At 45.5% G+C, this 115,343-nt stretch carries 102 protein-coding genes, 1 tRNA gene, 1 other RNA gene, 4 pseudogenes and 1 riboswitch (1 of these 109 running past the window's edge); of the genes and pseudogenes, 53 read left to right on the top strand and 55 right to left on the bottom strand.

The window, feature by feature from the left end; genetic code table 11:
• The 5 genes from parC to nudF form a co-directional block, all read right to left on the bottom strand.
• On the bottom strand, positions 1-435 hold the start of the coding sequence (parC, locus tag Xsze_RS07180) for a DNA topoisomerase IV subunit A (RefSeq protein ID WP_038236503.1). The gene continues 1,821 nt to the left of window position 1, outside the view; 435 of the gene's 2,256 nt are visible here — the first part of the coding sequence; its start codon is at positions 433-435; its stop codon lies beyond the left edge, outside the window.
• Between the two features lie 54 nt (positions 436-489).
• Positions 490-2,385, bottom strand: a complete 1,896-nt coding sequence (gene parE, locus Xsze_RS07175) for a DNA topoisomerase IV subunit B (RefSeq protein ID WP_038236504.1) — start codon at positions 2,383-2,385, stop codon at positions 490-492.
• Between the two features lie 73 nt (positions 2,386-2,458).
• Entirely contained in the window at positions 2,459-3,067 is a 609-nt protein-coding gene (yqiA, locus tag Xsze_RS07170) for an esterase YqiA (RefSeq protein ID WP_038236506.1), read from the bottom strand.
• Positions 3,067-3,906 (bottom strand): 3',5'-cyclic-AMP phosphodiesterase, encoded by an 840-nt coding sequence (gene cpdA / locus Xsze_RS07165; protein WP_038236508.1) that lies wholly within the window; start codon positions 3,904-3,906, stop codon positions 3,067-3,069. The genes yqiA and cpdA overlap by 1 nt, the downstream gene beginning before the upstream one ends.
• A gap of 116 nt (positions 3,907-4,022) precedes the next feature.
• Positions 4,023-4,658, bottom strand: coding sequence for an ADP-ribose diphosphatase (gene nudF / locus Xsze_RS07160; RefSeq protein ID WP_038236510.1), 636 nt, complete (start codon positions 4,656-4,658; stop codon positions 4,023-4,025).
• Between the two features lie 401 nt (positions 4,659-5,059).
• On the opposite strand from nudF, the gene tolC reads away from it, so the two are divergent.
• The 3 genes from tolC (at position 5,060) to Xsze_RS07140 (ending at position 8,445) form a co-directional block, all read left to right on the top strand.
• Positions 5,060-6,424: an outer membrane channel protein TolC gene (gene tolC, locus Xsze_RS07150; protein ID WP_038236512.1), complete on the top strand. Its 1,365-nt coding sequence runs from the start codon at positions 5,060-5,062 to the stop codon at positions 6,422-6,424.
• A gap of 173 nt (positions 6,425-6,597) precedes the next feature.
• The gene (locus Xsze_RS07145) at positions 6,598-7,278 is read left to right on the top strand and encodes a DUF1190 family protein (protein WP_209435274.1); all 681 of its coding nucleotides are present in this window, start codon (positions 6,598-6,600) and stop codon (positions 7,276-7,278) included.
• Positions 7,279-7,284: 6 nt separating this feature from the next.
• Positions 7,285-8,445, top strand: coding sequence for a glutathionylspermidine synthase family protein (locus Xsze_RS07140; RefSeq protein WP_038236515.1), 1,161 nt, complete (start codon positions 7,285-7,287; stop codon positions 8,443-8,445).
• A gap of 5 nt (positions 8,446-8,450) precedes the next feature.
• On the opposite strand, the gene ygiD is transcribed toward Xsze_RS07140, so the two are convergent.
• Positions 8,451-9,227 (bottom strand): 4,5-DOPA-extradiol-dioxygenase, encoded by a 777-nt coding sequence (gene ygiD, locus Xsze_RS07135; protein WP_038236518.1) that lies wholly within the window; start codon positions 9,225-9,227, stop codon positions 8,451-8,453.
• A gap of 265 nt (positions 9,228-9,492) precedes the next feature.
• Entirely contained in the window at positions 9,493-10,158 is a 666-nt protein-coding gene (gene ribB / locus Xsze_RS07130; protein ID WP_038236846.1) for a 3,4-dihydroxy-2-butanone-4-phosphate synthase, read from the bottom strand.
• Positions 10,159-10,277: 119 nt separating this feature from the next.
• A riboswitch (FMN riboswitch) is annotated at positions 10,278-10,457 on the bottom strand.
• Between the two features lie 137 nt (positions 10,458-10,594).
• On the opposite strand from ribB, the gene ubiK reads away from it, so the two are divergent.
• Complete coding sequence (gene ubiK, locus Xsze_RS07125) at positions 10,595-10,861, top strand: ubiquinone biosynthesis accessory factor UbiK (protein ID WP_038236521.1); 267 nt, start codon at positions 10,595-10,597, stop codon at positions 10,859-10,861.
• 75 nt (positions 10,862-10,936) lie between these two features.
• Here ubiK and Xsze_RS07120 read toward each other — a convergent pair whose 3' ends face one another.
• The 4 genes from Xsze_RS07120 to Xsze_RS07105 form a co-directional block, all read right to left on the bottom strand.
• Entirely contained in the window at positions 10,937-11,740 is an 804-nt protein-coding gene (locus tag Xsze_RS07120; protein WP_167331002.1) for a M15 family metallopeptidase, read from the bottom strand.
• A 237-nt stretch (positions 11,741-11,977) separates the two neighbouring features.
• Positions 11,978-13,402: a bifunctional D-glycero-beta-D-manno-heptose-7-phosphate kinase/D-glycero-beta-D-manno-heptose 1-phosphate adenylyltransferase HldE gene (gene hldE / locus Xsze_RS07115; protein ID WP_038236524.1), complete on the bottom strand. Its 1,425-nt coding sequence runs from the start codon at positions 13,400-13,402 to the stop codon at positions 11,978-11,980.
• A 98-nt stretch (positions 13,403-13,500) separates the two neighbouring features.
• On the bottom strand, positions 13,501-16,371 hold the full coding sequence (gene glnE, locus Xsze_RS07110; protein WP_038236527.1) for a bifunctional [glutamate--ammonia ligase]-adenylyl-L-tyrosine phosphorylase/[glutamate--ammonia-ligase] adenylyltransferase: 2,871 nt from the start codon (positions 16,369-16,371) through the stop codon (positions 13,501-13,503).
• Positions 16,372-16,395: 24 nt separating this feature from the next.
• Positions 16,396-17,355, bottom strand: a complete 960-nt coding sequence (locus tag Xsze_RS07105; RefSeq protein ID WP_038236530.1) for a CYTH domain-containing protein — start codon at positions 17,353-17,355, stop codon at positions 16,396-16,398.
• Positions 17,356-17,640: 285 nt separating this feature from the next.
• On the opposite strand from Xsze_RS07105, the gene Xsze_RS07100 reads away from it, so the two are divergent.
• Complete coding sequence (locus Xsze_RS07100) at positions 17,641-18,264, top strand: TIGR04211 family SH3 domain-containing protein (protein WP_038236533.1); 624 nt, start codon at positions 17,641-17,643, stop codon at positions 18,262-18,264.
• 15 nt (positions 18,265-18,279) lie between these two features.
• Positions 18,280-19,455: a multifunctional CCA addition/repair protein gene (locus tag Xsze_RS07095; protein WP_038236536.1), complete on the top strand. Its 1,176-nt coding sequence runs from the start codon at positions 18,280-18,282 to the stop codon at positions 19,453-19,455.
• A gap of 117 nt (positions 19,456-19,572) precedes the next feature.
• On the opposite strand, the gene folB is transcribed toward Xsze_RS07095, so the two are convergent.
• Positions 19,573-19,929, bottom strand: a complete 357-nt coding sequence (gene folB / locus Xsze_RS07090) for a bifunctional dihydroneopterin aldolase/7,8-dihydroneopterin epimerase (RefSeq protein ID WP_038236539.1) — start codon at positions 19,927-19,929, stop codon at positions 19,573-19,575.
• A gap of 110 nt (positions 19,930-20,039) precedes the next feature.
• On the opposite strand from folB, the gene plsY reads away from it, so the two are divergent.
• From plsY to Xsze_RS07070, 4 genes are all read left to right on the top strand, one after another.
• Positions 20,040-20,699, top strand: a complete 660-nt coding sequence (plsY, locus tag Xsze_RS07085; RefSeq protein WP_038236542.1) for a glycerol-3-phosphate 1-O-acyltransferase PlsY — start codon at positions 20,040-20,042, stop codon at positions 20,697-20,699.
• Between the two features lie 280 nt (positions 20,700-20,979).
• Positions 20,980-22,020, top strand: a complete 1,041-nt coding sequence (locus Xsze_RS07080) for a zinc-dependent alcohol dehydrogenase family protein (RefSeq protein WP_038236543.1) — start codon at positions 20,980-20,982, stop codon at positions 22,018-22,020.
• 188 nt (positions 22,021-22,208) lie between these two features.
• On the top strand, positions 22,209-22,724 hold the full coding sequence (locus Xsze_RS07075; protein ID WP_051462359.1) for a hypothetical protein: 516 nt from the start codon (positions 22,209-22,211) through the stop codon (positions 22,722-22,724).
• Between the two features lie 19 nt (positions 22,725-22,743).
• On the top strand, positions 22,744-23,217 hold the full coding sequence (locus Xsze_RS07070; protein ID WP_038236855.1) for a DUF5384 family protein: 474 nt from the start codon (positions 22,744-22,746) through the stop codon (positions 23,215-23,217).
• 87 nt (positions 23,218-23,304) lie between these two features.
• Here Xsze_RS07070 and Xsze_RS23310 read toward each other — a convergent pair whose 3' ends face one another.
• A complete protein-coding gene (locus Xsze_RS23310; RefSeq protein ID WP_051462346.1) occupies positions 23,305-23,529 on the bottom strand; it encodes a DUF2645 family protein in 225 nt (74 codons plus the stop codon).
• A 114-nt stretch (positions 23,530-23,643) separates the two neighbouring features.
• Positions 23,644-24,681, bottom strand: coding sequence for a tRNA (adenosine(37)-N6)-threonylcarbamoyltransferase complex transferase subunit TsaD (gene tsaD / locus Xsze_RS07060; protein ID WP_038236550.1), 1,038 nt, complete (start codon positions 24,679-24,681; stop codon positions 23,644-23,646).
• 504 nt (positions 24,682-25,185) lie between these two features.
• On the opposite strand from tsaD, the gene rpsU reads away from it, so the two are divergent.
• From rpsU to rpoD, 3 genes are all read left to right on the top strand, one after another.
• Positions 25,186-25,401 (top strand): 30S ribosomal protein S21, encoded by a 216-nt coding sequence (gene rpsU, locus Xsze_RS07055; protein ID WP_001144069.1) that lies wholly within the window; start codon positions 25,186-25,188, stop codon positions 25,399-25,401.
• A gap of 114 nt (positions 25,402-25,515) precedes the next feature.
• The gene (dnaG, locus tag Xsze_RS07050; protein WP_038236552.1) at positions 25,516-27,267 is read left to right on the top strand and encodes a DNA primase; all 1,752 of its coding nucleotides are present in this window, start codon (positions 25,516-25,518) and stop codon (positions 27,265-27,267) included.
• A gap of 342 nt (positions 27,268-27,609) precedes the next feature.
• Complete coding sequence (gene rpoD / locus Xsze_RS07045; protein ID WP_038236554.1) at positions 27,610-29,460, top strand: RNA polymerase sigma factor RpoD; 1,851 nt, start codon at positions 27,610-27,612, stop codon at positions 29,458-29,460.
• A gap of 221 nt (positions 29,461-29,681) precedes the next feature.
• Here the strand turns inward: rpoD and Xsze_RS07040 are convergent, their stop codons facing one another.
• Together Xsze_RS07040 and Xsze_RS07035 are read right to left on the bottom strand one after the other, a co-directional pair.
• The gene (locus Xsze_RS07040) at positions 29,682-30,851 is read right to left on the bottom strand and encodes an IS701 family transposase (protein ID WP_038236556.1); all 1,170 of its coding nucleotides are present in this window, start codon (positions 30,849-30,851) and stop codon (positions 29,682-29,684) included.
• Between the two features lie 124 nt (positions 30,852-30,975).
• Positions 30,976-31,587 carry a GNAT family N-acetyltransferase gene (locus Xsze_RS07035; protein ID WP_244431773.1) on the bottom strand — a complete coding sequence of 204 codons (612 nt, stop codon included), beginning with the start codon at positions 31,585-31,587 and terminating at the stop codon, positions 30,976-30,978.
• Between the two features lie 452 nt (positions 31,588-32,039).
• Here Xsze_RS07035 and Xsze_RS07030 point away from each other — a divergent pair.
• Positions 32,040-32,115: transfer RNA gene (locus Xsze_RS07030), tRNA-Ile, on the top strand.
• Between the two features lie 198 nt (positions 32,116-32,313).
• Here the strand turns inward: Xsze_RS07030 and Xsze_RS07025 are convergent.
• The 14 genes and pseudogenes from Xsze_RS07025 to Xsze_RS06970 all read right to left on the bottom strand — a co-directional run.
• Complete coding sequence (locus Xsze_RS07025; protein ID WP_038236560.1) at positions 32,314-32,577, bottom strand: helix-turn-helix domain-containing protein; 264 nt, start codon at positions 32,575-32,577, stop codon at positions 32,314-32,316.
• Positions 32,578-33,130: 553 nt separating this feature from the next.
• On the bottom strand, positions 33,131-34,018 hold the full coding sequence (locus Xsze_RS07020) for a DUF3800 domain-containing protein (protein WP_038236562.1): 888 nt from the start codon (positions 34,016-34,018) through the stop codon (positions 33,131-33,133).
• A 456-nt stretch (positions 34,019-34,474) separates the two neighbouring features.
• Positions 34,475-36,138 (bottom strand): annotated as a pseudogene (locus tag Xsze_RS07015) (terminase large subunit).
• Complete coding sequence (locus Xsze_RS07010) at positions 36,135-36,488, bottom strand: phage terminase small subunit P27 family (protein WP_038236565.1); 354 nt, start codon at positions 36,486-36,488, stop codon at positions 36,135-36,137. Before Xsze_RS07010 ends, Xsze_RS07015 begins: the two are co-directional and overlap by 4 nt.
• Before the next feature lie 109 nt (positions 36,489-36,597).
• Entirely contained in the window at positions 36,598-37,053 is a 456-nt protein-coding gene (locus tag Xsze_RS07005; RefSeq protein ID WP_038236568.1) for an HNH endonuclease, read from the bottom strand.
• Between the two features lie 30 nt (positions 37,054-37,083).
• Positions 37,084-37,771: pseudogene (locus Xsze_RS07000) on the bottom strand (phage portal protein); the annotation flags it as partial.
• Between the two features lie 2 nt (positions 37,772-37,773).
• On the bottom strand, positions 37,774-38,322 hold the full coding sequence (locus tag Xsze_RS06995) for an HK97 family phage prohead protease (RefSeq protein WP_038236571.1): 549 nt from the start codon (positions 38,320-38,322) through the stop codon (positions 37,774-37,776).
• 44 nt (positions 38,323-38,366) lie between these two features.
• Positions 38,367-39,518, bottom strand: a complete 1,152-nt coding sequence (locus Xsze_RS06990; RefSeq protein WP_038236573.1) for a phage major capsid protein — start codon at positions 39,516-39,518, stop codon at positions 38,367-38,369.
• A gap of 121 nt (positions 39,519-39,639) precedes the next feature.
• Complete coding sequence (locus Xsze_RS06985) at positions 39,640-40,035, bottom strand: DUF1240 domain-containing protein (protein ID WP_038236575.1); 396 nt, start codon at positions 40,033-40,035, stop codon at positions 39,640-39,642.
• On the bottom strand, positions 40,032-40,952 hold the full coding sequence (locus Xsze_RS06980) for a hypothetical protein (protein ID WP_084616187.1): 921 nt from the start codon (positions 40,950-40,952) through the stop codon (positions 40,032-40,034). Before Xsze_RS06980 ends, Xsze_RS06985 begins: the two co-directional genes overlap by 4 nt.
• Before the next feature lie 593 nt (positions 40,953-41,545).
• Positions 41,546-42,028, bottom strand: coding sequence for a hypothetical protein (locus Xsze_RS23480; protein ID WP_051462347.1), 483 nt, complete (start codon positions 42,026-42,028; stop codon positions 41,546-41,548).
• A gap of 63 nt (positions 42,029-42,091) precedes the next feature.
• On the bottom strand, positions 42,092-43,015 hold the full coding sequence (locus Xsze_RS23475; protein WP_051462348.1) for a DUF927 domain-containing protein: 924 nt from the start codon (positions 43,013-43,015) through the stop codon (positions 42,092-42,094).
• A 32-nt stretch (positions 43,016-43,047) separates the two neighbouring features.
• The gene (locus Xsze_RS23470) at positions 43,048-43,257 is read right to left on the bottom strand and encodes a hypothetical protein (RefSeq protein WP_244590071.1); all 210 of its coding nucleotides are present in this window, start codon (positions 43,255-43,257) and stop codon (positions 43,048-43,050) included.
• Between the two features lie 251 nt (positions 43,258-43,508).
• A pseudogene (locus Xsze_RS06970) lies at positions 43,509-44,183 on the bottom strand (integrase family protein); the annotation flags it as partial.
• A gap of 1,013 nt (positions 44,184-45,196) precedes the next feature.
• Here Xsze_RS06970 and Xsze_RS06965 point away from each other — a divergent pair.
• Both Xsze_RS06965 and Xsze_RS06960 read left to right on the top strand, forming a co-directional pair.
• Positions 45,197-45,385 carry a type II toxin-antitoxin system HicA family toxin gene (locus tag Xsze_RS06965; RefSeq protein WP_038236577.1) on the top strand — a complete coding sequence of 63 codons (189 nt, stop codon included), beginning with the start codon at positions 45,197-45,199 and terminating at the stop codon, positions 45,383-45,385.
• Positions 45,386-45,447: 62 nt separating this feature from the next.
• A complete protein-coding gene (locus Xsze_RS06960; RefSeq protein ID WP_038236580.1) occupies positions 45,448-45,855 on the top strand; it encodes a type II toxin-antitoxin system HicB family antitoxin in 408 nt (135 codons plus the stop codon).
• A 34-nt stretch (positions 45,856-45,889) separates the two neighbouring features.
• On the opposite strand, the gene Xsze_RS23200 is transcribed toward Xsze_RS06960, so the two are convergent.
• Both Xsze_RS23200 and Xsze_RS23195 read right to left on the bottom strand, forming a co-directional pair.
• Positions 45,890-46,045 carry a hypothetical protein gene (locus tag Xsze_RS23200; RefSeq protein ID WP_339352123.1) on the bottom strand — a complete coding sequence of 52 codons (156 nt, stop codon included), beginning with the start codon at positions 46,043-46,045 and terminating at the stop codon, positions 45,890-45,892.
• Positions 46,046-46,058: 13 nt separating this feature from the next.
• Positions 46,059-46,334: a hypothetical protein gene (locus tag Xsze_RS23195; protein WP_323852500.1), complete on the bottom strand. Its 276-nt coding sequence runs from the start codon at positions 46,332-46,334 to the stop codon at positions 46,059-46,061.
• A gap of 837 nt (positions 46,335-47,171) precedes the next feature.
• Between Xsze_RS23195 and Xsze_RS06950 the strand changes: the two genes are divergently transcribed.
• From Xsze_RS06950 to Xsze_RS06865, 18 genes are all read left to right on the top strand, one after another.
• Positions 47,172-47,561, top strand: a complete 390-nt coding sequence (locus Xsze_RS06950; protein ID WP_038236582.1) for a hypothetical protein — start codon at positions 47,172-47,174, stop codon at positions 47,559-47,561.
• A gap of 95 nt (positions 47,562-47,656) precedes the next feature.
• Positions 47,657-48,730 carry a methyltransferase gene (locus tag Xsze_RS06945; protein WP_038236584.1) on the top strand — a complete coding sequence of 358 codons (1,074 nt, stop codon included), beginning with the start codon at positions 47,657-47,659 and terminating at the stop codon, positions 48,728-48,730.
• A 13-nt stretch (positions 48,731-48,743) separates the two neighbouring features.
• Positions 48,744-49,484 carry a beta-ketoacyl synthase chain length factor gene (locus Xsze_RS06940; RefSeq protein WP_038236586.1) on the top strand — a complete coding sequence of 247 codons (741 nt, stop codon included), beginning with the start codon at positions 48,744-48,746 and terminating at the stop codon, positions 49,482-49,484.
• Position 49,485: 1 nt separating this feature from the next.
• Complete coding sequence (locus tag Xsze_RS06935; RefSeq protein WP_051462352.1) at positions 49,486-50,277, top strand: lysophospholipid acyltransferase family protein; 792 nt, start codon at positions 49,486-49,488, stop codon at positions 50,275-50,277.
• Positions 50,278-50,295: 18 nt separating this feature from the next.
• A complete protein-coding gene (locus tag Xsze_RS06930; protein WP_038236588.1) occupies positions 50,296-50,553 on the top strand; it encodes a phosphopantetheine-binding protein in 258 nt (85 codons plus the stop codon).
• An 11-nt stretch (positions 50,554-50,564) separates the two neighbouring features.
• Positions 50,565-50,816 carry an acyl carrier protein gene (locus tag Xsze_RS06925; RefSeq protein WP_038236591.1) on the top strand — a complete coding sequence of 84 codons (252 nt, stop codon included), beginning with the start codon at positions 50,565-50,567 and terminating at the stop codon, positions 50,814-50,816.
• 77 nt (positions 50,817-50,893) lie between these two features.
• Entirely contained in the window at positions 50,894-51,472 is a 579-nt protein-coding gene (locus Xsze_RS06920) for a COG4648 family protein (RefSeq protein ID WP_038236865.1), read from the top strand.
• On the top strand, positions 51,469-52,851 hold the full coding sequence (locus Xsze_RS06915; RefSeq protein ID WP_038236593.1) for an AMP-binding protein: 1,383 nt from the start codon (positions 51,469-51,471) through the stop codon (positions 52,849-52,851). Before Xsze_RS06920 ends, Xsze_RS06915 begins: the two co-directional genes overlap by 4 nt.
• On the top strand, positions 52,838-53,197 hold the full coding sequence (locus Xsze_RS06910; protein WP_038236596.1) for an ApeI family dehydratase: 360 nt from the start codon (positions 52,838-52,840) through the stop codon (positions 53,195-53,197). The genes Xsze_RS06915 and Xsze_RS06910 overlap by 14 nt, the downstream gene beginning before the upstream one ends.
• Positions 53,188-54,888 carry a glycosyltransferase family 2 protein gene (locus Xsze_RS06905; protein WP_167331003.1) on the top strand — a complete coding sequence of 567 codons (1,701 nt, stop codon included), beginning with the start codon at positions 53,188-53,190 and terminating at the stop codon, positions 54,886-54,888. Before Xsze_RS06910 ends, Xsze_RS06905 begins: the two co-directional genes overlap by 10 nt.
• Positions 54,889-54,891: 3 nt before the next feature.
• On the top strand, positions 54,892-55,314 hold the full coding sequence (locus Xsze_RS06900) for an acyl-CoA thioesterase (protein ID WP_038236599.1): 423 nt from the start codon (positions 54,892-54,894) through the stop codon (positions 55,312-55,314).
• Positions 55,311-55,934 (top strand): outer membrane lipoprotein carrier protein LolA, encoded by a 624-nt coding sequence (locus Xsze_RS06895; protein ID WP_038236602.1) that lies wholly within the window; start codon positions 55,311-55,313, stop codon positions 55,932-55,934. The genes Xsze_RS06900 and Xsze_RS06895 overlap by 4 nt, the downstream gene beginning before the upstream one ends.
• The gene (locus Xsze_RS06890; RefSeq protein ID WP_038236605.1) at positions 55,906-58,230 is read left to right on the top strand and encodes an MMPL family transporter; all 2,325 of its coding nucleotides are present in this window, start codon (positions 55,906-55,908) and stop codon (positions 58,228-58,230) included. Before Xsze_RS06895 ends, Xsze_RS06890 begins: the two co-directional genes overlap by 29 nt.
• Entirely contained in the window at positions 58,227-58,790 is a 564-nt protein-coding gene (locus Xsze_RS06885) for a DUF3261 domain-containing protein (protein ID WP_038236608.1), read from the top strand. Before Xsze_RS06890 ends, Xsze_RS06885 begins: the two co-directional genes overlap by 4 nt.
• 3 nt (positions 58,791-58,793) lie before the next feature.
• On the top strand, positions 58,794-59,960 hold the full coding sequence (locus Xsze_RS06880; protein ID WP_038236610.1) for a beta-ketoacyl-[acyl-carrier-protein] synthase family protein: 1,167 nt from the start codon (positions 58,794-58,796) through the stop codon (positions 59,958-59,960).
• Positions 59,960-60,430: a hotdog family protein gene (locus Xsze_RS06875; RefSeq protein ID WP_038236612.1), complete on the top strand. Its 471-nt coding sequence runs from the start codon at positions 59,960-59,962 to the stop codon at positions 60,428-60,430. Before Xsze_RS06880 ends, Xsze_RS06875 begins: the two co-directional genes overlap by 1 nt.
• A 4-nt stretch (positions 60,431-60,434) precedes the next feature.
• The gene (locus Xsze_RS06870; RefSeq protein WP_038236614.1) at positions 60,435-61,163 is read left to right on the top strand and encodes a 3-ketoacyl-ACP reductase FabG2; all 729 of its coding nucleotides are present in this window, start codon (positions 60,435-60,437) and stop codon (positions 61,161-61,163) included.
• A 17-nt stretch (positions 61,164-61,180) separates the two neighbouring features.
• Positions 61,181-62,410, top strand: a complete 1,230-nt coding sequence (locus Xsze_RS06865) for a beta-ketoacyl-ACP synthase (RefSeq protein WP_038236871.1) — start codon at positions 61,181-61,183, stop codon at positions 62,408-62,410.
• A 67-nt stretch (positions 62,411-62,477) separates the two neighbouring features.
• On the opposite strand, the gene Xsze_RS06860 is transcribed toward Xsze_RS06865, so the two are convergent.
• Positions 62,478-64,499 carry an oxidoreductase gene (locus Xsze_RS06860; protein WP_038236616.1) on the bottom strand — a complete coding sequence of 674 codons (2,022 nt, stop codon included), beginning with the start codon at positions 64,497-64,499 and terminating at the stop codon, positions 62,478-62,480.
• Between the two features lie 252 nt (positions 64,500-64,751).
• On the opposite strand from Xsze_RS06860, the gene Xsze_RS06855 reads away from it, so the two are divergent.
• Positions 64,752-65,348: a GNAT family N-acetyltransferase gene (locus Xsze_RS06855; protein ID WP_038236618.1), complete on the top strand. Its 597-nt coding sequence runs from the start codon at positions 64,752-64,754 to the stop codon at positions 65,346-65,348.
• 484 nt (positions 65,349-65,832) lie between these two features.
• Here Xsze_RS06855 and Xsze_RS06850 read toward each other — a convergent pair whose 3' ends face one another.
• The 4 genes from Xsze_RS06850 to Xsze_RS06835 form a co-directional block, all read right to left on the bottom strand.
• Positions 65,833-66,795 (bottom strand): VirK/YbjX family protein, encoded by a 963-nt coding sequence (locus Xsze_RS06850; RefSeq protein WP_038236621.1) that lies wholly within the window; start codon positions 66,793-66,795, stop codon positions 65,833-65,835.
• A 502-nt stretch (positions 66,796-67,297) separates the two neighbouring features.
• Entirely contained in the window at positions 67,298-67,744 is a 447-nt protein-coding gene (locus Xsze_RS06845) for an acetyltransferase (protein ID WP_038236624.1), read from the bottom strand.
• Positions 67,745-67,769: 25 nt separating this feature from the next.
• On the bottom strand, positions 67,770-69,131 hold the full coding sequence (locus Xsze_RS06840; protein WP_038236626.1) for a DUF6687 family protein: 1,362 nt from the start codon (positions 69,129-69,131) through the stop codon (positions 67,770-67,772).
• Positions 69,132-69,315: 184 nt separating this feature from the next.
• Positions 69,316-70,503 carry an MFS transporter gene (locus tag Xsze_RS06835; protein WP_038236629.1) on the bottom strand — a complete coding sequence of 396 codons (1,188 nt, stop codon included), beginning with the start codon at positions 70,501-70,503 and terminating at the stop codon, positions 69,316-69,318.
• 407 nt (positions 70,504-70,910) lie between these two features.
• On the opposite strand from Xsze_RS06835, the gene atzF reads away from it, so the two are divergent.
• Entirely contained in the window at positions 70,911-72,716 is a 1,806-nt protein-coding gene (gene atzF / locus Xsze_RS06830) for an allophanate hydrolase (RefSeq protein WP_038236630.1), read from the top strand.
• Positions 72,709-76,344, top strand: coding sequence for an urea carboxylase (gene uca, locus Xsze_RS06825; RefSeq protein WP_038236632.1), 3,636 nt, complete (start codon positions 72,709-72,711; stop codon positions 76,342-76,344). The genes atzF and uca overlap by 8 nt, the downstream gene beginning before the upstream one ends.
• A 122-nt stretch (positions 76,345-76,466) precedes the next feature.
• Here the strand turns inward: uca and sstT are convergent, their stop codons facing one another.
• On the bottom strand, positions 76,467-77,711 hold the full coding sequence (sstT, locus tag Xsze_RS06820) for a serine/threonine transporter SstT (RefSeq protein ID WP_038236634.1): 1,245 nt from the start codon (positions 77,709-77,711) through the stop codon (positions 76,467-76,469).
• Positions 77,712-78,405: 694 nt separating this feature from the next.
• Between sstT and Xsze_RS06815 the strand changes: the two genes are divergently transcribed.
• The 5 genes from Xsze_RS06815 to Xsze_RS06795 all read left to right on the top strand — a co-directional run bounded on the left by Xsze_RS06815 (position 78,406) and on the right by Xsze_RS06795 (position 81,016).
• Positions 78,406-79,062: a DedA family protein gene (locus tag Xsze_RS06815; RefSeq protein WP_038236636.1), complete on the top strand. Its 657-nt coding sequence runs from the start codon at positions 78,406-78,408 to the stop codon at positions 79,060-79,062.
• Between the two features lie 311 nt (positions 79,063-79,373).
• Complete coding sequence (locus Xsze_RS06810) at positions 79,374-79,679, top strand: ElaB/YgaM/YqjD family protein (RefSeq protein ID WP_038236638.1); 306 nt, start codon at positions 79,374-79,376, stop codon at positions 79,677-79,679.
• A 1-nt stretch (position 79,680) separates the two neighbouring features.
• On the top strand, positions 79,681-80,082 hold the full coding sequence (locus Xsze_RS06805) for a phage holin family protein (protein WP_038236640.1): 402 nt from the start codon (positions 79,681-79,683) through the stop codon (positions 80,080-80,082).
• Positions 80,075-80,362, top strand: a complete 288-nt coding sequence (locus Xsze_RS06800; protein WP_038236642.1) for a YqjK-like family protein — start codon at positions 80,075-80,077, stop codon at positions 80,360-80,362. The genes Xsze_RS06805 and Xsze_RS06800 overlap by 8 nt, the downstream gene beginning before the upstream one ends.
• Before the next feature lie 258 nt (positions 80,363-80,620).
• Positions 80,621-81,016: a DoxX family protein gene (locus Xsze_RS06795; RefSeq protein ID WP_038236645.1), complete on the top strand. Its 396-nt coding sequence runs from the start codon at positions 80,621-80,623 to the stop codon at positions 81,014-81,016.
• Positions 81,017-81,138: 122 nt separating this feature from the next.
• Here Xsze_RS06795 and Xsze_RS06790 read toward each other — a convergent pair whose 3' ends face one another.
• Entirely contained in the window at positions 81,139-82,035 is an 897-nt protein-coding gene (locus Xsze_RS06790) for a LysR family transcriptional regulator (protein ID WP_038236647.1), read from the bottom strand.
• A 435-nt stretch (positions 82,036-82,470) separates the two neighbouring features.
• Here Xsze_RS06790 and Xsze_RS06785 point away from each other — a divergent pair, with 435 nt between their 5' ends.
• Positions 82,471-83,535 (top strand): fimbrial protein, encoded by a 1,065-nt coding sequence (locus tag Xsze_RS06785; RefSeq protein WP_038236650.1) that lies wholly within the window; start codon positions 82,471-82,473, stop codon positions 83,533-83,535.
• Between the two features lie 86 nt (positions 83,536-83,621).
• Here Xsze_RS06785 and Xsze_RS06780 read toward each other — a convergent pair whose 3' ends face one another.
• The 7 genes from Xsze_RS06780 to rsmI form a co-directional block, all read right to left on the bottom strand.
• The gene (locus tag Xsze_RS06780; RefSeq protein WP_038236653.1) at positions 83,622-84,068 is read right to left on the bottom strand and encodes a hypothetical protein; all 447 of its coding nucleotides are present in this window, start codon (positions 84,066-84,068) and stop codon (positions 83,622-83,624) included.
• 27 nt (positions 84,069-84,095) lie between these two features.
• A complete protein-coding gene (locus Xsze_RS06775) occupies positions 84,096-84,842 on the bottom strand; it encodes a fimbrial biogenesis chaperone (protein WP_038236656.1) in 747 nt (248 codons plus the stop codon).
• Between the two features lie 66 nt (positions 84,843-84,908).
• Positions 84,909-87,425, bottom strand: coding sequence for a fimbria/pilus outer membrane usher protein (locus Xsze_RS06770; RefSeq protein WP_051462354.1), 2,517 nt, complete (start codon positions 87,423-87,425; stop codon positions 84,909-84,911).
• Between the two features lie 208 nt (positions 87,426-87,633).
• Positions 87,634-88,185, bottom strand: coding sequence for a fimbrial protein (locus tag Xsze_RS06765; RefSeq protein ID WP_038236659.1), 552 nt, complete (start codon positions 88,183-88,185; stop codon positions 87,634-87,636).
• Between the two features lie 120 nt (positions 88,186-88,305).
• A complete protein-coding gene (locus tag Xsze_RS06760; protein ID WP_038236662.1) occupies positions 88,306-88,845 on the bottom strand; it encodes a fimbrial protein in 540 nt (179 codons plus the stop codon).
• A gap of 1,232 nt (positions 88,846-90,077) precedes the next feature.
• Positions 90,078-90,464: RNase P RNA component class A (gene rnpB / locus Xsze_RS06745), an RNA gene on the bottom strand.
• 61 nt (positions 90,465-90,525) lie between these two features.
• A complete protein-coding gene (rsmI, locus tag Xsze_RS06740; RefSeq protein WP_038236668.1) occupies positions 90,526-91,398 on the bottom strand; it encodes a 16S rRNA (cytidine(1402)-2'-O)-methyltransferase in 873 nt (290 codons plus the stop codon).
• 63 nt (positions 91,399-91,461) lie between these two features.
• Here rsmI and Xsze_RS06735 point away from each other — a divergent pair, with 63 nt between their 5' ends.
• The 4 genes from Xsze_RS06735 (at position 91,462) to dolP (ending at position 95,005) form a co-directional block, all read left to right on the top strand.
• A complete protein-coding gene (locus tag Xsze_RS06735; protein WP_038236670.1) occupies positions 91,462-93,288 on the top strand; it encodes a penicillin-binding protein activator in 1,827 nt (608 codons plus the stop codon).
• Positions 93,289-93,394: 106 nt separating this feature from the next.
• Positions 93,395-93,754, top strand: a complete 360-nt coding sequence (locus Xsze_RS06730) for a YraN family protein (protein WP_038236673.1) — start codon at positions 93,395-93,397, stop codon at positions 93,752-93,754.
• A 72-nt stretch (positions 93,755-93,826) separates the two neighbouring features.
• Positions 93,827-94,417, top strand: coding sequence for a DnaA initiator-associating protein DiaA (gene diaA / locus Xsze_RS06725; protein ID WP_038236676.1), 591 nt, complete (start codon positions 93,827-93,829; stop codon positions 94,415-94,417).
• Positions 94,418-94,429: 12 nt separating this feature from the next.
• Positions 94,430-95,005: a division/outer membrane stress-associated lipid-binding lipoprotein gene (dolP, locus tag Xsze_RS06720; RefSeq protein WP_038236679.1), complete on the top strand. Its 576-nt coding sequence runs from the start codon at positions 94,430-94,432 to the stop codon at positions 95,003-95,005.
• 291 nt (positions 95,006-95,296) lie between these two features.
• Here dolP and elbB read toward each other — a convergent pair whose 3' ends face one another.
• Positions 95,297-95,950 (bottom strand): isoprenoid biosynthesis glyoxalase ElbB, encoded by a 654-nt coding sequence (gene elbB / locus Xsze_RS06715; RefSeq protein WP_038236681.1) that lies wholly within the window; start codon positions 95,948-95,950, stop codon positions 95,297-95,299.
• A gap of 145 nt (positions 95,951-96,095) precedes the next feature.
• Positions 96,096-98,484: pseudogene (arcB, locus tag Xsze_RS06705) on the bottom strand (aerobic respiration two-component sensor histidine kinase ArcB).
• Between the two features lie 683 nt (positions 98,485-99,167).
• Here arcB and gltB point away from each other — a divergent pair.
• The 3 genes from gltB to Xsze_RS06690 all read left to right on the top strand — a co-directional run bounded on the left by gltB (position 99,168) and on the right by Xsze_RS06690 (position 105,936).
• On the top strand, positions 99,168-103,625 hold the full coding sequence (gene gltB, locus Xsze_RS06700) for a glutamate synthase large subunit (RefSeq protein ID WP_038236687.1): 4,458 nt from the start codon (positions 99,168-99,170) through the stop codon (positions 103,623-103,625).
• Positions 103,626-103,634: 9 nt separating this feature from the next.
• Complete coding sequence (locus tag Xsze_RS06695; protein ID WP_038236690.1) at positions 103,635-105,053, top strand: FAD-dependent oxidoreductase; 1,419 nt, start codon at positions 103,635-103,637, stop codon at positions 105,051-105,053.
• A gap of 373 nt (positions 105,054-105,426) precedes the next feature.
• Positions 105,427-105,936: a hypothetical protein gene (locus Xsze_RS06690; protein ID WP_038236693.1), complete on the top strand. Its 510-nt coding sequence runs from the start codon at positions 105,427-105,429 to the stop codon at positions 105,934-105,936.
• Between the two features lie 226 nt (positions 105,937-106,162).
• Here Xsze_RS06690 and sspB read toward each other — a convergent pair whose 3' ends face one another.
• The 5 genes from sspB to zapE form a co-directional block, all read right to left on the bottom strand.
• Complete coding sequence (sspB, locus tag Xsze_RS06685) at positions 106,163-106,645, bottom strand: ClpXP protease specificity-enhancing factor (RefSeq protein ID WP_038236695.1); 483 nt, start codon at positions 106,643-106,645, stop codon at positions 106,163-106,165.
• 3 nt (positions 106,646-106,648) lie between these two features.
• Positions 106,649-107,290, bottom strand: coding sequence for a stringent starvation protein SspA (gene sspA / locus Xsze_RS06680; protein ID WP_038236697.1), 642 nt, complete (start codon positions 107,288-107,290; stop codon positions 106,649-106,651).
• A 430-nt stretch (positions 107,291-107,720) separates the two neighbouring features.
• Positions 107,721-108,113, bottom strand: a complete 393-nt coding sequence (gene rpsI, locus Xsze_RS06675; RefSeq protein ID WP_012990148.1) for a 30S ribosomal protein S9 — start codon at positions 108,111-108,113, stop codon at positions 107,721-107,723.
• A 15-nt stretch (positions 108,114-108,128) separates the two neighbouring features.
• Positions 108,129-108,557: a 50S ribosomal protein L13 gene (rplM, locus tag Xsze_RS06670; protein WP_038236699.1), complete on the bottom strand. Its 429-nt coding sequence runs from the start codon at positions 108,555-108,557 to the stop codon at positions 108,129-108,131.
• Positions 108,558-108,819: 262 nt separating this feature from the next.
• Complete coding sequence (gene zapE, locus Xsze_RS06665; RefSeq protein ID WP_038236701.1) at positions 108,820-109,947, bottom strand: cell division protein ZapE; 1,128 nt, start codon at positions 109,945-109,947, stop codon at positions 108,820-108,822.
• A 194-nt stretch (positions 109,948-110,141) separates the two neighbouring features.
• Here zapE and zapG point away from each other — a divergent pair, with 194 nt between their 5' ends.
• The 3 genes from zapG to degS all read left to right on the top strand — a co-directional run bounded on the left by zapG (position 110,142) and on the right by degS (position 113,647).
• Positions 110,142-110,540, top strand: coding sequence for a Z-ring associated protein ZapG (gene zapG / locus Xsze_RS06660; RefSeq protein ID WP_038236876.1), 399 nt, complete (start codon positions 110,142-110,144; stop codon positions 110,538-110,540).
• A 257-nt stretch (positions 110,541-110,797) separates the two neighbouring features.
• Positions 110,798-112,180: a serine endoprotease DegQ gene (degQ, locus tag Xsze_RS06655; protein WP_038236704.1), complete on the top strand. Its 1,383-nt coding sequence runs from the start codon at positions 110,798-110,800 to the stop codon at positions 112,178-112,180.
• Positions 112,181-112,585: 405 nt separating this feature from the next.
• Positions 112,586-113,647: an outer membrane-stress sensor serine endopeptidase DegS gene (degS, locus tag Xsze_RS06650; protein WP_038236879.1), complete on the top strand. Its 1,062-nt coding sequence runs from the start codon at positions 112,586-112,588 to the stop codon at positions 113,645-113,647.
• A gap of 56 nt (positions 113,648-113,703) precedes the next feature.
• Here the strand turns inward: degS and murA are convergent, their stop codons facing one another.
• Together murA and ibaG are read right to left on the bottom strand one after the other, a co-directional pair.
• Complete coding sequence (gene murA, locus Xsze_RS06645; protein WP_038236706.1) at positions 113,704-114,966, bottom strand: UDP-N-acetylglucosamine 1-carboxyvinyltransferase; 1,263 nt, start codon at positions 114,964-114,966, stop codon at positions 113,704-113,706.
• Between the two features lie 56 nt (positions 114,967-115,022).
• Positions 115,023-115,277, bottom strand: coding sequence for a BolA family iron metabolism protein IbaG (ibaG, locus tag Xsze_RS06640; protein ID WP_038236709.1), 255 nt, complete (start codon positions 115,275-115,277; stop codon positions 115,023-115,025).
• Between the last annotated feature and the right edge of the window lie 66 nt (positions 115,278-115,343).

Here is a 115,343-nt window from a genome sequence, read left to right as displayed (position 1 = left end):
TACCGTGCCTTGTCCCAATTCGCTCAGCAGCAATTCAGCATATTTGGATAAGCGGGATTCGGTATAACGCATGGCGGCAAAAGATTTCGGATCATCCGGCGCCCCCCAGTTTCCCTGACCATCCACCAGCGGGTAGCGGTATGAGAAAGGCTGTGCCATCAGAACCATGGCTTCATAACACGCACCATCCCCATGCGGATGGTATTTACCCAGTACGTCACCCACAGTACGGGCAGACTTTTTAAATTTGGCGCTACTGTTTAACCCCAGTTCTGACATCGCATAAACAATGCGGCGCTGCACTGGCTTTAAACCATCACCAATAAAAGGCAGCGCCCTGTCCATGATGACGTACATGGAATAATTCAAATAGGCGTTTTCAGTGAACGTGTGAAGCGCTTGACGCTCCACGCCATCGTGAGTTATCTCACTCATGTATTTATTTCCTCAGAATCTGTCTTGACTACCTGTGCGCTCTTTTTTTGCGCACTAAACTTCAATCTCGATGGAATCCCCTTTCTCTTGCAGCCAATTGCGGCGATCTTCTGAACGTTTCTTCGCCAGAAGCATATCCATGACTGAGAGGGTTTCCTGATAGTTTTCATCGTCGATAGTCAATTGCACCAGACGGCGAGTGTTGGGATCTAATGTGGTTTCACGCAACTGCATCGGGTTCATTTCACCCAATCCTTTGAAACGCTGGACATTGGGTTTGCCCCGCTTACGGCTTAAGCGATCCAATATGGCGCTCTTTTCCCCTTCATCCAGCGCATAATGCACTTCTTTGCCGAGGTCGATACGATACAGCGGTGGCATTGCCATATAAACATGGCCACGTTTCACCAAGGTCGGGAAATGACGGACAAACAGGGCGCACAGCAACGTTGCGATATGCAAACCATCCGAATCCGCATCCGCCAGTATGCAGATTTTACCGTAACGGAGCTGGCTGAGATCCTCACTGTCAGGATCGATGCCTATCGCGACGGAAATGTCATGCACTTCCTGCGAGGCCAGAACTTCATCCGAAGAAACTTCCCAAGTGTTCAGTATCTTTCCGCGCAGCGGCATGATGGCCTGAAACTCGCGATCACGGGCTTGTTTCGCAGAGCCTCCCGCAGAGTCCCCTTCCACCAGAAACAGTTCAGTAATATTGAGGTCCTGCGCAGTACAGTCCGCCAATTTACCCGGCAATGCAGGGCCGTTGGTCAGTTTTTTACGCACAACTTTCTTTGCGGCACGCATTCTGCGTTGCGCACTGGCAATCGCCATTTCAGCGAGTTGTTCCGCATCTTGGGTGTGCTGGTTCAGCCATAAGCTGAATGCATCTTTGACCACGCCGGAAACAAAGGCCGCAGACTGGCGCGAAGAGAGGCGCTCTTTGGTCTGCCCGGCAAATTGTGGATCTTGCATTTTGAGGGACAGCACGTAAGCACAGCGATCCCAGATATCATCCGCGGAAAGTTTGACGCCCCGTGGCAATAAGTTGCGGAATTCACAAAATTCCCGCATTGCATCAAGCAATCCCTGACGCAGGCCATTGACGTGGGTTCCGCCCTGAACTGTCGGGATCAGGTTCACATAACTTTCTGTCAATAATTCACCGCCTTCAGGCAGCCAGAGCAATGCCCAGTTAACCGCCTCTGTTTCCCCGCTCAGTGCCCCGACAAACGGCGCTTGTGGCAAGGTTACCAAGCCATTGACGGCTTCCAGCAGATAATCTGTCAGCCCATCGGCATAACACCATTTCTGCTCGGTTTCATTCAGCTTATCCTTAAAGACAATTTCAACTCCCGGACACAGTACCGCTTTAGCTTTCAACAGATGTGTCAGGCGGGTAGCGGAAAAACGGGGAATATCGAAATAGCTTTCGTCAGGCCAGAAATGGACACTCGTTCCGGTATTGCGTTTGCCGCAACTGCCGATCACGTCCAATTCCTGTACTTTGTCACCATTTTCAAAGGCAATTTGATGCACCTGACTGTTACGGCGAACAGTCACTTCCACCCGCTTGGACAAGGCGTTGACCACCGAGATCCCGACGCCGTGCAAGCCGCCCGAAAACTGGTAATTTTTATTGGAAAATTTTCCTCCCGCATGCAAGCGGGTAAGGATCAATTCGACAGCAGAAACTTTTTCTTCAGGATGGATATCAACCGGCATACCACGGCCATCATCTATCACTTCCAGAGACTGATCGCTGTGAAGGATCACTTCAATATGCTTCGCGTGACCAGCCAGAGCTTCATCCACACTGTTATCGATAACTTCCTGCGCCAGATGGTTTGGGCGAGCAGTATCGGTATACATTCCGGGACGGCGACGTACTGGCTCCAGGCCACTGAGGACTTCAATGGCCTCTGCGTTGTAACTAGATTGAGTCATGTTGTAATTCTGTCGGTTGCTTCGTTATTAGAGGGCCAATCAGTATTGATATACTGTTGATAATACCAGTCGCTCACCTATTTTTGGCAATTTTTTTACTATTGCCGCTGGTTAGCCCCAAGAAGTTAATGATTTGAGGGAAATAGTGTTCAAAGCCTATAAAAGCATGATTCCCGCCAGATTCAACCGTTTGCCGGCACTGCATCAAGTAAGCAACGGCCTGACGATAATCGAGCACCTCATCCCCGGTTTGCTGCAATAACCAGATAAGATCCGGTGACTCCAACGGGTCGATGTGCATCACTTTGAGATCAAAAATATGGCTTTGTTCGAGAGTATACCGCTCTTCGGTATAGGGATTCACGTTTTCCCCAAGATAATTCTGAAGCAAGTCGAATGGGCGTACGGCAGGGTTAACAACCACAGCCGGCAGGCCAAAGCACTGGGAAAGCCAGATGGCCAGATAACCACCAAGGGAAGATCCCACTAACCCGATATTCTCTCCGGCACGTTCCATCACCAGTTCTTCCAACAAGATGGCGGCATCTTCAGGATAAGGAGGTAATTGTGGCACCAGTATATCAATCTCGGGATGCTCGTGATGCAACCACGTTTTCAATGCGTTTGCTTTCGCGGATTGTGGTGAACTATTAAAACCATGCAGATAAAGTAACGTTGCCATTAATACCCGTCCGAATCTAAATCCGGGCAAAATTCGTTACTCTGGAGCCTGTGAACCTGCGTTCGCAATGTCGCGTCTTTATTGCCAGTCACAGACAGTTCGAGATAACGCCATCCCGGAGCCACTGTATCAAGCCTAAAATTAGTACAATGTGGCTTAAATTGCACACATGTTGATGGTGTTGCCATCACGCGAATGCCGTTCCACATTTCATCAATCTCTTGATGGATATGCCCGCACAATATCGCTTTTACCTGTGCTTTTCCTTTCAATGCTTCTGATAATTCAGAGGTATTGCGCAGGCTGTGTTGATCCAGCCATGTGCATCCGGACGGTACGGGATGATGATGCAACATGACAATGGCATGGCGCTCACTGTGTTCATCCAGACATTTTTTCATCCATTCAATCTGGTAATCCGTCAATTCACCATGAGGAACTCCCTGAACCTGACTATCCAGCATAATCAACTGCCAATGCTGCCCGATGAATATTTGCTTAGACGGTGAAATCCCTGCTGCGGCCAGTGTATCAACCATCGCAGGCTGATAATCATGATTACCCGGCAACCAGACACAGGGAGCAGGTAAACGAGAGATCCCCTCAGCAAAATGCTGATAGGCACCGATTGTTTGATCCTGAACCAAATCCCCCGTCGCGACGATTAAGTCAATGTCAGTTTTTTGTTCAAGGATCATATCCAGTACAGCATGATAACTGCGATAGGTATTCACACCCAGCAGTGTATCCCTTTTATTGGCGAAAAGGTGAGTATCCGTGATTTGCAATATTCTGGCTGTGGTGTTTTCTGCCACAGGTATTTCAAGCAGGCGTTCCAAATGGTTTCCTTTTCCTATCGAAAATGAGGATTATTCTAACGTGTCTTTATGCAAAAGATCTGCTGACTTGGGCACACTTCCCGTTTTCTAACGCAATTTACAGCGTAAATGAGATATTATGATCCAAGCCACTCTTTCTTAATTTTTTCATGGTGCAATGCCAGCCACTGTATTGCAATAACCGAAGCGGCGTTATCAATAATTCCCTCTTCGACCCACTGATAGGCCTGCTCCCGGCTGACAACCAAAACACGGATATCTTCATGTTCACCTTCCAGGCCATGAACCCCTGATGCGGTTGAAGCATCGACTTCTCCCACAAAAATGTTCATGCGCTCTGTCGTTCCCCCCGGACTAGAAAGATAACTCAGCGCTGGCTGGCAACGTTTAACTTCAATCCCCGCTTCTTCCATCGCCTCACGACGAACAACCTGCTCAGCCTCTTCACCTTCTTCGATCATGCCGGCAATGACTTCCAGCAACCACGGCGTTTCACTGGTTTCAAGCGCAGGAATGCGGATTTGCTCTATGAGAACCACTTCATCGCGCACCGGATCGTAAGGCAACAAAACCCCGGCATGACCGCGCTCAAACACTTCCCGCTTAACCGTTTCACTCCATCCTCCCCGAAACAGGCGATGTTTAAATTGGTACTCTGTCATGCGGAAAAAGCCACGATAAAGCGTTTTTTGGGAAATTAATTCAACATCTTCTTTTGTGAAAGTATGTGCTAATGTCAGTTTTTTGTTCATAAAATATCCAAGTTATTTTTAAAATTTCCGACTATGCCCGATGGATTTCAAGTTGCATCGCGGCGGCAAGGGAATGGCAAAGGCTGGCCTGCTCCGGTGAGAGACAGAAGCCTTTCAGTCATCCCCGGGAGCATGGATAACCGCCTATCTATAAAAACGGTAACCAGGGTGAATGAATGTGGCCAACAAAGAGGCAACCAGAAAGACGAAAGGTATATTAAAATATATTTTTCTGCGTTAATGCTAAAGAATTGCATCCTGATGATACAAACAAGCCAGAAAATAAGGCAATATGGCACAAACAGCCACCCTACCCTATTGGCATTCTCTGCTAGAATCTGTTGTATTGGTTTTTATGCAGAGGCAACTTAAGCAAAATAGCTGCACTACAAGGAACGCAAATGAAAAAATTGCTCTCTCTTTTTATCGCTATGAATTTGGTAGGTTTTAGTACTTCAAGCCACGCAGAAGATCTGCTACAGATTTATCAGCAGGCAAAAGAAACAAATCCCGAATTGCTTAAGGCACAAGCTGAACGCAATTTGGTTGTTGAAAAAATTAATGAAGCCCGCAGTACATTGTTGCCTCAATTGGGGCTGAGTGCGGGTGTTGATTATGGCAAAGGTTACCGCACTCCCCAGGTTTCCGAAACTCGCGGGGCAAATGCAGGTCTGAAACTTACCCAGACCATTTTTGATATGGCGAAATGGAACCGACTCAATCAATCAGAGAAAAATGCCGGCATTGCCGATATTACTTATCAGGCAGCACAGCAAAAATTAATTCTGGACACGGCCCAAGCCTATTTTGACGTGTTGAACAAACTTGATACCCTGACCTACAGCGAAGCACAGAAAACCTCACTGTACCGTCAGTTAGATCAAACCACCCAACGTTTCAATGTGGGTCTGGTTGCCATTACTGACGTACAAAATGCCCGTGCCCAGTATGACTCTATTCTGGCACAAGAAGTTTCCGACCGAAACGATCTGGAAAATTCGTTGGAAAAATTGCGGATGATTACGGGTATATACTACCCACAATTGGCTGCCTTAAATATTGATCAGTTCCAAACCAAGCAATCAGAGCCGGCAAAAACGGTACTGAAAGAAGCGGAAAACCGCAACCTCAGTCTGTTGTCTGCACGCTTAATGCAAGATTTAAGACGCGAGCAAATTAAAGAGTCACAAACCGGCTATATGCCAACCCTGAATTTAACGGCAGGGACGAGTGTCAACAATCATCACTCCCGTGGTGCTCACTATGAAAATAGATATAATGGGCAAAATTCCGTTGGATTATCCTTAGATCTGCCGCTGTTCAACGGCGGAGCGACCTACTCTCAAGTGGAACAGGCAAAATATAATTTTGTCGCATCCAGTCAGGAATTAGAAAACACCTACCGTAAGGTGATACAGGAAGTCCACTCCTCCTCTAACGATATCAGCGCGGCCATCAGTAGTATTGACGCCAACAAACAGGCGGTGCTCTCCGCACAAAGCTCTCTGGATTCAATGGAAGCAGGTTATCAGGTGGGAACACGAACCATCGTTGATGTACTGGAAGCCACGACGAAACTGTATCAGGCCAAACAAAACCTTTCCAAGGCACGCTATGCTTATCTGATATCACAATTAAGCATTCAGCAAGCCCGCGGTACATTAAATGAAAACGATTTGGTTGCATTAAATAAAATGCTGGGTGCGCAGATTTCAACCTCTGCCAGCAGTATCATCAAAGAGATGAAAACACCATCACCCCGCTGATTTATTGTACTGTCGTTCTACGTCAAAACACGTTATATTAGAAACGCTATACTAAAAAAGCAGCCCGCCATTTGTGTGGGCTGCTTTTTAAGCATATCCCTGAGAGCCAGCCCATTGAACGGGATACGCTCTTAATCTTAATCAGATACCTCAAGATGGATGCCCCTATGACAATGAAACGGACAAAAGAGATAAACCGCGATGCTTTCCGTAAGGCGTGGAAAAGCTATCGTCTGGCACCAGTAGCAATCGCTGTTAGTGCTGTTTTCATGCTATCTGCCTGTGAACAGAGCGATGAAACGGTCTCACTCTATACCAATGCCGATGAGTGCTCTCAGGCAAATCCTTCTCAAAGTGAACAATGTAAAACCGCCTATAACACCGCCCTGAAAGAAGCGGAAAAAACCGCGCCAAAATATGCCACTCGCGAAGAATGCGTCGCTGAATTTGGAGAACAGCAATGTACTCAGACTCCCACTCAGGCGGGAGTTGGTCAGGCTCAGGCACAGAGCAGCGGCGGCAGTTTCTGGATGCCGTTGATGGCAGGTTATATGATGGGTCGGTTAATGGGGGGAATGGGTAGCAGTGCTGCACCATCACAACCCTTGTTCACTTCAAAATCAGCCAGCAGCCCGGCCAATGGTAAATTTGTTGATGCAACGGGCAAAAGTTATGGCCCAGCCACTGCCGGTGGCCGCAGCATGACAGTGCCAAAAACCGCAATGGCGCCCAAACCTGCAACAACAAGCACCATTACCCGTGGCGGATTTGGTGAATCTGTCGCGAAACAATCGGCTATGCAGCGTTCATCTGCCAGCTCAACATCCAGCTCTTCCCGATCTATGGGTGGTTAATCAAAGATGAAACGCATCAGTATTACGGAGCGCCCGGACTGGCGCGAAAAAGCAGCAGAATATGGGTTCAAGTTTCACACCATGTATGATCAGCCTTACTGGAGTGAAGAGGCTTATTACCAGTTCACGCTGGATCAGATTGAAGAAATTGAGGATGCAACAACAGAACTGCATCAAATGTGTTTGCAGGTTGCCGAAAAAGTCGTCAACAGCGAAGAACTGCTGACTAAATTTCAGATCCCAAAACACTGCTGGGAATTTGTCCGCTCTTCATGGATAACCAGCCAACCCTCGCTCTACTCCCGTCTGGATTTTGCCTACGATGGCAAAAATCCGCCTAAGCTGCTGGAAAACAATGCCGATACACCCACTTCCCTGTATGAATCAGCTTTTTTTCAATGGATCTGGCTGGAAGACCAAATCAATGCGGGCAATCTGCCGTCAAATGCAGATCAGTTCAACAGCCTGCAAGAAAAGCTGATTGAGCGTTTTGCTCAGTTGCGTGAAAAGCATGGTTTCAGCCTGCTTCACATGGCTTGTTGTCAGGATACGGAAGAAGATCGTGGCACGATTCAATATTTGCAGGATTGCGCTGCCGAGGCCGGCATTCCGACAGAATTCCTGTTTATTGAAGATATCGGGTTGGGTGAAAAAGGGCAGTTTACTGATTTGCAAGATCAAGTCATCGGTAACTTGTTCAAGTTGTATCCGTGGGAATTCATGCTGCGCGAAATGTTCTCCACCAAACTGGCTGATGCGGGTGTCCGTTGGTTAGAACCTTCATGGAAGAGCATTATCTCCAATAAAGCGTTGCTGCCCATGTTGTGGAAAATGTTCCCGGATCACCCGAACCTGCTACCGGCTTATTTTGCGGATGAACGCCCTTCAGGTATGAACAGCTATGTCGTCAAACCCCTGTTTTCCCGCGAGGGGGCCAATATCCGCATCATTGAAAATGGCCGGGAAATCGCCAGTGCCGATGGCCCTTACGGGGAAGAAGGCATGATCGTACAGCAATTTCATGCACTGCCAAAGTTTGGTGATAACCACACATTAGTCGGCAGCTGGCTGGTTGACTCTCAATCCGCAGGTATCTGTATCCGTGAAGATCGAGAGTTAATCACTCAAGATCTATCACGTTTTTACCCGCATATTATTTTAGATTGAGCCAGTTACCCAATCTGAATCGATAACATACTCAGAGAGCCGTCTTCGATACCCTCAACGGGAATCGAAATCGGCTCTTTTTTATCCCATGTTCCCATGATGTACAGCAATGGAAAGAAATGTTCAGGAGTGGGATTCGATAATTTCCCATCTTCTCGTTCCAGTGCCTTAAACAGAGGATGAGGCTTTTCAATGCTGGTCAGGCTATCAAGTACAAACTGTTCAAAAGAGAGCGCCCACGGAAAAGGTTCTGCACCCACAATTTCCGCTGGCAAATTATGAACAATATTCCCGCTTCCGATGATTAAGATACCTTCATCCCTGAGCATCGCGAGCTTTTGACCTATTTCATAGTAACAAGCAGGGGATTGGTTGCGATCCATGCTCAATTGAATAACAGGAATATCGGCATCCGGATACATTTTCGCTAATATTCCCCAAGAGCCATGATCCAGTCCCCAGTGTTCAAAATCAGTTTCAACTTCGATTGGGTCCAGAATATCTTGCACTAGCACAGCCAGTTCTGGATAGCCTTTGGCTGGATACTGTTTTTCATGCAACTCTCTGGGAAAGTTACCGAAATCGTGAATAGTCCTAGGATTGGCCATCGCCGTTACAGCGGTACCGTTGGTAAACCAATGTGCAGAAATTACAAGAATTGCTCTCGGTCTGGGCAAATTCTGCCCCAGTTCCAACCAAGCACGTGAATAGTAATTATCTTCAATGGCATTCATTGGGCTACCATGACCAATGAATAAAGCAGGCATTCTCAAGAGACCCATTCTTGCCCCTTACAGCAAATTGAACATTTATACCTATTATCTTCCAAGTTACAGCTTTGTTCGCCCCATCTTGAAATCCAATGGATATAGAATTGTGAATCATGATAAAAACATTATGACAAGATTAAGACTTTTCTTCTTTGAATATAGTTAATCAAAAATGATGGAGTGTTTCAAAAATACTGAAAAGGCTACAGTCGGGATCCTGTAGCCTTTTAACGTTCATGCGGTGTGTTTAACACATACAGCGGTCAGTCTATAGCAGTCAGCCCGCGCTCTTTGCTACTTTTTGCCGATAATTTTGCCGATAACTGACCAAATCGTCGATAGTCACCACCGGCATTCCATGTTGTTTTGCGAATTCAATCACTTCCGGAGAGCGAGCCATTGAGCCGTCATCGTTTGTCAGCTCACACAATACCCCAGCAGGCTTGAAACCCGCCATGCTAACCAGATCAATGGTCGCTTCGGTATGACCACGGCGAGTTAAAACGCCACCAGGTTGTGCGCGCAAGGGAAACACATGCCCAGGTCTATTCAAATCATTCGGTTGCGCACCGTCGGCGATAGCAGCCCGGATAGTGGTCAGGCGATCTTTCGCAGATACCCCCGTTGTCACACCTTGTGCAGCTTCAATGGTCACAGTGAAGGCGGTCTGGTACTGACTGGAATTATTTTCCACCATCATGGGCAATTTTAGTTGCTGACGACGTTCTTCAGTCAGGCAAAGGCAAACTATTCCACTGCCATGACGGATAGTCAATGCCATCTGTTCTACACTCATTGTTTCGGCGGCGAAAATCATGTCACCTTCATTTTCACGATCTTCATCATCCAGTACCATCACGCCCTGACCCGCACGCAAAGCAGCAACTGCGCGTTCAACACGTTCAAATGGCGTTCCATATGAGGAAAGTAGCGTCTGATTCATGGTAAAAAAACCTCTTTTAAATGTATGGGTTACCAGAATCAGGGCAATTTTGAGGAGTTCGTGCTGCTCAAAAATACGGCAACAAAAACAACAGACGAGCGCAAGCACCCGATTGATACTGTTATTCTCTCCCATCCGGACTATCACCGTCGGCTCCAGAATCACACTGGATCTGCTGACCTCCGTTTTACTCTCTGAAGAGAATAAAAAAACAGAGCGCTCGCGGGCTTCACAAAATCACCATTTGATAATTTCATATTACCGCCGGTAGGGACTTTCACCCTGCCCTGAGATAAACAGTCGCACTATAGCGCTAATAACCCGCAGGGGCAATCTGCAAAATCAAATATGCAACCTGACCCGCAATCATTTATGCTTTTGCCATCAAGTACTAAAATAGCATCAACACAGTTATGTTATAAAAAGGATGATCGCCATGCTCGACCCAAAGAAAATTGAACAAATTGCCCGTCAAATCCACAATTCAATGCCAAAAGGTGTGAAAGAATTTGGTGAAGATGTAGAGAAAAAAATGCGGACGGTTCTCCAATCCCAACTGAGTAAGCTGGATCTCGTCAACCGTGAAGAATTTGATATACAGACACAAGTCTTGCTGCGCACCCGCGAGAAATTGGCCGCGATGGAACAGCGCCTGAATGAGCTGGAAGCCCGCCTTGAAGAGTCTGGCAAGAAAGCAGAATAATTAACCTTGTAAAAAATTGTATGCAATTTTCCCCTAAAAGGATGAAGAGCCTAATTAATTAGGCTCTTCATGCTGTTATCTTATATTCTTTTCTACACACTTCGCTCTGATGGAATCGATGTTATCTGGTGTGGCATTTTTCATACATGCCTTATAACCATCACCATAATGTTTAAATTCTTTTCTTGCGAGAGATAACGGATTGTTCAATAAACCTTCAATAAAACCGACACTGCCGACTTCGAAATGTTGGTAATCAATGGGGGTATCCCAATATCCTCCCCACCGCATAAATCCATTTGACAAGAAGATATCAATGACTTTCTCTGACATCCCTGCTCTTATCAATTTTCCGGGCCTTATTTCTGTTCTGTTTAAGTATTGCTCAGCGCTTTTTTCCGGGAGAACATAGGGAGTGCCATTTTGGTTAAAGCCTAAAAATGGGTTTTGCAATGGATTAATATCGATGGCTGCACCATAAGCATGTTTTGACCAAGATGACGCGCCGGTGATCCGTCTTCCATTAAATGCAGAAGAGTTATTGTCACTCATTGATGCTTTATCATCCCCATTATAATGCTCTATCGCCAATGCCTTATGTATCGGGAACTTAGCCAATAACAACTCATTGAAAATATTTTCAACTTGTGGCGAGAATATATCAAGAACAACGATTTCACCGGTATTTTCATTCCCTGAAAAATCAATATAGTTGAAATTCACAATATTTAATCTTTCACAAGGGATTGGATTGCTTTTCGTTATTACACCAGCTGATTCCATTTGTTGGCAATGCGCTAACGTTAATGGTGATATTTTTGCAGATACATAAATCGGAAACAATAACGCGGATAAGATAATACTTTTTATTATTTTCATCATTCACCCAAAGTTATGAAATAAACACCTGTCTATCATAATAATTATTCTATTTGAGAGAATGCTTTATATTTATCTCATTGATGAAAAATTATTTTATCTATTTGAATCGCCCAACGTTATTTTACAGAAAAATAAAAAATCAGCTATATTTTTATATGTTGTTATATACCGTTATGCGGCGCTATACACCGTTATGCCCTATAAAAAGGGCATAACGGTATTATTGCGAAAAACTTACTGGCGCTGGATCGTTTTGATGATATTTGTTGTTGAAATACCATCCTCAAAGTTCAGCACCTTCACTTCTCCACCAGCAGCCCAAACCTCTTCGCTACCCGCAATCTCTTCCGGTGTGTAATCTCCTCCCTTGACTAAAATATCCGGTAAAATGCCCGCAATTAAGCGCTGGGGAGTATCTTCTTCAAATGCAACTACCCAATCCACAGATTCCAGCGCAGACAAGACAACCATGCGTTGTTCCAGTGGATTCACCGGGCGGGTTTCCCCTTTCAGCCGTTTAGTGGATTCATCACTATTGACGGCAACAATCAAACGATCGCCTAATTTTCGGGCATTGGCGAGGTATGAAACATGCCCTGCGTGGAGGATATCAAAACAGCCATTGGTCATGACAATACGTTCACCACGTTGGCGAGCCTGTGCAACCGCATCTTTCAACTGAGATTCGCTCATCACGCCGAATCCGGTTTCTGCGCGTCCGCGTACTGCATTTTCCAATTCTATCGGGGAAACCGTGGAAGTTCCGAGTTTACCGACGACAACACCTGCCGCCGCATTGGCAAGATAGCAAGCTTCATTCAGTGGCTTGCCCGCAGCCATGGCAGCGGCCAGCACACCAATCACGGTATCCCCTGCTCCCGTGACATCAAAAACCTCTTGTGCCTGCGTCGGTAAATGCAGAGGTGGCAATCCCACCCTCAATAAGCTCATTCCGCGCTCAGAGCGCGTTATCAGCAACGCTTTCAATTCCAGATCCTGTACCAGTCTGGTTCCTTTCTGCACTAAATCATCATCATCTTTGCAAGGCCCCACAACGGCTTCAAATTCTGACATATTCGGCGTCAGCAAGGTTGCGCCACGGTAGCGCTCAAAATCACTGCCTTTCGGATCAATCAATACCGGCACATTGGCATCGTTCGCCAGTTCAATCATTGCCTGAACCTGACTGAGTGCACCCTTGGCATAATCTGACAGAATCAATGCCCCAACCTGTGGAAGGCATTGATGAATTTTATCCAGCATCGGCTGAGCATCAACATTCTGGAAACCTTCTTCAAAGTCCAGACGGAGCAATTGTTGATTGCGTGACAGGACACGCAATTTCGTTATGGTTGGATGAGTCGGAACAGGCACAAAGTCACATTGGACTTTCACATTGCTGAGTTTTTCAGTCAATGCCCGAGCGGCATCATCAATACCAGTCAGACCAATCAGACGTGAATTCGCCCCCAGTGACGCGATATTCATGGCAACGTTAGCCGCTCCCCCCGGACGTTCTTCAATGTTTTCAACCTTAACCACAGGAACCGGCGCTTCCGGTGAAATGCGGCTGGTTGGGCCATACCAATAGCGATCCAACATCACATCGCCAACAACCAAAACACCTGCGCGGTGAAAATCAGGGAGTATTATTTTCATCCCATGCTCCAAATATCAAAATAAATTGTTGCGGATATTACCATACTCAAACCAGATACCAGCAAGCCCCATCAGGAGAAACAGGTATTCTGGCAATATCAGTTCCCCAGCCATTTCTGCCAACTATCACGCACCAATCTCTGTTGCCGGCCGAAAAATTCAGCCGGGACACAGCTAGGTAATGCTTGCAAAGCGAGATGATGCAATTCATCACGCATAGTGATATAAGCCTGCGTCAGCGCCATCGCTTCCTGCTCATCCATAATATGGCAACGGGCCATTAACTCGAAAATTCGCACATTATCAGACCAACGTGTCAGCTCAGCATTTTCAGGGGCATACCTCAGCACTTGGTACTGTGCGATGAATTCAATATCCGTGATCCCCCCTGAATCCGCCTTGATATCAAATTGATCTGATTGATGGCTGCCTAAATGCTGATACATCTTTTCCCGCATCTCCCGGACTTGTTGGCGCAAAACGGCCGGATCACGGGGAAGACACAACGTTTGACGGCGGATACGTTCAAAATCCTGACGCATTTTTTCGTCACCAAACACCATGCGTGCCCGGGTTAACGCCTGATGCTCCCATGTCCACGCTTCATTTTTCTGATAATCATCGAAAGCCTCGAGCGTGCTGACCAGCATTCCCGACGCGCCGGATGGGCGCAAGCGAGCATCAACCTCATACAATATTCCCGATGCCGTCCGGATACTGAATAAATGAATAATGCGCTGGGCAAGGCGTAAATAAAATTGGCGGGCTTCAATGGCACGGTGACCATCGGTCATCACCCCCATCGGGCAATCCAATAAAAAAACCAGATCCAAATCTGAACCATACCCAAGTTCCCAGCCTCCCAGTTTACCGTAACCGATAATGGCAAAACCCAATCCCTGCCGCTGGGATAAATGCTCAGGAGTACCATAGCGTTTTACCATCTGCCTCCAGGCTTGCTGCACCACCGCCTCAATAATGGCTTCTGCCAGATAAGTCAGATGATCACTCACTTTCATCACCGGCAATGCGCCGGCGATATCTTCCGCCGCGATCCGCAATAATTGTGCCTGTTTAAATTGACGCAAGGCTTCCAGCAATTGTTCCTCATCGTCCTCAGGAATACGCAGCAGATATTGATAAAGCTCATCGCGATACGCTTCCATGGGCAATGGTTGATACAACGCTTTTGGATCAATCAGTTCATCCAGCAGCAGCGGATGGCGGGTAAGCTGGCTGGCAATCATGGGAGAAGCGGCACACAGACGAATGACATGGGTCATGACCTGCTCTGATTCCAGTATCAGCTCCAGATAAGTTGTCCGGCTGACAATACTGAGCAACAGGGAAATAATCCGCTCCAAAACAGTATTCGCATCTTCCCGCTCCCCAAGTTTTGCCAACAAGCGAGGCATCAGATGATCAAGTACATCCCGGCCCCTCGGGCCAATAGTGCGCTTACTGATGTCTTGCCGAAACAGAGCAATCACATCAATCATTCTCTGGGCCATGCTTTCGTTAAGATGGGGGATCAGATTCATTAACTCATCATGATCCAGCCCCTCCTGCCATAAACTCTTAAACGGCACATGGCTGACATCCCGACCATTCTCCTCAGCCTCATCACCAATGAACTGATCGAAAATAGCCCGCACCGCAGCCATTTTTTGCTCAGTTTCAGCCATCAATTCATCCCAGCGGGCAAACCCCATCCCCCAGGACAGGCGAGCCTGATCCAGCTCATTGTTCGGTAAGGTTTGCGTCTGTTGGTCATGAATGGATTGCAGAAGGTTTTCCAGTCGACGTAAGAATAAATAACTTTCTTTAAGTTGCCCGACGGCTTCGGAAGGTAATAACGACAGGGCTTCGATGGCTTTTAATGTCAACAGCAATGAACGGGATTGCAAGCTTGGCTCTCTTCCCCCACGGATCAACTGAAAAACCTGAGTGATGAATTCAATTTCACGTATCCCCCCCGCCCCCAGTTTTATATTGTCTTTCAACCCCCGGCGCCGGACTTCCCGCTCAATCATGCCCTTCATATTGCGCAAGGATTGGATCACACTGAAATCAATATAGCGGCGAAAAACAAATGGCCGTAACATTTTATGCAATTCTTGGGAATAAGCCCGCTCGTCATTCCCCAAAATGCGCGCTTTCACCAGCGCGTAACGTTCCCAATCACGCCCTTGTTCCTGATAATAATCTTCCAGTGCTGAAAAACTGAATACCAGCGGCCCGCTATCACCAAACGGACGCAATCTCATGTCCACACGATAGACAAACCCGTCAACCGTCTGTTGATCCAGTACCTTAATCAGTTTCTGCCCCAATCGGGTAAAAAACTGGGAATTATCCATCTCACGGCGCCCGCCTTGTGTCACACCATTTTCCGGATAAGCAAAAATAAGGTCGATATCAGAGGAAAAATTAAGCTCCCCTCCTCCCAGCTTTCCCATTCCCAGAATCAATAACGATTGTGCCACACCTTCGCTGTTGGTGGGGACTCCCCAATCCTGACAACAGCGTTGGTAAAGCCAATCACGCGCCGACACAATCAATGTTTCAGCCAATATACTCAGTTGCTGCAATGTTTGCTCTGTCGAGCTGGTTTGCAATGCCTGCGACCATGCAATCCTGACCAGTATTCTGTGACGAAACTGACGTAAAACCCGCATCAGGCTGGTTTCATCATGTGCTGTAGATAACGCGTGTTCTAACCAAAGGGAATAATGTTGCCACTCCTCCGGTTCGGGCGGTTCCCGACGGATGTCATCCAGCCATGCAGAGTGGGACAATAAATTTTCTGCCACAAAATCACTCAATGACAGCACCGCTTGTTCATGGAGTAATTGCTCATGGGGTAATTGCTCATGTAGCAATGAAGATAATGCTGTACTTTCCAATGGGGGAAGATCTGCAACAATACCGTGTAACTGCCGGACCAGAGGTGATGAAAGTGGCAACATAACTGAATTTTCCTTAAGTACTGTCTATCGGGACTGCATTACCAGACACTGCATTAACGCCAGCTTACATCGTAGCCACAAGGCGCTGTAACATAACTTCCCAGACTCAGCGTCGGCAGCGGATAAAGCCTCCGCCAATTCCGGCAATAAATCGGGCAACAGAGCCAATTCAGGCAAGCCACCGGACTGCTTTTCCGACAATTGCTTTACCCAATCCAGCACCCGGCTCAATGCCGCTTTGGACTCAGGCAACCCCGCCAACCAGCTTTCTTCCTGCTTTTGCCACTGCTTTAATATTTCAGACAAAAGTCCGGTAACTGACTGCTGCCATTCCGGTTCCTTTAAAACACATGGCACTGTTTGCTGTACCAAACCTTGGGCGAGTGCATACCCCCGCGCAGCTTTGCTTTTGTTGGCCAACCGCAACCCATTCTGTGTAGCCAGTTCCGTTGCCAATGACAAAATGTCGCTGACATTACCGCTAACCAACTCCAGCTCAAATTCACAAATGGGGGAAATATCAGCATGGTTGCCAGAACGGATCTCCCCCTGATCCAACACAACCTCAATGTCACTTTGTCCGTAATTCACACGCCATTTTTCACGTGTGAAATCCGTGCGGAATAATTCCGTCAATTGAGACTGTAAACGAACAAGATTTGTATTTTCAGGCCAAATGTGGGCAGGAAACTGCGCCAATTCCAATACCGGTTCAGACAACGGCACATTGAATTCAGGCCGCTGATGCAATCCACCAATGACTTTGCCGGCGGTTTTCATCGTCATTTCATACTGCCCGTCGAAACCACGGATACGCAACCCCATATCCCAACGCCGCAATTGATTGTCTGCCGTCTCAAAATAAATATTCGTTAAATATTGCAGTGAGGTGTAATGATGAGGAAACTGAAATAGTTGTTGGCGAACTGCCGATATCGCATCAGGCTTAACCTCCAGTTTCAACTCAATTTCTACAGAAAGCATACTTTTATACCCCGGTTCCTATAACAGTGTCTTTTATATTCTGTTCACACGTTATTTCGCAAAAACGTTATTTCACAAAAAAAGAAAGGTAAACCACATTAGGGTATTATCTCAACAATCATCACACCTACTTAGCCAAAAAAAACCTAACAAGGGCTGTATTCGGCCAGTTGGGAGCAACCACATTCTGGTTTACTGATTGCACCCGCAAACTTAACTCTTTAGTATCATCCAAGTAGTTTGAATTACGATTGGTACACACACAAAAAAACAGCAGAATAGAGAATGAAAAAACTACATCATTTATTTACCTTACTCTTGCTAGGCCTTTCACTGCCTCTGTCCACACAGGCTGAAGAAAAACGTTACATTTCTGATGAGCTATCAGCCTACATTCGTAGTGGCCCCAGCGTTGAAAATCGCATTATTGGTTCATTGAATTCAGGTGAAGAAGTCACTCTGCTCAGCCCAAAAGCCAAAAATGGCTTCGTGCAGGTCATTGACCACAAGGGGCGGACGAGCTGGATACTCTCAAATGAACTCAGCGACATTCCGAGCTTGCGTGAACGTATTCCCGCCATGGAACAAAAGATTAAAACGCTGACCGATAAACTGACAAATATTGATGATGAATGGAATAAACGCACTGCTGAGTTGCAAAACAAAGTGGCGAACAGCGATCAAATCATCAATGATCTGAAAAAAGAGAACGCCCAACTGCAAAATAAATTGACGGTAGCCGAAAAAAAGGTAGAAATCGCCAATTTACAACTGGATGATAGACAAAGAGAAATTATCTTGCAGTGGTTTACCTATGGCGGCGGCGTGGCAGGCATTGGCCTGATTTTGGGGCTGTTGTTGCCACGTATCATCCCACGCCGCAAAAATAAAGATCGTTGGATGAGCTGATTTAAGGAATTAAGTGTGAAAATCTATTTGGTTGGTGGCGCAGTGCGCGATCAATTATTGAGCCTTCCCGTCACTGAAAAAGACTGGGTTGTCGTTGGAGGCAATCCAGAAGAACTTCTGTCAAAAGGGTATCAGCAGGTTGGGAAAGATTTTCCTGTTTTCCTGCACCCTGAAACGCATGAAGAGTACGCACTGGCACGCACAGAAAGAAAATCCGGTAAAGGATATACCGGTTTCACCTGTTATGCAGCACCTGACGTGACCCTGGAAGAAGATCTACTGCGCCGTGATTTGACCATTAACGCCATTGCACAAACAGCGGATGGTGGCTTAATTGACCCTTACCATGGCGCAACAGATCTCAAAAATCGCATCTTGCGGCATGTTTCCCCGGCATTTTCGGAAGATCCTCTGCGTGTATTGCGACTGGCTCGTTTTGCCGCCCGATTTGCCCATTTAAGTTTTTCAATTGCGCCGGAAACTCAGGCACTCATTACTGCAATCGCAGAGAGTGGTGAATTGTCATCATTAACAGCAGAGCGTGTCTGGAAAGAAACTGAAAAAGCCCTCGCCTTACCATCCCCCGAAATTTATTTTCAGGTCCTGCGTGATTGTGGTGCGTTGGCGGTTCTTTTTCCTGAAATCGATGACTTGTTTAGCATTCCCCTTCAGGAAAAAAAGCAGGCTGAACTTAATGCCGGCCTTCATTCCTTAAGCGTTTTGCAAAAATCAGCACAACTGAGCAACGATATTGATATTCGTTTTGCCTCACTCTGCAACCACATTGGTGCTGCACCGGTGAAACAGATGTGCCAGCGCCTGCGTATTCCCAATACAGCACGTGACTTAGCGATCATCGTGACCCAGTACCATAACTGGGTACATACCGTAGAACAATTATCACCAGAAACGCTGCTGACTTTATTCAATGCCATTGATGTCTGGCGAAAACCACAACGCATTGATCAACTGATCATTTGCAGTGAAGCAGAAAAGCGGGGTTATCACACTGATACAGAAAATATCGCTTATCCCCAAGGCGATTATTTGCGCCGCGTGTTTGCCGTTGCCAGCCAGGTCAGCGTCAAAGAAGTCATTGCCCGTGGATTTCAGGGCGCGGAGATCCGCACAGAATTAGAACGCCAGCGATACATTGCCATTGAAAGCTGGAAACGGCATTTGTCAGATTAATGTCAGATAAGTATTCGGCAATGAACAAAACACCCCGAATATATCCAGCATTCGGGGTGTTTTCGCAACTCATGCCTTAATGACATCGTTAACAAAATGATGTCATTAAAAATAAACTCATTGGCTTATACTCCGCTCAATCACCACACCAACACTTTTTGCATGAACGACAGCGCCCGGTTTACGGACTTTAATCCTGACCCAAGGCGAATGAAATTGATTCAGCAAAATATCGGCCACTTCTTCAGCCACTCTTTCAACCAAAGCAAAACACTGATTTTCCACATGGTTGATGATGGCTTCACTCACTTTGGAATAATCCAAACAGTGCTCAACATTATCACTGGAAGATGCGCGTTTGTTATCCCATCCCATTTCGATATCGAACACTAACTTCTGTTTAATTGTCTGTTCCCAGTCATAAACACCAATCGTGGTAATGACTGTTAATTCTTCAATAAATACGATATCCATCACGACCTTTTCTCCGTTTTTCAGTTCACCAGATACCACTTACGACGAAATGTGCGTATTATCCATTCTTAGACTCAAGAAAACGACACTTACTTAATTGGAGATATCTTATGAGTGCAATCGCGCTTAGCATGATCATCTTCGCGTACTTATTTGGTTCCATCTCCAGCGCGATATTGATCTGTCGTTTAGCAAAGCTCCCCGATCCCCGTCAACACGGTTCAGGCAACCCGGGAGCGACAAATGTACTGCGCTTAGGCGGCAAATGGGCAGCATTAGCGGTACTGATTTTTGATGTCCTGAAAGGATTAATTCCGGTCTGGATATCCTACAGATTGGGTCTTGAACCACTAGAGTTAGGGATTATCGCTATCGCGGCCTGTCTGGGACATATCTATCCCATTTTCTTCCATTTCAAGGGAGGTAAAGGCGTTGCAACGGCCTTCGGCGCCATTGCAGCCATTGGTTGGGATTTGATGGGACTCATCACCGGAACATGGCTGATGACAGTGCTATTGAGCGGTTACTCTTCATTGGGTTCTATCGTCAGTGCACTCATCGCCCCTTTTTACGTCTGGTGGTTCAAACCTGAACTCACGTTACCTGTTGCGATATTGTCATGTTTGATACTCATGCGCCATCACGATAATATCCAACGTCTGTGGCGGGGGCAAGAAAGCCGTATCTGGCAGAAACTGAAAAAGAAACAGGACATGACAGATAAAGAAAAAATGCAAGCCATCAAAGAGCAGGAACAACAAGACGATTAAATCGGTGAGCCCCCACAAGGGGCTGCTTCCCTCCAGCCTATCCGTCGTTCGGTTCTGCTGCGGCCAGTGACAATACCGTCAGTCGATGCAGGTGGTTTTTTGAACTATAATTAACCAGAAAATGATGTGATAACTCTATTTTTACACGTATAAAGATCAGCTTTATCGCTAAATATCTTTAAAAATCCCACATTTTTTGAATCAGGCATTTTTTCAATCAATCGCCATAACGCACTAGATTAACATTGCAAAAACCAATTAACCCATAAAAGGGGGGATTATGAAAGCACTTGTTTATCACGGCACAGGCAAGAAACGCTGGGAAGAAAAAGCATTACCCCAACTCCTTGAATCAACCGATGCGATTGTCCGCATTGTTAAAACCACCATCTGCGGAACAGATTTGCATATCCTCAAAGGGGACGTACCTACTGTAGAAGAAGGGCGGATACTCGGCCATGAGGGTATCGGAATTGTTGAAGCTGTCGGGGGTGCAGTCCGTAATGTCGAAGTAGGTGATAAGGTCATCATTTCTTGTATTACCGTTTGTGGCAGTTGCAACTCTTGTAAGCGTCAACTCTATTCACACTGTGAAGATGGCGGCTGGATCCTCGGGCATAAAATCGATGGCACTCAGGCTGAAAAAGTACGCATACCCCATGCGGATAGCAGCCTGCATCGTTTACCAGAAGGGATCGATGAAGAAGCCGCATTAATGCTCAGTGATATTTTACCTACCGGGTTTGAAATTGGTGTCATCAATGGAAAAGTCCAGCCCGGCGATACCATCGCCCTGATTGGCGCAGGTCCGGTCGGACTTGCTGCATTACTGACATCTCAATTCTATTCTCCGGCACATATCATCATGATTGATGTCGATGATAATCGCCTTCACATGGCACAGCAATTTGGTGCCAATACCATTATCAACCCAACCCGCCAAAACGTTGTGGAAGAAATTCAGAAGCTCACCAAAGGCATGGGAGTAGATGTTGCCATTGAATGTGTCGGTATCCCGGCAACGTTCAAAATATGTCAAGATATCATCACCGCAGGCGGGCATATTGCTAATGTTGGTGTTCACGGAAAATCTGTTGAATTGCACCTTGATGAACTATGGATCAAAAACATCACCATCACGACTGGATTGGTCAACACAAACAGTACACCGATGTTACTGAAAAGCATCCAGTCCAATAAAATATCCCCCGAAAAACTCGTCACTCATCGCTATCCTCTGAGTGAAATTGAAACCGCGTATGAAATATTCGGTAATGCCGCGCAGGAAAAAGCACTGAAGATTGTTTTGACAGCAGAATAAATCTTCAACAAGAAGCAGGAAGGAGAACTTTAACTCATCTTCCTGCCCATCGCCTTCTGCTTTTCATTTTCCATTTAAAAATCAAATAATGCCTTCCCTAAATGACCTCAACAATAAGTGATATCATCTTGTTTTTTATCATAAAGGAATGCACTATCACCTTTTCTTGTCGTTTTATGGATAAAAAAGTGAAAATTAAATCATTGTGCCTCACAGCAATTGCAGCCACTTCAATCATCATCAGTGGATGCCAATCCAACGCTGATGCATTTGCAGCTGATGTTTATGACACAACGCAATTAAACGGAAAACAAGAAACAAAAACAATTAACATCATTTCAGTTCTCCCGGCCAAAATCGCTGTAGACAACAAAAGCAATAGAAATGCAGCCCAAACATTTGGTGCCATCCTTGGCGCTGTCGCCGGGGGCATTGTAGGTTTTACCACAGGTGCCGGCACGCAGGCCGGGATGGTCGCGGGTGCTGTTGGTGGAGGTGCGCTCGGTGCCGCTGCCGGCTCAATGGTAAAAGATAAGGTTCTGGTTGAAGGTGTTTCCCTGACATACAAAGAAAAATCAAAAATCTACACCTCCACCCAAGTGGGCCGCGTATGCCAATTCACCCGTGGTTTGGCGGTTGTCATTTCCACTAAAGCCAATGAAACCCGCATCCAGCCAAATATGGTTTGCCCAGATAAAAAATAACGAAAGTAGGTTATCCATGATTAAGAAAATCTTTATTTCATCTCTGCTGGTCGTGATTTCAACGTCTGTTTTTGCTTCTTCTCTCCAAAGCCAGATTTCCGCAATTGCTCAGGCAGAAAATGAAACCAAAGCGGAAAAACAAAGACAACACGCAGCGCAACAAGCAAAAAGAGAAAAAGCCGCCAGTGCGGAAAGAGCGGAAAGGGAAAGAAGGCACAGAGAAGCGACTGCGGATAAAAAACGCGACCAAGACTATGAAGATGAGTTGCGCAAACTCGATATTGAGATGAAGAAACTCGAATTAGAGAAACAAGCAATCAGAGTAAAACGTGAGAATGATTTCATCGACCAGGAGCTGAAAAACCAAGCTGCAAACACAGATGTTATCCAGTCAAAAGCGGATATTAACCGTAACTTATCATCAGGAGGTAAAGCATGGTTAGAAAGCGAAGGCCGTTCCCGAGAAAAGCAACACAGCGGTTGGTTCAAATAACCCACTGAGATTAACCGAAACTTAAACCACCATTGAAAAAAGCCCAGTTTATCGATTGACTGGGTTTTCTTGTCTGTTTTATCGAAATCAACAATTCATTAATCGAATAAAAAAACGCCATCCCCAATAAGCAACCAATGATAAAAACATGGCATTGATAGCCAGTGATTTAAATTTAAATCTTATCACTTTAAATAACAGAGGAAGAATGAATAGCGCAGATATCGGAGCCGAAACATCTCTGACGTCATCAGCGACCAGTGCACGATGGGCCATACACGCGTTTTTTATTTCTGTGCCATCAATGGTCATAACTCCATTTAGTAACAAATATTGTGATATAAACGACAAAAATATAAAAAGTGATAAACTAAAAAGGCTGAACACACAATGATGCTCAGCCTATATCTCTCTATAATTTGTTTATTATTTTTGCAATGCGGGAAGGTCCGCTAGCAGCCAGCGTGCTTTTACCGTCACACCCAATTCACCTGCCATTCCACCCTGGAAACGGATCATGCCAGCCAGTGCGATCATCGCGCCATTGTCCGTGCAAAATTCAGGGCGGGCATAAAAAGCTTCTCCCCCGAGTTTTTCCATCAATTCTTGCATTTTTGTACGCAATGTCCGGTTGGCACTGACGCCTCCCGCCATAACCAGACGTTTGAATCCCGTTTGTTCCAGCGCACGCTTGCATTTGATCGCCAACGTGTCTACAACCGCATCTTCAAATGCACGGGCGATATCCGCCTTGGTTTGTTCATCTTCAGCAATATCCTGACCGTGGATGTTATTGCGTATCGTATTGGCTGCAAATGTTTTCAACCCAGAAAAACTAAAATCCAACCCCGGACGGTCAGTCATCGGACGTGGGAAAACAAAACGCCCGGGTTGACCTTGCTGTGCCATACGGGAAAGCAGAGGACCACCCGGATAATCCAGGCCAAGCAATTTTGCTGTTTTATCAAACGCTTCACCTGCCGCATCATCAACGGATTCACCCAGCAATTTGTATTCACCGATGCCTGTCACACTAATCAGTTGGGTATGCCCACCTGAAACCAATAAAGCAACGAACGGAAATTCAGGGCTTTTTTCTTCCAGCATCGGGGCCAGTAAATGCCCTTCCATATGGTGTACCGGAATGGCGGGAACATCCCACGCAAATGCCAGAGAGCGCCCGATGGTTGCCCCTACCAGTAATGCCCCCACCAAACCCGGCCCGGCAGTATAAGCAACAGCATCAATGTCTTTATTCGTCAGGCCCGCTTCTTCCAACGCCGCCTGAATCAAGGGAACCGTTTTACGAATGTGGTCACGGGATGCCAGTTCAGGCACAACACCACCATAATCAGCATGCAGTTTGACCTGACTATACAGTTGATTGGCCAGCAGACCGGCTTTGTCATCATAAATTGCGATTCCGGTTTCATCGCAAGACGTTTCTATACCTAAAACTCGCATTGCACTATTCGTCTCGTTTTGTCGTCTCGTCGTTTTGTCTCATAGCGTTCACGTGATCGTGGTGTTCACGTCATTTGTACCCACTATACATTCGTATTCCTCTTAACGGACGCCAGTGTAACACTATCTGTAGAGCACTATCTATCTGTGAAATATCACAGGCTATTTGTGAAGGGGAATGCTATCTGCAATCAACGCCCTGTGGCTTATTCTCCTATTTTATGCCCATGCCGCCGCATTTATTACAGGCTGGCTATTTTTTCTGTTTAGTCTATAATCAATCCCCTACTTAAATATTCTGTGCGGTTAATGTTAATAACGCTGACGTCAGGTTGCTGGTTTGGTAAGCAAAAAAGCCCCCTACCATCAGCAGCATTATCGGTTTCAATTCGCCTCGGCACTTTACAAAGCCGTGTCCATTGAAGTAAAATTCCGCACCATTTTAAAGACGGCTGGCACTATCCCGCCAGCGACAAACCCGATTTCTATTGAGGTGAGAGGCACATGCCAGTAATTAAAGTACGTGAAAACGAGCCATTTGACGTAGCACTGCGTCGCTTTAAGCGTTCTTGCGAAAAAGCAGGCGTATTAGCAGAAGTTCGTCGTCGTGAATTCTATGAAAAACCAACGACTGAGCGTAAACGCGCGAAAGCTTCTGCTGTTAAGCGTCATGCTAAGAAGCTGGCTCGTGAAAACGCACGCCGCACTCGTTTGTACTAATCCTTGCGGTCAATCCGCTTAGTGGTTGAATTAACAAACTACTGCAGTTAAAGGCCGTGCTTTCCCAGAGAAAGCGCGGCTTATTCTCGTTCATCAACAGGCGTAAAAGGGCTTATGGCTGGACGAATTCCACGCGTATTTATTAATGATTTGCTAGCAAGAACCGATATCATTGATTTGATTGATGTCAGGGTGCCTCTCAAAAAGAAAGGCAAAAATCATCAAGCGTGTTGTCCGTTTCATAATGAAAAAACCCCTTCATTTACTGTTAATGGCGATAAACAGTTTTACCATTGTTTCGGTTGTGGCGCACATGGTAATGCCATTGACTTTTTAATGAATTATGACAGGTTGGATTTTGTCGAATCCATTGAAGAACTGGCAGCAATGCATGGGCTGGAAGTTCCCTATGAAACGACGGGCTCAGGCAACGGTCATATCGAACGCCACCAAAGGCAGAACCTTTATCAGCTGATGGATAAGCTTAATAGCTTCTATCAGAACGCATTGAACGCATCTGGTGCACAGTCGGCTCAACGATATCTGGCTAAACGCGGGCTCAGTGAAGAGGTCATCCAGCGTTTTGCTATCGGCTTTGCTCCAAGTGGATGGGATAATGTTCTTACTCAATTTGCTCACAATGAAGAAGAACGTAAACAGCTAGATGATGCTGGTATGTTGGTCACTAATGACCAAGGCCAGACTTATGACCGTTTCCGTGAGCGAGTCATGTTTCCCATTCGCGATCGCCGTGGACGAGTGATTGCGTTCGGTGGCCGGGTTTTGGGAAATGCGCTTCCCAAATATCTTAACTCACCGGAAACAGAAATTTTCCATAAAGGTCGTCAGCTATATGGCCTTTATGAAGCCCAGCAAAAACACAAATCACTCACAAAGCTATTGGTGGTTGAGGGTTATATGGATGTTGTCGCACTGGCTCAGTTCGGCATTGATTATGCGGTAGCATCATTGGGAACATCAACGACAGCTGAACATGTACAATTGCTTTACCGGACGACAGATAATGTCATCTGTTGTTATGACGGCGACCGCGCAGGTCGCGATGCCGCCTGGCGTTCACTGGAAACCGCATTGCCCTATCTGAATGATGGCCGGCAATTACGTTTTATGTTCTTGCCTGACGGAGAAGATCCTGATTCATTGGTTCGCAAAGAAGGGCGGGAAGCATTCGAACAAAGAATGGAAAAAGCGCAGACTTTATCTGTATTTTTGTTTGAATCATTATTGCCACAGGTTGATTTAAGTACCCCTGAAGGAACGGCCAAGCTCAGTTCACTGGCAATGCCTCTGATCAGTCAAATTCCCGGGGAAACATTACGGCTTTATTTGCTTAAAGAGCTTGGGAATCGGTTAGGCACACCTGATACAACACAATTGGAACGATTTTTGGCAAAACTTGTCAAAAAAGATACTGGTACCTATCAGGCGCTAAAACTGAAACCAACGACAATGCGAATTCTTATTGCATTGCTTATACAAAATCCGCATTTAGCGACATTAGTTCCTTCATTACAGGGAATGTTTCCGGCTCAAATAGCGGGGTTGCCGTTATTCATAGAGCTTGTCGACACGTGCCTTGCCCAACCCGGTCTAACCACAGGGCAACTTTTGGAGCAATATCGCGATAATAAATACGCAAAACAGCTTGAAAAACTCGCGGCATGGAACGATATACAAATAGAAGAAATTGCTGAAAAAACTTTCAGTGATGCGCTGAATCATCTTTTTGCATCCGCTCTTGATGAACGCTTTAACTTTCTGATGGCCAAAGAAAGAACAGAAGGGCTGACACCAGAAGAACGCAAAGAGGTTTGGCTGATTTCTGAATCTGGCGCGAGGAAATAAGGACCTGCTTCAACAAGATATATTACCTGATTCACTGACTCAATACATTGTGTATGTAATATAACATGATGAAAATATAGCTTGATGAAACAGGTTTTAAATCAATATATAACATCATATACCCGATGCCGTTCAAGATGCAGAACAAAGCAGCAATTTGAAAGACAACGAGTATAAACACAGAATTCACGGCTTAAATGCCGCATTAGGTAGGGAGACAGCCCTACGATTGCCGCTATTGAGGGCAGCGGTAATACAACGAAACGCCCCTAAATGTTATTGTTGGCATATATGTTTCGCCGACCGACACCAACCAATACTCTGAAGTGTGGATACCGTCTTATGGAGCAAAACCCGCAGTCACAGCTAAAGCTACTTGTCACCCGAGGTAAGGAGCAAGGCTATCTGACCTATGCTGAGGTCAATGACCATCTGCCGGAAGATATCGTCGATTCTGATCAGATAGAAGATATCATCCAAATGATCAATGACATGGGCATTCAGGTAATGGAAGAAGCGCCTGATGCTGATGATCTCATGTTGGCAGAAAACACAAACGACACCGATGAAGATGCGGCAGAAGCCGCAGCGCAAGTGTTATCCAGTGTCGAGTCAGAAATCGGTCGTACCACCGATCCTGTCCGCATGTACATGCGTGAAATGGGTACTGTGGAGCTACTGACCCGCGAGGGTGAGATTGACATTGCAAAACGCATTGAAGATGGCATCAACCAAGTACAATGCTCCGTTGCTGAATATCCTGAAGCAATTACTTATCTGCTGGAGCAGTATGAGCGCGTCGAAGCGGGCGAAAGCCGCCTGTCCGACCTGATCACTGGTTTCGTTGATCCAAATGCAGAAGAAGATCTCGCCCCAACAGCAACTCACGTTGGTTCAGAACTTCCTCAGGAAGAACTTGACGACGATGATGATGATGACGAAGAAAATCAGGACGATGATGCTGACAGCGAAGATGATAACAGCATCGATCCGGAACTGGCCCGCCAGAAGTTCCAGGAACTGCGTGAACAATATGAAATTACGCGTCAGTCAATTAAAAAATATGGACGCAACAATCCCAATACTGCGGCAGAAATCTTAACCCTGTCCGAGGTATTCAAACAGTTCCGTTTAGTACCAAAACAATTTGATTATCTGGTCAACAACATGCGTTCCATGATGGATCGCGTACGCTTTCAAGAACGCCAAATCATGAAGATGTGTGTTGAACAGTGCAAAATGCCGAAGAAGAATTTCATCACCTTCTTCTCTGGCAATGAAACTAACGATACATGGTTCACCGCAGCAAAAGCGATGAACAAACCATGGTCTGAAAAGTTACTGGAAATTGAAGACGAAGTCATGCGTAGCTTGCAGAAGCTATGTCAGATCGAAGAAGAAACAGGCCTGACCATCGAACAGGTCAAAGATATTAACCGTCGCATGTCCATCGGTGAAGCAAAAGCTCGCCGTGCGAAGAAAGAGATGGTTGAGGCTAACTTACGTCTGGTTATTTCAATTGCGAAGAAATATACCAACCGTGGCCTGCAATTCCTCGACTTGATTCAGGAAGGTAACATCGGCCTGATGAAAGCGGTTGATAAATTTGAATACCGTCGTGGTTACAAATTCTCGACTTACGCGACATGGTGGATCCGTCAGGCAATCACACGCTCTATCGCTGATCAGGCTCGTACCATCCGTATTCCGGTGCACATGATTGAAACCATCAATAAACTCAATCGTATCTCCCGCCAGATGTTGCAGGAAATGGGGCGTGAGCCTTCACCGGAAGAGCTGGCAGAGCGTATGCTCATGCCTGAAGACAAGATCCGTAAGGTTCTGAAAATCGCCAAAGAGCCAATCTCCATGGAAACACCAGTAGGTGATGATGAAGATTCACATCTGGGCGATTTCATCGAAGATACGACGCTTGAACTGCCATTGGATTCAGCGACATCAGAAAGCCTGCGCTCAGCAACTCATGATGTGCTAGCCGGCCTGACTGCTCGTGAAGCAAAAGTGCTGCGTATGCGTTTTGGTATCGATATGAACACTGACCACACACTGGAAGAAGTCGGTAAACAATTCGACGTAACCCGTGAACGTATCCGTCAGATCGAAGCCAAGGCATTGCGTAAACTGCGTCATCCAAGCCGTTCTGAAGTACTGCGTAGCTTCCTTGATGACTAACCAACAAATTTGTTGGTTGAGTTAATAAATCTGAAAAGCGTCTGTTCCGGCAGGCGCTTTTTATCTATTACTACAGCCGTAATTTCTCTATAATCATAAGGTTATCCCGGCGCCGATAATGACATTGTTGTGCGGCGTATTGGTGTCGTCGTCGCCAGGATGACCAATGTAAAAACTGTTCGACGGTTTCTCCGGCTTTTTCCATCAATTTTGACAGTAATTTACGCAGCTCCGCCACACTGAGGGCGATCAGTCCCACCGGCGTTTTTTTTCTCCTGTATTCGTAAGACCGCCAGCACTGCATGGGCCAGTAACGACAGCGTGATGTGCCGATACCAGCCATGCCACTGCCGGACTTCATAATGATCCAGGCCACATTCTCCCTTCGTTTCCTCAAAACCACATTCAATTTCCCAGCGACGACCGGCCACCTGCGCCAGGGTGTTCAAATTCACCTGTTCTCGGGGCGCATACACCACATAGTAAGCCCGCTCCTGTTTTTCATCCCGGCTGCGCCGAACCAGTAAATAATGGCCATAGGCCCGTTCTTGCTCGCTCAGTTGTAAACGCCAGAGCGGCACCAAACCCCAGTCATACTGACGTTCGCCTTTCGCGCCCCGCCCCGCCGAATGGGTTTCCCATTGCGAAGGCGTCAGGCTGTCCACAATTTTGTCCGCGCGGACAGAGGTGGGGCCTTGCCACCACAACGGCTCATTTTTGGGGATCGCCAGCACAAACGGTTGATACCTGGATTCCAGCCAGCAACGAAGACGGCGATCCTGACCATAAACGACATCCGCTGTCACCCAACGACAGGGCACACCGGCCTCGAATGCCCTTTCCAGCATTTGCTGGGCGAGCTGCGGTTTGGTGGCAAAAGGGATGGCGTCAGGAATACCAGCCGCTGCACAGCGAGGCCGGTCATCGGTCCAGGATTGGGGCAGGTATAACGCCCGGTCAATAAAGGCATGGCCGCCCTGACCGGCATAACAGAGAAAGACGCCTATCTGACTGTTTTCGACGCGTCCGGCGGTGCCACTGTATTGACGCTGCACCCCGGCAGAATGGGTGCCTTTTTTGATAAAGCCGGTTTCATCGACAATGAGCACCCCGTGTTCATCGCCCAACTGTTCCATCACATAGTCGCGCAAAATATCGCGGGCGGCGTCGACATCCCAGCGGGCGCGCTCCAACAGATGTTGGACGCCATCAGGCGTACGTTCACCCATCCATTCCGCCAATTGCCAGCCATTTTTACGTTCAACATCACTGAGTAATCCCCGGAGATACGCGAGGCTACGTTGCTGTGGGCCGGGATGATGAAACAGTGGGGCCAGACGAGCATGAAGTGAGAGCAGTTCCTGTTTCCACGTGTTGATAGGTAAGTGCATTGAACACCTCCCCGTATTTTTAGGAAAAAATGTCAGGGGTTATCATGCCACAATAGGGCGTACGACTGTAGTACTATGCCCGATATCAACATGGGCGTAAATCGAAATAATACCAATAAGCGCATTACCCACGAATGAAACTTTGATATTCAAACAGCGGCTTAAACCCTATACGCTGATATACACCATTCCCATCCTGAGAAGCCTCCAAATAACACGCTGTTACCCCTTGTTGTTTGGCTTCATTCAACACATGAATGATCAATGCAGAGGCATAGCCCTTTCTTTGCTCTTCTACCAATGTGCCAATCTCATCAAGGCGAATAATATTATCCTGTTTTGATAACGTTAAGGCGCAAACTGGCTTTCCTTCAACATACAAAGTGTAGTGCTGTAAATCTTTTCCTGCGTCCAATGCGGCCTGATGACATTGCTGATATTGTTCAGAAAGCAAATCCCCTATCTCAAAGGCACTTTTTATCGGGCCTGCCCAATCGGATAAACAATGATCAACACACCGAACTTCATATCCCACAGCCAAAGCATTTTTCAACTGCCAGTTCATCAAATCAAGCTGCATCGCTGTCGTTATGCCATCAGGATCGAATACAAACCCAGCTTGCCCAATGACTGACAAAATCTGTTTGTCTGGTTCAATAGCGATAATCGAAAAAGGTAAATCAATTTTCTCATCCATCCATTGGATCCCTTTTTGCAGGGGATCTGCAATTTGCACATGATTATCCATCAACAACAAAAAATTTAATGTGTGAACCTCCACACCCGTTATATAAATCCTGACATCATCACAGATATGTTTGCAAATTTGGCTCACAGATGAAAAAAAATAATCCTCGATTTTATGATGGGCTAAAACAGCCTTTGATAATTGATATTCTTTCATATTGAGCCTAAACATATTTTTATAATAAGTAAGACTAAGAATAAATCGCCAGAAACAAAGTCATATCAATAACACTTCACTGGCTGTAATACGAACAAATTATGATGAACAATCAAAGATATTTATTAGAAAGACGGCTGACATCACTAAAAACAGCTTCAGACACCGACCTGTAAGCCACCATATAGAATAAAGATACTTATTATTGTATATAAAATACGCATACAGATTTTCGGGGGCTAGACCTGATACCAAACTGTGCCGTATAATCCTGACCATTCAACGGCCCCTTAGCTCAGTGGTTAGAGCAGGCGACTCATAATCGCTTGGTCGCTGGTTCAAGTCCAGCAGGGGCCACCAGAATTATCAAGGGGTTGCATCAAAAGTGCGACCCCTTAGTTTTTTCTAGGATACCCATAGGATACCTTCTGGCAATAGCGTGAGGTATAACCGATTAACACCGCTACGGTAATGAAGCGTTCTCGTATTTCCCTCTGTGACACTTATCACATTCCCTGAACATTAAGATGCCTAGATAAATAACAAACAGATGGATGATTATTCCTGCGGCTTGTCGCGCACTTTACGCTCAATGGGTTGACCATTCGAATCAAAGTAGCGGCTAGGCCAGATTTCAGAGGGATGTATTTCGAGGTAGTTAGCGATAATCCATTCGCCTTTAGGCCACGGGCGAGAAAGTGTATTCGCTAATGTTGATGAACTGAGTCCAGCTTCACGGGAAACAGCCGCTAAGGTTGTACCGCGCTTACGTAATGCAGCAATAATATCGGCTTGATGCCAGTCATTTCTAACGTTATTCATTCCTGCTACCCCTTCCATTAATTTATATTGATGGTGGCGATCCAGACAGGGTTCTCACAACTGGGAGCTATCTTCCAGCGAGGCCGAAGCCTCCCCCGCCTGAACCGCCATTGAAAGGGCGATAGCAGACACACTGGTAGAAATTTCCTACCAGTGGATAGCTCTTTACAAGGGTGAGAATCCTTGACCATTGGATTTTGCCAATGGCGGGGCTACTTTAACTGATTGGTTTATCTGACTCAATAAGCAAACTCGTATAACCGCTTAACTTTTTGCGTTATATTCCAAAATATGTTCGACACTGTTACTATTTTTAGCTTAAAGTAAAAGCAAACTCTTCATTCTCTACTTGGCATACGCTAAAACACATTAGTAACACAATTAAAGGTCAGTACATTAAATGTTCTGACCCTATAAAAGGAGGTTTAGACGAATGAAGAAGTTATTACAGATAAAATTAAAAATATACTATGTCCTTAATATATAATGTTCATTTTCTATTTATACTTAATAATAATCTAATGAAATTAATTAAAGACAATCGATAGTGATATCAATCAAAATTATCTCTAATGAATCGACCTTGATTATCCAAATTGTCATTATGCCAACCTCTATTAATGACATGCTTTTCAGGTATAAACTTCCATATTCTTATTTTATGATTAAAATGATTAATAGCAGCTCCATCCATACCTGTAGATTCAAACCAGTTAAAGGCTTTTGAACCACGAGCTTGTGCATCAATATCCCTCAGAGCAGTATAAATATGCTTTGCTACTTTTAATTTGATTTTTTGTTTTTTTGTCATTCCACGTCGACCACCTTCTCTACGACAATGAAATTTATTACCATAATATCCAGCAGCTCCCATCATAAGGTCACAAACTTGTAACCTCAAAGAATGTGAACTATTTTCATACGTTACATTTAGGGTAATATCGTTTCTATCAAAGAATCTTGGTAGATCTTCCACAAATTGCTTAAGTTTATTTTTGTGTTTTTCGCTGGAATGGCCATCAAGTCTGATTAATATTTCAGTTCCGTTTGGATCTTGTGGTAAATGCTTTATGCCAAAGATATTCTTAATATATTGGTAGTACAGCTTGAACTGTACATCTAACTCAGATTCTTGTTCCGTTTGAGCAACATGAAAAGATCTATCTCTAAACATTTGTCTATATTTGATATCATTATTCAATATATAATGCTTGAGACAATCAATTAGGGCAATGTAGTATAATTCATTTTTTGGGGATACATTAGACCACTTAACTTCCTGTAATATATCAAAACGTGTTCTTACTCTCATTAAAGCTGTTTGCAGACTATCAATATTGGACTCCAATCCCATTATCCCGCCAAAAAAACAATGATACCTATTTGGTGGAGGAGTTCCGTGTGTCCATGCTTCATCTGCAAATATTTGATATTTAGCCATAAAAACTCCAAAAAAAAACCCATCTTCCTTAAGAGCGCCGCTTGTCGTACAACAAGAAGCTCGGGAATCAGGGTTCTTTGATTAGTATTAACTATATAAAAAAAAAATACAACTATTTTACGCCTGATTAATTCTTACATGTTCATGAAAAATACATACATACCAAAGCTGCATACTTATATACCAGAAAAACATAACAAATGTCACATCATCACCAGTAATTATTTATCATATATTTTATTTATACTATTCAATTCTAACTAATTAATTCCCCAATCAATCAATTTCAAGTTGAAATAGTGACGATTGTATTTTTATTTTCATAATAATTAAAACAACCACAATTTTAATATATACGCATTAAACTTGAAAATGCATGAGAGGATATAATTCATCTTGTTGATTTTTAATATTAATTTAAAAAACCAGCACCTTGAAGTTAAATGAGTATATTACTTATATTCCATCAAATAAGGCCAATCGCTTCTGTTGTTCCTCACTTATTGTAAATGCAAATTCTTCATGCTCAATCTGCCATGTGCCAAAACTCATCAGGAATGCAATTGCGGGATCGATTTTATTTGCTGATTTCTTCTTATTCGGTTTGATATTGGCATTCGCGTCAATTTCCATCACCACATTGGACATTGCCCACATGAGCACCGGATCGCCATTGTGACGAATGACCTTACGATTTACGAATACCTCGGCAAATTTTGCCACAGGGCTAAAGCGCATATAAGTTTGCGGGAACGGCTCAACGTCCAGCCCAGCGCCTTGTAGTTGCGTTCTTAAGTGAGTGGCATTCCATGTATCAAAGCCCACCAGCTTAATATCAAACTGCTGACTGTCGTTGAGAATATCATCACGGATACGATCATAATCAATGCAGTCGCCTGCTGTGGTGCGTATCCAGCCTACTTGTACCCATTGATGATAAACCGCCCGATTCTTGTTGGCTGGGTTTTGTAACTGGGCTTCGGGCAGGTAATGGCGGGTCAGTACTAACAGTTCATTATCCACGGGGAACGTGTAACAAATGCTGGTGATATCACCTGTTGAAGATAAATCCAGTCCAGCGTAACACTCCAGTCCTTTAAGATCTTCTTCATCATAATCACTCTGGCAGGCTTTCCATGCGCCTTCCCCCATCCACGGGGTTTCGCCCTGACACCAGATATTAAAGCGTTTGGTTAACATCTCCGTCCATTGGGAGGGAATGCCCCGCGCTTTCTGGATAGTGTCATGTAAGGCTGCACCGTCTACCGATACATCAAGATTAGGGTTAGCTTTTATCCAAAGAGCTTCATCATCAATCTCGTTCTCGTCGTCCAGTTCGTAAATCAGGGCGAACAGGGATTCGTTTTGTTCTTCGCCATCCAGAGTATCTGACAGCAATAATCATAATGCTGTTTACAGGCTGAAATAACGTTACTGCCCGCTGTGGTAATGGCAAACAGGATACCTTCGGGGCGTGCGCCCATCCCCAGCTCAAGTGCAGAGTAAACCACATTATCAGGGTGTAAATGATATTCATCGACAATCGCCAAACTGGGATTTGTGCCCTCAATCGTAGCGGCTTTGGCTGCCAGTGGTTTTAACAGGCTGTTGTTTTTGGGATAGGTGACTTTGTGTTGCTGGATAGTTACCCGTTTTTTCAAGGGCTTTGATAACAAGCTCATCTGGCGGGCATCATCAAACACGATACGCGCCTGATCACGACTGACGGCGGCGGTGTAAATATCCTGCTGCCCTTGTTCCATCACCAAGAACCAGTTAGCCAAAATTGCGGCAACGGTAGATTTTGCATTTTTGCGCGGCACCTGAATATAAGCACTGCGATATTTTCGCCGTCCGGTCGCTTTGACTTTGAAGCCGAACAGGTTAGCAAAGGCGAATTGTTACCACGGCTCAAGCATGATGGGCTTACCGCGCAAGTGGCCTTTGACATGCGGACAGACACGGGAAAAGGCAATAAAACGCTCGACCACTGCCGAATCAAACACATAAAGCGGGTTATTCAGGTCGTTAAGGTAGCGTTTTACGGCTTGTTTTACACGCTTACAGGCCGGAATTTTACCGTTTTCGATATCAAAAGCGTACTGTTCCCAAGCATTCATAGGCGATCCAGCTCGTCTTCTTCCTCAGTTTCCACCGGATTTTTACGCCGTGATACGGGATCAAAACCCAACAATGATGACATTTTTATCATGATTTTTTCGGCATCGGCTTTGGCACTTAATGACGGATTTCGGCTCTCGCTGCCCTGACTATTAATGATACTAAATCCCCTGATATCAAGGTCTGCCACCGCTTTTCGGTAAATGGCATAGTTCACGCAATAGAGTTCTAGATTGTTCCAGTCAGCGGCGTTCAGGTCTTCCCGCTCACTTAAAATTTTACCTTTAGCCTTCCATTGACTGGCAGCGATATCATTAAGGTAAGTTGGCGGTTTTGGCGCTCTTGTCATGATTTTTTCCTTGTCGTTTTATTTTCAAAAAAATTGCCGTGCGTAAAAATTGAAGGAGGGGGCGGTTCCGCTGGAAAGGACATTTGTCATTTTTGATACCCCCACCTCGTTATTTCATTGAGTGATTATTTTTTGTTAACCAGTCACGATACTTTACAGCTTCAGTTTCCTGCTGCCGATAAATCCTCTGCTTGCGCTTCGCTCTGGTGATGGGGTCAGTCTGCACGGTCTTACGGTTATGGCAGGTCTGGCATAACGCTTGATGGTTCGATGCAGGACAGAACAGCACATCAGCGTCACCCTGTATCGGGATAATGTGATCCACAATGATTGCAGGTGTGTAAATACCCTGCTGTAAACAATGGGCACATAACGGGTTGGCTTTCAGGTAGTGCAGCCGATAGCGTCCCCATCGATTGCTGTAACCTCGCTGGATTCGGGTGCCGCGTTGCTTATCCTGCTGGCGTCTGGCTTCTCGCTGGTGTTGCTCGCACTCGCATCGGCCTGATTTCACTCGCTCGCGACAGTGCGGATAGCTACAACGTTTCAACGGTTGCCACGGCATCAGTAAACGCCCACATCACGATAGACAGACCACAGCTTCCAATGTCTTGCTTCCCTTGATTCCGTCCAGCCAGTCAGGTGCTTTAATCACACCCGCCGCCATCATACCGTCTCTCATGATACTTGCGCTGTGGCACTGTTGTGCCAGCCCCAAACCCAGTGTTTCACGGCAAACGGTGACAGGAGAACGCCCCAAAAATCCATCGTCGGTGGCATAGCGCAGATGTAACACTTCTTCTTGTAGGTAGGTTTTGACCTTGCCGCTATAAGGCTCGGTGATGGTATACGCGAACCGATGATCGGATAATCGTTGTGGTACGACTGCTGACGGCGGGTAAGGGTGTAATGACTGTGGCTGCCCATCCCGTCCCCAAACAATCACCGCATACGCATTGCCATTCAGCAGGCAATGACGCATCAGAGTTCTTTTGAACTGATACGGTGTCTGGCAGTCATTCGGGCACTCATTCAGCAGATAATCAACGGGGTGATCACTCAGCCATTCGCGGGATTCTTTGCCGTTCTGGTGTTGAACCCGATAGAGGTAGCAAGGCATGGAAGCCACCGCTTCACTAATCACCGTGACAGCGTTCATCACTGCGGGTAAACCTTCCGCTGTAGACGGAGAAACATGCTCGCCCGATTTGGTATTAGCCATGCCTGCATTCATCCAGCGTTATGCTGCGGGTTTCAGGGGGTTTTCGTGTAAAAGGCCACATCATTACACCTCAGACAGTTGCAGCCAGTAATGACGCAAATCCACAAGGCAGGGTTTAGCGGCATTCAATGAACGCTTGGCAATTTCAACGCCACTTTCAAGATAGGCAGGTAAGCTGGTTATGGTGATTTCCCGTAATTCAGCCTCCAACACGGTTCTGATATAAGGTGTCTGACTGGTATCCCACTGATCTTTAATGGCACGAAAACCAAAGGACATGCCTTGTATATCCCCGCGTGCAACCAGTGTTAATACATCGTGCCCCAATTGGGTATCTGGCGGCGTTAATTCGAAACGTAATCCGGTGGCATCTTCGGCAAGCTGCAACGTACCGGATGTGGTACGGCCTAACAGGTTCATCGGATCATGCTCATACAATGCCCTGATATCAGCTCCTGTCGCTAAACTGGCGTTAAACGCGTTTGGTACGAACTGTTCGATAAACTCATCCCACAGCACGTGTGATCGGCTGTTCCACTTAATCACATAGCCTGTCAGCGTCTTATCACGGGCAGACAATGTTGTTGTACGGATTTCAAAATCATGCTTCATTGATGGACTCCAAGGCTTGGAGAGGGGCGCAATACCCCTCCTGCTTAGTTGCTGGACGCTTTCACTTCCAGTACCTTAATTGCGTTGGGATCCACCAGCCCGCCACCCAGATATTTATCGGTATGTACCTTATAAAATCCCGGCTCGGTGATATTGTCAGGACGAGTACGAATGCCCGTTTCATGGTCAACAATAAAATAGCCCCGTTTGAAGTCACCCAGACCGATCACACCTTCCGGCATAAATTCGAGATAGTGGACAGGCAAGCCCAGCAGCATATCGGGATCACCCGCCTGTAAACGTTCCCGCCAGATATAATCACCATTGCCGTTTTTCAGTTTCTGCACCTGAGCAGCGGTGCCGGAGTTCATCACCCGGACAGCATTTTTACGGTATTTGTTCTTGAGCAAGAATTTCAGGTCAATCAGGCTATCGGTGGAAAGTGCGGTTACTTCCAGCTTTTGCAATGTGCCAAATACGCGAATTTTGTCGGCTTGGGTATCACGGGGATAAGACAAAAAGCCTTTGGATTTTTTATTGCCGTCACCGTTGACGAGATCCGTTTCTTCGGTATCGACAAAGGTGTCTGCAATCTCTGAGGTCAGCCAGCCCAAGATATCGACATCACTAAAATCGATAACCTCTTGAGTAGTCTTCGGATAAGCGTAGATGGGGAATAGTTTGATACTGACTTCTTCCATTTTTGGCGTGGCAGTCTCACTATGTGCCTTGCCTTCTTCCCCGTGGTCTACAGCTGCGCCCCCGACCGAAGCAAGTTGTTTATATTCATTGCCGTGTGTGGTTTTCATTGTACAGATCCGGCGCATAACTGACTCATCAATTAGTTGTTGCATGATTTGTTTGTTCAGCTCAGGGATAACGGTATAGCCACCGTCTGAGGAAACCGCCGTAGACAAGGTGCGGGTTTCGCCCGTCACGATGTAGTGGCGCAATTCGTCATTGCTGAATGTTTCACTGGCTGGCTGTTTTTTTGCCTGACGGCGTTCTTCATCAACCAAAGCCTCATAACGGGCAATTTCAGTATTCAACGTGTCGGACTGGCTGCGCAGTTCGTGGAACTGTTTGGCTTCATCGGTATTGAGTGGGCGCTTTTCGTCTTCCGCTTTGGTGAGCAGCGAACGCATTTGATAGGTTAAATCGGATTTTTGTTGGCGTAATTCGAGTAATTTTTTCATGTTTTTTAGTGGTTGTAGTTATATATCAACACTATTTAACAACATGAAAAATAATAAAAAGCCTCTGAAACTCAAAGGCTAAACATGAGAAAACATGAGTGCGAAATATTTACAAAAATTTTCATTCACAAAGTGATAAATCTTTCACGTAAGTTGTTGGTGACATCCACGATATTTTATCACATGTTAAATAGCCATCATTTTTTAACTTATAACCCACATAAAAAGAGATAGGTAAACTAATGATAAATGATGCAATCATCAACTTACTTAAGTAATTAACAATCAACTTGTTAAATTTAGGTAATCTATCAAAGATAAAGAAAAAAATAGAGGCCGATAAAGAATAAAATAATAGAGGGGAAGACATAACACCTATAACTACAGTGCCAGAAAATGTTATATCATCTTTCATTAGTATCAATGAAATAGCAGAATCAATAACGAAGCTCATCATAAATGCCATAAATAATAATAGTAGTAGCGTACCTAATGCTTTAAAGTATTTACTATTCACCTAATTTTTCCCATCGCATTAAAAATATATTTTGAGTCTGCTTCCGGTGTTCTGGGCTTTCTTTTCATTTCTTCTTTTAAAAATGCTATTACCTTTTCGCTTAGCCCATATTGTTTATCAATAAAATCCAGACCATAAGCTACTGCAAAACCAGTAAGCAAAACTATTCCGGCAACGGCAATAATACTACCACCTAAAGCGGCTGTAGCAATTAAAACTGACCCTACAGCCCAAGAGGCTGTCGCGATAATAGCGGTTTTAGCCATATCCATTGTTATGTTTCCGATAAAATCGGCTAACGTATATTCATCCTTAAAAATACTTTCTATCACTCGATATCCAATAGAAAAGATGATGCTGAATCTAACACCGCTGATAATACTTGCATTAAGACCCTGTTGCCCTATTCCCATGGCTAACATTTGAGGATGATTGGCACGATATCGTGTACCCATGATACGTTGTCTGAGGCCAGCATATCCTGACAGGTGAATATACCTATTTCCATTTGCCCCCACATGTATTGTCGCGGTGATACTTAATCTCCTAAACTCTCTGCAAACTTCAGAGAACCCATGTGCATCATAAATATTTCCGGCATAAGCAGATATAGGATCTGTGACAGAAAATACATACGACATTGGATTTTTTTTCTTGCTTTCTTCCTCCGAGCCTCTTGCAAATGCTTCTCCATAACTTGGGTTTTGTGGATGGCTAGGACTGATATCCTCAATAATACTTTTGGCTTGCGCTAATGTAAGAACAAAGTGATATTGGGTATTATCCCTCAATACTTTTTCTAGCCCAATGGCATCAAGAAATTCATGCTGAGGCTTTAGCTGATTAATCCCCACATGCCCCCTTAAAACATCCCCCATATAGCCATCCCAAGTGGGATTATATTTCCTATGTGTCATTCCTTAATTCTCCGTAACATCCAATATCAATTAATAATTGATTGATTGACTTGTGTCATGCATCCCCAATGCAGCATCAATTAGGCAGGATATAACAATAATACTTATCTATTCCAGCATGGATAAAAGTACACCAGTAGAATTGTGATTAATCTCTATTCTTAAATAAAATCAGACAATTACCTAATTGATATTTCAGGTAGTACAAAAGATAAAAGCTCATCCAATTATTTTTCTCATGACCACGACGCTATATAACTGCATCAATTTCCACGGGATTACGGGATAAATGTCATTTTTACCTTATATTTCATTCGATTAACTTATCCCACATTATCCCGCTTATCCCGAAACGCAGTAGCAATATTTTTAATTCTTTACTATTCAATGAATTATATCCTGCCAAAGAAAAAATGTTTTCGGGATAATCCCATTGTCACGCTAATACTTTATCTATAGTTACATCAAGTTACGAGATGTAATGGGAATGTAATGGGATAATTAGAATATATATAACTTACTGATATTTAACCAATTAAATGTTTATTATCCCGCATTCCCGTTATCCCAATGTTTTCTTTTTTACGTGAGGGTTAATCTTCATCATTGAAAACCAGAACCACAAACCGCCCCTGAGTGCCATTCACTGAAATAGTTTTACTGATAAAGCGGTCTTTCTCGGCTTTAATTAACATTCCAGCCTCTTCTAAAGCCTCAAATCCTGATCTCTTCTGTAATCCCTGCAAGATTTCCTCTTCAAATACGCTGGGGATAATGTGATATTCCGTCTGTCCATCATCACGGCGGTTATGTACCAGATAACCCGCGAGATTGTTAATTCTCATGGCGTTAACAGTGTCTATGTTTCCATTCAGTTTCCCATAGGTATAAGGTTGAAAACGCGACAAGCCGTATTTCTGGATAAAGTCACGGGCACGGGTGATGACGTGATATTTTTCACGGTTCCCGATACCAAAATCCGCTAACCAGTCATCAAAACTTTGCTTTATCGCGCTGTGGCAATCTTCCTTACTCCAGCCTGTAATATGGGTTGCCAGTTCTCCGGCAGCATCCAATAAAGCAAAGCGAACAGCAACACGCTTTACTTATGCTGTAGCTTCTTCTGGCAGGCTATCAAGCTACTCTTTTTCTTTACGAGTTACCGTTTCTATTGCCTGTTCCTGATTTTCAGACAGCCACATGATCCACGCCCGCCCAGCCGTGCCACAATAACGTTTTGATTCGCGTTTGATTGCCCTTGCGTGTGCATAACCATCCTCATAACCATTGAAAAACTCCGTATCAATAAACGGCACACTCAACAGCCTGACTAACTGCCCTGCCTTTGGGGTAATTCCACCTTTTATCAGGAAGGTTTCTAAATCTTCCTCTCCCGTCGAAAGGGCGGCTATCTTCCAGCGAATAACCGCACGGTTTCCACCTTCCCGTTTCCCCTGAATTTTGCCGACACCATTAAATAAGCTGTAGGCACTGTTTGCCACTTCCTTCGGATTAGCGCTTTGCCCGATTTCATCAATCGGCAAAAAACCATCATTACGGGCTGCCGCCTCGTTATTTAAACCGTGATGGGTGCCATGCCATGATAATTTCAGTTCTTCGGGATCACCGTATAAGCTACTGGCGGCTTCAACGGTAGTCGTTTTACCTGCTGAGGACTGGGCGAACAAATGCACACCAAAACAGCTCCCCCCTGTTAACGAGTTGAGCGGCGCAGCTAATCCCACCAGCACCCCCAGCATCATTGAACGGTTGCCTTTCATCAATGAAGCAACGCGGTTTTTCCATTCGTCAGCCGCTCCCCTGACCACATAGCCCATAACCGCCGATGTCCCATCACAGAATGCGACAGGCATATACTGTTGACCGATAATCTCACCATCCGGCATGACATACGCCCCACAGTGCCAACCTGCCGTTTGTGTGACTTCCCACTGGCGGCGATCTCCGCTGCGCCGTAAGTGGTCGGATAAAATCGGTAACAGGCTATTTTTGGTTGTGATATTAATTCCCCTCGAACGCAACCGCGCCCAACCTATCGGCATCCCGATTTCACGGCGGGGTAAGGCTTCAAAGGTCAGTTTGTCTGTGCCTTCCTGAGATAACCTTCCCCGCCATCGTTACCAATACCGACGACTTCCATGTAATCACTCAGCCATTTTTCAATCTCAATGATTTCCCCGTTCTGTTCTTTAGGTTCGACCCAATAAATACCGCCCTTTCGTGTATCAACATGTGGCTTTAACGGATCGTGTTCTTTTTTCTGGTATTCGACTGATTTTGGCACGGTTTTTTCTTTTCCTATCTGACATAATCCTTCACTCAACGCTTGCTTTGCTGCCTCAATGCAGTGACGCTGGCGATAATCATCCCAATCGGCTTTTTCTTTAGTCGGTGGTAAAGATACCCACCCACAGATAGAGCGGCCTTTTCTGCGGCAATCTTGCCGACGTTCTTTTTTAGTTTGCCGTTTTTGTCCCGTTCGCCTTGTTCGTGCCAGTCATTATCAGCCGCAAGAATGATTTTCGCGTTTGGCCATTGCTTTCTGACCAATTTATTATTTTCTACCAAGCCTGCATGTTCCAGTATGGCTTGTTCTATTCTTTTAGCTGGCTCCTGCAATTCATCAGCACCAAAATGTAAATACCCCTGAGTAACATCAGCACTGCGTAATATTCTGTGATTCATCAGGCGCTTCAAAATATAGTTACCGACGCCCACTAATTCAGCGATTGTACCGAACGTGCGACGGGCATCGTTCCATTTGAAGGGTATCGGTAATGGGAAGTTCGAGCGGATCGCCGTTTTTGGTTGTTTCTATCCAGAAGTAATGACCTCCCATATTCACACGATCCCAAGTAAGGTTAAAAATCTCTGACTTACGTAGTCCAGTAAACATAGCCATTTCAACCGCGTCACATGCAGCAACGGCGACATCATCCCTTCCATTTTCGGCTTTATCCCGAACAGTAGCTACCCAAGAACTTCAAGCGCCTTTGCCCTGGCGTTATCAATGGAGAGATCAGGAAATCGGCCTAATATCGCGCGGATAAACTTTCCGTTTCTCTTTCTGGAAATGCAAAAGCTCTTAACTCCGCTCGTACCGATACGAATACGTAAACCATTTACCACCGTATCACCATACTCAACTTGTCCGCGTTCTGCGGGTGGCAGGCTTTCCAGTTTGGCTTTCGTGAATTTGAAAGTTTCCACATCTCCCCCTCTATATTGAAAAGTGAAAACCCACTTTTCCATTGTTACCAAGCAATGAAGGTATCCTGTGAATCGTTTTCAGGCTGTAGGATACCTATAGGACACCGTAGGCAAGTATTTTAGGTTATTTATGGGTATTTATACAGTGGTTGTGAATTTTATAATTTATTGAAAATAAACAATAAGCATAAATAGGTAGGAAGTTATATCCAGCCTCATAATCGCTTGGTCACTGGTTCAAGTCCAGCAGGGGCCGCCAAATTTTAGCTGTTAAATCAGCAAGATAGACCACTCAAACGCGAGTGGTTTTTTTATGCCTGTAGCAAAGTGTCGCACAACATTTCTGGACATTACTCTATTCACGATTTTTTACTGGATATTTTTAGCTCATCAAAACCAAGAGAAAAAAATTTTTGGGCAATAGAATAATTCTTATTGATTTCAGTTTCTCAATGACCACAAAGCCGCACTGTTACTGTATTTAAAAATTTCTTTTAGCCTTTCCTCGCGACCCAATTTCTCACGTAAAACAGATATTTCCGTTTTATATCAATTGGTTAACGTTTTCTCTGCGATCCGTTCTAGATCCAAAAACTGAAATTCCCTGAAAATCTTTTCACTCATTTCATTTTGCAATGTTCCCCACACTGCCCGTGCTGACGCGGTTTGGCGACTTGCTTTGTAGGATTTTAAAACTGAAATAATTTTTTGATCCAAAACGTGCAGGCGGGTGCGGTGTAATGCGTTTTACGTCAGGTTTACGTTTATTTCGTGGGGATTGTGCTGCGTAGACGTGACATAGACACGCGATCCAAATTAACCACGAGGGGAAGTCAGCTTAATTGATTATGGCTCTGTGTACGTCTGATTGCGTTTTATGGCGGGTAATGAATTTGAAGGATAAGAAAGCAAATAGTATACAATTAAACTTTATGGGTATAACACCTATAAAGTTATTGAACCCTCGAATATTTATAGGCATTATACCCACACACTAACAAAACGGAGGGTTGATGAGCAGTGCAGAGTTAATAAAACGCCTAATAGCTGACGGATGGATAAAAGCAAGACAAGACGGAAGTCATGTCACGTTAACCAAGTCGGGAGTCATGAAGATAATCACCGTACCGCATCCTAGAAAGGATGCTTCAAAGGGCATTATCAGGCAGGCACAAAATATTTCAGGATTGAAGTTGCTATAGCACAAGGAGCGGTCTAACCGCTCCTTCTCTGCGCTACTCATCATAAAACAACGAGGTACACTATGATTTATCCACTCTTTATCTTTAAAACCGAAGATGGGTTTGACGGTTACTTTCCAGATGTTGAGGGCTGTTTTTTCGCTGGCGATACCTTGGAAGACACTATCCGTGATGCTGAAAGCGCTTTCGGGCAGCACATGGAAGTTTTGACTGAACAAGGCGGTTATGTTCCTGCCCCTAAAGACCCATCTGATTACATCAATGATTCTCGCTTGTCTGAGGATGGCGGAGTTATCGCGCTCATTGAGTTAGATCCCGCTAAATATGAATCAAAGGCGGTCAAATTTAATTTAACCATGCCCGGCAATCTATTAACCGCGATAGACCGCTACATTGAGAAAAACGGACACTATAAAAACCGTTCTGCTTTTCTCGCTGAATTAGCCAGAAAAGAAATTGCTCATCCCTAATAGATCAGGGCAGGAAACTGCCCTGACGCCAAGATTAGCCAATCACCGGCGAATACTTCTCTTGCAACCCCTCCGATTTAGCGGCCGTGTTGCGTATCACGCTGGCGTCCTCCGGCGTGCCGGTGTTGTGATGGGTATGGGCGGCAGTCAGTTCGGCCAGCTCCCTGACCACATCCAGTGTCTCTAACATTAGGTCCATCATGTTAAGTTGCTGACTGCCTACCCAGACCACGGGGCAACGGGACGGCCTGATACACCGGCGCGGCGGCGTTTTGACCGTCATCATCCAGCAATTGCATATCCACGGCGTAGTGTGGCCGAAACGGGTCAAAAATATCCCCACAGGCCGTGCTTTCCATGTGGGCCTCAATCCGGGCGAACTTGGGCAAGTGCAGGCCAGCCGATAACTCGGGTAAGCGGCATCCATCTGCCGCTGTATCGGGGTTTTGCTCTCCGATTGGTGGCCTTTGGGCAACCACGTGATGGCCATCTTTTCATTAGTTATGATTAACCTTATTCAGCCGCTGTTGGTTGACCACAAAGCCCGGCCGCAATGACTGGATCATAGGCAGGGTTATCCCGTCTAAAAATCCCCAAAAATGCCTTACTCCTTATGGCGTGGGAAGTATGGTAATAACCTACCGCCAGTGGATCTCAAGATGCTGCTCAGCCAAGGGATCTATAAGTGGAAAAAATGATATGTGTAATGTTTTGAATGCTTATTTCATCAATGCAAGAATAAAAACCAAACCCACTATTCTTTATTAATTTAAATTTAATTAATTTCTTATTGAATTAACCAACACTTAAATAACGGTAAAAATAGAGTAAGTATTCAAGGAGTATTGAAGGTTTATAACAAATACATTCGTAACTTCAATAAAACATCGAATTTATCACCACGTCATTTTAAGTTACTCGTTAATAACAATACGAATATATTCCCAAGCATCATTCGAATCCTCTTCAAAAATGAAGTTGTATAAAAAATGACATCGCGTATCCAAAGTGGGTTCATCAACAAAACGAATAAAAAATAAAATTCCATTCATGACATAAATGAATTTATTTTTGCTATATTACACCCAAATTTAAACTAACAGATTAAATGGACAAAAAATAACTAAAAAGCAGTTAATATGGTATAAAAACCAATAAAAAAACAGCAATAATATCTAGAAAATAAAATAAAATCCTCAATGAGATGGTGAATAGAATAATAAATGTAACAGGACTATCAAAATTTATTTAAACTATTTGGCATAAAAGTCACTATGTCATAAGCTATATAACTTCTTCTAAATCAGAGAACAATGATGAAAACGTCACATAAGCTATTAATCAGTCTGGCTTGCGTTGTCATGCTTTCAGGCTGCGCACGTAATACACCGATATTAACCCCTCAAACCACTATCATGACTCACAATTCTCTGCCTGATGTCAAAAAAGCGATTTTGGAAGCAGGCCAAAAACGTAAGTGGGTTATGACTGAAGTTTCACCGGGTGTCATTAATGGGTATTTGAAAAATCGTGATCATGATGCGCAAATACGCATCAATTATACCAACAAAAACTACTCTATTAACTATGTGACCAGTCACAATCTAAAAGCACATAACGGGAAAATTCACCGCAATTATAACCGTTGGGTCAATAATCTGGATAAAGACATTCAGTTAAATTTAGCCCTGCTGAGTAATCATTAAGCACCCATATTAAAGCCTATCCCAAGTAATCATCCATTTCTGATGAGATAGGCTTTCTTTTCAATCTATTTACTGACAACAGGTATATTAGATACATGATCTCTGCCTATAATTATGACAAAGATGAACTCAGTGCCCTTGAAGCCATCACTGAGGCTCAACGCATTGCCTTTGCTCCCATGCTATTTCAGACTGCAATCGGGCTACGTGATTGTGGCATTTTATCTTTCTTAGATAAAAACCATAAAAACGGCGCAACGAAAGAGGAAATATGTAGCCATTCTGAATTAGATGGGTACGGTGTAGGTATTTTGCTCAATATGGGATTGAGTGGCAGAATTATCATCAAAAAAGATGAGCGTTATTTCATCAGCAAAATTGGCCATTATTTGTTGCATGATAAAATGACCCGCGTCAATATGGATTTTACCCAAGACGTTTGTTATCAAGGGCTATTCCACCTAAAAGAATCGCTTATGAAAAATAAGCCCGCCGGTTTGAAGGTTTTTGGCGAATGGTCAACTATTTACCCAGCGCTGAGCCAATTGCCTGAACCGGCGAAGACCAGTTGGTTTTCATTCGATCATTTTTATTCTGATTCGGCATTTAATGCAGCATTGAAAACCGTTTTCTCCATGATGCCCGGCGTGATTTACGATGTGGGAGGCAATACAGGAAAATGGGCATTGCGCTGCTGCCAATATGACAGTAAAGTCAGCGTCACTATTCTGGATTTACCCCAGCAAATAAAACTGGCTGAAGAAAATATCCGCAGCCAAGGCATGGCTGATCGTATTTTCGGCTACCCTGTTGACATGTTATCGGATAATGAACTCCCCACAGAAGCGGATATCTGGTGGATGAGTCAATTCCTGGATTGTTTTTCCGAAACACAAATTGTAGATATTCTGCGCAAAATCTCAGCAGCGATGAAACCCGGTGCACGGATCTGCATCATGGAACTGTTCTGGGATTGTCAGCCTTTTGAAGCGGCGGCTTATAGCCTTAATGCAACATCGCTTTATTTTACATGCATGGCAAACGGCAACAGTCGCTTTTATAGCATTGATGACTTTACCCAGTTCCTGAATAAAGCAGGGTTGGTCATAGAAAATCAAATTGATCAGTTAGGGCTTGGGCACACATTACTGATCTGCAAAAAGCAGTAACGAACGGTATTTCATGAAATTGACATTGGATATTACAGATTGGCAGGCCATCGCTCCGGGGCTTTCCACGCCTGAAGAATGGGCAGCATGGTCTGCATCATCACCCGCAATCATTGATGAGTCGCACCCACTGACAAAATGCACCCAACTTCCCATGATGACGGCCCGCCGTCTCAGTTCTGGCAGTCGTCTTGCCGTGGATTGTGGTTTGGGAATCCTGCGCCGTAACCAAGTCGATGCCATTGTTTATACCAGCCGCCACGGTGAGCTGGAGCGCAATTATCAAATATTGCAAAATCTGGCGCTAACCGAGAGTGTTTCACCCACGAATTTTGCCATGTCCGTACATAATTCTTCAGTGGGCAATCTCACGATTGTGGCTAAAGCCCCTCTGGTTTCCTCTTCTGTTTCTGCTGGCATTGACAGTTTCCAGCAAGGATTGTTTGAAGCTTTGACGCTCCTCCATGTTGGTCACCGCAACGTCCTGCTCGTGGATTTTGACGGCGTCATTCCGAATTTTTACCACAATGCCATTCCGGCCAATACCCCCACTTATCCGTTTGCGGTCGCACTGCTGTTGGAACAAGGCCCACCTCTTTTATGCCAGAAACAGGTTCATTGTGATCCAAACGTTTCATCGTTAAGAACGGCATCACCTCTCCCTCAGAGCCTACAATTTTTACATGGCTGGTTGCGGGGCGATAAAAATTTTTCTGTTTCAGGTGAGCATTGCCAATGGAATTGGAGCCGATGAGATGATGAAAAAAGCAACCGTCAGTTTCACTGAACGCATTAATGGGTTCTGGCGTCTGCTCATGACCGGATTTTGTTTCGCTTTGTTTGGCATGGGAGGGTTACTTCTCTCCCTTGTCTGGTTTAATTTATTGTTGATTTTTCAACGCAACGAAGACAAACGCCGCCGTCTTGCACGTCATAGCATTTCGTTCAATTTTCGTCTGTTTCTTTTTTTGACCCGAAAATTGGGGGTGTTGGATTACCACTTTCACGGTCTGGAAAAGCTGCGGGCAGATAAAGGCTGCCTGATTGTTGCCAACCATCCAACATTGCTGGATTACGTCATACTGGCCTCCACTTTGCCGGATGTAGATTGCATCGTGAAATCTGCGTTGCTGCGCAATCCTTTTATCAATGGCGTGATCCGTTCCGCAGGTTATCTCATCAACAGTGATGCAGAAACGTTGCTGCCCATTTGCCGTGAACGGTTGGCTTCCGGCAGCAATATCCTGATTTTTCCGGAGGGAACACGCACAACGCCAGGGTTGCCCATCTCACTTCAGCGAGGCGCTGCCAATATCGCTGTGCGGTGTGAGTGCGATTTGCGGATAGTACACATTACTTGCAGCCAAACGATGTTAAACAAAAAAAGCAAGTGGTATCAAATCCCACCGAAAAAGCCGATTTACACCATCACCGTTGGCGATCAACTCACCAACGAGAATTTTGCTGTCGACACTGAAAACGGACATGCCATTGCTGCCCGTCAACTCAATCGTCAGCTAACTCAATTACTAACACCATCACATTAATAGATGTCGGATATGACGATGCAAGAATTACATATTGAAATAAAACAACTCATTATAGACACCCTGAATCTGGAAGATCTCTTACCGGCTGACATCGAAACCGATGCCCCCCTGTTTGGCGACGGTTTAGGATTGGATTCCATTGATGCATTGGAACTGGGTTTGGCAGTCAAAAACCGCTATAGCATCGTGTTGTCCTCAGAAAGCGAAGAAATGCGCCAACACTTCGCTTCTGTCGCCACATTGGCGGCTTACATCCAATCGCAGCAAGTATAAAAACAGGGGGCATCATGGAAAAACAAGCCATTTTTCAGGAAGTTTCGCAATTGTTAGTTCAGTTATTTGAACTGGCTCCTGAAGAGATTACCCCTGAATCACGACTGTATGAAGATTTGGAACTCGACAGCATTGATGCCGTTGACATGGTCGTGCATTTACAGAAAAAAACCGGACGCAAGATCAAACCGGAAGCGTTTAAATCTGTCCATACCGTTCAGGATGTTGTGGATGCCGTCGAACAATTATTGAAAGAAGAGTAATTGCTGAAAGAAAAGCAATTGTTGGAAGAAGAATAACCAGTTTAGCAGAGACACGCAGCAAACATTTGGGTAATCAATTGAACTCGTTAATTTTATTTCTCCGCATTGTGAATACCATGATGCTAATCGTCTGGCCTTTTTTGGTATGGGCGATGGTTAACTGCGGTCAATTTCACACAATGTTGGTTGTCATTATTCTGTTTTTTGTTTTGCGATTGCTGCTGAGCAGGCAGCAATCCCGCAATCCGCAAAATAGTGGCTGGAATTCCGGATGGGTATTATCCATTGCCGGGATTACGCTGGGATTAGCCAGTTTATTTCTGCACAACCATCAATTGCTGATGTACTACCCAGTGGTTGTCAATCTCGTTTTACTGACTGTGTTTGGCAGTTCATTGCGTTATGGGCCTCCCATCATTGAAAGAATGGCTCGATTCAAAGAGCCTCATCTACCGCCAGAAGGCATTGCCTATACACGCAAAGTCACTTACATCTGGTGTCTGTTCTTTATGTTCAATGGCACAGTGGCGCTTGGCACTTGCCTGTATAACGATATGAACCTATGGACATTATGGAACGGAATGGTGAGCTATCTGTTAATTGGATCACTCATTTCCATTGAATGGTTGGTGCGCCAACGGGTAAGAAAAAAATGAAAGCACAACCCATATCCCAATGGCTATCAGAGGATAATTGCCCCAACAGGCTAATCAGTTGGGGCAGCAATACTCGTAATTTGAATACGCTTCGGCAAGATGTCACCGCACTCTACCGGCATCTGGAAACACTGGGCCAGACAACACGCTCAGCTTCCCGCTGGGCCCTATGTTTTGAGGATAGCTACTTTTTCTGTGTCGCATTGCTGGCAACGCTGCATGCAGGCAAGACACCGGTTATTCCCGGGCATTGCCGCGAAGCCCAATTACAGGAACAGCAATCGTTGTTTGATGGAGTGCTGACGGATTTGCCGCTGAATCTAACCTGTCCTTGCTGGCAGGTTGCCTCCTCTAATCTGGAGATGGCGGCCACCGCCCATGCATCCCTTGATACACCGCTACCCGCCATTCCTGCTGATGCAGCGCTGGTCATGTTCACATCCGGTTCAACAGGCATGCCCCAGCAAGTCACTAAACCGGTCGCGGTAATGGATCTTGAATCCCAGTGGCTGGCTTTCCTGTGGGCAGATAAATTGCAATCTTGTATTATCAGGGCTTCGGTCAGCCATCAGCATTTATACGGATTAACGTTCCGCCTTTGGCTGCCCATGTCCTTGGGTTTACCTTTCGACTGCAAGCAGGTGGAGTTTCCTGAGCAATTGGCAAATAGCCCGCGTTGTGCCCTGATAAGCAGCCCGGCTTTTTTGCAGCGGCTTGATGGTAAGCTCCCGGCCCCAGATTGCCATTTCGTGGTTTCTGCGGGTGGGCCATTGCATTTTAACCACGCCGAACAAGTCATGCGGTGGCTCAATATTGCCCCCAATGAGATTTATGGTTGTACCGAAACGGGCATTATGGCTTGGCGCAACCGCAAAACCGATGATGCCCTCTGGGTAAAATTCAAGGATGTGTCATTCTTCGGAGATGAAGAAGAAAACCTGCGTGTCTTTTCTCCCCTGCTCGCTGATCCCGCGGGTTTGGTGTTAGATGATCACGTTGATTTTGACGACCACGGTAACTTCACATTGCTGGGTCGCCGTGACCGCTCGGTAAAAATCGAGGAGAAACGCATTTCTTTGTCAGAGATCGAGCGCCGCCTGTGTGAAATCAATGAAATCACGGATGCCGCTGCGTTGCTCATCCGTCGGGGAAACCGCAACCACATTGGGGTGGTGGTGGTCTTGAAACAAGAAGCCCATCAACATTATCGGCAACAAGGGATACGCAAGTTTTCACACGCTTGGCGCGCCCAATTGAAACCGTTGTTAGAACCCGTCGCATTACCGCGTTACTGGCGAGTCATTGAGGCCATTCCCTTGAATGCTCAAAGCAAGCGCTCATGGCCTGCATTACAGGAACTATTTGATGAAACCCATTGAAATTCACCGTGAGCACCCCGCTCAGAATGAGGTCATAATACAACTGTATTTAGACCCTGATTTAGCTTGGTTTCGTGGGCATTTTCCCATTCAACCACTCTTGCCGGGTGTCGCTCAAATCGATTGGGCAATACATTATGCCCAAACTCTGCTTGCACCAGATTGGTCTTTTGCTGCCATTGAAATGGTGAAATTCCAGTTTCCTCTCCTGCCGAAAGACAAACTCCGATTGAAAATGAAATGGGAAGAAGAGAAGCACCTCCTGTCTTTCCATTATGATGTGGAAATCCCGAATGGCGACGGATACCAAACGGCAAGCCAAGGAAAGGTAAAGCTATGCCGTTGAGTGTGAACACAATGACGCCTTGTGTGGTGATCCCGTGTTATAACCACGGCAAAACCATGCAGGCTGTACTGGAGCAGCTCTCCTCCCATCAACTTCACTGTTTCATTGTGGATGATGGCAGCGACGCCGATACTCAACACCGTCTTGCCTTTCTGGCTACGTCTGTTGCCAATGTGACCCTGATCCGCCTTGAGCACAATCAAGGCAAGGGTGGCGCAGTGATGGCAGGAATGCGGGCAGCTGTGGCTGCTGGGTACAGCCATGCCTTACAAGTGGATGCCGACGGGCAGCACTGCCTTGAGGATATTCCCCTCTTTCTGGCTAAAGCCCAGCAATATCCTGCAAGCTTAATCTCCGGCCGCCCGATGTATGACGTTTCAATACCGAAATCCCGCCTTTACGGGCGCTATATTACGCATTTTTGGGTTTGGGTAGAAACCCTCTCTTTGTCCATCAAAGACAGTATGTGTGGTTTTCGGGTTTATCCATTGGCCGCCACGCTGCAATTGCTGGATAGAAAGGAGATTGGCCGACGAATGGATTTTGATATCGAAATCATGGTACGGCTGTATTGGCAAGGGACAGAAAGTGTCTTTGTGCCAACAAAAGTCACCTACCCTGAAAATGGTTTGTCCCATTTTGATGCGTTGCGAGATAACCTCAGCATTTCATGGATGCATACCCGTCTCTTTTTCGGCATGTTGCCGCGCATTCCATCGCTGCTGTGGCGCAAGCGCCGCCATTGGTCCGATATTGAAGAGCGTCAGGGGCTGCTTGGCATGAAATTTATGTTGGCGGTTTACCGGAAATTGGGACGCAAGCCCTTTGAGTGGTTGCTGTATCCCGTTGTCGGTTATTTCTGGGCGACAGGTGGCGCACAACGCCAAGCATCCCGCCAGTACCTTGAGCGCCTCAAGCACACCATGCAACGCAAAGGGTTCACAATGCCACACAAGTTGAACAGTTATCACCATTATCTCCGTTTTGGCGGGGCAATGCTGGACAAGATAGCAAGTTGGCGAGGTGATTTTAAATGGGGAAAAGATATCAAGTTTGCTGCGGGAGCAGAAGAAACACTCTTGGATGGCGATTCAGGCGGTAAGTTACTGCTGGTTTCACATTTGGGGGATATTGAAGTTTGTCGGGCTTTGGCCCAACACTCAGGGCAACAAACTATCAATGCCTTGGTATTCACTGAGCATGCTCAACGTTTCAAGCAGATCATTGAAGAAGTCTCACCGCAAGCAGGCATCAATTTATTGCCGGTTACTGATGTGGGAGCAGATACCGCCATCATGTTGAAAGAAAAAATTGATGCGGGCGAATGGGTTGCTATTGTGGGTGACCGGATTGCCGTCAATCCTTCGCGCGCCGATATGCCTCGTGTTGTCTGGAGTGAATTTCTCGGCCACCCCGCTCCGTTTCCACAAGGGCCATTTATCCTTGCCTCGGTATTGCGCTGTCCCGTGCTATTGATGTTTGCCCTCCGGCAAAATAACCAATTCAACATTTATTGCGAGCATTTTGCCAACCCGTTGGAACTGCCACGCAAACAAAGAGAGCAAGCGTTACAGCAGGCGGTGGATCACTATGCTTCCCGACTTGAACACTACACGCTGCAATCACCGCTTGATTGGTTCAACTTTTTCGATTTTTGGCAATTGCCGACGGATCGAGCCAATAAGGAATAATACATGCTAACTGACCCCCGTTTTACTGCCGAGGTTGAATTGACCGTGCCATTCCATGATGCCGACCCAATGGGGGTTGTCTGGCATGGCAATTACTTCCGCTATTTTGAAATAGCCCGAGAAGCGTTAATGAACCAGATCAATTATGGTTATAGCGAAATGCGTGAGTCAGGCTATGTCTGGCCTGTTGTGGATGCCAAGATTAAGTATCGTGCCTCGGTGCTCTTCGAGCAAAAAATTCGTATCAGGGCCACCATTGAAGAGTATGAAAATCGGTTGAAAATTGCCTATCAGGTTTTTGATGCGGCCAGCGGCCAAAAAACCACCCTCGGTTACACCATTCAAGTTGCTGTATCTGAAAAGACAAAGGAAATGTGCTTTGTCAGCCCAGACATTTTATTTGAACGTATGGGAGTCAAACCATGAATGCATGGCGGGGGTTCCAGTTCTTCCTGACAGTAAATTTCCTGCTGTTCAATAACGTGGCCCATGGCATTACGCTTGATGAATTGCAGCAACGATTCGCTCATCAACCTGTCGTTCGGGCTGATTTCAAGCAAGTGCGCCAAATCCAAGGGATGTCCCAGCCCCTGAACTCCAGCGGTGAAATGCTGGTTTCACCGCACAAGGGGTTATGGTGGCATCAGCAAAAACCGTTTCCACTGACAATGGTATTGAACGACAGTCACATGGTGCAGGTTTTGCCGGGGCAAGCGCCGCAAGTCATTACCGCAGATTCCAATCCGCAACTGTTCCAATTCAATCATCTGATGCGCGCCCTGTTTCAAGCCGACCGTACCGTACTGGCGGAAAACTTCACCATCGAATTCCACGATCTGGGACAGGAAAAATGGCGTTTGGTACTGACACCCAAAACTTCACCGTTGGACAAGTTATTCACGGCAATTACCCTGAATGGACAGAAAAATCTTGATGGCATTCTACTTGCCGATCGCCAAGGTGATCGCACAGAACTCTCTTTCACACAACACCGATTGACACCAGAGACGCTGAGTAATGAAGAAGAGCAACACTTCAAATTCTGAGCCGCACCTACCGGCATTATTCTGGTTGTTGGTGTGTGCTGCCTTGCTGATTGCCTTAACCGTTCTGCTGCCTCAATCTCGCTTGTCCACCAGCGTATTGGCGCTGTTACCCGCACAAAGTGCCGGGAACATGCCCCCCGCATTGCAAGAGGAGTTCATGCAGCGCCTTGACCGCCAATTGGTGTGGATGGTCAGCCCCGGCAAGAAAGAAGATGAAAAACCGGCCCAATACTGGTTGGAACATCTGCAAAAGGTGCCCTTTCTGACCCGCATCAAAGGGCCGATGACCACAGAGCAGCAACAAGCATGGGGTCGTTTTTACTACGAACACAGAAACGCGATGCTCGATCCCGCCACGCGTGGCAGATTGAAAGACGATGGCAGCTTGCAGGCAAACTGGATATTGTCTCAGGTCTATTCCGCTTTTTCCGGTGTCAGCGGGCAAGAATTGAGCAATGACCCCTTAATGCTGGTCAGGGGGTCACAATTGGCCCTCCAGCAGACATCCAGCCAATTGCGGCTTCAAAATGGCTGGTTGGTCGCCAAAGATAATGCCGGTAGAAATTGGTATCTGCTCCACGGTGAACTCCAAAGCCCCTCTTTTGATATGCAGCAAGGGCATCATGCTGTCACTGAACTGGAACAGTTGCAACAATCGCTGAAAACGCAATTTCCCGATGCAGAAGTGATGTCTCGGGGCACGCTGTTTTACAGTGATTACGCAACACAACAGGCAAAACACGATATTTCGACATTAGGCAGTGCCACCGTATTCGGGGTATTTTTATTGATCTACGGTGTTTTCCGTTCCTCCAAGCCGTTGTTGTTGTGTGTCCTCTCCATCAGTACTGGTGCATTGGCGGGTACAGTCGCGACATTAAGTCTCTTTGGTGAATTGCATTTCATGACGCTGGTCATGAGCATCAGTATCATCGGTATTTCCGCTGATTATGCCATTTACTATCTGACAGAGCGGATGGTGCATGGGCAAGAAGTCACGCCGTGGCAAAGTATGCAAAAAGTGTTGCCTGCTTTGTTAATGGCATTGGCGACGACGGTCATTGCTTATCTGATCATGATGTTCGCCCCTTTCCCCGGTTTGCGCCAATTGGCTGTATTCGCCGCCGCAGGGCTAACGGCGTCCTGCCTGACTGTCGTTTGCTGGTATCCTTCATTGGTAAAGAATCTGCCGGTACGCCCTATTCCTGCCATGATCACGCTCATGCGCTGGCTGGCTTTGTGGCGCCGCAACAAGCGATTTGCAATGGGCCTGCCTGCCATTTTGGCCATTTTTGCGGTACTGGGAATTTCCCGTTTGCAGATCAATGATGACATTGCCCAATTGCAGGATTTGCCGCAGGACATCCATCAGCAGGAGCAACGCATCGCCACATTGACCGGGCAACGCAGTGACCAAAAATGGTTCGTGGTTTACGGCGAGAATGCAGAACAAACTCTGCAACGGCTGGAATCCTTTATCCCAAAACTGGATGCAGAGAGGCAACAAGGCAACATTCGTGATTACCAACGCCTTCCCCTCTCTTCCCTTGCCCAGCAACGCAAGGATCTTGCACTGCTCAAGGCGGCCATTCCCCTTGTTATGGCCCGTTTGGCGGAGGCTGGGATAACCATCAAGCAACCCGATACTCACCCCATGACCGTCACACCGAACGAATGGCTCACCAGTGTTGTCAGCGAAGGATGGCGTTTGATGTGGATAACGTTGCCAGAGGGGCAAAGTGGGGTTTTGTTGCCCGTCAACGGCGTGAAAGACAGTGTGCTGATGCGCCAATTGGCGGAAAAACAGGAAGGTGTCAGTTGGGTAGATCGCAAACTGGCTTTTGATGAGATGTTTAAATTTTACCGCACCATGCTTGGTTGGTTGCTGGTGGGATCAATTATGCTTATCGCGGTCAGTTACCTTGTGCGGCTTGGTGTGCGGCGTGGTATCACCAGCATATTGCCCTCATTGCTGTCCCTCGGTTGTGGGCTGGCGGTTCTCGGTTTCAGCGGCCATAGCCTTAATTTGTTCTCAATTCTGGCTTTGGTTCTGGTGTTGGGCATTGGCATCAACTATACCCTGTTTTTCAGTAACCCAAGAGGAACGGCATTGACTTCTTTACTGGCAATCAGTGTCGCAATGTGCACTTCGTTGCTCACTTTGGGCATGCTGGTATTCAGTCACACTCAAGCCATCAGTAGTTTTGGCATCGTGCTGTGCAGCGGGATCTTTACGGCATTCCTGCTATCCCCGCTGGCAATGCCTGAACGCCAAAAAAGGAAAAAGAAATCATGATACGGCGATTTATCCTGTCCCTGACTTGCCTGTTGGCAGCCTGTACACATTTCCCGCAAGACAACTCGCCCAGTGCGTGGCTTAAACCGGGTGTCCGTGTTTTTCTGCCAGCACCCGCCATCACACCGGCCATTAATGAACAGCAATTGCTGACTGCAACGGTAAAGGGCAAATCACAGTCACTGATTGTGCTGCTCAATGCGGATGCCCAGCATCTGTCACTGGCGGGTTTGTCTTCCTTGGGCATCAGGCTGTTTAAGCTGGATTACGATGAAAAGGGCATTCATGCCGAGCACGCCATTGTGTTGCCGGAGCTTCCTCCTGCCAATCAGGTTCTGGCCGATATCATGCTCAGTTATTGGCCCATTGCGGCTTGGCAGGCCCAGTTGCCCAGTGGATGGAAACTTCAGGATAACGGGAATCTTCGTCAACTCCATGACAAAGAGGGGAAATTAATTACAGAGATTCATTATGAAACCCAAAATGGTACACGGCGCCCGATCCGTGTCCAACAGTTTATTTTTGGCTACGATATTGCCATTCAGCATCTGGAAGAATAAACCATGATTTACATTTCAGCCGTAGGCATGCTCAATGCCTTGGGCAATAATCTGGATGAAATTGCGCAGAATCTTGTACTCGGGCACGCTCCCGGCATGTACGAGCGTTCTGGCTGGTTACAGCCTGATAAAACCTGCTGTTTGGGTGGCATTGACAGCGAGCTTCCCGCCATCCCTGATGTTTTGCCTGAACACAACAGCCGCAATAATCGCCTATTGTTGGCGGCCTTAATGCAAATAAAACCACAGGTAGACGAAGCCATTGCCCGCCACGGCCGGGAGCGCATCGCCGTTATCATGGGAACTAGCACCTCCGGGCTCAACGAAGGTGACCGGCATGTTAGCCGGACCCTTCATCAACAAGAGGATGAACACTACCATTATTATCAGCAAGAATTGGGTGATCCTTCCCGTTTTCTGGCTAATTACCTTGGTATTGATGGACCAGCCTTCACCCTCTCCACGGCCTGTTCATCCAGCTCACGCGCCATTATCAGTGGGCAGCGCCTCATTGAAATGGGGTTGGTTGATGCCGCCATTGTCGGTGGTGCGGATACATTAAGCCGCATGCCAATCAACGGATTCCATAGCCTTGAAGCACTTTCTCCCGTCCAGTGCGAACCATTTGGTGAAAACCGCCAAGGCATTAACATCGGTGAGGCTTCGACATTGATGCTGCTGACACGCGATCCCCAGCCTGTTGCACTGCTCGGCGTGGGCGAGTCCAGTGATGCATGGCATATGTCTGCCCCCCATCCCGAAGGGAAAGGGGCAATTGAAGCCATCAATATGGCGCTGGACAACGCCGGGCTTGTTCCCGCAGACATCGGCTATATCAATCTGCATGGCACCGGCACGAAATTGAATGACCAGATGGAATCCCATGTCATCAACCAACTCTTTGGTGAAAATACGCCGTGCAGTTCAACCAAACACTTGACGGGCCACACCCTCGGTGCGGCAGGTGCTTGTGAAGCCGCACTTTGTTGGCTCCTGTTGACACGTCATCTGCCACTCCCCCCGCAGGATTTTTCACGCACAGGAAAAGACGCTTCACTTGCTTACTGTGGTTTGCTAGACCAACCACAACCACTGGAAAAATCGATTGTCATGTCGAACTCTTTTGCTTTTGGTGGCAATAACACCAGCCTGATATTGGGAGTGGCATAATGCCTGATTATTTACCGGTAGATCATTACCTCCCCCATGAAGCTCCGATGGTATTACTGGAAAAAGTGATTAATGTTTCCGATGAGCATGTTCATTGTCAGGTGAACGTGAGCAAAACAGGGGTCTTGTCTCCCTTCCTTAACGATGAAGGGCACCTGCCGAGCTGGTTTGCCATTGAAATCATGGCACAAACCATTGGTGTTTGGTCTGGCTGGCATCGCAGGGAAAAAGCAGAAGAAAATTCCGCGTTGGGCATGTTGCTGGGCGGACGGGCAGTACGTTGCCAGGCGCCTGTTTTTGCGCAGGGCAGTGTGCTTGATATTCAAATGAATTTATTACTGCAAGATGAAAAATTTGGCAGTTTTGAAGGTGATATCAGTTGTCATGGCACGATACTCGTGACAGGCCGCCTGAACACCTACCAACCTAACAAAACAGAACTCACACAACTGATAAACAGGATGGAGTAACACAATGCGTTCAGTTCTAGTGACCGGTGCCAGCAAAGGGATCGGCAGAGCAATTGCCTGTCGACTGGCGGCAGAAGGTTTTACTGTCATCGTACATTACCACCGCGATGCGAAAGGTGCGGAGGAGACACTGGAACAGATCCAGACCAACGGAGGCAACGGCCGCATACTGAATTTTGATGTTTCAGATCGCACCGCCTGCCTTGAGGCACTGGAAAAAGATATCGAAAGCCACGGAGCATACTATGGCATCGTCTGCAATGCGGGGATCGCCAAAGATGGCGCTTTTCCTGCATTGGAAGGCGACGATTGGGATAGCGTCATCCACACCAATCTGGATGGTTTCTACAATGTTATCCACCCTTGCATCATGCCGATGATTGGCTTGCGCCAAGGGGGACGCATCATCACCCTGTCATCCGTGTCCGGCCTGATGGGTAACCGCGGACAAGTCAATTACAGTGCGGCCAAAGCAGGCATTATCGGCGCGACAAAAGCGCTGGCGATCGAATTGGCAAAAAGGAAAATCACGGTGAACTGCATTGCTCCCGGATTGATTGGCACAGACATGATCCAAATGGAAGAAGCCGCACTCAAAGAAGCCATGAATATGATCCCGATGAAACGCATGGGGCAAGCAGATGAAGTGGCGGGTCTTGCCAGTTACCTGATGTCTGATATTGCCGGCTATGTGACTCGCCAGGTCATCTCAATCAACGGAGGAATGCTATGAGCCAGCGCCAAAGCGAAATGCCCCGCAGAGTCGTTATCACGGGGATGGGTGGGATCACTGCATTGGGGGACAACTGGCAGTCTGTCTCCGCAGGATTGAAAGCGGGTATCAACACGGTTCAACAAATGCCCGCATGGGCAGAATATGAAGGGCTTAATACCCATCTCGGTGCTCCCGTCACTGATTTTACTTTACCCGAACACTATACCCGCAAACGCATTCGTTCCATGGGGTGCGTTTCCCTGATGTCAACCCGCGCCACAGAGCTTGCGTTAGAAATGGCGGGGTTGCTGGGTCATCCAGTCTTGACCAACGGAGAAACAGGCATTGCCTACGGTTCTTCGACAGGCAGTACCAAACCCGTCAGTGAATTTGCGACCATGCTGACGGAAAAACACACCAACAACATCACCGGCACCACGTATGTCCAGATGATGCCCCATACGACAGCCGTCAATACTGGGCTGTTCTTTGGTCTGCGCGGCAGGGTTATCCCCACGTCAAGCGCCTGTACCTCCGGAAGCCAAGCGATTGGCTATGCATGGGAAGCTATCCGCCATGGCTACCAAACCGTTATGGTCGCGGGCGGGGCCGAAGAATTGTGTCCATCCGAAGCGGCCGTCTTCGATACATTGTTTGCCACCAGCCAGAAAAATGAACACCCCAACACCACCCCTTCCCCATTTGATGTTAACCGTGATGGTTTGGTCATCGGCGAAGGTGCCGGTACATTGATCCTGGAAGAGCTGGAACACGCCAAAGCACGTGGCGCCAAGATTTATGGCGAAATTATCGGGTTTGCCACAAACTGTGATGCTTCCCACATCACCCAGCCGAAATCTGAAACCATGCAGATATGCATGGAAATGGCCCTTAAGTCAGCGGGATTACAGCCTGCCGATATTGGTTACATCAGCGCGCACGGGACAGCAACCGAGCGGGGAGATATCGCCGAAAGTCAGGCCACCGCCAATATTTTTGGTCAGCAGACGCCGATTTCCTCATTGAAAAGCTATTTTGGCCATACCTTGGGCGCTTGTGGTGCGCTTGAGGCTTGGTTGAGTCTAGAAATGATGAACGAAGGCTGGTTTGCGCCAACTATCAATCTCAATGAGGTTGATCCTGCGTGTGGTGAGCTGGACTATATCATGCATCAACCGCGTGAAATCCAGACTGATTTTATCCAAAGCAATAACTTCGCTTTCGGTGGGATCAATACGTCAATGGTGATCCGCCGCTGGCGTTAATGGGAAAAATGGGATTGTTCCTCGCCCTACCAGACATAGGGCGAGTCTTTCAACGGCAAAGGGAGGGTTATATCTTAAGCGCCAATCGGGTACCCTGATCAATCGCCCTGCGTGCATCCAGCTCTGCGGCAACATCAGCCCCACCAATGATATGCACGCTTTTTCCCATTGCCTGCAATGGCTGATAGAGTGCTTTCAACGGCTCTTGTCCTGCACAAATAATAACGTTATCGACTTCTAGGCATTGCTGTTCATCACCACGACGAATGTGCAGGCCTTGATCATCGATTTTCAGGTACTGGACACTATTTAACATTTTCACGCCACGCATAGAGAGGCTGGCCCTGTGCACCCAACCTGTGGTTTTTCCTAAACCGTCACCGACTTTCGAATCCTTGCGTTGCAGCAGATAAATTTTGCGGGGGGAACGTTCGACCTGTACCCCTTCCGGCTTCAGGCCGCCCCGATGGAGAATAGTTTGGTCAATGCCCCATTCATGACTGAACGCATGGCTACTCAAGCTGGTACTTTGCCCGCTTTGGCTCAGGTATTCCGCAGTATCAAAACCAATGCCACCCGCACCGATAATCGCAACACGGTTCCCCACAGGCCGTTTATATTTCAATACATCAAGGTAATTCAGCACTTTTTCATGATCGATGCCCTCAATGTTTGGCATACGTGGCGTGATGCCTGTTGCAATGACAATTTCATCAAATGATGAAAGCTGCTCAGCCATCGCAGTGTGATTAAGGCAAACTTTGACGCCATTCAATGCCAGTTGGCGATCAAAATAACGCAGCGTTTCATGAAATTCTTCTTTGCCGGGGATTTGTTTGGCAATATTAAATTGCCCGCCAATTTTGTCATCACGCTCAAATAGCGTGACATGATGCCCCCTGCTAGCTGCGGTGACAGCAAAAGCTAATCCGGCAGGCCCTGCACCGATAACAGCGATGGTTTTGGGGGCGTTTGCGGGTTCAGAAATCAGCTCTGTTTCATGGCAAGCACGTGGATTGACCAGACAAGACGTCAGCTTGCCAACAAAGATCCTATCTAAGCAAGCTTGATTACACCCGATGCAGGTATTGATTTCGTCAGCCCTGTCTTGTGCGGCTTTAATGACAAATTCCGCATCGGCCAGGAAAGGCCGCGCCATCGACACCATATCAGCACAGCCTTCACTGAGAATTTGCTCAGCAACATGAGGATCATTTATCCGGTTGGTGGTAATTAAAGGAATGCCCACTTTTCCCATCAATTTTTCCGTTACCCAACTGAATCCGGCTCTTGGCACCATAGTGGCAATGGTTGGGATACGGGCTTCATGCCAGCCAATGCCGGTATTGATAATGGACGCACCCGCTTTTTCAATCTCCAATGCCAGTTGCTCGATTTCCTGCCAATTAGAGCCATCTTCAACCAAATCCAACATCGAGAGGCGGTAAATGATGATAAAACGCTCTCCCGTAATCGCGCGGATGGCTTTGACAATTTCCAAAGCGAAGCGCATACGGTTTTCAAATGCGCCCCCCCATTTATCCTGTCGATGATTTGTGCGGGTAACAAGAAATTGATTGATGAGATACCCCTCAGAGCCCATGATTTCAACACCGTCATAACCCGCTTGTTGGGCAAGTTGAGCGCATCGTGCGAAATCCTTGATGGTTTGCTGGATATCTTCTTCAGACATTTCCCGGGGTATAAAAGGGTTTATGGGAGCCTGAACAGCGGAAGGCGCGACCAAATCTTTCTGATAACTGTAACGTCCGGTATGCAGAATTTGCAGGGCAATTTTTCCCCCCGCCTGATGTACTGCCTCTGTAATCACCTTGTGGTGTGCCAGCGAATCTTCACTATTCAGGACACTTGCCCCTGCCGCGACAACTCCCTGCGGATTGGGCGCAATACCGCCTGTCACAATTAAAGCGACCCCTCCTGCTGCACGTTCTGCATAGAACTGAGCCAAACGTCTGGCGCCATCGGGATGTTCTTCAAGCCCTGTATGCATTGAACCCATCAAGACGCGATTTTTTAATGTGGTGAAACCCAAATCCAGCGGCGCAAGTAGGTGAGGGTAATTGCTCATTGCATTCTCCATCAAATATTTGGTAACTCAAAAAATATTATTTTTCTGCATCACTTGGTCATAACTAAGTGGTCGGATGAGATGGTTATCAAATGTAGACAGTTACGGCCTGATTGGAATCTCTTTATTAAGCGATTGTGACAAACATCATGAAATCTACAGTGATAAAAATACCTATAATAAATAGTTGTCGCCTATTTTTTAACTATGCATACTGCCAGAGTACCCTTCAACAACAGTGAAAAATTAAGTATGAAACAAATAACTGATTGGATCACGTTGACAGGAAAACATGTCACGCTGGAACCGTTGTCGCACGACAGGCATGAAGAGTTTGCAAATGCGATTGAGGATGGGCAGTTACATAAATTGTGGTACACCTATGTCACTGATCCTGCCAATGTCCATGCGGAAATTGATCGCCGCTTGGCGCTGCACGCCAAGGGAACAATGCTGCCTTTTACCGTCATCGATAATGCGACAGGAAAGGCCATTGGAATGACCACTTACATGAATATTGATGTGAATATTCCCAGGTTGGAAATAGGCTCAACTTGGTATGCGGCTTCATCCCAACGTACGCCCATCAATACAGAAGCCAAGACATTGTTGTTGCAGTATGCATTTGAAGAACTGGGATGTGTGGCGGTGGAATTCCGTACCCATTTCCTGAATCATCAAAGCCGCAGGGCAATTGAGCGCCTGGGGGCAAAATTGGATGGCATCCTGCGTCACCATATGCGATCCCGGGATGGTTCGGTGCGGGATACGTGCGTTTATAGCATTCTCCTGAACGAATGGCCTGCGATTAAAAACCACCTTGCATGGTTAATGGCGAAGCCTCGGTGATGATAATTCATTCTCCATCCGTGCCTCTAACCAATGAGTTTCGAATTTCCAATAAAGAAGCAATTTGAAAAACAAGATACTAATTTTAATGTTATTTATTGGGATAATTCTTCATATTATAAAAAGCCGCATAAAAATATTTAATTCATTAATTTTGATGGCACCAAGTTTAAAAAAACACACAAAATATGTATATATCAAAGTCAAAGAAAATAGATAGCGCGCATTTATGCAGAGTTTTACGGTAAATTTAAAACTCCCGCTGTACGGCAATATAGCCGTTGAACCTCACCGCAAAATCCTCACCATCAACTAAAGATGAAGAAATAAATATATTGCTATTATCACTGCTATTTGTAGGACGATTGGGGTGATGTTGTGGAGAAAGCCGACATCCTTTTCCCCCTAAAAAACCTGTCTCTTGATCACATCTGAGAGATCAAGAGACAGCCCTACAGGATGGGATTGTATCTCGCTGACTAAACTACTCTTTTCCGCCAGCTGAAGCAGGCCCAGTGGTAAGGGACGTTTTTATGCTATTTTCCAGCTCATCCAACAACTGGTAGCGACGGCGATATTCTGCACGTTTTTTACTGGGAATATCATCCAGTGATTTTCTTTCTATGGTTGATGGCAGGTGAAAGTCATTATTTTCCTTTCTGACCCCGTTCAGGGATTCCCAGAAAGAATTGTAGTCAGCGACCATTTTATCTTTCTTTTTATGCCAATAGCGTATGCTGCGGTAAATATGTGTCTCGTTACTGACCGCCAGAATTTGTTCGCAATTCATATGATCGGCAAAGTGACAAATAGTCTCAACCAAAAGACGTTTTGGAAATAAACCATGACACTCTTTTGTCGCATTTCGGATAATCTCCAGAGAATTATCCTTTTGGTTTGATCCTTGCAACACGCCAATGAATAATGTCTGCTTTCCATCCACGGTCAACAAAGTGAATGCACATTTTGCCAGAATATAATTTTCTGAATTGGTAATATATAAAGCAGTCTCACCTTCTTTATTCAGATTATCTAATGAATCCATATATATCATGAATGATTCATTCTTACCCTGAATAGTTGCCAATAAATAAGCCTGATAATTAAATAAATGGCTTGTAACAGAATGAGTTAATCGACTGAATAATAATTCATAATGTTCATTCAATGCACAAACAATCTGTTTACGTTTAAAGTTGATACTCAAATAGGGGCGATGCAACTTGCAAGGCAAGCTAGGCTGCTTTTTCAGAATATCCAGATAGCGTGGTGTTCTGGCAAGGCTATCCAAAAGCTTCAATGTCGACATCGGCATCAACATACTACGAAGTGCAAATTTGGTACGATAACTTGAAGAATGCCAGTATATTCCCGGATTAACGCGCTTTCTCACAAGATCGACAAATAGCTTCATTCCTGAAGAAGCAGGTTTTTGTAGATAATTCATTAATAATTAAACTCGATAGAAATAAAAAGACTGATACCGTCCCGATTCTATCATTGATTTATAAAAAATTACCTAAATGTTTGCAAAATAATCTATTGATTTAGATTTCTTTTATTTTTATATAAAAAACTTTATATTTCTTTATTCTTTATTCAGTTCAACTGTATGACACAAGGGTTTATTTTATTGAATCAATTACCATTATGAGTTATTCAACAGTTTACTTGTTCTTATATTTTAACATGTTATCTATTTTCTGAACTTGAATGAACCTGAGTAAAATAGCCAATTTTAAATGGACAACAAAACGACAGGTATTTAATTACCGATGACCTCCCAGAACGTTTCCATACCCGCCATCTACCTACCCGTTTTACCCGCAATCTTTCAGATTTCCGTTTTTTTTGACCACACTCAAAACCCCAGCCACATCCTTCATGATGTTACTGGGGAAGTTGTCCCGCTGTTACGCATTATCTTGAAAGGTGGCAGGTATAAGCCTTCACACCTGATGGTTATCCAGCTTCATATGTAATAACGGGAATGGATTGCCTTCCCCATCAAGCTCTGAGCGGCCAGTAACCTGAAACCCCATATGCTGATAAAACCCCACACCTTGTGTATTTTGTTCGTTTACATCCACTTCATTGATCTGCAATTCACTGATGGCAAATTTCAGCAATAGTTTACCAACGCCGGTTCCCCGTGCTTCCGGAGAGATAAACAACATTTCCACACGGTGTTGATCGGTACTGATAAATCCAACAATATTCTGTTGTGCATCCACCGCCTTATAGACCACAAGATTAGACAGGTAGTCGTTGAGGATCTGTGGGCGCAAAACATCAATCATGGATTTAGGCAGGAAATCGTGGGTGGCAAGAACAGAAGCTTCCCAAATCTGAATCAATGTCGAAAAATCAGCCTGACTGGCTTTTTGTATCTGCATTGAATAGCTCCGCATGTTTTACCCGTTATAGGTTGGGTGTCCAAGCAGCAGGGGCAATCGTGAGGAAACGCTTTAGTTCGTTTTCGATTTGTTCTATCGGTAAACTAGTTAACTTTGCTCCGCGGCGTCCAAGTCGAGGCATGATATATTGCACGCCATCATAATGCCAGCAACAATCTTTTGTTTCAATGGCTTGGAATGCCCGGGCCAAAATGGACAAATCACGGCGAGGCCTTGGAACATCAGTCTGTAATGCGACCCATCCTTCATAGCGTTGATGAACCACAATGTCGTTTTCTGTGACAAGTGCTATTGTCGACAGAGGCGTGCGATTATGGAAAGAAATGGGCGAAAGGCCAAAATAACGCTGCGGTATGCGCACATACGGCACATGAGAGGCAGGCAACCGGAATATGGCAAGATCGATTTCTGGATATTGCTCAGCCACTACATTCAGGCCCTCAAGCAATGCTTCTGTTTCCTGGTGATGCTGTTCAGCATCACGCCAAAGTACCTCATGAGCCGACAGCCCCTCATCGTTCCCAGAAGCGTCCAGCAAATCACGTAATGCTGGCAGCGTTGTACCAAAAAGGGATGCAATGCGCAGGCTTTCGTTTTGGACAGTGCCTTGGGCATGCAACATTTGCGCGGCAATCGTATCCAATGCGAATGCAATCTGACGTGCTTTTGTGCTGTGGCCACGCGAGAAGTCACCAAACCGGGAGATATCAATGAGAAGCTGTTTATGATTTTGTGCATGTTCAGGCGCAATCAGTGCATACACAGACGCCAGCCCGTCCAGATCAAAATGGTCGGTCGTGACACGCTGGGCATCCGGGTATCCTGAGCTGTTATCAGACAAAAACTGCATAACGCTTTCAGTCGAAAGATCCGCCTTGTAACGCTCGGGGGTCCGGTTCGCCGGCCAGTGAGACAGTGTCAGTTGTGTGGCTGTATTATGGATTGCATCAGCAGCTATATTCGGCACATTGCGTGTCTCTTCGAATGGCAGGAATGCCAGTCGATCGTCAGGTGACAGCTTTATTGGCTGAATGGGTGGTGATAGGGTCGCCACGGCAATTGTCGGCGTCAGCACGGCAAGGCGAGTATCATCAGCGTCAGGCTCACGCCATTCAAGTTCATTATCACGGTTGAAACAGTAGTGCAGTACTGCAAGATTTTTTCGTCGCAGGTCATATGGATTGCCGTTTTTTGTAATGGCACCGCCCCCGGCAATAATGTTTTGTAAATCCGAAAAGTGATTATCACGAATTGCAACAACACGGTTTGCAAGAAGTCGTAACTCAATCCCGCCGAGTCTGGCGGCAACGTCATCATCAACTTGAACCAAATGATCGCCATCGTGAAGAGGAATGGTGCATACCATCGAATATCTCCTGTTAATTCCGATTGTTGGAGCAATAATTGGTGGTTATTAATTAACCTCTTGGACAGTACCATTCCGGCCATGGAGATAAATGGCAATAAATGCGCAGCAGGATGGGTTCGCACTTTTGGGTCAAGGCACCACAGATTGCGGTGCCTGAATGAGAGGAGAGATTATTTTGGCTTCAGCTAACCAATACCCGGTCTTTACGGCGCAGGCTTGCCAGTAGCATATAAATCGCAGTAGCCAATAAAATGATGAAGAAGAAAGTCATCAATCCATTTTGTTGGGTATCCAAATGATGCTGATGCATGAAATAGCGCTGCTGCATAAAATGGCCGCCAATCAGCGGACCAGCCACAGAGCCAACACTATAACTCAGGAGCATCACTTGACTTGCCACCACGATATAGGAGGAAGGCAACTTATCACAGGCCAGCGTGATAGCAATGGGATACAACGCAAAGGAGGACATTCCCAAAAGTGCCAGCGCCACGATCATGACCGCGTAATGATCGAAAATATAGGTCATTCCCACGGCGAAAACGCCCAACAACGACACCAGAGTCAACAGGACCGTTTTGCTCATGACCACCGATAATTTACTGATAATCGGCTGTATGAACATTCCGCCCATAATAATGGCAGCCATCAATACACCAACCTGATCGGCATTGAAATGGCTCCGGCTCAATGACAATGGCATCAGGCCGTAAATAGTGCCCATCACAACCCCCGATGTCATGCAGCCGACAATGGCAGGCTTGCTGAGTTGGGTGATTTTCTTCAGGGACAAACTCTGTTGATTCAGTGAAGGAGGCTGACTGTGGCGCACAAGTAAAGGTGGCAAAATCGCCAGCAACAACAGCACCGAAATCACAATAAAAGGGATCATCCCTTGGGTCCCGATCGTTCCAATCAGCAATTGGCCCACTGTCGTTCCGCCATAAAGTGACGTCATATAAAAGCTCAGGCGCTTGGCTCGCTCTTTGGGATTATCCCCAATCAGCAACCAAGATTCGACGACAACAAAAACACCCGCAACAGCAAACCCTGCAACAAGGCGAATCAACAGCCAGGACTCTCTATGCGGAAAAACCGGCAATACAATAACTGTTGCAGATAAAAGCAGCAAAAAAACAATAAATGAAAGCCGGTGGCCAATTTTGGCAATAACCGGCTCAATCATCATTGAGCCAATAAGCAGGCCACAATAATAGGCACTCGCCAGCCAGCTGGCATAGACCGTATCAATGCTGAAACTTGCCATCGACAACGGAATTAAGCTCATCAGATAGCCAGAAGCAATCGCAAACACAGTCAAGCCCGTGACAGGTACAAATGCACTGTCATTATTACGCAGCAGTTTCACTACTGTCGTCTCCACATAAAGAATTCGCTAGAAATGGGCTGCTTTTCATCAAAATTTTGCCGAATGGCGACTGAGATATATGCCAAGGACTGGTATATATCTTAGTGATTTAAGCAGTGGGTAAATGGCTCAGTGCCATTGGATGGTGCGGACTATAGCCTTTTCCCACTGAGAGATACAACGAGAAAAACTGATACTCATGAATGAAAAGATTTATGAAGAAAGCTCATCATTGGTGTTGAGATAAAACACGCACCATTAAGGTTCAATCTGTGAACCATTATTGTGCAACATAAGAAATAATACCCAATATAACTACATTAATTAATTTAAAAACAGCCTGTTAAAACTTTGGCATGTGTATTGCTGTATGAAACTCATTTGTATACCAATGGGAGTTTAACAGCATGACACCAATAATGGGTTATACGTTGAAAGTCTGGCAAGACAGGATACAGGAAAACACCACAGCACTTTTTGCTTTGCTCCAACAACATGTGAACTCTTTTTTACCCGGTGATAACGCATGGATTTATCTCGCCACGCCGGAACAGTTAAAAGCGCAGATTGATGAAATCATACCGCGTTACCAGCAGTGTCCTGACAATTTACCCCTGTTTGGCATACCTTTTGCCGTTAAAGACAATATTGATGTTGCAGGTTGGCCGACAACCGCCGCGTGTCAGGCTTTTGAGTATATTGCTGACGGGGACGCAACCGCAGTTGCCAGACTGAAAGCGGCGGGTGCCATTGTTGTCGGTAAAACCAATTTGGATCAGTTTGCTACTGGATTGGTGGGGACACGTTCCCCTTTCGGTGCAGTAAGAAACAGCTTTAATGGTGACTATGTCAGCGGAGGCTCGAGTTCCGGTTCTGCGATTGTCGTGGCAAAAGGATTAGTGCCGTTTGCCCTTGGGACAGATACCGCCGGTTCCGGACGGGTGCCAGCCAGTTTCAATAATATTGTGGGATTAAAACCGACCAAAGGTTGGCTGTCCCGGCGAGGGGTCGTTCCCGCCTGCCAACTAAACGATACCCTGTCCGTTTTTGCCCTGACAGTGGAAGATGCTTTTCTGGTTGCCAGCCTTGCCGGCGGATTTGACAACAATGATGCTTACTCACGCATCAATCCCGCCTCAACACCCGCAATATTGCCGGAACACCCTGTTCTTGCCATACCTGAAAATCCCGATTTCTGCGGGGATAAACTAGCCGCGGCAGCATGGTTGAATGCACTGGCTGAATTGAAAACTGTCGGGGCCACCCTGCAACCCATCGATTTTTCTCCTTTCGCGCAATTGTCCAAACAACTTTACCAAAGTGCATGGGTTGCAGAACGGACAACGGTTGTGGGGGATATATTGAACTGTCCGGAATATATGGAGCCGGTCGTACATCAGATTATCTCCGGTGGCAAAAATTACAGCGCCGTTGAGGCTTTTAAGGCGGAGTATTTACGGGCAGAACTGGCGAGGAAGATCCATAACATCCTGATCCAAGTTGATGCCCTTGTTGTTCCCACTTCACCGACAATCAGAACCATTGACGAAATTGAGCAGGAACCTATCCTCTATAACGCTGAATTGGGCACTTATACCAATTTCACCAACCTTGCTGACCTTTCCGCACTTGCGCTCCCCGCGCCTTTCCGTGCTGATGGCCTGCCGGCGGGCATCACGCTCATTGCCCCTGCCTGGCACGATCGCGCCCTGGCATCATTCGGAATACGCTGGCAGCGGCATCTGGCCTTGCCATTGGGGGCCATTAATCATCCCTTCAATCAACAGGCAAGGGCAACATTACCTGATTCCGACCAACATGTGCGGGTTGCTGTTGTCGGCGCACATCTTCGGGGAATGCCCCTTAATGACCAACTGGTTGACCGCAATGCCGTATTTATCGAAGCCACGCAAACAGCCACCCATTACCGGCTTTATGCCCTTGCCAATACACACCCCGCCAAACCCGGGTTAGTCCGTGTTGTTGAAGGGGCCGCAATTGATATCGAACTTTGGGATATCCCGCTCGCACGGTTTGGTGAATTTGTTGCTGAGATTCCATTTCCCCTTGGTATCGGCTCTCTGGAGCTTATTGATGGGCGCTGGGTGAAAGGTTTTATTTGTGAGCCGGATGGCCTGAAAGAGGCAACGGATATCACTGAATTTGGTGGCTGGCGCAATTGGCTCACAAGCCTGGGGTCAAAAAATGTTTAAGACTGTATTAATTGCCAACCGGGGTGAAATTGCCTGCCGGGCGATACGGACGTTCAAACGGCTTGGCATTCATAGTATCGTGGTTTATTCCGACGCCGATAAAAACGCCCGGCATGTCAAAGAAGCGGATATGGCTTTGCCACTCAATGGAGGAAAAGCCTGTGACAGCTATTTGTGCATCGATAAAATTATTGCTGCGGCACAGCAAAGCGGTGCGGAAGCCATCTGGCCAGGATATGGATTTTTGTCTGAAAGCGTGCCATTTGCTGAGGCATGTGAAAAAGCCGGAATTGTCTTTATTGGCCCGACTTCACAACACATCAATGAGTTTGGCTTGAAACACCGGGCCCGCAAACTGGCCGCAGATGCGGGTGTTCCCATGACACCGGGAACAGGATTACTCAATTCACTGGATGAAGCACTGAGGGCAGCGAATGACATTGGCTATCCCGTCATGTTGAAAAGCACTGCCGGCGGCGGCGGGATCGGCCTCAGTTGCTGTCATGATCCGGATACGCTTCGTCAGGCATGGGAAAGTGTGCGTCATCTTGGTGAGCAATTTTTTAGTGATGCAGGTGTATTTCTGGAGCGATGCATTGAACGTGCCCGCCATATTGAAGTGCAGATACTGGGGGATGGCAAAGGTCAGGTTGTGGCGCTGGGAGAGCGGGACTGCTCTTTGCAGCGCCGTAATCAAAAAGTGGTGGAAGAGGCACCAGCGCCTGGTTTACCGGCAAAAATTCGTCAGGCGATGCTGACCTCAGCGGTGCAACTGGGTAAGCGGGTGAATTATCGTAGTGCAGGTACGGTAGAGTATATCTACGATGAAGAACAGGACGCTTTTTACTTCCTTGAAGTCAACACGCGTTTACAGGTTGAACATCCCGTCACTGAATGTGTGACCGGGCTGGATTTAGTGGAATGCATGCTGAGGGTGGCAGCTGGGCTTCCCATTGATTGGGAGCAATTAAATCGTGCTTCCATTGGTACTGCGATTGAAGTTCGCCTGTATGCAGAAAACCCACAGAAAAATTTTCAGCCCAGTTCGGGAATATTGACAGAAGTTGCATTTCCCGATGGCGTTCGTATTGACAGTGGTGTCAATACGGGCAGTGAGGTTTCTGCGTTTTATGATCCGATGATTGCCAAGATGATTGTTTATGGCGAGAACCGTGACGAAACACTTATCAAACTCCGTAACGCATTAAATGCCTCCCGGTTACACGGCATCATGACCAATCTGGAATACCTGCGCCAAATTACTGCCAGTGAGGCCTTCCAGAAAGGAAAAGTGTGGACACGCATGCTGGATAGCTTCACCCCCCATGCCAATGCCATTGAAGTTCTTCAGGCAGGAATGTGCAGCAGCATTCAGGATTATCCCGGCAGGCAAGGTTATTGGGACATTGGTGTCCCGCCTTCAGGCCCATTGGATGATTTCGCTTTCCGGCTGGCCAACCGAATTGTTGGTAACCATGAATCAGCCGCCGGATTGGAACTGACATTGGAAGGCCCGACTTTACTGTTTCATTGCGACGCGGTCATTGCACTGACCGGCGCTGACTGTCCGGCGCGGCTGGATGAAAAACCCGTGCCCTATTGGCAACCGCTGAGCATTAAGGCAGGGCAAACCCTTGCCATTGGGCGGGCACAATCTGGTTGCCGAACTTACCTTGCGGTGAGAAATGGTTTTGATGTTCCTTGCTATCTTGGAAGCCGATCTACCTTTGTTCTCGGACAATTCGGAGGGCATGCAGGACGGACGTTAAGAATTGCAGATATGCTTCCCATATCGCAACCATCATTGCCTGCCTGCACCACGCCTCCACCCATCAGTGAACCACAGTCACCAGAGCCATCATTGCCCTCCTTCTATTATGGCAATTCATGCTCCGGAGGAACTTGGCATATCGGGGTCGTTTACGGGCCACACGGCGCACCAGATTTTTTTACACCCGATTATATTGATGAGTTTTTTAATTGTGAGTGGCAAGTCCATTACAATTCAAACCGCTTAGGTGTTCGTTTAATCGGCCCCAAACCTTCCTGGACACGCCCCGATGGAGGAGAAGCAGGCTTGCATCCCTCAAATATCCATGACTGTGAATATGCCATTGGCTCTATCAATTTCACGGGCGATTCCCCCGTTATTCTGACCCGTGATGGTCCAAGCCTTGGCGGGTTCGTATGTCCTGTGACCATTGCCAAAGCGGAATTGTGGAAGGTCGGGCAAGTCAAGGCCGGCGATCGTATTCTTTTTCACCCTATCAGTATTGAAGAAGCATTAGCATTAGAAGAACACCAGAATCGTTGCATCTCCACGTTGCAGCTGAATTCCCCTCCCACATTTAACCCGCCATCATTGGCCCCTGAAGATAGGACTTCTGCCACTGTGCTGGCAGAACTGGATATGACTGATTCCAGACCTGCTGTCGTTTATCGTCAGGCAGGGGATAATTATATCCTGATCGAATATGGCGATAATGTTCTGAATTTAGGCTTGCGTTTACGAGTGCACCTGCTGATGGAGAAACTGGAGGCATTATCCCATTCCGGAATTCAAGAAAGTGCGCCGGGTGTTCGTTCTCTGCAAATCCGTTATGACAGCCGGCAAATTCAACAACAAGAATTGGTGTCAATCTTGCTGTCCCTGGAAGAACAGATTGGGGATATCAGTAAAATGAAAGTGCCATCACGCGTGATACATCTGCCGATGGCATTTGAAGACAGTGCGACACTGAATGCCGTCAGCCGCTATCAGGATACTGTTCGTGCCAGTGCACCCTGGCTACCCAATAATGTTGACTTTATACAACGTATAAATGGATTGCCCAACCGGGAGGCAGTCCGCCAGATAATATTTGATGCCAGTTACCTGATTCTGGGGCTTGGTGATGTTTACCTCGGTGCACCATGTGCAGTTCCCATTGATCCCCGCCATCGCCTGTTAAGTTCGAAATACAATCCAGCCCGTACTTTTACCGCGGAAGGAACTGTCGGCATTGGCGGCATGTATATGTGCATATATGGCATGGACTCTCCCGGGGGATATCAATTAGTCGGGCGAACTTTGCCTATTTGGAACAAATTTCTGAAAAACCGGCAGTTTGCAGCCGGTAAGCCATGGTTACTCCGATTTTTTGACCAGATCCGCTTTTATCCGGTCACTGAACAAGAACTGGATCAACTGAGAGGCGATTTTCAAGAAGGGCGAACCGCGATTCAGATTGAAGAAACACAGTTCGACTTTGCGGAACATCAACGCTTTCTGCAAGGGCATGCCAAAGAAATTCGCGATTTCCAACAGCGGCAAACGATAGCATTTGAAACGGAGGTGGAGCGTTGGCAGCATGAAGGGCAAGGCCAGCCCCTGAATACTGAAGAGCCGCTGCAATTACCGGATATTGATGAAAATGCGGTTCCCGTTAATGCGGATATTTGCGGCAATATCTGGAAAATACTGGTCACAATTGGTGAGGAAGTGGTGGAGGGGCAACCCTTGCTCATCGTGGAAGCCATGAAAATGGAACTGGCGATCCATGCCCCTCAATCCGGAAAGATTTCGCGCATCCATTGCAAATCAGGGCATTTAATCAGTCCCGGAGATACTTTGTTATGGCTAGAGTGATTAACAGGAAAAACATGCCGTTCTGAGGATAAAATACATAAGAATTAAGAGACAAACAAAAAACGGTGATAATTTATACCCATTCATTATCACCGTTCTTATTTCAGTTTTTCAACTCATCATCACCGCTGCGGCAACTCTTCAGAAGCGACGCGAGCATCCTCTGCCTGACAAGCGGCAGCAGTAAACAATACATCAGTGGAAGAGTTCAGCCCTGTTTCAGCCGAGTCCTGCAAGACACCAATAACCATGCCCACCCCGATAACGCTGGAAGCAATTTCATTGGAGATACCAAACATGCTGCATGCCAGCGGGATCAACAACAGCGAGCCTCCCGCTACACCCGATGAGCCACACGCAGCAACAGCGGACACCACACTCAAAAGCAACGCCGTAGGAACATCTACAGGGATACCCAGCGTATATACCGCTGCCAGCGTCAACACCGTAATGGTCACTGCGGCCCCTGTCATATTGACGGTTGCTCCCAGGGGAATGGAAACCGAATAGGTATCTTCATCCAGATTCATTCGGCGGCACATCGCCATATTGACAGGAATATTGGCAGCGGAACTGCGGGTAAAGAAGGCAGTCACACCACTTTCACGCAAGCACTCAAATACCAGAGGATAAGGGTTGCGACGTATTTTCCAATATACAATCAAAGGATTGACGATCAATGCCACCACCACCATGCAACCAATCAGTACCGCCAGCAGGTGAACATAGCTGAGCAAGACATCAAAACCGGTTGTGGCAATCGTTGAAGCAACCAGGCCAAAAATACCGACAGGTGCCAGACGAATAACAATACGGACAATCTGGGTCACCGCTGTGGATAAATCCTGCATCAGCAACTTGGTGGATTCATTGGCATGACGCAGGGCAATGCCCAGGCTAATTGACCATGCCAGAATTCCAACATAATTTCCGTTCAGAAGTGCATCAATCGGGTTAGCGACCACATTGATCAACAACCCTTTCAAGACCTCACCAATGTTTTGCGGGGGGGATATTTCGGCTTCATTCACATTCAAAACTAAGGTTGACGGAAACAGAACGCTGCCAATCACTGCGACAACCGCCGCCGCAAGTGTCCCAATCACATACAGAAATAGAATGGGACGGATATTACTTTTCTGACCCATTTTATGATTGGCGATCGAAGACATCACCAATATCCAAACCAGCACAGGGGCAACGGCTTTCAATGCACCGACAAAAAGCGTTCCCAGCAACCCGACAAACTTGGCTGCTTCAGGTGCCAGACTTGCCAATAATATCCCCAGTATTAAACCAATTAAGATCTGTTTTACTAGGCTTCCTTGTGCAATATATTGCACAAAGCCTTTTTGTTGTTTTGCCATAGTCTATCCAGTTGTATTTTTAGCTTTATCAGCCTGATGTTTTTATGTTTGCTTCCTCAGTACAGAGAAGTACGGAGAAATTGAAGGAACTACTTAAGGATAATTAGCGGAAATATACAGGCTACACAATATCTGATAACAAATGTCTTACATTTGTGTGATCAGAGCGTCAATTTTTCGTTCAATAAACCCACCGGCATGAGCATCCTGCTCAAAACAATCATTTCTCTTAATATTCATGGAGTTAAATTAAATATATTTCTTTCGGTGACAATAAATCACCGGCCTGTCACCCCTATCAAAGCGATCAAGAATAGATAACTTTTTGCCATTTGCTAATTTATGCACAATTGTCCGATAAGCGACATAAACTTAATCTTTTTATAAGACTCATTATCTGCTCTTGATATTTTGATGTATTTAATCAAATAGTTAATCAATTGTTCCATTTGAAGACTTCAATTTTTATATTTTGATAAATGTTCAATTGATCACCAGAATTTTCTGTTTAGCGACTAATGATTTTGTTAAAGTGTCATCAGTCAATATTCATGCCATCTTGAAAGGATTTCGAGAGCATTTTATGGCAATCGATATTATCGGCTTTGTATTTTCAAGGCATAAAATAGAAATTAACCATAAATGCTGCACAAAATTAAGATGCAATCCTTAACCCGCGTTTTAGGAACATTTGATGGAAATTGTAACAAACCTTATTCATGCACTTTGGAATCAAGATTACGAAACCCTTTCCAATCCGTCACTGGTATGGGCTCTCTATATTCTGTTATTTATCATTCTGTTTCTGGAAAATGGAATATTACCTGCCGCATTCTTACCGGGTGACAGCCTGTTAATATTAGTCGGGGTTTTAATCGCAAAAGAAACCATGAATTTTACTGTGACCCTGACCATCCTCACCGCCGGGGCAAGTTTAGGTTGCTGGGTGGGTTATCTTCAGGGCCGATGGCTTGGCAACACAAAGATTGTGCAAGGCTGGCTGTCACACCTGCCCGCGCATTACCACCAACGAGCACATAACCTCTTCCATCGCCATGGATTATCCGCCTTGCTGATAGGCCGTTTCGTTGCTTTTGTCAGAACTCTGCTGCCGACACTGGCCGGGCTTGCAGGGCTGAAAGATAGCCGTTTTCAGGTATTTAACTGGCTCAGCGGGTTCTTGTGGGTATTTATCCTGACAACGTTGGGTTACGCACTCGGGAAAAGCCCTCTGTTTCGCCAATATGAAGAATATCTGATGAACTTTTTGGTATTGTTGCCGGTAGGTTTGTTATTCATCGGATTAATCGGTAGCCTGACGGTTATCTGGCGCAAAAAACGCACTAACTAATAAGCCCTTATCTTAATCCTGTCCTGTTCCGGTGATAAGTTTCTCCGGTGATAGGCTTCTCCGGTAATGCGGTGCTCCTGTGACATGTACCTCAATGATATTGTGTTCCGATAATATTATGGCAAACATACCACAGGGCACTGCCCTCCCCTCATGTTCCCTTGCCCGGTAAATCGTGATTCATTCGCATCAAACAGTATTTCAGGTCAATTTCCAATCTGTTATGACAATTTTTCATCTGGCTATACTTTAAACTCCTCATAAAAGCGACTATGGTAAAAACTCATCCACCGCATATTTAAGGAGAAGTCATGCCACAGAAGAAAAACTCTGATGATTTACGTGCTGAATTACAATCTCTTGCGGACACATTGGAAGAGGTTCTCAATGACGCGACGGATAAACCCAAGGCGGAATTAGAAAAACTACGCAGCAAAGCAGAAAAAACACTGAAGAATGCACGTACCGTACTCAATGACAGCAGTGATAGGCTGATTGGTCAAACGAAAGAAATCGCCGGTCATGCGGATAATTATGTTCGTGAAAATCCGTGGACGGGTGTCGGTATTGGGGCAGCAATCGGTGTTGTATTGGGTGTCTTGTTGTCAAGGCGCTGAAATGACCCAATCTCCCCATTCACAGGGCCTCGGAAAAGGGCTGTTTGGCATTCTGCGGAAAATGGCAGCTACGCTTGTCCGTATGGTTGAAACACGCATCCAACTGGCGGCGGTTGAACTGGAAGAAGGCGCGGCAACGCTGATACAACTACTACTGATGGTTGGGTTTACATTGCTATTTGCAGGCTTGGGATTGATATGCCTGTTGGTGCTGCTATTTTGGGTGATTGATCCCCTGCATCGGGTATTGGCCATGATTGTAGCTACCGGCATTCTCCTGTTTCTGGCCGTGCTGACTGCAATAATGACTCTCAGGAAAACCCGAAAACTCACTTTTCTTAATGCCACTCGTGAACAACTGAATATTGATTACAAGACATTGAAGGATAGTGATCATGAATAAGGCCTGGCACCACCGGCAAGCATTGCGAAAGCAGCAATTACTGGAAGAGATCCGGCAACAGCGTCAATCACTTTCAGCCTGTAGCCAGCAATGGATGAAACTCACCCAACCTTATGATAAAGGCTGGCAGGCTCTGCTCTCTTTCAAGCCTTACGCTGTCATTGGCTCTGGTATTGCCCTGATTTATGGCCTACGCCATCCCAAAAAATTATATCGCTGGTCACGCCAAGTGATCAGCTTTATCAGCATCATAAAAATTGTGCGTAATGCACTGTCATGACTTTCTGGAAAATTGATGATTCTGTAGAAAATTGATGAATATCTGCAAAATTCACAGGAAAATCATCAAACCACTTCTTCAAAAAAACTGCACTAAATTGTTAATATTCCTTACTATCAACAAATGATACCTCTCTCTAGAATACCGTCCATTGTTAACGATTAGCAAATCGTGCTTTTTTGTCTGTTTTTTAATCTTTCTAACCCGACTAAGTCAATAAAGTCATTATCGTGACCTGCGGCATTCTTGGAGAAAATAATGAAAAAATTTGAAGATAGTGGCCTATTAATTGCCCGTATTTTGATATCCATTCTTTTTATCATCGCTGGATATGGGAAATTGGGGGATGCTTACGCGGGAACACAAGAATTTATGGAAGCCATGCATGTCCCAGGCATCTTGCTGCCCCTGACCATTTTACTTGAACTCGGTGGTGGCCTTGCTGTGATGTTTGGTTTGCTGACCCGTACAACAGCTGTGTTTACATTCATTTTCTGCATCCTGTCAGCAATTTTGTTCCACCATGACTTTTCAGATGGCATGAACCAAACTATGTTCCTGAAAAATTTCTCCATCGGTGCAGGTTATCTGATGCTAGCGATGATGGGTCCCGGGAAATTCAGTATTGACGGGGTATTAAAGAAGAATTGGTAATATCACTCACTCCCTGAACTTGCTCGCAATCAATTTCAGAAGAGCAATCAGTTTCAGAGGAACAGGATATTCGCACTTAAAATCAGCCCCTGATTGAACGGAAAACAATCAGGGGCTGGGTTTTATATTCTGGTAAACAGTTTGGGGATTTCACGCAAACACCAAGATTTAGCTTCCCCCATTTTATCGCGTCGCCACGCCATGATGATGTGAGTTTCATGACTGTATTCAGAGCTCACAATACGTAACCGGCCCTCAGCAATATCCTGTTCAACCATCGGATAAGGCAGGGTTGCCACCCCCAGCCCCGCCAAAAGTGCACGGCGTTTATCTTCCAATGTGCTGACCGTCAGCCGTGGTTGTTTATCCAATAATTTAACCGTCAGAGTCGGGCGTTCCTTTGCCGTATCAGCAACGGCTATGCCTCGGTATTTCATTCGGGTAGTTTCAGATAATGGTTCCGGTTCATCATGAATAGGATGGTTAACGCTTGCAACATAGACATTGTTAATCGAATACAACTTACGTGAATTCACCTCCGCAGAAGCCCTGAAGTGCATATCTGGCGCAATGACAATATCCGCGCCGCCTGTTTCCAACCTCTCCCAGGCACCTGCCAATACTTCTGTCACTAATGAGAGCTGTGTATTTGCTTTTTTCGCCAATTTATCAACGAGGGGGAAAAGTGATGCGACCGGAAACAAGGCTTCGCACACAATTGTCAAATTCGTTTCCCAGCCACGGGCCAAGGCTTCTGCATCAGCCGTCAGTTTATCCGCAGCCTCAAGCAATAAACGCCCCCGCTCCAGCAACATGCGGCCAACGTTAGTAAATTTCGTGCGATGGCCTGAGCGGTCAAACAGCACGACATCCAGCTCTTCTTCCAGCTTCTGCATGGTATAGCTTAACGCAGAAGGCACTCTGCCCAATTCATCCGCAGCCGCGGCGAAACTGCCTCGCCTGTCTATCGCATCCATGACCCGCAAGGATTCCAATGTAAGCGCACGTTCTTTGCCCATATTTCTCTCAGTCAGGAATTTTGAATATATCCAACAGATTAACTGGCTGACATTTCGACGTCTAGAGAATTAATAGCAGGAATAGATTTACCTTGTAGTGTATCCACGCAGGAAACACACACGCTCGGAAAACTGAAAGAGGCTTTGGAGAAAACAAACAAAAATGAGATTCAAAGTCTGACATAGTCAGACAATGATATAATGATCCTCAGCATATTTTATTTAATACCGAAATATATTCTTACTGGAATAAATAAAATCGTCATTTTGTTAACTTAAATTACTTTTCAGAACATGCTTATTTATTTCATGCCTATAATAACGAGATAATGACCATAGATAAAACCTTCCCATAATAACATGCTTCGTAATTAAAATTTTCATCATTAATAATAGTGATATTTTTATTGTGGGCATTGACTTAATGAATAAACCATGACAACGAATGAAGTAAAAAAGAGCGGAATAATAAAATTATTATTAGGCACATCTTTATTAATATTATCAAGCAAAGGATATGCGGGTCCTGCGCATGATTGCTGGGTTGAAATCCCTCTTAATTCAAACAATGCAAATTTTTTACCTATACAATACACAATATCTGTTGGGGAGGATTTTGAAATTAATCCCGATTTACCTGTAAACAGTGTTCTGCTAACACAAAGCCTACCTGCAACATCCCCAACAGGCCAATTCATGTGTGATTCTCAGCTCGGGCTCTACCGATATGAAGGAATTGGCACACCAACAAATTCCATTTATCCTATCCCTAATATCCCTGGACTAGGGTATAGAATAAAAAAAACTACCGATAAATCTGGTCACGATATAGAAGATGGTTGGTTTCCATATACTCGTAATCAGGTATACAACGAGAATACTTTTGAAACTCTCACTCAATACAAGGGACTTCTCTTTAATCACCAAGTTATATATCATCTGCAATTAGTCAAAATAGGTGATATCCTGCGGGGTGGGCAATTGACAGGGGAAATCGCCAAAGGTATTGCACTTGAAAAGAATAATTTCCAATATTTCAGTCTGAAAATTGCTGGTAGTATCAACGTTAAATTAGTTTATCCCAGCTGCACTCTCAAGACACCTTCTATAAATGTCCCGTTGGGGGATGTATCTAAATCTGATTTTCAGGGGATTGGAACCGAAACCCAACCTAAACAATTTAAGATCGATTTAGAGTGTTCTAGCGGGTCACCAGAAAAAACTTCCCACCCAAAAATGACATTGGAAGATGTCTCCTTCCCTTCAAATCAGAGTGATATCCTGACACTCAGTAAAAATGCGACAGCCAAAGGGGTTGGCATCCGAATTTATCATAAAAATAATCCCGTGAACTATCAACCAAACAACAATATTAGACTCGGTGAGCTGAGTAAAGGCCATCATAGCATTCCATTTCAGGCAAACTACATTCAGTCAGAATCAACAGTAACGCCCGGCAGTGTCCATGCCAGCGCAGTTTTTAAATTAGCTTATGATTAAAAGATCAATATAAAATTAAATAAGCCCCCAATAGTAAAATTACTAGCGGGGGCTTATTTTTGTTAAAAAATCAGAGATTAAATTAATTATTCATAATTTATTTCCAATCTTAAATTTGTTTTTTCTAAGAAAGCATCTCCAAGGGACATTTTAAGCTGATGTCTGCCTTGGCGAATGAATTGACGGGGTAACGGAAGCCTTATTTTTGCACTCGATAAAAAAGAATCAGAAGCACTTAATATAATATTAACTGGAAAAGGAGATACTCCGATGGCCTCCATGCCTTCTGCACAATCAATTAAATCAAGTTGCAGCCAGTGATCTCGCACTTGTACATCATGTGATGATGGAGACAGTAAGCATGGAGAACTGACGAGTGAGCCATAAACTTCGATATAATTTTCCTGTCGGGCTATTTTTTTAAGATCGTCTTGTGCCATTTCCCCTGCATTCACATAGCTATTCGCTAATATCAGAAGCCCTGTCAGCAAGCCTCTCCATAATCGGATTTGCCTATCTCCATAACCTACCATGTATTTATCCTATCCCGCTTCCGTCCATTATTTTTTCTGATCTTTAATCACGGTGCATTGTTCACCATCACAACGAAATGCCAGTGTTGGCCGGCCACCATAGTCATTGATATAGGTAAAATAAGGTGTGCTGTATTGCCCACGTTTGACGGTTTCATTGCCAAACGGTGCAATCATAATCCCATCAAAATCACTGTCTTCTGATTCTGACTGGCTATTACCCATGCCAATAATTGTGATGTAGTACGGCGTTGGATTTTCTATCCGATACCCTCCCGCAATCTTATGCAAGACCAATTGATCCTGCCAAACTGCATCCGGTTTGGCTTGAAGTGCGACAGGACGATAAAACAGTTTTATTTTGGTTTGCAGTGCAATTTGCAGCGTGTTTGGTTGCTCACTTTTAGGTGGGATTTCACGCAGATTGAAATAGAACAGCGATTCCCTATCCTGTGCCAGCGAATTTGCTGTCTGTGTTTTTTCGACTCGAACCAAACTGCGTTTACCAGGTTCCAAACGCTGCACTGGAGGCGTTAATACTAATGGCCCCGTTGTCATTTTTTGATGATTTTCATCTTCCAGCCACGCTTGGGCTAAATAAGGCAATTGCTTATTCTCATTAGAGATATGCAATGTAATAGATTTATTTTCACCGTCAAACACCGCTCTGGTTCGATCCAAAGAAACCGCTGCCAGAGATGAAAATGTACTAAAAATCAATACACTGCCCGTTAATAGGTTACCAACACATTTCTGCAAAATTTGTTTCTTCATTCTTACATTTACTCTCTTCAATTCGTTTTTGAGGTACGCCATTCATTTTTTATTGCGCTATCCCTTTTATTTCCCTCTCTGGCAAGGCAATGAGACCAGTGACAGAGAATCAATTTGAGGTGGCAATATGAACGAACAATGCTGCTCACCCCAATTCGCTTGCAGGGATTCTCCCAATTCAGCCCCACTGATCCATGCCACTCCCCCGTCATTGACAATCCCCAGTTCACGCCCTTTCTCATTGCGAATACTGGTTCCAAAGGGGAGAATATTTCCATTCTCCAGTTTCAAAACAACAAACAAGCGGTTGCCTTTTAAAACATCAAATTTGTGATAACCAATCGCGCCTTCCGTCAATACCGATTCCGCCACTGCGTCGCGGGCTTCAACATCACTGTCCAATTTATTGATATCGACCATTGTTGTATTGCGGTAATAACTGCTGACATTCGTTACCACACCAATTCCCCGATGATTCGTTCTCACATGGCCGCCATCGAACGGCACATTTTCCACGCCATTGGTATCCACGATTAAGCGAGTACCACCACTAAAACCACTGGGATGCAATGCTGCACCTTTTGAAGTGATCGTCACCCCGCCATTGACTGCCATACCAGCCATCACATTCCCGCCTTGTGCCGTTGAGACATTGAACGACATGTGGGCAACATCGCCTCTGTGACTGTAATAACCGCTAAACTGGCTCTGCCGCTGCTGCCCATGGCCATGGCTCATGCCTGCTGTCACGTTATAGTTATCCCTTTCCCCAATCTGCCCACTGAAATTCATGCTCTGGGAGAATCGTTTCTCGCTGTAATAATGGTTGTAATTTATTCTTTGTTCGCCAACAGGCAGCGAAAAATTCAATGACAGAGAGTTATTCATTTTGCCTGTATGAACATAACGAGCACGGTTGGCCGATAAACCAACAGACATATCGTTGATACCAAAAGCAGAAAAATATTTATTCATCCTAATGTTGTAATAAATGCTGTCACCGGCGTTCCAGAAAGTTTCGTGATTGTAGGAAACACCCAGCGATACTTTCTGTTCAGGGAAGTTTTTATTCAGCGATATTGTATATTTGTCTTTACTGCGCCCTTCCAGACGATCACGGTAACGCGCATCCAAATATTGCTGCATTGGCATGTAATCACGCTCACTAAAACGGTAGCCGGCAAGTGTCAGGTCCGTGTTAATGTCATCAAAACGCTTGGAATAAGTTAGATGCCAGGATTTTCCCTGTTGCGTTTTTTTATCATCTTCTTCCCCTCGTTTTGGCAACCTGGCCATTGATTGTGTGACATCTGCCGTCAACGAACCCAAAGTCCCCAAATCAACCCCCGCTCCCAATGCAAGGGCATTATAATTACCGGCAACTACCCCACCACCGTACAGTGTCCAACTGTTTGTTAAACCGTAGAACCACTCTCCGGCAGCAAAAATAGGCCCTTCAGTCCGATGGGAATCATATCGGGCACGTCCGGAGACTAATTTATAGCGAAGCTGACCCGGTCGAGTCAGATAGGAAACAGAGGCCGCACTGACCTGAAAGGTTTTCACACGACCATCTTGCTCCGTGATTTTTACATCTAATGTTCCACGCACAGAACTACTGATATCCTTGATAACAAACTCCCCAGCGGGAACCGTTGTGTCATACAGAATATTATTTTGTTGTGTTACGGTGACTCTGGCATTAGTGTCGGCAAACCCTCTGATTTGTGGGGCATATCCCCGTAATTTGGGGGGCAATTGCCGTTCATCACTGGTCAATGACACACCGCTATAATTCCAGCCATCAAGTAAATCTGATGCAAAAGAAGATTCCCCCAATATTAAATTGGCCTGCCATGATGGCAAGGCTCGGTATGCATGGAACTTATTCCACTTGAGCGAAGAATCACTATTACTCTGCTGGCCTGCGGTATGGCTGTAATTTCCCTGATAATCACCCCGCAAACGCCAGGCACCATAATTTGCGCCGACAATACCGTTGAACCAGATATTTTGGTTTCTTGAATTTCCGCGTGATTTAGATAAAAAAGTATTCACGTTATAATCGAGCAATACACCAGGTATTCCTTCATCCCAGCGCGCAGGCGGTAACCAAAATGAATCAGAATATTCCAGATAAAGCTGGGGAACTGTCATATTAAGCTGTGATTCAGCTAAATCGACAGATAATGCTACCCCGCTTATCGCAGAAAAATCCACACAGCGCCCGTCATTCCATAACGTTGTCTGTGCGAGATACTCCTCTTTCAAGCCTATTTTATTTCGCAATTCAGGTGAAATGCAGGCTTCCGAACGGATCTCTTTCCCCCGTTGCCGAGAATAAAAAGGGATCGTTGTTTCACGGTTAACGAGTTGTTCATTAATACGTAAAGTTAATTGGTATTTCCCGGGCATCACATAGCCCGTTTGCGAGAAACGTGATAAATCAATATTCTGTTTATCTTCGGAATCCAGCATATCAATGTTAAATTCAATTGCGTTTGCTAAATGAATACCGGAAAAAAACAAAATTAATCCCTTCAGTACATGCAAAGAAAATACGAGCTCCTGCTTTATATTCATTTATAACGACTCCCGCGTCAGGCAGGTATTACCTTGCCGGATACAATATGGCTTGCCGCCATAAATTACCGACCAATTACTTAACAAGCATCATACCCTGTAGCCATCTATAAAAACTTCATATTACTTTTAATAATAAAAAAGCTAATTTAGAAAGAGTGACAGTCACTGTCATCATTAATGATATTTCATGTTCAAAATGTTAATTTTATTCATAAGCCAATTTAAAACTCAATACTGCATAATAACTTCCTTGTACCAACGGTTCTCCATTTGGTACTAAATTTAAAATATATTTCATGCCTGATTGATTATTACCACCAGAAATAATAGGATAACGCTTTCCCGCGTGTATTAAATGCCCTTGTGCATCATTAATAGATAATGCGGCCCCCTTAACTCCACCAGACAACCGGAATAAATGCGTTTCTTTATCACGCACCCCATCAAAGGTTACATGCATTGGTGCCCGTTTCTCCGTGTTTTTCCCTTTTTCCCAATCACAATTTTCCAAATGGATAATGACTTCCTTTTGTTTCCTGATCCCATGTTGATATAATTGTTTTACCGGAACCATGCCCATATTAACAGACTGCCATATATCGTCTAATGCGATAGAGCAACTCGCCGAGACGACGGTTCCGCTAATATTGACCCTTCCCATAAAAGGATTTAAGGAATGTTCCCATGCCAGTGCACTGTTGCACAAAAATAACATAAGAAAAGAAACAAACCCTTTTTTAATCAGAACGTCATTCACGAATCTCATGTGATTTTATAATTATCTATTTTCATTAAAAATAACGCATTACCTAATATAATCATAGAGCAATGCGCTATAATCACTTTATTAAAATGAAATTTCTATGGCGTTTAATTTTTACTCATATTGCATAGTAAAAGTTGTTGTTCCGCTAAATTCACCCGGAGTCACATCGCTTTCCCCGCTCGCTTTTTTCGCAAATGCCATGAAGTTTAATTCATTTGTATTTTTGCTTAGATTAAATGCCTTGCTTGGCTGATCCAGAACAACATCACCATCCAAACCAGTTAACCTTACCGCAACATTTTTAGCAGAACCACTCATTAACAGCTCTTTCGAGTCATAGTTAGCGCCGGAAAATGTCACTTTCGCTTTTTTATAAGTTTCTGTATCACATTCAGTCAGTACAATTTTAACAGGACGAGAAGTTTCATTTCCTTTATTCAATAAAGACTGACTTAAAACACCAAAATTAATTGTTTGATCTATAGATTCAGGGGAAATATTACAGGGTGCATTAACAACAGTACCGGTAAATGTTATTTTACCGCCACCACCATTCTCTATTGAAGCAGGGCCTTCAGCTTGAGCCTGCGCACAAAAAATTCCCATACCTAATGTAATAGCAGCAATTTTAGCCAATTTTGTTGGTTTCATTATTTTACCTTTATTTTAGTAGCAATCAATTTCAAGATCTTTTGTTTACTCTTAATCCCTGAATGAAGCTTTATCTTCAAAGCGATTAAATAAAGAGACTCCAAAGCGTTAATTATCAGATTTCCCCATTGTGAGTTCACAACTTGGTTAGATCCAACCCCTTTAACTCCTCTTTTTAAAAAATAACTTTTCAAAAAAATATTTTCCAATCACATTAATAGCCGGGATAACATTTATCATTCGTTTCATACAATACAAACAATAAACCTATAATCACTACCTATAATATTATCCAAAAAAACAATTAAATATCCCCTTATATCTTTAAAAGGAATAATCATAATTATTTTAAATTTTTTAATAGAAAAACATAATAGAAATGAATTGTTATTTTTTAAGTAAACATCACGTCCCGCAGAACGTAGCCGCTATATTACCGCCATTTCATTAATAATCAATTCTAATATTTTTTATTTTTGACTTAAAACAATCCTCTGTGGATCTATTCAGTAACAAATTCGAACCCCGTTTTATTGGCTTTTGGATTTTAAAATAAAGAAAATGGTAACCAATTGTTTTTATGTTATTTATCGCAATATATCGGGGCTTGATTAATAAAACTTTCTTATAAAAATGAATTTGACCCACCATTAAATATTTACAAAAGTTTATCTTCATGGAGCCTGAATGAAGAAGTTCAGAAGCGTTAATTATAAGATTTTTCCCATAATCAGTTAACAATTAATGTTTAACTGTCAACTACTATCCTCCTTTTAAAAAAAGGAAAATACCTGATAAGGCATTGAACAGACTATTTTCGCTGTCTAAATGTAAAATATACCTATTTTGAATCTTTTAAATTAAAAACATTATTACAATAAATCATTGTTTTTATATTTCTTGGCATTCAAGTTGCGCCGATATTAAGCTTGAATTCATATAATCAATACGGTACTCATCAGTACAGCCATGATTTTAAAAATAGCATCAACTGACCGTTGAGTTAAGGCCAATGCCCGGCAGTATTGCAGTAGAGAAAAATAGTAAAGAAAAATCGTGGAGAAAAATCAGAGAGGCAAATCATTCAATCTGGTAACAGTCAATTACACACTTGGCTTATTCAAGGTACATATTCTGTGATGGTTTGGTGATGGGATGGAAATTGGCGTGAAAATTGGCATATAGGCATAGAAAAGAATAAGCCCTACAGAGAAACCTCTATAGGGCTGAATTTGTGAAGTTGACCGATAAGCCGGGTTCTGTCTTGGACAGCCATTCATCTAGGCCAGCACTTGCGCACTGGCTCAAGCAACCTACCCGGGTTCGATACGGGCCGTACCATGTGAACCCCTATTTGGTCTTGCTCCGGGTGGAGTTTACCGTGCCACGAACTGTTACCAGCCGCGCGGTGCGCTCTTACCGCACCCTTTCACCCTTACCTGATCCCAATATTGTTTTTGCAAACAAAACTGGGCCATCGGCGGTTTGCTCTCTGTTGCACTAGTCGTAGGCTTTCGCCTCCCAGACGTTATCTGGCACCCTGCCCTGTGGAGCCCGGACTTTCCTCCCCTTTACTTCCCCCGAAAGAGATGTAAAGCAGCGACTGTCTGGTCAACTCCGGCGCGGATTATAAGGGGTTTGCCACCCAATGTATAGGGATTTTCACGCGGACCCGCCAATTTAGTCAGAGGCTGAATTCTGGTCGAGAGCAAAACGGTATAAGGCATTTTTCTTTACGCCATGAATTTCTGCCGCCAATGCCGCCGCTTTTTTTAGTGGCAATTCTTTTTGCAATAATGCCAATGTCCGCAAGGCTTCGGGTGGCAAGCTGTCTTCCGCAGGTTTATGATACCCTTCTACAATCAATACCATCTCGCCTCGACGGCGGGTTTCATCTTCCTTTATCCATTCCAGAAGCTCACCGGCCGGCATGCCCTGAATAGATTCCCACGTCTTGGTCAGTTCCCGTGCAAGCACAATATAACGATTTGCCCCCCACACTTTTACGATATCTTCTAAACTATCCAGCAAACGATGGGTTGATTCATAGAATATCAGTGTCCGTGATTCTTGGGCCAATTCGCGCAGCGTGTCCTGACGTCCCTTGCTTTTTGCTGGCAGAAATCCTTCATAGCAAAAACGATCAGAGGGCAACCCTGCGGCAGAGAGCGCAGTAATGGCCGCACAAGGACCCGGTAATGGAACAACATGAATGCCGGCCTCACGACAGCGGCGGACAAGATGATATCCGGGATCGTTAATTAGCGGCGTCCCCGCATCGGATACCAATGCAATGCTGATCCCTTGCTCCAGTTTCGCAATCAATTGATCTGCCTTCTGCTGTTCATTATGATCATGAAGTGCGAACATGCGCGCATTAATGGCAAAATGTTGAAGCAACAAGCCGGTATGTCGCGTATCTTCGGCTGCAATCAGATCGACATTTTTAAGAACTTCAAGAGCACGCTGAGTAATATCCCCGAGATTTCCGATAGGGGTTGGTACAACATATAGCGTGGATGTCGTAACCACTGCTCGATTGGTTTGATTCATTGTTTCATCCGAATGACCGATTTAAAATTGAGCATCTTTGAAAAAAACATCACTGGATACAGTATGCTTCCCTCAATTTTTGTGCGTTTCAAAACTGGTTTAGTCTACACAGCCGTGCTGTCGACTATGATTATTGCAGGGTGTACCATGCTCGAACAGCAAGGGCAACCAACTTATCACCCTCAAGACAAGATCAGCTCAGAGATTAGTCATTATCAAACCATTATTGATGCCGCCCATAACCAACCATCACTGGATGTGATCCGCGCTTATATCGCACTAGAGCAATACGAAGAAAAAAATCCTGTCGCTCACCAGAAAAACATTGATGAAACATGGCAATTGCTGACGCAGCTTTCGCCACAACAACTCAATGAATTAGTCGTCAATACCAACGAATATACCTTACTGGGCTGGCTTGATTTATTGAATTATTACCAAACCAGTAACCGGGATATTGAAAAACTGCGTTCCGCCATCAATGACTGGAAAATTCGCTACCCCAATAATCCGGCCGCCCATAGCTTGCCTACTGAATTACAGCAAATGTTATTAACGCCCTCCGATAACCGCGCCATTATCGGCCTATTCCTGCCTTTGAGTGGTCAGGCTAAGGTGTTTGGAGAAGCCATTCGCCAGGGTTTTCTTGATGCACAAAAAGGGGCGTTGCCAAAAACTTCACTGCCTGCACCGGCAGGTTTACCGGCAAATTCATCTGACAGCAATCCAAATGAAGCGGCTAATTTAAGTGATACTGAGTCATCTGAAGTATCCCCTCTCTCTGAGAAAGGCGCCATATCTGACCAAGGTGAGATAAGCCAGCCAGCACCCCCGATAAAATCAAGCGTGAATGATACCCCTGTCAACGATCAAGTCATCAAAGTCTATGACACTAACAGTGAATCACTCATCAATCTGTTGACGCAAGCCGAGCAAGATGGCGTTACCCTGATTGTCGGGCCATTACTGAAACCCAATGTCGAGCAGCTGTCCCAAATCGACATTCCACTGAACATTCTGGCACTCAATGAATTGGATACACCAAAACCACAGCCGAATATCTGTTATTTTTCATTGTCGCCTGAAGATGAAGCAAAAAATGCCGCTGAGCATATCTGGCAGCAACAAAAACACAATCCGCTGCTGTTAATCCCTCGTACAGAGTTCGGCAATCGGGTTGCCACAGCTTTTGCACAAGAATGGCAGAAACTGGGTGGTCAGGCCGTGTTGCAGCAAACCTTCGGGACTCCCTTAGAAATGAGGCAATCCATGAACCGTGGTATTGGCATACGCATGACCGGCACGCCGGTTCTTCCGACAACCTCCGCCAGTGGCCCTGTCGATGCCGTTTATATTGTCGCCACGGCAGATGAACTGACTGTCATCAAGCCGATGATTGATATGGCGATCAGCTCCCGCAAAAGGCCCGATCTTTATGCCAGCTCACGCAGTAACAAATTTGGTGCAGGCCCGGATTTCCGATTGGAAATGGATGGCATGCAATTTAGTGATATTCCACTGCTGAGCGGCATCAATCCCCCATTAATGCAACAGGCGGCCAAAAAATTTGCCAATGATTACTCCCTGATGCGCCTCTATGCAATGGGAATAGATGCGTGGTCGCTGGCCAATCAGTTTACGCAGATGCAACATAACATGGACTTCCGCCTGAATGGTGAATCAGGAGAGCTGTCTATCACGGATAATTGCACCATTTTACGCCAACTCCCTTGGATGCAATTCAGTCATGGACGGGTTTTGTTCCAAAACCGTACAGACAATGCAGGTTCAGATAATGCGGATTCAGACAATACGAATTCAGACAATATGAATTCATACAACACTGACAATGTGGCAGGGCCTGGCGATACCAATAATGCGAATGAATAAATAGCAAGAAGAGGGGCAGCTTAAAGGCAACCGCCCTCCTTGCTCGGCCTGTGGCTTATCATTGGCAGTAATTTGATTATTATCCCGTTTCAATGGTTATTTCAGGATGAAAAAGACAACTAATCGCTATGCGATAGGACGCCATTATGAACATCAAGTTAAGCAGTTTTTGCAAAAACAGGGGCTTGCCTTTGTGGCTGAGAATGTGAAAATTCGTGGCGGAGAAATCGATCTGGTTATGCGTGACAAATATACATGGGTATTTGTCGAAGTTCGTTTCCGTAAAAACACACATTATGGTGATGCCATTGCTACAATTACCCAAAGTAAGCGTAAAAGATTATTGCATACAGCCTCTGTCTGGCTGAATCAACGCAATGAGTGCCTGGAAACAGCACCGTGCCGTTTTGATGTTTGTACAATAACCGGCCAGAAATTCGAATGGCTGAAAAATGCCTTTGCCTGAACGAGAATTTATTCTGATAAATTCTCAATTTGCTCGCTAAATAAATAGATCCCAAAATACATAGGTCATAACGTGCTGGATAGAATTAAAGTCTGCTTTACAGAAAGTATTCAAACTCAGATAGCAGCAGCAGAAGCATTACCCGACGCAATATCACGCGCCGCGATGATGATGGTTCAATCACTGCTGAATGGCAATAAAATTCTTTGCTGTGGTAATGGTGGGTCTGCTGCAACTTCCCAGCGTTTCGCCGCCAGCATGATAAATTGCTTTGAGACAGAACGCCCGAGCCTGCCTGCTCTGTCTCTGAATACTGATAATGTAGTGATGACGGCAATCGCCAATAGTCGACAACCCAACGAAATTTACGCCAAACAAGTCCGGGCGCTGGGGCATGCCGGAGACGTTTTGCTCGCCATTTCCACACATGGAAATAGTCGGGATATTATTAAAGCGGTAGAAGCAGCGGTCACCCGCGATATGACAATCGTTGCGCTGACGGGATACGATGGTGGTGAGCTGGCGGGATTGTTGGGGCCTCAGGATGTTGAGATCCGTATCCCATCTCATAACAGCGTCAGGATCCAAGAAGTTCATATGTTGACAATCAACTGTCTGTGCGACTTAATCGACCATACGTTATTTCCTCATCAGGATGAATAAGGAGCCAGCTCAATGCGGTTATTTTCTCTATTAGCAATCTGTTTCAGTGCCATGTTATTGCAAGGGTGTATTGGGGCTGCGGTCGTGGGCTCTGCGGCATTCGCCACAAAAGCAGGCTCAGATCCACGTACAATTGGCCAACAGGTGGACGATACCGCGCTGGAAGCCCGGATCAGTAATGCTGTCAGCAAAGATCCCCAGATTAAGGCACAGGCACGCGTCGTCGTCACTGTATACCAAGGTAAGGTGCTTTTAACCGGGCAAAGCCCGAATGTCGCTTTGGCTGATCGGGCAAAACAAATTGCCTCAAAAGTGGAAGGCACTGACCTTGTCTATAATGAAATCCGGCAAAGTCATCCTGTTTCATTGTCCAGAGCTTCAGCAGACACTTGGTTGACCACCAAAGTGAGATCTAAAATCCTGGCCAGTGATTCAGTCAGGTCATCCAGTATTAAAGTGGTCACCGAAGACAATGAAGTCTTCTTATTTGGTATTGTCACCCGACAAGAAGGCGAAGCCGCCGCGAAAATTGCGAGTGAAACCAGCGGAGTCAAACGGGTGACAACCGCCTTTACTTATCTTAACTGACCCTTAACTGGCAACTGCAACAGGCTGGCTCAACTGAAAATGCCAGCCATCAACGCCTAAGCCATCAATTACTAGGCCACCACCACGTTACAAAATACCGTTGGTTTAAAAATAGGCTTGGCTTAGCTCTCAAAACTCATTACAGTATTCGCTTATCTCACCATCATCAACATGGAAAATGGCACTGGCTAAAATGAAAATTAGATGACAACGAAAAACGATAAAGTTGTGAGCTGAGCGGCAATTATTTTCGACCAGTGCCATAATAGCGAAAAACGCGCCCCTGCCAGCTTACTCAATCATTTCCAATACTTTCCTAACAAGCTTATCAATTCCTTTTTCTGCCTGAGATAAAGATTCTGCAAGCATGTAAGCTGGCGTTGTGACAATTTTATTTTCAGAATCAACAACAATATCATCGACTGGGCACTCGATATGTATTCCTCCCATTTCTTCTATTTGAGCTGCGGTTTCAGGATCATAACCAATAGTCACTTTGACTGGTTTTCCCAGCATTTTCGGTATCATCACGGGAGCAATACACATAAATCCCATCGGCTTGCCCTGTTGATGCATCTCCCTCACAATACTTAATAGTTCTTTATTTATTTCGCAAGATGATCCTCTATAAGCGAAATTACATAAGTTTTTGGCCGCACCAAATCCACCGGGAATAATTAACGCATCTAACTCATTGGTATCAACCTCAGACAGAGGCCTCATATTTCCCCGAGTTATACGAGCTGACTCTTCCATTATGTGACGGATTTCGTGTTTCACCTCTCCATTAAGATGATTAATTACATGATGTTGTGGCTCATCAGGTGAAAAAAACGACACTTCAGCACCAAGACGGCTCAAAGAGAGCATAGTCAGAACTGATTCATGAATTTCACTTCCGTCGTAGACTCCACATCCACTTAATATCATTGCAACAGATTTCATATTCCTCTCCGTTTGTAGTAGATTAATGCTTAACCCCTTAGAGGGTTAAACACCAATCTTCATCACAAATTTTAATGAATCTTGTAACAAAAAATCTTATCTTTGCTATGTTGGTACTTGTGTTCCGTATTGAAGAATTCTCTAATTACCCGTACCTAAAATAAGTCTCAGATAAACGGGTAAACAAGTTTCCCTGGTGTTGGCGCAGTATTCGCGCACCCCAACTTCGGTTGGGGTTATTTTTTTGTAGCGTCCGACAACCAATTTCTCAATATTTCCGTATCATTCTTCCACTCCATACTCAATTCATCCACCCATTCCTGCACATTATCCCACCATGCTGGTAAATCCGGTGACTGGATCTGCTGAGCCAACTGCTGCAAATGGCGCAATCCCACAGAGCTGGCGGCGCCCTTGATTTTGTGTGCCTCTTCAGTAATTCCTTTCTGATCTCTCGCTGTCATATTGGATTCCAGCAAGGCAAGATAATTTGGCATCATAGATTCAAAAATTGCCAAATTATCAATAATCATTTGTGGCCCGATTAATTCAATATATTGGTCAAGCATTTCTGTATCGAGTAATTCTTCACCTTTCTTCACAATATCAGCCTCTGGTAACGTGTTTTTCAATTCAGTTGATGTCCCCCAATATTTTGCAATCACGGCAATCAATGCCTTGACGGAAAGCGGCTTATTGAGCACATCATCCATACCTGCATCAAGGTATTCTTTCTTGTCTTTCAATACATTGGCTGTCAGCGCAATCAAAGGGGGCAAAGATTGGGAGGAATAACGCTGGCGTAACTGCCTCGCAATATCAAGCCCTGTCATATCCGGTAATTGGATATCCAATAACACCAAATCATATTCATCAGGGTTAAACATGGCCAATGCATCATGCCCATTCATCGCGACATCCACGCTATTGCCCAGTTTTTCCAGCACTGAGCGGGCAACAATGACATTCAGTTCAATATCTTCCACCAACAAAATATTGAGTGCCGGCAATAGCAAGGTATCTTCCTCTTGCTTTCCTTCGGCCTGTTCATCAATGGCAGGGGCAATAACAGACAGCGTAAAGCAAGAGCCTTCACCGACCGTACTTTTCACAACAATGTCTCCCCCCATGCCTTGGGCAAGGCGTCTGGAAACGGCAAGTCCAATGCCCGTTCCTGTTGCCGGACGGCCACCCGCGCTATCGGTTACCTGATAATACATTGCAAAGATTTTTTCCAATTCATCGGCAGGAACGCCAATCCCGGAATCTGTTACTTCAAATACCAGAACATCCCCTTCTTCACGCCAGATACGAATCCGAATTTCACCCTTGGGCGTAAATTTCACGGCATTGCTGATCAAATTCCACAAGATTTGTCGTAAACGTGTCCCATCAGTCAATACCTTGGCAGGCAGGGGATATTCTGGCTCAAGTACAAATTTAAGGCCTTTGGGTTGTGCCAATAATCCGGAAAGGTTCTCTAAATCAGCCATAAATCCGGTGAAATCAACGGGCTGATTGTCGAGTTGTATTTTTCGGCGTTCGATTTTGTCCAATTCAATAATATCGTTGAAAATATTTCCGAGCGTGATCGCACTGACATGGATCGTTTTCAGATAATTACATTGCTCTGGGGTTAAATCCGTGTCCAACAGGATTCGGCTCAAGCCAACAATGCCATTTAAAGGCGTACGAAGCTCATGGCTAATCGTCGAAATAAAAGTGGTTTTATCCCTGCTGGCATTTTCCAGTGCATCCTGATAGCGCTTACGCTCTGTAATATCGCGCCCGAATCCCATCAGGCCATGCCGTTTTCCGACGAGATCATAAAAAGGGACTTTTCTCAGTTCAAAGCAGGCTTTTCGTCCATCGGGATAAACCAGCCACTGCTCATAAGTCAGGGAGACATTATGACGAAACACTTTTTCATCAGTTTCCATCACCTTGCCGGCAATCTCTTTATCGTAAACATCCAACGGTGTCAGGCCAATAAGTTGTTTTTCGCTTTTCCCTGTCAGAAGCTCCATCGCCCGATTACAGCCGGAAAACTCATTGTCTTCGTTGCGGTAATAAACCAAATCCGGTGAAGCATCCAGAAATGAGCGCAATAATATCGATTGCTGTTCAAGCTCAATCTGAGTTTTTTCACGGTGCTCCATTTCTAATTTAAGTTTATCCAACAAAATCAAATGGGCTTTTTCGGCTTTCTCTCTCTCACTAATTTCCTGATTCAGCTGCGCAATGTTTTCTTTGAGTTGCAGATTCAGGGCTGCATCACGTTGACGAGATTCTTCAAGCTGCTCCACCACAATGGAAAGAAAATAAACAGCCCAAGGCGTGATCAATAAACCAAAGAAGATAGAGCGGATTAAATCGATGCTCTGGATTTCTCCGTGCAATACGAACGTGACAGCCATTTGCATAGCCATTGCAAGAATAACCAGAGCAGAGGCAAGTAATAACGAAAAGCGCACCAAGCCCAGCTTCATCATCAAGTCTACATAATATCGGGCAAGCCCTCGAATAAACTTCATAAACTATTCCCAAAGTAAAAAACAATTCTCAGCAAAATCACGAAATTGAATCATAACGCAAAAAAGACCCGACTTCGTTGAGAGATCTCCCCTTTATTTTGATAAAATAAAAAGTCATTAAAAATGAATAATTAGTTAAAAGTCAGTTAAAAAACCATTAACAGCACAAAAACAACTCAATAATTTATTCGACACGATTGAAAAAAATGCAACATAATCCCTTTTATATTTTATTTATTAGTTTTAAATTCTTTAAATGGTGGATTTCGAAGCATATATAAAATAAATAATGTTGGAATTTTAGTGAGATAGCTCACATCATTTTAAGTTGATGATCTAGGTCACAAAATACAAAATTGACTTTATTTTTCATAAAATTCAATGAAGTAAACAAAAAATCATTACAAAAAACAGAATTTATCACTATTTGACCTGCTCTGTTTTTCTCGCTAAGTTGGGAATTCACTGAAAATTATCTATCGGATAATTGCCAGAACCATATTTATGCAGTGACATAACATGACACAACATCATTTTGATTTACCGCTTGTTGTTGCAATAAATATTGCAATAAAAACAAGTGGTGTTTGACTGAGGGCGCAAATCAGACGCCTATATATAAATAATATATAGATCATCTCGTGAGTGATGTGAGAGTCGGACAGAACTTGGAGAGCTAAGCAATGTTGTATGATCAATTACAGGAAAAAGATAACTGTGGCTTCGGATTAATCGCTCATATTGAAGGGGAACCCAGCCACAAAGTTGTGCGCACAGCGATACATGCCTTGTCTCGGATGCAGCACAGAGGCGCAATTTTAGCAGATGGGAAAACAGGTGACGGTTGTGGCCTGTTAATGCAAAAACCCGATCGTTTTTTTCAAATGATCGCTCAGGAACAGTCATGGCGCCTCGCCAAAAACTATGCAGTCGGGATGCTGTTTCTGAGTCAGGATGCCAAAATCGCCCAATCATGCCGTGATATCGTCGAGCAAGAGCTACAAAACGAAACGCTTGCCATTTTAGGGTGGCGAACGGTCCCCATCAATCATGAAATATTGGGTGATATCGCTTTATCAAGCCTGCCCCGTATCGAACAAATTTTTATCAATGCGCCAGCCGGATGGCGAGCACACGATTTGGAACGGCGGCTGTTTGTCGCTCGGCGTCGCATAGAAAAACGCATCACTGATAACGATTTTTATGTTTGCAGCCTATCCAATCTGGTCACGATTTACAAAGGGCTGTGTATGGCAGCCGATTTACCCCGCTTTTATCCTGATCTGGCGGATTTGCGCATGGAATCGTCCATTTGTTTATTCCATCAGCGTTTTTCAACCAATACCGTTCCCCGCTGGCCATTAGCGCAACCATTCCGCTATCTGGCTCACAACGGGGAAATCAATACCATTACAGGCAACCGTGAATGGGCAAAGGCCAGGGCTTATAAGTTCCGCACTCCCCTGATCCCTGATCTGCATACTGCGGCTCCTTTCGTCAATGAGACAGGCTCTGATTCCAGCTCACTGGACAATATGCTGGAACTGTTCCTCAATGGCGGCATGGATTTGATCCGTGCCATGCGCCTGCTGGTTCCGCCTGCATGGCAGAACAATCCTGATATGGATGATGACCTGAGAGCCTTCTTTGATTTCAATTCCATGCACATGGAGCCGTGGGATGGGCCGGCCGGTATCGTTATCTCCGATGGCCGTTATGCTGCCTGCAATCTGGACCGGAACGGCCTGCGCCCTGCCCGTTATGTGATCACCAAAGATAAGCTGATCACCTGCGCCTCTGAAATTGGTATCTGGGATTACCAGCCCGATGAGGTGGTGGAGAAAGGCCGTGTCGGGCCGGGCGAATTAATGGTGATCGACACTTATGAAGGCCGGATACTTCATTCGGCGGAAACGGATAATGACCTGAAAATTCGCCATCCGTACAAAAAGTGGCTTGAAAAAAACGTTAAGTACCTGATCCCATTTGAGAAGCTGCCAGAAGATCAAATCGGACAAAGAGATTTGGATGATCGCCTTCTGGCAACGTATCACAAGCAATTTGCCTACAACAGTGAAGAGCTGGATCAAATTATCCGTCCCCTTGGCGAAAATGCGCAGGAAGCAACGGGTTCAATGGGGGATGATACGCCTTTTGCCGTACTCTCCAGCCGCCCACGCATCATCTATGACTATTTCCGCCAGCAATTTGCTCAGGTAACCAATCCCCCCATTGATCCTCTGCGGGAAGCTCATGTCATGTCACTCTCCACCCGTATCGGGCGAGAAATGAATGTCTTTTGTGAGGCTGAAGGGCAGGCTCACCGCCTGAGTTTTGAATCTCCTGTCCTGCTCTATTCAGATTTCTTACAACTGACGACTCAGAAAGAGTCCTATTATCGCGCAGATACACTGGAGATAACCTTCAATCCACAGGAAACCGGCCTGAAAGACGCGGTTTCAGTGCTGTGCGATAAAGCAGAAGAACTTGTCCGCAAAGGTGCGGTCATGCTGGTACTGTCTGATCGCAATATTTCCCCGGAAAAGCTGCCTATCCCTGCGCCCATGGCTGTCGGTGCCATCCAGCATCGTTTGGTTGAGAAAAATTTGCGTTGCGATGCCAACTTAATCGTCGAAACCGCCAGCGCACGCGATCCACATCACTTTGCGGTGTTGCTCGGATTTGGGGCAACCGCTATTTACCCTTATCTGGCCTACGAATCGCTGGCCAAAATGATAGATGACGGCACGATAAATACCCCGTATGCCCGCGTCATACTGAATTATCGCAATGGCATCAATAAAGGGTTGTATAAGATTATGTCCAAAATGGGCATTTCGACGATCTCTTCTTATCGTTGCTCTAAGCTATTCGAAGCCGTTGGTTTGCATTCTGATGTGACAGATATTTGCTTCAACGGTGTTGTCAGTCGCATTGGTGGGGCGGATTTCAGTGATTTTGAACAAGATCTGCGTAATCTTTCCAAACGGGCATGGTTACATCGCCATGCGATTGATCAGGGTGGATCGCTGAAATATGTTCATGGTGGTGAATATCACGCTTATAACCCTGACATTGTCAGTACGTTGCAAGCCGCTGTCCACAGTGGCAAATACAGCGATTACCAGAAATATGCTGAATTGGTCAACGGACGCCATGCCATGACCCTGCGGGATTTACTGGCTCTTTCTCCGCAAGATTCGCCTGTTCCCATTGAGGAAGTCGAACCAGCAGAAGCGCTGTTCAAGCGTTTCGACACCGCGGCCATGTCGATCGGAGCTCTCAGCCCTGAAGCCCATGAAGCCTTGGCTGAAGCCATGAATGCTCTGGGTGGTTTTTCCAACTCAGGTGAAGGCGGGGAAGATCCTGCTCGCTATGGAACAAAAAAAGTTTCCCGCATTAAACAAGTTGCGTCAGGCCGGTTTGGCGTAACGCCGGCGTATCTGGCCAGCGCTGATGTGCTTCAGATAAAAATTGCCCAAGGCGCAAAACCGGGAGAAGGTGGTCAGCTACCGGGAGACAAGGTTACGCCTTATATCGCCAAATTGCGTTACTCCGTACCGGGTGTCACACTGATATCTCCTCCGCCTCATCACGATATCTATTCCATCGAAGATCTGGCTCAGTTGATTTTTGATCTCAAGCAAGTGAATCCCAACGCGCTCGTTTCAGTCAAATTGGTTTCCGAGCCGGGTGTCGGCACTATCGCCACCGGTGTTGCCAAGGCTTATGCCGACTTGATTACCATTGCCGGTTATGACGGCGGAACCGGTGCCAGCCCTCTCTCCTCAGTAAAATATGCGGGTTCTCCATGGGAGCTGGGACTTGTGGAAACCCAACAAGCCCTGGTTGCCAATGGATTGCGTCACAAAGTCCGTCTGCAAGTTGACGGTGGGTTGAAAACAGGTTTGGATATCATCAAAGCCGCGATTCTGGGTGCTGAAAGCTTTGGTTTTGGCACTGGCCCGATGGTTGCCCTCGGTTGTAAATATTTGCGGATCTGCCACTTAAACAACTGCGCTACCGGTGTCGCCACTCAGGATGAAAAGTTGCGTCAATCCCACTATCACGGCCTACCCGAAAGAGTTATCAACTATTTCCGCTTTATTGCACAGGAAACCCGTGAGCTCATGGCACAATTGGGCGTAAGAAAGCTCACGGACTTAATTGGCCGCACTGATTTATTGGACATCCTTGAGGGGATTTCCGCCAGACAAAGTAAGCTCAACCTTGAGCCATTACTGGAAACCACAGAGCCACACGCCGGAAAAGCCCAGCATTGTACTGAAGGCAATCCTCCTTTCGATCAGGGTGAGTTAAATAAAGCAATCATCACTCAAGCGATGCCTTATGTTAAAAAAGCGCAAAGCAAAACCTTTTATTTTGATATCCAAAATACTGATCGTTCTGTTGGTGCCGCCCTTTCTGGTGAGATTGCCGCACAATATGGTGACCAAGGTCTGGCCATCGCCCCCATCAAACTGAATTTTACCGGAACTGCCGGCCAAAGTTTTGGGGTCTGGAATGCCAGCGGGGTTGAACTCACATTGAACGGTGATGCCAATGACTATGTTGGTAAAGGTATGGCCGGAGGGCAAATTATTATTCATCCCCCTGTCGGGTCCGCATTCAAAAGCAATGAGGCCACCATTGTCGGTAACACGTGTCTTTATGGTGCAACAGGAGGAAAACTGTTCGCTGCCGGACGTGCAGGTGAACGCTTTGCCGTACGTAATTCTGGTGCAATCAGCGTTATTGAGGGTATTGGTGACAATGGCTGTGAATATATGACGGGCGGGATCGTCTGTGTTCTTGGCAGTACTGGCGTGAACTTCGGCGCAGGCATGACAGGAGGATTCGCCTATGTACTTGATGAATGCGATGATTTCCGCAAGCGCGTCAATCCTGAGTTAGTGGAAGTTCTCTCAATGGATACCCTCGCGATCCACAAAGAGCACCTGCGGGGATTGATCACCGAGCATGTCCGCCTGACTAATTCTCAACATGGCGAAAGCATATTGGAAAATTGGTCACAATGGGTCAATAAATTTGCGTTGGTTAAACCGAAATCCAGTGATGTCAGTGCGCTATTGGGCCACCGTAGCCGTTCTTCCGCAGAATTGCGGGTTCAGGCGCAGTAGGAGTCAACAATGAGTCAGAATATTTACCAGTTTATCGACTTACAGCGTGTCGATCCGCCCAAAAAACCATTGAAAATTCGCAAAATAGAATTTGTGGAAATTTATGAGCCATTTTCAGAGGTTCAGGCCCAAGCCCAGGCAGATCGCTGCCTTGGGTGCGGGAATCCCTATTGTGAGTGGAAATGTCCCGTACATAATTACATCCCGAACTGGCTGAAACTGGCCAATGAAGGCCGCATCATTGAAGCCGCAGAGCTGTCTCATCAGACAAACAGCCTGCCAGAGGTCTGTGGGCGGGTTTGCCCACAAGATCGTTTGTGTGAAGGGGCTTGTACACTGAATGATGATTTCGGGGCAGTCACTATCGGCAATATCGAACGCTATATCAATGACACCGCCATTGCGATGGGATGGACACCGAATATGTCAGATGTCATCCCAACGAATAAGCGTGTGGCTGTCATCGGGGCAGGCCCTGCCGGATTGGCCTGTGCGGACGTTCTGATCCGCAACGGCGTAAAAGTCGTGGTTTATGATCGTCACCCTGAAATTGGCGGTTTACTCACATTTGGCATTCCTTCTTTTAAACTGGAAAAAGAAGTGATGATCCGGCGCCGTGAGATGTTCTCCGGCATGGGGATTGAGTTTTGCCTAAATACAGAAATAGGCAAAGACATCACGCTCACAGAGCTCAAAAAAGAATTTGACGTCATATTTCTCGGCGTCGGCACATATCAATCCATCAACGGTGGATTAACCAATGAAGATGCCGAAGGGGTTTACCACGCCCTGCCATTTTTAATCGCCAATACTCGCCAGCTAATGGGTTATCCAACTTTGCCAGATCAACCTTACATTGATATGAAAAATAAGCGTGTTCTGGTCTTGGGTGGCGGCGATACCGCGATGGACTGTGTCCGCACTTCCGTTCGCCAAGGTGCAGCCCATGTGATCTGCGCCTACCGGCGGGATGAGGAAAATATGCCAGGCTCCCGCCGTGAGGTCAAAAACGCCAAAGAAGAAGGAGTCAATTTTCTCTTTAATCTCCAGCCAATCAGTATCGAAATGAATAGCATGGGGCAGATTTGTGGTGTCAGGGTTGCGAAAACACAACTAGGTACCATGGATGAAAAGGGACGTCATCAAGCCGAAATCATTCAAGGTTCCGAATTCGTGATAGAAGCGGATGCCGTGATTATGGCATTTGGATTCAAACCCCACACGATGAGTTGGCTGGAAGAACATCAGGTCAACCTCGATCAAAAAGGACGAATTATTGCTCCTGAAACTGATGAACTGCCTTTCCAGACCAGCAATCCCAAAATTTTCGCGGGCGGGGATGCTGTTCGTGGTTCCGATTTAGTTGTCACTGCAATTGCTGAAGGCAGGAAAGCGGCCCAGGGTATTCTCGATTATCTTGAAGTTTAACCCGTTTACCCATCACTTTTCAGTGCGTGCTTTTTTGACTGCTAATTTTACGCTTTACCCTTTCACCATAGTGATAATTTCTCCGGCTTTTTAGTCGGAGAAAACTTTTCTCAATTCCCCCTGTTATTTTAAATAACAGTTTCTTATTTTTTTTCTTAAAACACATCATGTGAGTTGTATTTTTTTGCTTTGTACGTCTATTCTTACTCAATTAAGGTTAAATATACCAATTTAAATGACAAGCTAATTTAAAAAATAATATGCGACAGCCAGACTGAAAAGTCTATTTTTCCGGCATAAGGCTGCGGCACCACGATGAATTAGCCGAGAGTGAATTGGATAACGATTAAGGTGAAATGATAGGTAGAAAAATATGCTTTTACGCACAGTAGTCTTTACCCTCTCTTCTATGCTATTTATGAGTTTTCCATCACTTGCTAAGCTAGCAACACCCGGTAAAATCATCCACCAAGTCCATGAAAGAGGGGCGAATGCGATTATCATTGAATTAAGTATGGAGCGAAAATTCGATGGGGTGATCCGGCATATTTCAAGTGGTGACAAGCAATGGTTGAACGTCGCTTTTGAGCTGTTTCCTAATTATTATTCCAAATTATCACAACAAATCCTTAATGCTTTATCGTTTGCGTTAATTGAAAATCCTATCGAAGTATTGGCATTGGCAAAAAAACATAGAACTTTATCTTATAGTGATATCTGTAACATTCCGCCAACAATGCATACTTTTAAGCAACAAAAATCATTTTTCGATAAGGTAATGGATAAAATGAATAAGATCAGAAAAGGCCAGTTCGAAAAAAGCAGAACGGATATAGAAATGTGTTTGTGGGAATTTGAAAGAAAATATACCGTCTATTTTTAAAACAGCCATGTTTAAAAAACATATAGTTTAGAAACCATATAGTTTGAAATTGATAAGGTTTTTAAAGGATATGGTTTTAAAAAGATATGATTTGGCATGGATCTGGATAATAAAGGAGAATAAATCCTCCTTTATTTCCATTGTATCTTTAGAACACCGCCCTGCAAACTGCGGCTTTATCAGCCTCAGTATGAAATTAATAGGGTGCATGTAATTAATTAGACAATTATTTTACGATGCGCAAAGCGGGGCGGCCTTTTGGTGGTTGAGGTGGATCGTCGTCAGGGGAATCACCGTCACGAGAAATTTTGCTATCACGGATAAGAACTAAATTATCCGCAACCGGCGAATTTTCTTCCTCTGATTCAATATCTTCTTCATAAGCAGGTTCTGGTTCAAACATCATCCCTGCGCCATTTTCACGAGCATAAACGGCAATAACTGCCGTCATAGGAACGGAAACCTGACGTCCAACACCACCAAAACGGGCATTGAATCTCACTTCGTCGTTCGTCAGCTCTAAATTGCCAACCGCCCTCGGCGAGATATTCAGGATAATTTGACCATTTTGTGCATATTCCATCGGAACATTGACCCCATACAGGTTAACATCCACAACAATATGAGGGGTCAGGTCATTATCCAACAACCATTCATAATGTGCCCTCAATAGATAAGGGCGACGAGGAGACATTTGAATCATCTCCATAACTTAACTCCGTGATTGTAAACGCATTTCACGTTCAGCTTCTGTGAGTGAAGCCAAAAATGCGTCGCGCTCAAATACGCGTTGCATATAAATTTGAAGCTCTTTTGCACCCGGACCGGACAATTCTATGCCCAAAACAGGCAAGCGCCACAGCAACGGACACAGGTAACAATCCACCAAACTGAATTCTTCACTCATGAAGAATGGCATTTCTCTGAAAATAGGTGCAATCGCCAGTAATTCTTCAGCAAGCTGTTTCCGTGCAGCATTCGCTTCCTGAGCATTTCCTTCCTGGATTTTGTACATCAGAGAATACCAATCTTTTTCAATTCTGTGCATCATCAAACGGCTCGAGCCACGTGCGACAGGATACACAGGCATGAGGGGTGGATGTGGGAAACGCTCATCCAGATACTCCATAATGATGCGAGAATCATACAGGGTCAGCTCACGATCAACGAGAGTAGGAACAGATTGGTAAGGATTCAGATCAATTAAGTCCTGAGGCAGATTACCTTCTTCAACGTGTTCAATCTCAACGCTGACCCCTTTTTCCGCCAGTACAATCCGCACTTGATGGCTAAAAATGTCGGTCGGGCCGGAAAACAGAGTCATTACCGAACGTTTGTTGGCAGCGACAGCCATGAAAACCTCCAAGTTTATCTAACAAAAGGAACGAACAGCCTTTTAGGGAACCGCGGCTATTCTCGCTCATATTCTCATCCTGCTTCGCACTTATTATCCGAGGCTGTCTTTCTCCCATTTCTCAAGTGCCCCCCTGCTCGGCAGCAACAAGAAAACCATCGGAGACAGACCTCACCTCTGCCAAATCAGGCAAATTCATGGATAAGGCAAAAAATTGTTATTAGTCTACCAGATTTTGCACATTTTGTGAGGAAGTACATTGAGAATTAATGATGAAATATTAGAGTCTGGGGATTTGTTTCTTTAATATGCTATTTTTTCACGGGAAACAGCAAATTATCAACGGATAAAAATTTCAGAAGATAAAAAAACCCGCCATAGAAATGACGGGTTTTCAACTTTAATCCAATGCCAAATAGATGACAATAAATTAACGTTTGGAGAACTGTGGACGACGACGTGCTTTACGCAGACCCACTTTCTTACGTTCAACTTCACGAGCATCGCGAGTAACGAAGCCAGCTTTGCGAAGATCAGAACGCAGAGTCTCGTCATAAGCCATCAGTGCACGGGTGATACCGTGACGGATTGCGCCTGCCTGACCAGAAATACCACCACCTTTAACAGTGATGTACAAATCCAGTTTGCCCAGCATATCAACCAGCTCAAGTGGTTGACGAACAACCATGCGCGCAGTTTCACGACCGAAGTAAACTTCGAGGCTGCGTTGGTTGATTACGATGTTACCGCTACCTGGCTTGATGAAGACACGCGCGGAAGAGCTTTTGCGGCGACCAGTGCCGTAGTATTGATTTTCAGCCATTGCCTATAATCCCGATTAAATGTCCAGAACTTGTGGTTGCTGTGCCGCGTGGTTGTGCTCGCTGCCCGCGTAAACTTTCAGTTTACGGTACATTGCACGACCCAGTGGCCCTTTTGGCAGCATGCCTTTAACCGCGATTTCAATGACACGCTCAGGACGGCGAGCAATCATCTCTTCAAAGGTCGCTTGCTTGATACCACCGATGTGGCCAGTGTGGTGATAATAGATTTTGTCAGCACGTTTGTTGCCGGTTACAGCAACTTTCTCTGCGTTAACAATAATGATGTAATCACCAGTATCAACGTGCGGAGTATATTCCGCCTTGTGCTTGCCGCGCAGGCGACGAGCTACTTCAGTTGCAAGACGGCCCAAAGTTTTGCCATCTGCGTCAACAACATACCAGTCGCGTTTTACGGTTTCTGGTTTAGCTGTAAAAGTTTTCATTAAAGCTTACCCAATTATAAGTTACACGTTGGTGAACACTCAATGTTCAGAAACTGTTTTAGAGGTTCACACGACTCATGTCCAGCAAACCTACCCCTTCGAATAGCCTATGCCGGCACTAATGCAAGTTTTTCGGGAAATAAAAAATCCTGCTGTAACGTGGGGTCGCAAGATTATAGAGAAGTCATGATAAAAAATCGACCCCAAATTCAATAATTATCCCATCAGTTGATATTGCCTTCATTCACCGGGAATAAATAGATCAGGGTAAGTGCGGTAGTTTAAGATACTCTTCACTCTGCATTTCCTGCAACCGGGACAGGCAACGCCGATATTCAAACGTGAGCAATTCGCCCTGATAAATCTGTGCCATCGGGACTTCTGCATTGATGATAAGTTTCACTTGCCGCTCATAAAATTCGTCAACCAAAGTTAGGAAACGCCGTGCTGCACTTTCATCCTTTGCCGTCATGACAGGGACATCATGCAACAAAACCGAATGATAAAGTTTGGATAAGGCAATGTAATCCAGCTGGCTGCGAGGATCTTCGCACAGCGTTTTAAAATGGATTGCCAATACACCATCGACACTTCTGATGGCCCGCATGTTACGATGATTAATCTCCAGCACCGGTTCCCGTTTCCCTTCCTGCCCCGCCAGGCGCAGGAACATCTGATGCATTTCCTGTCGATTCCCTTCCGTCAACGGCGCCAGATAGAGATTGGCTTGTGTGAGTGTCCGCAATCGATAATCAATTCCCGCATCCACGTTCATGATATCGCAATATTTTTTGATTTGTTCAATGGCAGGCAGGAATCGGGCACGCTGCAATCCGTTCCGATACAGTTCATCCGGCGGAATATTGGACGTTGCCACCAGTGATATGCCTCTCGCAAATAACGCTTCCAGCAACGTACCTAAGATCATGGCATCCGTGATGTCAGAAACAAAAAACTCATCGAAGCACACGATATCGGTCTGTGCCTTAAAACCATCAGCCACCACTTCCAGAGGGTTCGCATGTCCTTGCAGCTCAGTAAGCTCTTCATGAACCCGCAACATAAAGCGGTGAAAATGAAGGCGCAGTTTTCGCTCCGTGGGCAGGCTGTGGTAAAACATATCCATCAGCCACGTTTTCCCCCTCCCGACGCCACCCCACATATAAAGCCCACAGACTGGCACACATTTTTCAGAAGCCCCCCGCCCCAATAATTTCGTCAACATGCCTTTCAGGCCGCCAGATTTCTGAGAGGGGGAAGCAGCGGCATTCATCAGCTCACGGTGAATAACATCCAGACGGGCAACGGTATTGCGCTGCACCTCGTCAGGTTGATACTGACCATCGGATAACGCAGATTGATAGAGAGATGAAGGTGTAATCAATGACATGGAAGTGATGATCCTTAAAATTTTTTATTTTCAGCAAATAATTAACTGCCTATCTTTGCAAACCTGTATAAAATTAACACGTTAAGTGGTATATAAATTAATTAAATAATAATCAATGTTCCACTCTGACTAAATTAACGGTTATAGTGATAGTAATGATATTGCAGAACAATGATGTTACTAAAGGAGTTGCCATGACTTGGGAATATGCACTGATCGGATTAATCATTGGTTTTATCATCGGCGCGTTGGCTGTCCGTTTCGGCAGTTCAAAGTTACGTCAACAAAATGCATTGCAGGCTGAATTGGAAAAAAACCGGACGGAGTTAGAAGAATACCGCAAAGAACTGGTCAGCCATTTCGCCCGCAGTGCTGAGTTACTGGACAATATGGCACGTGACTATCGCCAGCTGTATCAGCATATGGCTAAAAGTTCCAACGAACTCATGCCGAATATGCCATTACAAGATAATCCCTTCAATTATCGTTTGAATGAAGTTGAAAAAAGTCCAGCAACGACGGAAACACCTCCACGCGATTATTCTGAAGGTGCTTCGGGTCTGTTCCGCCCCATTCAAGACCAGAAACAATAAATCGCTTGCCGTGGCAATTTCATTAATGAACGCCACGGCATACTGAACGTGAATTCAAGTAAATACCTGTAAAAAGTTTGTCAAAGCTACATTAACTAGTGAACTTTACTAAATAATGCATAGTCATAACAACACCGAAACTATTATGCTCGGAACCTATCCAGCCAAGTGCAGCTTACGGGAGAACCGAACTCCCTGACGGGTAGGTTTCATGAGTACAATTTCCTTTTGGCCTAGGTATTAAGAGAACGTATTCAATGAAAAAAAAATATACATTGCTCAATGCACTTGCTATCAGTCTTGGACTCTCGTTATCCTCTGTTCCAATGGTAAGTCATGCGGCTTTACCCGCTGCAATGGCCTCTCAAGGATTACCCAGTCTCGCCCCCATGCTGGAAAAAGTGCTTCCTTCTGTTGTCACCGTGCATGTTTCAGGTACTGAGGTTCAAACGCAACAACTTCAACTACCGGAAGATTTTCAATTCTTCTTCGGGCCTTCCTTTCCTCAACAGCAGCAGCAAAGCCGCCCATTCAAAGGGTTAGGCTCTGGGGTTATTATTGATGCCAATAAAGGTTATGTACTGACCAATAACCATGTCATTGATAATGCGAGTAAAATATTCGTTCAATTAAACGACGGCCGAGAATATACAGCAACCCTTCTTGGGCGGGATCCCCAGACTGACATTGCGCTTTTACAACTAAAAAATGCCAAGAACCTGACCGCAATTAAATTTGCGAACTCAGATCAATTGCGCGTTGGGGACTATGCTGTCGCCATTGGCAACCCATTTGGACTCGGGCAAACGGTCACCTCCGGGATCATCTCTGCTCTGGGCCGCAGCGGTTTGAATCTGGAAGGACTGGAAAACTTTATCCAGACCGATGCCTCCATTAACCGCGGTAACTCCGGTGGTGCATTGATTAACCTGAACGGGGAGCTCATCGGCATCAACACCGCTATTATTGCACCGGGTGGCGGTAACGTCGGTATTGGCTTTGCTATCCCGAGTAACATGGCGAAGAGTCTTGCCTCACAGCTCATTGATAACGGGGAAGTCAAACGCGGCATACTCGGTATTAAAGGGACTGAAATGAACGCAGATATTGCCCATGCACTCAATATTGATGCACAGCAAGGTGCGTTTGTCAGCGAGGTTATTCCTAAATCAGCTGCGGCTAAAGCAGGCATTAAATCCGGCGATGTCCTTGTTTCCTTTGATGGCAAAAAAATCGGTAGCTTTGCTGAACTGAGAGCGAAGATCGGCACAACCGTGCCAGGAAAAGAGATCAAAATCGGCCTGCTGCGCAAAGGAAAGCCCATTGAAGTGAGCGTCGTATTGGATAACAGTGAAGAGTCATCAACCCAAGCAGAGAAATTGAGCAGTGCTCTACAGGGCGCAACACTGAGCAATGCGACAGTGAACAATGCACAGGGAATCAAAGTTGATTCAATTGCCCAGAACTCTCCTGCGGCAATGTCCGGTTTACAGAAGAATGATTTGATTATTGCTGCCAACAATGTTCGGGTACGAAATATCAATGAACTGCGCAATGTCATTGAAAAGAAACCTTCTGTTGTCGCACTGAACGTTTTACGTGGCAATGATAATGTTTATCTGCTGATACGCAGTAATTGATCCGTAGCCCCATGATCCGTTGCAGGTAAAACGCGATTTGTGCGCTATAGATTTCTGGTTATTCCGATTTCAGGTATACCCAATGGATTTCAAGTTGCATCGCAGCGGCAAGAGAGTGACAAATTCGTCAGGAACGAATTTGCCCGGCCAGAGGTCAAGGGGCAGGAGCCTCTCAGCCATCCCCGAAAGCATAGATAACCGTCTATTCATAAAAACGGTGATCGGCTCAGCCAACAAAGAGGCAACTTGAAAGACAAAGGGGATATATCGAAAAGAAATAGCTCCCCAAGGCATTATTTGGGGAGCTGATTTAGCAAACGAAGCCGCGGCTTGAAAAACAGCGGGTATATGTATTTTTATTTATATATTATTCGTTTTTTCAATCACTTATTACTAGTTAATGCCATGTTGATCAAGTTATTGCGCTCTGTATTGATAGGTTTATTGATTGCAGCCATCTTGCTGATAGCTATCCCTTCCTTGCGCCCTGCCAGCGTCAAAAACCTCTTGAGCAATAACAGCAATGATGAGATTTACAGTTACAGTCAGGCTGTCCGCCGGGCTGCGCCTGCCGTTGTTAATATTTACAGCAGCAGCATGGGAAGTTTTTCCCATGAAAGCCGGGAACTTCATCCTTTAGGCTCGGGCGTCATCATGAGTGAACGGGGCTATATTCTTACGAATAAACATGTCATCAATAAAGCAGGTTCTGTTATTGTCGCGCTGCAAGACGGGCGTTTTTATGATGCACTCCTGGTCGGCTCCGATGGCCCTACCGATTTGGCGGTCCTGAGAATCAACGCCGCAAACCTGCCTGTTATCCCAATCAACCCTAAACGGGTTGCTCATGTAGGAGACGTGGTATTGGCCATCGGTAACCCATACAATTTGGGGCAAACCATTACGCAAGGGATAATCAGTGCAACCGGCCGCGTTGGCCTTAGCCCGACCCGTCGCCAGAATTTCTTGCAAACTGATGCCTCCATCAATCAGGGTAATTCCGGGGGAGCATTAGTGAATACATTAGGGGAGCTGGTCGGGATCAATACATTGACATTTGATAAATCGGAATTCGGTACAACCCCTGAAGGGCTGGGTTTTGCCATTCCCGCAAAACTGGCCACAACCATCATGCATAAACTCATCCGCGACGGGAGAGTCATCAGAGGATATATCGGCATCACCGCCAGAGAATTACCCCATATCCGCTCCTCAGGCAGCAATATCAACCAGATTCAGGGCCTGCGCGTTTTTCAGGTTGCTCCGGGAGGTCCTGCCGAAAAAGCGGGCATTAAAGTCGGGGATATTATTACCAGCGTCAATCATCAACCTGCCATTTCTCCTGTTGAAACAATGGACAGAGTTGCCGAAATACACCCGGGAAGTGTTGTGCCTGTAACTGTGCTGCGTGATGATGGCATGACCCTGACATTAGAGGTCACGATTGATGAATTTGATGGTTATTGAGGTTAGCACTCTGTTTTCTCGCCCTTTATAGGCGAGAAAACAATGCATTCTATTGATTAACCTGTTGTTTTGATACGTTCAATATTGGCCCCTAGACCGAGCAACTTATCTTCGATATGCTCATAGCCCCGATCAATATGATAAATGCGATCTACCACTGTCGTACCTTCTGCAATACAACCCGCCAATACTAAACTTGCAGAAGCGCGCAAATCAGTCGCCATCACCTGAGCACCCGATAATTTTTCAACACCGTGGCACAAGACTGTATTGCTTTCAATTTCAGCTCGTCCACCCATGCGGATCAATTCAGGGATGTGCATGAATCGATTTTCAAAAATTGTTTCCGTGATCATGCCAGCTCCTTCAGCAACCATATTCAACAAACTGAACTGAGCCTGCATATCGGTCGGAAATCCCGGATGTGGGGCAGTACGGAATGTCACAGCCTTAGGACGCTGGCCATGCATATCAAGGCTCACCCAATCCTCTCCAACCTTGATATCAGCACCTGCTTCACGCAGTTTGGCTAAAACTGCATCCAGCGTATCTGGTTTAGCGTGGTGACAAATCACTTTGCCACGGGAAATCGCAGCAGCCACCAAGAAAGTGCCTGTTTCTATACGATCGGGAAGAATACGATGGACACCCCCTCCCAAGCGTTCAACACCTTCAATGATAATGCGATCTGATCCGGCACCTTTAATTTTTGCCCCCAAGGTATTGAGGAAATTGGCCGTATCTTCGATCTCAGGCTCACGTGCCGCATTTTCAATGATAGTTGTGCCTTCTGCCAGTGTTGCCGCAGTCATAATAGTGACCGTCGCACCTACACTGACTTTATCCATAACGATGTTAGCGCCTTTCAGACGGCCCTCGACAGAAGCTTTGACATAACCTTCATCCAGCACAATTTTCGCGCCAAGTTGCTCCAATCCGGAAATATGGAGATCGACAGGACGCGCACCAATTGCACACCCTCCCGGCAAAGAAACCTGTCCCTGACCAAAGCGTGCCACCAGTGGCCCCAATGCCCAGATGGAAGCCCGCATCGTTTTGACTAATTCATAAGGAGCGCAATATTCGTTGACACCACTGGCATCAACAAACACAGAACCATTACGTTCTACCTTTGTCCCCAAACGATTGAGCAACTTAATCGTCGTTTCAATGTCTTTCAGTTTAGGTACATTTTGTAATTCGACAGGCTCTTCTGCCAGCAATGCGGCGAACATAATTGGTAATGCGGCATTTTTTGCCCCGGAAATCGTAACTTCTCCCGACAGGCAAGTAGGCCCTTTCACACGAAATTTATCCATCTGTTATGATTCTCTTATTTAGTTCAAAGTGTGCTGTCCGCTGCAAGGAAAACGTTTCACAGTCCTTGAAGCTTACGGTCACGCAACCACTGCGCAGGAGTATAGGCTTTGATTGATAACGCATGAATACGGTTATCAGCAATGTATTCCATCAGAGGAGCATAGATAGTCTGTTGTTGTTTGACCCGGCTCAGGCCATCGAAAATTTCGCCAACAACAATAACTTGAAAATGACTGCCATCGCCGCTAACGATAACTTCATCAAGCTTCAAGCTTTCCAGTAGTACTTTTTTAATTTCTTCAGTATCCATAAATAGCTCACACTCGTCGTTAGAAAATAATAGTAGTCGCCTATCCTAATGGAATCCAGTCGACTC

Source organism: Xenorhabdus szentirmaii DSM 16338 (assembly GCF_002632585.1).
GTDB lineage: Bacteria > Pseudomonadota > Gammaproteobacteria > Enterobacterales > Enterobacteriaceae > Xenorhabdus > Xenorhabdus szentirmaii.
Note: the sequence above shows the minus strand (reverse complement) of the source record. Positions and strands in the feature narration are given on the sequence as shown.

Bases quoted from the DNA above. Each gene is read 5' to 3' on its own strand.
- parE (WP_038236504.1), bottom strand. From the start codon at position 2,385: ATGACTCAATCTAGTTACAACGCAGAGGCCATTGAAGTCCTCAGTGGC.
- yqiA (WP_038236506.1), bottom strand. From the start codon at position 3,067: ATGGCAACGTTACTTTATCTGCATGGTTTTAATAGTTCACCACAATCC.
- nudF (WP_038236510.1), bottom strand. From the start codon at position 4,658: ATGAACAAAAAACTGACATTAGCACATACTTTCACAAAAGAAGATGTT.
- tolC (WP_038236512.1), top strand. From the start codon at position 5,060: ATGAAAAAATTGCTCTCTCTTTTTATCGCTATGAATTTGGTAGGTTTT.
- Xsze_RS07145 (WP_209435274.1), top strand. From the start codon at position 6,598: ATGAAACGGACAAAAGAGATAAACCGCGATGCTTTCCGTAAGGCGTGG.
- Xsze_RS07140 (WP_038236515.1), top strand. From the start codon at position 7,285: ATGAAACGCATCAGTATTACGGAGCGCCCGGACTGGCGCGAAAAAGCA.
- ygiD (WP_038236518.1), bottom strand. From the start codon at position 9,227: ATGGGTCTCTTGAGAATGCCTGCTTTATTCATTGGTCATGGTAGCCCA.
- ribB (WP_038236846.1), bottom strand. From the start codon at position 10,158: ATGAATCAGACGCTACTTTCCTCATATGGAACGCCATTTGAACGTGTT.
- ubiK (WP_038236521.1), top strand. From the start codon at position 10,595: ATGCTCGACCCAAAGAAAATTGAACAAATTGCCCGTCAAATCCACAAT.
- Xsze_RS07120 (WP_167331002.1), bottom strand. From the start codon at position 11,740: ATGAAAATAATAAAAAGTATTATCTTATCCGCGTTATTGTTTCCGATT.
- hldE (WP_038236524.1), bottom strand. From the start codon at position 13,402: ATGAAAATAATACTCCCTGATTTTCACCGCGCAGGTGTTTTGGTTGTT.
- glnE (WP_038236527.1), bottom strand. From the start codon at position 16,371: ATGTTGCCACTTTCATCACCTCTGGTCCGGCAGTTACACGGTATTGTT.
- Xsze_RS07105 (WP_038236530.1), bottom strand. From the start codon at position 17,355: ATGCTTTCTGTAGAAATTGAGTTGAAACTGGAGGTTAAGCCTGATGCG.
- Xsze_RS07100 (WP_038236533.1), top strand. From the start codon at position 17,641: ATGAAAAAACTACATCATTTATTTACCTTACTCTTGCTAGGCCTTTCA.
- folB (WP_038236539.1), bottom strand. From the start codon at position 19,929: ATGGATATCGTATTTATTGAAGAATTAACAGTCATTACCACGATTGGT.
- plsY (WP_038236542.1), top strand. From the start codon at position 20,040: ATGAGTGCAATCGCGCTTAGCATGATCATCTTCGCGTACTTATTTGGT.
- Xsze_RS07080 (WP_038236543.1), top strand. From the start codon at position 20,980: ATGAAAGCACTTGTTTATCACGGCACAGGCAAGAAACGCTGGGAAGAA.
- Xsze_RS23310 (WP_051462346.1), bottom strand. From the start codon at position 23,529: ATGACCATTGATGGCACAGAAATAAAAAACGCGTGTATGGCCCATCGT.
- tsaD (WP_038236550.1), bottom strand. From the start codon at position 24,681: ATGCGAGTTTTAGGTATAGAAACGTCTTGCGATGAAACCGGAATCGCA.
- rpsU (WP_001144069.1), top strand. From the start codon at position 25,186: ATGCCAGTAATTAAAGTACGTGAAAACGAGCCATTTGACGTAGCACTG.
- dnaG (WP_038236552.1), top strand. From the start codon at position 25,516: ATGGCTGGACGAATTCCACGCGTATTTATTAATGATTTGCTAGCAAGA.
- rpoD (WP_038236554.1), top strand. From the start codon at position 27,610: ATGGAGCAAAACCCGCAGTCACAGCTAAAGCTACTTGTCACCCGAGGT.
- Xsze_RS07040 (WP_038236556.1), bottom strand. From the start codon at position 30,851: ATGCACTTACCTATCAACACGTGGAAACAGGAACTGCTCTCACTTCAT.
- Xsze_RS07025 (WP_038236560.1), bottom strand. From the start codon at position 32,577: ATGAATAACGTTAGAAATGACTGGCATCAAGCCGATATTATTGCTGCA.
- Xsze_RS07020 (WP_038236562.1), bottom strand. From the start codon at position 34,018: ATGGCTAAATATCAAATATTTGCAGATGAAGCATGGACACACGGAACT.
- Xsze_RS07010 (WP_038236565.1), bottom strand. From the start codon at position 36,488: ATGACAAGAGCGCCAAAACCGCCAACTTACCTTAATGATATCGCTGCC.
- Xsze_RS07005 (WP_038236568.1), bottom strand. From the start codon at position 37,053: ATGCCGTGGCAACCGTTGAAACGTTGTAGCTATCCGCACTGTCGCGAG.
- Xsze_RS06995 (WP_038236571.1), bottom strand. From the start codon at position 38,322: ATGAAGCATGATTTTGAAATCCGTACAACAACATTGTCTGCCCGTGAT.
- Xsze_RS06990 (WP_038236573.1), bottom strand. From the start codon at position 39,518: ATGAAAAAATTACTCGAATTACGCCAACAAAAATCCGATTTAACCTAT.
- Xsze_RS06980 (WP_084616187.1), bottom strand. From the start codon at position 40,952: ATGACACATAGGAAATATAATCCCACTTGGGATGGCTATATGGGGGAT.
- Xsze_RS23475 (WP_051462348.1), bottom strand. From the start codon at position 43,015: ATGCCGATAGGTTGGGCGCGGTTGCGTTCGAGGGGAATTAATATCACA.
- Xsze_RS06965 (WP_038236577.1), top strand. From the start codon at position 45,197: ATGAGCAGTGCAGAGTTAATAAAACGCCTAATAGCTGACGGATGGATA.
- Xsze_RS06960 (WP_038236580.1), top strand. From the start codon at position 45,448: ATGATTTATCCACTCTTTATCTTTAAAACCGAAGATGGGTTTGACGGT.
- Xsze_RS23200 (WP_339352123.1), bottom strand. From the start codon at position 46,045: ATGTTAGAGACACTGGATGTGGTCAGGGAGCTGGCCGAACTGACTGCC.
- Xsze_RS06950 (WP_038236582.1), top strand. From the start codon at position 47,172: ATGAAAACGTCACATAAGCTATTAATCAGTCTGGCTTGCGTTGTCATG.
- Xsze_RS06945 (WP_038236584.1), top strand. From the start codon at position 47,657: ATGATCTCTGCCTATAATTATGACAAAGATGAACTCAGTGCCCTTGAA.
- Xsze_RS06940 (WP_038236586.1), top strand. From the start codon at position 48,744: ATGAAATTGACATTGGATATTACAGATTGGCAGGCCATCGCTCCGGGG.
- Xsze_RS06935 (WP_051462352.1), top strand. From the start codon at position 49,486: ATGATGAAAAAAGCAACCGTCAGTTTCACTGAACGCATTAATGGGTTC.
- Xsze_RS06930 (WP_038236588.1), top strand. From the start codon at position 50,296: ATGCAAGAATTACATATTGAAATAAAACAACTCATTATAGACACCCTG.
- Xsze_RS06915 (WP_038236593.1), top strand. From the start codon at position 51,469: ATGAAAGCACAACCCATATCCCAATGGCTATCAGAGGATAATTGCCCC.
- Xsze_RS06910 (WP_038236596.1), top strand. From the start codon at position 52,838: ATGAAACCCATTGAAATTCACCGTGAGCACCCCGCTCAGAATGAGGTC.
- Xsze_RS06905 (WP_167331003.1), top strand. From the start codon at position 53,188: ATGCCGTTGAGTGTGAACACAATGACGCCTTGTGTGGTGATCCCGTGT.
- Xsze_RS06900 (WP_038236599.1), top strand. From the start codon at position 54,892: ATGCTAACTGACCCCCGTTTTACTGCCGAGGTTGAATTGACCGTGCCA.
- Xsze_RS06895 (WP_038236602.1), top strand. From the start codon at position 55,311: ATGAATGCATGGCGGGGGTTCCAGTTCTTCCTGACAGTAAATTTCCTG.
- Xsze_RS06890 (WP_038236605.1), top strand. From the start codon at position 55,906: ATGAAGAAGAGCAACACTTCAAATTCTGAGCCGCACCTACCGGCATTA.
- Xsze_RS06885 (WP_038236608.1), top strand. From the start codon at position 58,227: ATGATACGGCGATTTATCCTGTCCCTGACTTGCCTGTTGGCAGCCTGT.
- Xsze_RS06880 (WP_038236610.1), top strand. From the start codon at position 58,794: ATGATTTACATTTCAGCCGTAGGCATGCTCAATGCCTTGGGCAATAAT.
- Xsze_RS06875 (WP_038236612.1), top strand. From the start codon at position 59,960: ATGCCTGATTATTTACCGGTAGATCATTACCTCCCCCATGAAGCTCCG.
- Xsze_RS06870 (WP_038236614.1), top strand. From the start codon at position 60,435: ATGCGTTCAGTTCTAGTGACCGGTGCCAGCAAAGGGATCGGCAGAGCA.
- Xsze_RS06865 (WP_038236871.1), top strand. From the start codon at position 61,181: ATGCCCCGCAGAGTCGTTATCACGGGGATGGGTGGGATCACTGCATTG.
- Xsze_RS06860 (WP_038236616.1), bottom strand. From the start codon at position 64,499: ATGAGCAATTACCCTCACCTACTTGCGCCGCTGGATTTGGGTTTCACC.
- Xsze_RS06855 (WP_038236618.1), top strand. From the start codon at position 64,752: ATGAAACAAATAACTGATTGGATCACGTTGACAGGAAAACATGTCACG.
- Xsze_RS06850 (WP_038236621.1), bottom strand. From the start codon at position 66,795: ATGAATTATCTACAAAAACCTGCTTCTTCAGGAATGAAGCTATTTGTC.
- Xsze_RS06845 (WP_038236624.1), bottom strand. From the start codon at position 67,744: ATGCAGATACAAAAAGCCAGTCAGGCTGATTTTTCGACATTGATTCAG.
- Xsze_RS06840 (WP_038236626.1), bottom strand. From the start codon at position 69,131: ATGGTATGCACCATTCCTCTTCACGATGGCGATCATTTGGTTCAAGTT.
- atzF (WP_038236630.1), top strand. From the start codon at position 70,911: ATGACACCAATAATGGGTTATACGTTGAAAGTCTGGCAAGACAGGATA.
- uca (WP_038236632.1), top strand. From the start codon at position 72,709: ATGTTTAAGACTGTATTAATTGCCAACCGGGGTGAAATTGCCTGCCGG.
- sstT (WP_038236634.1), bottom strand. From the start codon at position 77,711: ATGGCAAAACAACAAAAAGGCTTTGTGCAATATATTGCACAAGGAAGC.
- Xsze_RS06815 (WP_038236636.1), top strand. From the start codon at position 78,406: ATGGAAATTGTAACAAACCTTATTCATGCACTTTGGAATCAAGATTAC.
- Xsze_RS06810 (WP_038236638.1), top strand. From the start codon at position 79,374: ATGCCACAGAAGAAAAACTCTGATGATTTACGTGCTGAATTACAATCT.
- Xsze_RS06805 (WP_038236640.1), top strand. From the start codon at position 79,681: ATGACCCAATCTCCCCATTCACAGGGCCTCGGAAAAGGGCTGTTTGGC.
- Xsze_RS06800 (WP_038236642.1), top strand. From the start codon at position 80,075: ATGAATAAGGCCTGGCACCACCGGCAAGCATTGCGAAAGCAGCAATTA.
- Xsze_RS06795 (WP_038236645.1), top strand. From the start codon at position 80,621: ATGAAAAAATTTGAAGATAGTGGCCTATTAATTGCCCGTATTTTGATA.
- Xsze_RS06790 (WP_038236647.1), bottom strand. From the start codon at position 82,035: ATGGGCAAAGAACGTGCGCTTACATTGGAATCCTTGCGGGTCATGGAT.
- Xsze_RS06785 (WP_038236650.1), top strand. From the start codon at position 82,471: ATGACAACGAATGAAGTAAAAAAGAGCGGAATAATAAAATTATTATTA.
- Xsze_RS06780 (WP_038236653.1), bottom strand. From the start codon at position 84,068: ATGGTAGGTTATGGAGATAGGCAAATCCGATTATGGAGAGGCTTGCTG.
- Xsze_RS06775 (WP_038236656.1), bottom strand. From the start codon at position 84,842: ATGAAGAAACAAATTTTGCAGAAATGTGTTGGTAACCTATTAACGGGC.
- Xsze_RS06770 (WP_051462354.1), bottom strand. From the start codon at position 87,425: ATGAATATAAAGCAGGAGCTCGTATTTTCTTTGCATGTACTGAAGGGA.
- Xsze_RS06760 (WP_038236662.1), bottom strand. From the start codon at position 88,845: ATGAAACCAACAAAATTGGCTAAAATTGCTGCTATTACATTAGGTATG.
- rsmI (WP_038236668.1), bottom strand. From the start codon at position 91,398: ATGAATCAAACCAATCGAGCAGTGGTTACGACATCCACGCTATATGTT.
- Xsze_RS06735 (WP_038236670.1), top strand. From the start codon at position 91,462: ATGCTTCCCTCAATTTTTGTGCGTTTCAAAACTGGTTTAGTCTACACA.
- Xsze_RS06730 (WP_038236673.1), top strand. From the start codon at position 93,395: ATGAAAAAGACAACTAATCGCTATGCGATAGGACGCCATTATGAACAT.
- dolP (WP_038236679.1), top strand. From the start codon at position 94,430: ATGCGGTTATTTTCTCTATTAGCAATCTGTTTCAGTGCCATGTTATTG.
- elbB (WP_038236681.1), bottom strand. From the start codon at position 95,950: ATGAAATCTGTTGCAATGATATTAAGTGGATGTGGAGTCTACGACGGA.
- gltB (WP_038236687.1), top strand. From the start codon at position 99,168: ATGTTGTATGATCAATTACAGGAAAAAGATAACTGTGGCTTCGGATTA.
- Xsze_RS06695 (WP_038236690.1), top strand. From the start codon at position 103,635: ATGAGTCAGAATATTTACCAGTTTATCGACTTACAGCGTGTCGATCCG.
- Xsze_RS06690 (WP_038236693.1), top strand. From the start codon at position 105,427: ATGCTTTTACGCACAGTAGTCTTTACCCTCTCTTCTATGCTATTTATG.
- sspB (WP_038236695.1), bottom strand. From the start codon at position 106,645: ATGGAGATGATTCAAATGTCTCCTCGTCGCCCTTATCTATTGAGGGCA.
- sspA (WP_038236697.1), bottom strand. From the start codon at position 107,290: ATGGCTGTCGCTGCCAACAAACGTTCGGTAATGACTCTGTTTTCCGGC.
- rpsI (WP_012990148.1), bottom strand. From the start codon at position 108,113: ATGGCTGAAAATCAATACTACGGCACTGGTCGCCGCAAAAGCTCTTCC.
- rplM (WP_038236699.1), bottom strand. From the start codon at position 108,557: ATGAAAACTTTTACAGCTAAACCAGAAACCGTAAAACGCGACTGGTAT.
- zapE (WP_038236701.1), bottom strand. From the start codon at position 109,947: ATGTCATTGATTACACCTTCATCTCTCTATCAATCTGCGTTATCCGAT.
- zapG (WP_038236876.1), top strand. From the start codon at position 110,142: ATGACTTGGGAATATGCACTGATCGGATTAATCATTGGTTTTATCATC.
- degQ (WP_038236704.1), top strand. From the start codon at position 110,798: ATGAAAAAAAAATATACATTGCTCAATGCACTTGCTATCAGTCTTGGA.
- degS (WP_038236879.1), top strand. From the start codon at position 112,586: ATGTTGATCAAGTTATTGCGCTCTGTATTGATAGGTTTATTGATTGCA.
- murA (WP_038236706.1), bottom strand. From the start codon at position 114,966: ATGGATAAATTTCGTGTGAAAGGGCCTACTTGCCTGTCGGGAGAAGTT.
- ibaG (WP_038236709.1), bottom strand. From the start codon at position 115,277: ATGGATACTGAAGAAATTAAAAAAGTACTACTGGAAAGCTTGAAGCTT.